This window comes from Pseudomonas sp. NY15435, from assembly GCF_048068295.1.
In the GTDB taxonomy this organism is placed as follows: Bacteria; Pseudomonadota; Gammaproteobacteria; order Pseudomonadales; family Pseudomonadaceae; genus Pseudomonas.
Window position 1 is genome coordinate 223909 of sequence record NZ_JBLUQA010000008.1, and the last position, 97754, is coordinate 321662.

General features: G+C 61.8%; 82 protein-coding genes and 2 tRNA genes (1 of these 84 running past the window's edge). 30 read left to right on the top strand and 54 right to left on the bottom strand.

Annotation, left to right across the window (positions count from 1 at the left end):
- Positions 1-241, top strand: partial view of a pilin gene (locus ACNFH5_RS20350; RefSeq protein WP_416749013.1) — the 3' portion only. It extends 224 nt beyond the left edge of the window; 241 of the gene's 465 nt are visible here — the last part of the coding sequence; its start codon lies off the left edge, out of view; it ends in the stop codon at positions 239-241.
- A 200-nt stretch (positions 242-441) separates the two neighbouring features.
- Here ACNFH5_RS20350 and ilvD read toward each other — a convergent pair whose 3' ends face one another.
- A complete protein-coding gene (gene ilvD, locus ACNFH5_RS20355; protein WP_416749015.1) occupies positions 442-2280 on the bottom strand; it encodes a dihydroxy-acid dehydratase in 1839 nt (612 codons plus the stop codon).
- A gap of 374 nt (positions 2281-2654) precedes the next feature.
- Here ilvD and ACNFH5_RS20360 point away from each other — a divergent pair, with 374 nt between their 5' ends.
- Positions 2655-2969 carry a hypothetical protein gene (locus tag ACNFH5_RS20360; protein WP_416749017.1) on the top strand — a complete coding sequence of 105 codons (315 nt, stop codon included), beginning with the start codon at positions 2655-2657 and terminating at the stop codon, positions 2967-2969.
- A gap of 136 nt (positions 2970-3105) precedes the next feature.
- On the opposite strand, the gene ACNFH5_RS20365 is transcribed toward ACNFH5_RS20360, so the two are convergent.
- Both ACNFH5_RS20365 and ACNFH5_RS20370 read right to left on the bottom strand, forming a co-directional pair.
- The gene (locus ACNFH5_RS20365) at positions 3106-4302 is read right to left on the bottom strand and encodes a class I SAM-dependent rRNA methyltransferase (protein ID WP_315808307.1); all 1197 of its coding nucleotides are present in this window, start codon (positions 4300-4302) and stop codon (positions 3106-3108) included.
- An 81-nt stretch (positions 4303-4383) separates the two neighbouring features.
- Positions 4384-4923 (bottom strand): type 1 glutamine amidotransferase domain-containing protein, encoded by a 540-nt coding sequence (locus tag ACNFH5_RS20370; protein WP_416749019.1) that lies wholly within the window; start codon positions 4921-4923, stop codon positions 4384-4386.
- 191 nt (positions 4924-5114) lie between these two features.
- Here ACNFH5_RS20370 and ACNFH5_RS20375 point away from each other — a divergent pair, with 191 nt between their 5' ends.
- Complete coding sequence (locus ACNFH5_RS20375; protein ID WP_416749144.1) at positions 5115-5939, top strand: HDOD domain-containing protein; 825 nt, start codon at positions 5115-5117, stop codon at positions 5937-5939.
- A 231-nt stretch (positions 5940-6170) separates the two neighbouring features.
- Here ACNFH5_RS20375 and ACNFH5_RS20380 read toward each other — a convergent pair whose 3' ends face one another.
- From ACNFH5_RS20380 to ACNFH5_RS20410, 7 genes are all read right to left on the bottom strand, one after another.
- On the bottom strand, positions 6171-8069 hold the full coding sequence (locus tag ACNFH5_RS20380; protein WP_416749021.1) for a beta-ketoacyl synthase: 1899 nt from the start codon (positions 8067-8069) through the stop codon (positions 6171-6173).
- Between the two features lie 266 nt (positions 8070-8335).
- A complete protein-coding gene (arcC, locus tag ACNFH5_RS20385; RefSeq protein WP_416749023.1) occupies positions 8336-9268 on the bottom strand; it encodes a carbamate kinase in 933 nt (310 codons plus the stop codon).
- A 71-nt stretch (positions 9269-9339) separates the two neighbouring features.
- Positions 9340-10350 (bottom strand): ornithine carbamoyltransferase, encoded by a 1011-nt coding sequence (locus ACNFH5_RS20390; protein ID WP_416749025.1) that lies wholly within the window; start codon positions 10348-10350, stop codon positions 9340-9342.
- 125 nt (positions 10351-10475) lie between these two features.
- Positions 10476-11732: an arginine deiminase gene (arcA, locus tag ACNFH5_RS20395; RefSeq protein ID WP_205338016.1), complete on the bottom strand. Its 1257-nt coding sequence runs from the start codon at positions 11730-11732 to the stop codon at positions 10476-10478.
- 16 nt (positions 11733-11748) lie between these two features.
- On the bottom strand, positions 11749-13200 hold the full coding sequence (arcD, locus tag ACNFH5_RS20400; protein WP_416749028.1) for an arginine-ornithine antiporter: 1452 nt from the start codon (positions 13198-13200) through the stop codon (positions 11749-11751).
- A gap of 586 nt (positions 13201-13786) precedes the next feature.
- Positions 13787-15181, bottom strand: a complete 1395-nt coding sequence (gene dctD / locus ACNFH5_RS20405; RefSeq protein WP_416749030.1) for a two-component system response regulator DctD — start codon at positions 15179-15181, stop codon at positions 13787-13789.
- A complete protein-coding gene (locus tag ACNFH5_RS20410) occupies positions 15178-16983 on the bottom strand; it encodes a sensor histidine kinase (protein WP_416749032.1) in 1806 nt (601 codons plus the stop codon). The genes dctD and ACNFH5_RS20410 overlap by 4 nt, the downstream gene beginning before the upstream one ends.
- Before the next feature lie 240 nt (positions 16984-17223).
- On the opposite strand from ACNFH5_RS20410, the gene ACNFH5_RS20415 reads away from it, so the two are divergent.
- Together ACNFH5_RS20415 and ACNFH5_RS20420 are read left to right on the top strand one after the other, a co-directional pair.
- Complete coding sequence (locus tag ACNFH5_RS20415; RefSeq protein WP_416749034.1) at positions 17224-18951, top strand: LTA synthase family protein; 1728 nt, start codon at positions 17224-17226, stop codon at positions 18949-18951.
- Complete coding sequence (locus ACNFH5_RS20420; protein WP_416749036.1) at positions 18948-19295, top strand: hypothetical protein; 348 nt, start codon at positions 18948-18950, stop codon at positions 19293-19295. Before ACNFH5_RS20415 ends, ACNFH5_RS20420 begins: the two co-directional genes overlap by 4 nt.
- A gap of 61 nt (positions 19296-19356) precedes the next feature.
- On the opposite strand, the gene ACNFH5_RS20425 is transcribed toward ACNFH5_RS20420, so the two are convergent.
- The 32 genes from ACNFH5_RS20425 to panM form a co-directional block, all read right to left on the bottom strand.
- Positions 19357-22698 carry a GT99 family glycosyltransferase N-terminal domain-containing protein gene (locus ACNFH5_RS20425; RefSeq protein ID WP_416749038.1) on the bottom strand — a complete coding sequence of 1114 codons (3342 nt, stop codon included), beginning with the start codon at positions 22696-22698 and terminating at the stop codon, positions 19357-19359.
- Positions 22698-24017, bottom strand: coding sequence for an ABC transporter ATP-binding protein (locus tag ACNFH5_RS20430; RefSeq protein WP_416749040.1), 1320 nt, complete (start codon positions 24015-24017; stop codon positions 22698-22700). Before ACNFH5_RS20430 ends, ACNFH5_RS20425 begins: the two co-directional genes overlap by 1 nt.
- Positions 24007-24825, bottom strand: a complete 819-nt coding sequence (locus tag ACNFH5_RS20435; protein WP_416749042.1) for an ABC transporter permease — start codon at positions 24823-24825, stop codon at positions 24007-24009. The genes ACNFH5_RS20430 and ACNFH5_RS20435 overlap by 11 nt, the downstream gene beginning before the upstream one ends.
- A complete protein-coding gene (gene rfbC / locus ACNFH5_RS20440) occupies positions 24825-25376 on the bottom strand; it encodes a dTDP-4-dehydrorhamnose 3,5-epimerase (RefSeq protein ID WP_416749044.1) in 552 nt (183 codons plus the stop codon). Before rfbC ends, ACNFH5_RS20435 begins: the two co-directional genes overlap by 1 nt.
- Complete coding sequence (rfbA, locus tag ACNFH5_RS20445) at positions 25376-26257, bottom strand: glucose-1-phosphate thymidylyltransferase RfbA (RefSeq protein WP_416749046.1); 882 nt, start codon at positions 26255-26257, stop codon at positions 25376-25378. Before rfbA ends, rfbC begins: the two co-directional genes overlap by 1 nt.
- A complete protein-coding gene (gene rfbD, locus ACNFH5_RS20450; RefSeq protein WP_416749048.1) occupies positions 26254-27162 on the bottom strand; it encodes a dTDP-4-dehydrorhamnose reductase in 909 nt (302 codons plus the stop codon). Before rfbD ends, rfbA begins: the two co-directional genes overlap by 4 nt.
- Positions 27159-28217, bottom strand: coding sequence for a dTDP-glucose 4,6-dehydratase (rfbB, locus tag ACNFH5_RS20455; RefSeq protein WP_416749050.1), 1059 nt, complete (start codon positions 28215-28217; stop codon positions 27159-27161). Before rfbB ends, rfbD begins: the two co-directional genes overlap by 4 nt.
- 4 nt (positions 28218-28221) lie before the next feature.
- A complete protein-coding gene (locus ACNFH5_RS20460; protein WP_416749052.1) occupies positions 28222-29241 on the bottom strand; it encodes a glycosyltransferase family 2 protein in 1020 nt (339 codons plus the stop codon).
- A 688-nt stretch (positions 29242-29929) separates the two neighbouring features.
- The gene (galE, locus tag ACNFH5_RS20465; RefSeq protein ID WP_416749054.1) at positions 29930-30940 is read right to left on the bottom strand and encodes a UDP-glucose 4-epimerase GalE; all 1011 of its coding nucleotides are present in this window, start codon (positions 30938-30940) and stop codon (positions 29930-29932) included.
- Between the two features lie 222 nt (positions 30941-31162).
- Positions 31163-31238 (bottom strand) — tRNA-Thr (locus ACNFH5_RS20470).
- 75 nt (positions 31239-31313) lie between these two features.
- On the bottom strand, positions 31314-32852 hold the full coding sequence (locus ACNFH5_RS20475) for a DHA2 family efflux MFS transporter permease subunit (RefSeq protein WP_416749056.1): 1539 nt from the start codon (positions 32850-32852) through the stop codon (positions 31314-31316).
- A gap of 13 nt (positions 32853-32865) precedes the next feature.
- Positions 32866-34050, bottom strand: coding sequence for an efflux RND transporter periplasmic adaptor subunit (locus tag ACNFH5_RS20480; RefSeq protein WP_416749058.1), 1185 nt, complete (start codon positions 34048-34050; stop codon positions 32866-32868).
- 14 nt (positions 34051-34064) lie between these two features.
- Positions 34065-35552, bottom strand: coding sequence for an efflux transporter outer membrane subunit (locus ACNFH5_RS20485; RefSeq protein WP_416749060.1), 1488 nt, complete (start codon positions 35550-35552; stop codon positions 34065-34067).
- A complete protein-coding gene (locus tag ACNFH5_RS20490) occupies positions 35549-36022 on the bottom strand; it encodes a MarR family winged helix-turn-helix transcriptional regulator (RefSeq protein ID WP_416749062.1) in 474 nt (157 codons plus the stop codon). Before ACNFH5_RS20490 ends, ACNFH5_RS20485 begins: the two co-directional genes overlap by 4 nt.
- A gap of 389 nt (positions 36023-36411) precedes the next feature.
- A complete protein-coding gene (locus tag ACNFH5_RS20495) occupies positions 36412-37632 on the bottom strand; it encodes a methyltransferase (protein ID WP_416749064.1) in 1221 nt (406 codons plus the stop codon).
- Between the two features lie 66 nt (positions 37633-37698).
- Positions 37699-38391 (bottom strand): ABC transporter permease, encoded by a 693-nt coding sequence (locus ACNFH5_RS20500; protein ID WP_416749066.1) that lies wholly within the window; start codon positions 38389-38391, stop codon positions 37699-37701.
- On the bottom strand, positions 38388-39083 hold the full coding sequence (locus tag ACNFH5_RS20505; protein ID WP_416749068.1) for an ABC transporter permease: 696 nt from the start codon (positions 39081-39083) through the stop codon (positions 38388-38390). The genes ACNFH5_RS20500 and ACNFH5_RS20505 overlap by 4 nt, the downstream gene beginning before the upstream one ends.
- A 56-nt stretch (positions 39084-39139) precedes the next feature.
- Entirely contained in the window at positions 39140-39892 is a 753-nt protein-coding gene (locus ACNFH5_RS20510) for an ABC transporter substrate-binding protein (protein ID WP_138523706.1), read from the bottom strand.
- A 14-nt stretch (positions 39893-39906) separates the two neighbouring features.
- Entirely contained in the window at positions 39907-40680 is a 774-nt protein-coding gene (locus ACNFH5_RS20515; RefSeq protein ID WP_192433090.1) for an ABC transporter ATP-binding protein, read from the bottom strand.
- 283 nt (positions 40681-40963) lie between these two features.
- A complete protein-coding gene (locus ACNFH5_RS20520) occupies positions 40964-43294 on the bottom strand; it encodes an LTA synthase family protein (RefSeq protein WP_416749071.1) in 2331 nt (776 codons plus the stop codon).
- Between the two features lie 413 nt (positions 43295-43707).
- On the bottom strand, positions 43708-44958 hold the full coding sequence (locus ACNFH5_RS20525) for a hypothetical protein (RefSeq protein ID WP_416749073.1): 1251 nt from the start codon (positions 44956-44958) through the stop codon (positions 43708-43710).
- A gap of 410 nt (positions 44959-45368) precedes the next feature.
- Entirely contained in the window at positions 45369-46196 is an 828-nt protein-coding gene (locus tag ACNFH5_RS20530; protein ID WP_416749075.1) for a glycosyltransferase family 2 protein, read from the bottom strand.
- Between the two features lie 10 nt (positions 46197-46206).
- On the bottom strand, positions 46207-46563 hold the full coding sequence (locus ACNFH5_RS20535; RefSeq protein WP_416749077.1) for an EamA family transporter: 357 nt from the start codon (positions 46561-46563) through the stop codon (positions 46207-46209).
- Positions 46564-46565: 2 nt separating this feature from the next.
- Positions 46566-47393 carry a sugar phosphate isomerase/epimerase family protein gene (locus tag ACNFH5_RS20540; RefSeq protein ID WP_416749078.1) on the bottom strand — a complete coding sequence of 276 codons (828 nt, stop codon included), beginning with the start codon at positions 47391-47393 and terminating at the stop codon, positions 46566-46568.
- Positions 47390-48184, bottom strand: coding sequence for an NAD-dependent epimerase/dehydratase family protein (locus tag ACNFH5_RS20545; protein ID WP_416749080.1), 795 nt, complete (start codon positions 48182-48184; stop codon positions 47390-47392). Before ACNFH5_RS20545 ends, ACNFH5_RS20540 begins: the two co-directional genes overlap by 4 nt.
- 13 nt (positions 48185-48197) lie before the next feature.
- Positions 48198-49349, bottom strand: a complete 1152-nt coding sequence (locus tag ACNFH5_RS20550) for an FAD-dependent oxidoreductase (protein ID WP_416749082.1) — start codon at positions 49347-49349, stop codon at positions 48198-48200.
- Positions 49346-50368 carry a glycosyltransferase gene (locus ACNFH5_RS20555; RefSeq protein WP_416749084.1) on the bottom strand — a complete coding sequence of 341 codons (1023 nt, stop codon included), beginning with the start codon at positions 50366-50368 and terminating at the stop codon, positions 49346-49348. Before ACNFH5_RS20555 ends, ACNFH5_RS20550 begins: the two co-directional genes overlap by 4 nt.
- A gap of 774 nt (positions 50369-51142) precedes the next feature.
- Positions 51143-51218 (bottom strand) — tRNA-Phe (locus ACNFH5_RS20560).
- Between the two features lie 78 nt (positions 51219-51296).
- Complete coding sequence (locus tag ACNFH5_RS20565; protein WP_015479334.1) at positions 51297-51569, bottom strand: oxidative damage protection protein; 273 nt, start codon at positions 51567-51569, stop codon at positions 51297-51299.
- A complete protein-coding gene (mutY, locus tag ACNFH5_RS20570; RefSeq protein WP_416749086.1) occupies positions 51566-52633 on the bottom strand; it encodes an A/G-specific adenine glycosylase in 1068 nt (355 codons plus the stop codon). The genes ACNFH5_RS20565 and mutY overlap by 4 nt, the downstream gene beginning before the upstream one ends.
- A complete protein-coding gene (locus ACNFH5_RS20575) occupies positions 52630-54858 on the bottom strand; it encodes an AsmA family protein (RefSeq protein ID WP_416749088.1) in 2229 nt (742 codons plus the stop codon). The genes mutY and ACNFH5_RS20575 overlap by 4 nt, the downstream gene beginning before the upstream one ends.
- Before the next feature lie 141 nt (positions 54859-54999).
- Entirely contained in the window at positions 55000-55398 is a 399-nt protein-coding gene (gene panM / locus ACNFH5_RS20580) for an aspartate 1-decarboxylase autocleavage activator PanM (RefSeq protein ID WP_416749090.1), read from the bottom strand.
- Between the two features lie 140 nt (positions 55399-55538).
- Here panM and hisB point away from each other — a divergent pair, with 140 nt between their 5' ends.
- The 7 genes from hisB (at position 55539) to ACNFH5_RS20615 (ending at position 60503) form a co-directional block, all read left to right on the top strand.
- Complete coding sequence (gene hisB / locus ACNFH5_RS20585) at positions 55539-56132, top strand: imidazoleglycerol-phosphate dehydratase HisB (RefSeq protein WP_015479330.1); 594 nt, start codon at positions 55539-55541, stop codon at positions 56130-56132.
- Positions 56132-56770 (top strand): imidazole glycerol phosphate synthase subunit HisH, encoded by a 639-nt coding sequence (gene hisH / locus ACNFH5_RS20590; RefSeq protein WP_416749093.1) that lies wholly within the window; start codon positions 56132-56134, stop codon positions 56768-56770. The genes hisB and hisH overlap by 1 nt, the downstream gene beginning before the upstream one ends.
- Before the next feature lie 3 nt (positions 56771-56773).
- A complete protein-coding gene (locus ACNFH5_RS20595; RefSeq protein WP_015479328.1) occupies positions 56774-57034 on the top strand; it encodes a DUF2164 domain-containing protein in 261 nt (86 codons plus the stop codon).
- A gap of 40 nt (positions 57035-57074) precedes the next feature.
- Positions 57075-57812 carry a 1-(5-phosphoribosyl)-5-[(5-phosphoribosylamino)methylideneamino]imidazole-4-carboxamide isomerase gene (gene hisA, locus ACNFH5_RS20600; protein WP_045215780.1) on the top strand — a complete coding sequence of 246 codons (738 nt, stop codon included), beginning with the start codon at positions 57075-57077 and terminating at the stop codon, positions 57810-57812.
- 23 nt (positions 57813-57835) lie between these two features.
- A complete protein-coding gene (gene hisF, locus ACNFH5_RS20605) occupies positions 57836-58606 on the top strand; it encodes an imidazole glycerol phosphate synthase subunit HisF (protein WP_045215782.1) in 771 nt (256 codons plus the stop codon).
- A 233-nt stretch (positions 58607-58839) separates the two neighbouring features.
- Complete coding sequence (locus tag ACNFH5_RS20610) at positions 58840-59595, top strand: substrate-binding periplasmic protein (RefSeq protein WP_416749146.1); 756 nt, start codon at positions 58840-58842, stop codon at positions 59593-59595.
- Between the two features lie 152 nt (positions 59596-59747).
- A complete protein-coding gene (locus ACNFH5_RS20615; protein ID WP_416749148.1) occupies positions 59748-60503 on the top strand; it encodes a substrate-binding periplasmic protein in 756 nt (251 codons plus the stop codon).
- Positions 60504-60619: 116 nt separating this feature from the next.
- Here the strand turns inward: ACNFH5_RS20615 and ACNFH5_RS20620 are convergent, their stop codons facing one another.
- From ACNFH5_RS20620 to gpmI, 4 genes are all read right to left on the bottom strand, one after another.
- Positions 60620-61402, bottom strand: a complete 783-nt coding sequence (locus ACNFH5_RS20620) for a divergent polysaccharide deacetylase family protein (RefSeq protein ID WP_416749096.1) — start codon at positions 61400-61402, stop codon at positions 60620-60622.
- 3 nt (positions 61403-61405) lie between these two features.
- Positions 61406-62716, bottom strand: a complete 1311-nt coding sequence (locus ACNFH5_RS20625; RefSeq protein ID WP_416749098.1) for a S41 family peptidase — start codon at positions 62714-62716, stop codon at positions 61406-61408.
- A gap of 27 nt (positions 62717-62743) precedes the next feature.
- Positions 62744-64033: a murein hydrolase activator EnvC family protein gene (locus ACNFH5_RS20630; protein ID WP_416749100.1), complete on the bottom strand. Its 1290-nt coding sequence runs from the start codon at positions 64031-64033 to the stop codon at positions 62744-62746.
- A gap of 138 nt (positions 64034-64171) precedes the next feature.
- Positions 64172-65707, bottom strand: a complete 1536-nt coding sequence (gpmI, locus tag ACNFH5_RS20635) for a 2,3-bisphosphoglycerate-independent phosphoglycerate mutase (protein ID WP_416749102.1) — start codon at positions 65705-65707, stop codon at positions 64172-64174.
- 145 nt (positions 65708-65852) lie between these two features.
- On the opposite strand from gpmI, the gene ACNFH5_RS20640 reads away from it, so the two are divergent.
- The 3 genes from ACNFH5_RS20640 to secB are packed head-to-tail and all read left to right on the top strand — an operon-like array spanning position 65853 to position 67051.
- Complete coding sequence (locus ACNFH5_RS20640) at positions 65853-66275, top strand: rhodanese-like domain-containing protein (RefSeq protein WP_024762248.1); 423 nt, start codon at positions 65853-65855, stop codon at positions 66273-66275.
- 1 nt (position 66276) lies between these two features.
- On the top strand, positions 66277-66531 hold the full coding sequence (grxC, locus tag ACNFH5_RS20645; RefSeq protein WP_045215790.1) for a glutaredoxin 3: 255 nt from the start codon (positions 66277-66279) through the stop codon (positions 66529-66531).
- Between the two features lie 37 nt (positions 66532-66568).
- On the top strand, positions 66569-67051 hold the full coding sequence (gene secB / locus ACNFH5_RS20650; RefSeq protein ID WP_416749105.1) for a protein-export chaperone SecB: 483 nt from the start codon (positions 66569-66571) through the stop codon (positions 67049-67051).
- A gap of 843 nt (positions 67052-67894) precedes the next feature.
- Here secB and ACNFH5_RS20655 read toward each other — a convergent pair.
- Complete coding sequence (locus tag ACNFH5_RS20655) at positions 67895-68293, bottom strand: hypothetical protein (RefSeq protein ID WP_416749107.1); 399 nt, start codon at positions 68291-68293, stop codon at positions 67895-67897.
- 52 nt (positions 68294-68345) lie between these two features.
- Here ACNFH5_RS20655 and trmL point away from each other — a divergent pair, with 52 nt between their 5' ends.
- Positions 68346-68807, top strand: coding sequence for a tRNA (uridine(34)/cytosine(34)/5-carboxymethylaminomethyluridine(34)-2'-O)-methyltransferase TrmL (gene trmL, locus ACNFH5_RS20660; RefSeq protein ID WP_081515348.1), 462 nt, complete (start codon positions 68346-68348; stop codon positions 68805-68807).
- Between the two features lie 419 nt (positions 68808-69226).
- Here trmL and ntrC read toward each other — a convergent pair whose 3' ends face one another.
- From ntrC to ACNFH5_RS20680, 4 genes are all read right to left on the bottom strand, one after another.
- Positions 69227-70657: a two-component system response regulator NtrC gene (gene ntrC / locus ACNFH5_RS20665; protein ID WP_416749109.1), complete on the bottom strand. Its 1431-nt coding sequence runs from the start codon at positions 70655-70657 to the stop codon at positions 69227-69229.
- Between the two features lie 2 nt (positions 70658-70659).
- Positions 70660-71736 (bottom strand): nitrogen regulation protein NR(II), encoded by a 1077-nt coding sequence (gene glnL / locus ACNFH5_RS20670; RefSeq protein WP_024766655.1) that lies wholly within the window; start codon positions 71734-71736, stop codon positions 70660-70662.
- A 206-nt stretch (positions 71737-71942) separates the two neighbouring features.
- Positions 71943-72512, bottom strand: coding sequence for a DUF4124 domain-containing protein (locus tag ACNFH5_RS20675; RefSeq protein WP_416749150.1), 570 nt, complete (start codon positions 72510-72512; stop codon positions 71943-71945).
- 11 nt (positions 72513-72523) lie between these two features.
- Complete coding sequence (locus ACNFH5_RS20680; protein ID WP_416749111.1) at positions 72524-73066, bottom strand: DUF4124 domain-containing protein; 543 nt, start codon at positions 73064-73066, stop codon at positions 72524-72526.
- Between the two features lie 194 nt (positions 73067-73260).
- Between ACNFH5_RS20680 and ACNFH5_RS20685 the strand changes: the two genes are divergently transcribed.
- Complete coding sequence (locus ACNFH5_RS20685; protein WP_416749113.1) at positions 73261-75468, top strand: mechanosensitive ion channel family protein; 2208 nt, start codon at positions 73261-73263, stop codon at positions 75466-75468.
- A gap of 230 nt (positions 75469-75698) precedes the next feature.
- Here ACNFH5_RS20685 and glnA read toward each other — a convergent pair whose 3' ends face one another.
- The gene (gene glnA / locus ACNFH5_RS20690; protein WP_045215805.1) at positions 75699-77108 is read right to left on the bottom strand and encodes a glutamate--ammonia ligase; all 1410 of its coding nucleotides are present in this window, start codon (positions 77106-77108) and stop codon (positions 75699-75701) included.
- 332 nt (positions 77109-77440) lie between these two features.
- Here glnA and thiI point away from each other — a divergent pair, with 332 nt between their 5' ends.
- The 9 genes from thiI to ACNFH5_RS20735 all read left to right on the top strand — a co-directional run bounded on the left by thiI (position 77441) and on the right by ACNFH5_RS20735 (position 91107).
- Positions 77441-78895, top strand: coding sequence for a tRNA uracil 4-sulfurtransferase ThiI (gene thiI / locus ACNFH5_RS20695; RefSeq protein ID WP_401090004.1), 1455 nt, complete (start codon positions 77441-77443; stop codon positions 78893-78895).
- A gap of 170 nt (positions 78896-79065) precedes the next feature.
- Positions 79066-80886 carry a translational GTPase TypA gene (gene typA / locus ACNFH5_RS20700; protein ID WP_024766660.1) on the top strand — a complete coding sequence of 607 codons (1821 nt, stop codon included), beginning with the start codon at positions 79066-79068 and terminating at the stop codon, positions 80884-80886.
- A 350-nt stretch (positions 80887-81236) separates the two neighbouring features.
- On the top strand, positions 81237-84953 hold the full coding sequence (locus ACNFH5_RS20705; RefSeq protein WP_416749116.1) for a DUF2339 domain-containing protein: 3717 nt from the start codon (positions 81237-81239) through the stop codon (positions 84951-84953).
- A complete protein-coding gene (locus ACNFH5_RS20710) occupies positions 84950-86314 on the top strand; it encodes a DUF3999 domain-containing protein (RefSeq protein ID WP_416749117.1) in 1365 nt (454 codons plus the stop codon). The genes ACNFH5_RS20705 and ACNFH5_RS20710 overlap by 4 nt, the downstream gene beginning before the upstream one ends.
- 101 nt (positions 86315-86415) lie before the next feature.
- Positions 86416-88323: an esterase EstP gene (gene estP, locus ACNFH5_RS20715; RefSeq protein WP_416749119.1), complete on the top strand. Its 1908-nt coding sequence runs from the start codon at positions 86416-86418 to the stop codon at positions 88321-88323.
- A gap of 233 nt (positions 88324-88556) precedes the next feature.
- The gene (locus tag ACNFH5_RS20720; RefSeq protein ID WP_138523651.1) at positions 88557-89570 is read left to right on the top strand and encodes a class 1 fructose-bisphosphatase; all 1014 of its coding nucleotides are present in this window, start codon (positions 88557-88559) and stop codon (positions 89568-89570) included.
- Positions 89570-90175: a DUF924 family protein gene (locus tag ACNFH5_RS20725; protein WP_416749121.1), complete on the top strand. Its 606-nt coding sequence runs from the start codon at positions 89570-89572 to the stop codon at positions 90173-90175. The genes ACNFH5_RS20720 and ACNFH5_RS20725 overlap by 1 nt, the downstream gene beginning before the upstream one ends.
- A 75-nt stretch (positions 90176-90250) precedes the next feature.
- A complete protein-coding gene (gene bamE, locus ACNFH5_RS20730; protein ID WP_138523647.1) occupies positions 90251-90505 on the top strand; it encodes an outer membrane protein assembly factor BamE domain-containing protein in 255 nt (84 codons plus the stop codon).
- 35 nt (positions 90506-90540) lie between these two features.
- Entirely contained in the window at positions 90541-91107 is a 567-nt protein-coding gene (locus tag ACNFH5_RS20735; RefSeq protein WP_416749123.1) for a lipocalin family protein, read from the top strand.
- 142 nt (positions 91108-91249) lie between these two features.
- On the opposite strand, the gene ACNFH5_RS20740 is transcribed toward ACNFH5_RS20735, so the two are convergent.
- Positions 91250-92614 (bottom strand): formimidoylglutamate deiminase, encoded by a 1365-nt coding sequence (locus ACNFH5_RS20740; protein WP_416749125.1) that lies wholly within the window; start codon positions 92612-92614, stop codon positions 91250-91252.
- A 260-nt stretch (positions 92615-92874) separates the two neighbouring features.
- On the opposite strand from ACNFH5_RS20740, the gene hutC reads away from it, so the two are divergent.
- Both hutC and ACNFH5_RS20750 read left to right on the top strand, forming a co-directional pair.
- Complete coding sequence (gene hutC / locus ACNFH5_RS20745) at positions 92875-93585, top strand: histidine utilization repressor (RefSeq protein ID WP_416749152.1); 711 nt, start codon at positions 92875-92877, stop codon at positions 93583-93585.
- Entirely contained in the window at positions 93582-94181 is a 600-nt protein-coding gene (locus ACNFH5_RS20750; protein ID WP_416749127.1) for a HutD family protein, read from the top strand. Before hutC ends, ACNFH5_RS20750 begins: the two co-directional genes overlap by 4 nt.
- Positions 94182-94381: 200 nt before the next feature.
- On the opposite strand, the gene hutH is transcribed toward ACNFH5_RS20750, so the two are convergent.
- Entirely contained in the window at positions 94382-95911 is a 1530-nt protein-coding gene (gene hutH, locus ACNFH5_RS20755) for a histidine ammonia-lyase (RefSeq protein ID WP_416749129.1), read from the bottom strand.
- A gap of 234 nt (positions 95912-96145) precedes the next feature.
- Between hutH and ACNFH5_RS20760 the strand changes: the two genes are divergently transcribed.
- Positions 96146-97162: an ABC transporter substrate-binding protein gene (locus tag ACNFH5_RS20760; RefSeq protein WP_416749131.1), complete on the top strand. Its 1017-nt coding sequence runs from the start codon at positions 96146-96148 to the stop codon at positions 97160-97162.
- A gap of 461 nt (positions 97163-97623) precedes the next feature.
- Positions 97624-97754: hypothetical protein (locus ACNFH5_RS20765; RefSeq protein ID WP_139092903.1), on the top strand; the 131-nt coding region annotated here is incomplete at its 3' end.

A 97754-nucleotide genomic window follows, 5' to 3' on the forward strand; every position in this document is an offset into this window, starting at 1 on the left:
TGAGAGCTTCACCTATACATCGAACGTGACCGAAGGCTATTCGGTGACCGATGGCGTCATTGAGGCGAAAACCGGCGCTACCGATGTTGACGGCAATGCATTGACCATCAAGCTGGCGCCGACGAAGGACAAGTCAACTGGCAACATTGCCTGGGAGGAGCAAGGTTCGATCTGCAACGCGGACCGTGGCATGAAGCCGGGAAATGGCGACTGCCCGAAGACGCCGAAAACCGGCTCGTAAGGTTTAACGAAATCCGCGACCAGCCATCAGGTAGAGGAGTCGCATGAACCTGTAGGAGCGAGCTTGCTCGCGAAGGGATTTCCCGGCTGCACGGGAGCTGGGCCGGTTCGCGAGCAAGCTCGCTCCTACGAACAGCGAAAAACAGCAACCGAAACAAAAAAGCCCGGCATTCGCCGGGCTTTTTCTTACCGCTGCAAGGCTCAGCCTTCCAGCAGCGCCTTGTCGCGCACCGCGCCCTTGTCGGCGCTGGTGGCCAGCAGGGCGTAGGCCTTCAGTGCGGTGCTCACCTTGCGCGCGCGCGGTTGAGCCGGCTTCCAGCCCTTCTTGTCCTGTTCGGCACGGCGGGCGGCCAGTTCTTCATCGCTCACCAGCAGGTTGATGCTGCGGTTGGGGATGTCGATCAGCACCTTGTCGCCGTCCTGCACCAGGCCGATGGCGCCGCCTGCGGCAGCTTCCGGCGAGGCGTGGCCGATGGACAGGCCCGAAGTGCCGCCGGAGAAGCGGCCGTCGGTGAGCAGGGCGCAGTCCTTGCCCAGGCCCTTGGACTTCAGGTAGCTGGTCGGGTACAGCATTTCCTGCATGCCAGGGCCACCTTTCGGGCCTTCGTAGCGGATGATCACGATGTCGCCCGGCTTCACTTCGTCGGCGAGGATGCCCTTCACGGCGCCGTCCTGGCTTTCGAAGATCTTCGCGCGGCCTTCGAAGACGTGGATGGATTCGTCCACGCCAGCGGTCTTCACCACGCAGCCATCGAGGGCGATGTTGCCGTACAGCACGGCGAGGCCGCCTTCCTGGGAGTAGGCGTGCTCGACGCTGCGGATGCAGCCTTCGGCGCGGTCATCGTCCAGGGTGTCCCAACGGGTGCTCTGGCTGAAGGCCACTTGCGTGGGGATGCCGGCAGGGCCGGCCTTGAAGAAGGTGTGGACCTTCTCGTCCTGGGTCTGGGTGATGTCCCACTCGGCGATGGCGTCGGCCATGCTCGGGCTGTGCACGGTCGGTACGTCGGTGTGCAGCAGGCCGCCACGGGCCAGTTCGCCGAGGATGGAGAAGATGCCACCGGCACGGTGCACGTCTTCCATGTGGTACTTCTGGATGTTCGGCGCGACCTTGCACAGCTGCGGTACCTTGCGCGACAGGCGATCGATGTCGCGCAGGTCGAAGGCGATCTCCGCTTCCTGGGCGGCGGCGAGCAGGTGCAGGATGGTGTTGGTCGAGCCGCCCATGGCGATGTCCAGGGTCATGGCGTTCTCGAACGCCTTGAAGCTGGCGACATTGCGCGGCAGCACGGACTCGTCGCCTTCGCCGTAGTAGCGCTGGCACAGCTCGACGGCCAGGCGGCCGGCGCGCAGGAACAGCTGCTCGCGGTCGGCGTGGGTGGCCAGGGTCGAACCGTTGCCCGGCAGCGACAGGCCCAGGGCTTCAGTCAGACAGTTCATCGAGTTGGCGGTGAACATGCCGGAGCACGAACCGCAGGTCGGGCAGGCGCTGCGCTCGTACTCGGCGACTTTTTCGTCGGAGCAGGAGTCATCGGCGGCGACCACCATGGCGTCCACCAGGTCCAGGCCGTGGTTGGCCAGCTTGGTCTTGCCGGCTTCCATCGGGCCGCCGGAGACGAACACTACCGGGATATTCAGGCGCAGGGCGGCCATCAGCATGCCGGGGGTGATCTTGTCGCAGTTGGAGATGCAGACGATGGCGTCGGCGCAGTGGGCGTTGACCATGTATTCCACGGAGTCGGCGATGATCTCGCGCGACGGCAGGGAATAGAGCATGCCGTCATGACCCATGGCGATGCCGTCGTCCACGGCGATGGTGTTGAATTCCTTGGCCACGCCGCCGTGCTTTTCGATCTCGCGGGCGACCAGTTGGCCCAGGTCCTTCAGGTGCACGTGGCCGGGCACGAACTGGGTGAAGGAGTTGGCGATAGCGATGATCGGCTTCTTGAAGTCTTCGTCCTTCATCCCGGTGGCGCGCCACAGAGCACGGGCGCCGGCCATGTTGCGGCCATGGGTGGAGGTTTTCGAGCGGTAATCGGGCATGACAGGTTCCTGCGCATCAGGTCACGGTGGGAGTCGATCCGGGTCTTCTGTGCGGCGGCGTACAGCGGGTAGGGCTGGCCGGCGAGACCTTGAGCAGACTCTAAGTCGTATCGTGAGCGCGGTACGCACCGGATGCAAACAGCAGATGGCCTTGCATGGGCGAGGTCGGCACGGGGCGTGGCGGGGTCACCGCCTGCTCGGCCGGGGCTCACAGGCCCGCCGGGGGATAAATGGCAGGAATGGGCCCGATTCTACGCCGGCCCTTGCTGCCAGGGAAAGGCTGGCGGTCGGCACGGGCCATAGACTTTCGCCGCGCTGGCGTGGTCAGAATGGCCATTGATGCATCTTGGTCCCGTTCGTTGAAGGAGCAATCCATGAAAATCATCCCCATCGCGCTGCTGGCCGCGGTCTTCGCCGGTAGCGTGCAGGCCTCGTCCGACGCGGCCTGGCAAGCGCAGGACAAGCAGCAGCGCGCGGCCTGCCTGGCGCTGAGTCATCTGCAGAACAAGCAGGTGCTGGGCGCGCCGGTGCTGTTCGACGACAGCGTGGGCTACACGGCGCTGATGATTGGTGGGACTTATGCGCAGAAGCACCTGAAGGGAAAACCGGGCCGCGAGCTGTGCCTGTTCGAGCGCAAGACCGGCAAGGCGGTGATCAGCGAGGCGGATTCGCTGATGCCGATCAAGTGACGGCGTTATCCGCCAAACCCGCCGGCCGCTGGTAGCAGCCGGCTGATAAGGCGTTCCGCTTTATTCGCCCTGCGCCGAGAAAAGAAAAACGGGGTGCTTCCGTCAGGAGGCGCCCCGTTTTCCGTGCCGCTCAGCCTCAGCCGTTGGGCAGCAGGCGGACGGTCAGGCTCTTGATGTAGCGGGTTTCCGGGATCGCCAGGTGGACCGGGTGGTCCGGGCCCTGGCCGCCGCGCTCGAGCAGCTGGATGTTGCGGTCCAGGTGGCGGGCGCTGCCGAGCAGGATGTTCTGCAGGTCGTCCTCGGGCAGATGCATCGAGCAGGACGCGCTGACCAGCACGCCGTCCTTGGACAGCAGGCGCATGGCTTGTTCGTTGAGGCGGCGGTAGGCGGCCTCGCCGTTCTTCAGGTCCTTCTTGCGTTTGATGAAGGCGGGCGGGTCGGCAACGATCACATCGAAGCGCTCGTCGGCGGCCTTCAGCTCGCGCAGGGCATCGAACACGTCGCCTTCCACGCAGGCGACCTTCTCGGCCAGGCCGTTGAGGGTGGCGTTGCGCTCCACGCCATCAAGGGCAAAGCCGGAGGCATCGACACACATCACTTCGCTGGCGCCGAAGGCCGCGGCCTGGATGCCCCAGCCGCCGATGTAGCTGAACAGGTCGAGTACACGCTTGCCCTGCACATAGGGCTGCAGGCGGGCGCGGTTCATGCGGTGGTCGTAGAACCAGCCGGTCTTCTGACCGGCCAGTACAGGGGCCTCGAACTTGACGCCGTTCTCTTCCAGGGCGACCCATTCCGGGACTTCGCCGTAGGCGTTCTCGACGTAGCGCTCCAGGCCTTCGGCGTCACGGGCGCTGGAGTCGTTTTTCCACAGCACGGCGCTGGGCTTGAGCACTTGCAGGAGGGCGGCGAGCACGTCGTCGCGGTGCTTCTCCATGGTCGCCGAGGCGAGCTGGACCACCAGCACGTCGCCGAAACGGTCCACTACCAGACCCGGGAGCAGGTCGGAGTCACCGTAGACCAGGCGATAGAAGGGCTTGTCGAACAGGCGGTCGCGCAGGCTAAGGGCGACGTTCAGGCGATGAACCAGCAGGGATTTGTCGAGAACGTGCTTGGTATCGCGGGAAATCAGACGGGCGCAGATGAGGTTGTTCGGGCTCATCGCGACGATGCCCAGCGGCTTGCCGTTGGCCATTTCGAGGATGGCCTGCTCGCCGGCGCCGAAACCGTTCAGCGGGGTGGCGGCGACGTCCACCTCGTTGCTGTAGACCCACAGGTGGCCGGCGCGCAGGCGGCGCTCGGCGTTGGCTTTCAGACGCAGGCTGGGCAGGGTCATGGGGAAGGCTCCGGCAAAAGAGCGGGATTATAGCGCAGCGGCGTGCGCCGCCGGAGCACGGCGCACGCGCTTTTGATCGGGTCAGGCGGCCAGGGTTTCGATCAGCTGCTTGTTGAAGGCGGGGATATCGTCGGGCTTGCGGCTGCTGATCAGATGCCCGTCCTTGACCACCTGGCGGTCGACCCAGTGGCCGCCGGCATTGTTGATGTCGTCCTTGAGCGAGTTCCAGCTGGTCAGGGTCTTGCCCTTCACCAGCCCCGCGGAGACCAGCAGCCAGGCGCCATGGCAGATCACCGCGATGGGTTTGTCGGCCTGGGCGGCCTTCTGCACGATTTCCTGGGCCTTGGGCAGGTTGCGGATCTGGTCGGCGTTGATCACCCCGCCCGGCAACAGGACGGCGTCGTACTCGTCGATACGGGCGGTTTCGAAGGTGCCGTCGACCTTGAAGCTGTCCGCGGGCTGGTCGTGGTTCCAGCCGCGCACCTTGTCCTTGCTGTCGGAGAGGATCTTCACCTTGGCGCCGGCCTTTTTCAGGGCGTCGCGGGGGCCGGTCAGCTCCACCTGCTCGAAACCGTCGGTGACCAGGATGGCAATGGTCTTGCCTTTGAGTGTCTGGCTCATGGCTTGTCTCCCATTTCTTCCGTTTGGGTGTAAAGGTTCCGACACAGTCGCCGATGAAAGTTCAATCAAAAGCAGTCCTTCCAGACGCCTCGGCTCTGGGTAAACTGTGCACCCTGTCAACTTTCATCAGCGCACCCATGTCCCAAGAACTCTCCGCCGAACAGATCCGTCAGGCCCTGCAGGGCATCAGCGTGCCGCCGCAGCCGCAGATCATGGTTGACCTGCAGATGGAGCAGTTCATGCCCAACCCGGACCTGAAGGCGATCGCCAAGCTGATCAGCCAGGACCCGGGGCTGTCCGGTGCACTGCTGAAGCTGGTGAACTCGCCGTTCTTCGGCCTGGCCAACCGCATCACCTCGATCCAGCGCGCGGTGAACCTGCTGGGTAGCCGCTCGGTGATCAACCTGATCAACGCCCAGTCGATCAAGGGCGAGATGACCGACGACACCATCGTCACCCTCAACCGCTTCTGGGACACCGCCCAGGACGTGGCCATGAGCTGCCTGACCCTGGCCAAGCGCATTGGCTACGAGTCGGTGGACGAGGCCTACGCGCTGGGGCTGTTCCACAACTGCGGCATCCCGCTGATGCTCAAGCGCTTTCCGCACTACATGTCGGTGCTGGAGGAGGCCTACGCCAGCGCGAGCGATGAGCGTCGCGTGGTGGACACCGAGAACCGCGTGCTGAACACCAATCATGCAGTGGTCGGCTACTTCACCGCGCGCTCCTGGCGCCTGCCTGAGCACGTCTGCGAGGCCATCGCCAACCATCACAACGCGCTGTCGATCTTCAGCGAGGACAACTGTCGCGATACCCAGCTGAAGAACCTGCTGGCGATCCTGAAGATGGCCGAACACATCTGCGGCTCCTACCGCGTGCTGGGCAACCAGGACGAGGACCACGAGTGGGAGAGCGTGTGCGCGCTGGTGCTGGATTACGTCGGGCTCAGCGAGTACGACTTCGAGAACCTCAAGGCGAGCATTCTCGAGTTGGGTGTGGGGCAAGGGACGTACTGACCTGCGACCCTGGAGCGGTGACTGGTCATCGCGGATAAATCCGCCTTACGCGGCGTGAGGCTCCCTTCTTTCGTGTAGGAGCGAGCTTGCTCGCGAACCGCTCAGCGCCGTAGCCACCGGGAAATCTGTTCGCGAGCAAGCTCGCTCCTACAAGGTGGGCAGAGCGCCGAATTAGCCTTCAGATATGAAAAAGCCGGGCATCTGCCCGGCTTTTTCGTTCAACGTCGGCGATCAGTCGAGCATGTCGCTGAAGCGCGCGTCCTTCTTGTAGGCAATGGTCTGGCTGAAGCCGGGGACCTGGATGCCCTGGTCGCTGATCTCGATGGATTGCTCGTCGATCATGTCGTTGCCGAAGTTGTAGATGATCTCGAAGCGGCCCTGGGTGGCGGCTTCGTCGTACTGCCGGGCGGCAGCACGAGTCGCTTCGCGGCGGCTCTGGTAGTCGGCGAAGGCAGTGTCGCCATGGCGCTTGCGCAGCATCTTCTCGGTGATGGCCGGCGACAGCAGTACGCCGGTGGCGTTGTTGCCGCCGAAGCCCTTGGAGTTGATGAAGCACACTTCCAGATCGTCGCGGCGCACGTCGCTGTTGGACAGGGCGATGTGGTCCTTGAAGACGTCGTCGGCGAAGGTGTCCACGGTCTTGATGCCGGGAATCACGCCGTAGCGGAAGGTGCCCAGGGCGGAGATCAGCTGGTCGGCGCTGGCGGTGGCCAGAGAGTGGCCGACGAAGGCTTTCACTGCGGTGACTGGCCAGCCTTCGATGCCGAAGGCGGTAGCGACGCGGTCGAGGATTTCCGATTCGGTGACGCGGTTGGCCGGGGTGCTGGAGCCGTGTGCATGGACGAAGCTGTGCTGGCGCACGCTGTTCTCGCCAACGATCTGCGCGGCGGCGGCCACGGCTTTGGCCATGGTCAGGTAGTTGCCCGGGCCGGGAGCGGAGATGGATTTCTTGAAGCCATCGGCGTTGATGAATACGTCCGGCACCGAACCGTGGATGTCGGCGCCCAGCTCCAGGGCCAGGGCGTCGTCCATCAGCACCACGTACTGCGCGGACTCGGCGAGGGAGAAGCCGCAGTTGTCGCCGAACGGGCGGCTGGCGCGGCGGAAGTCGACGTCGTCGCGGCCTTCGATCAGGCGGAGGCCTTCTTCGGTGGCCAGCGCGCCCATGGCGGCGTAGCCCTCGATGATCTCGGAGGTAATCGGCGCTTCGGCGTTGCCGACGATGGCCACGCGGGCCTGGCCGGTGGTGATGACGTCGATGCCTTTCTGCAGGTTGTACAGGAAGGTGGCGCAGGCGCCGGTGACGCTGCCGGTCATGCCGACACTGCCCAGTACGTAGGCGTTGATGAAGTCGGTGGGCATGCTGTTGAAGCCCAGCGGCAGCTGCTTGGCCGACACGCGGTGGCCACGCAGGCGCGATTGCAGCAGGCCGCCGAAGCCGTTCTCGTCCAGCTGGCTCATGATGCTGCTGGAGAACACGGCAATTTCGTCAGGCTGCACGGCGTTGCAGATGGTCTTCCAGTCGATGCCGGTCGAGCGCACCGCGTCAGTCGCGGCAACCACCGACATCTGCAGGCCGCGCGGATGGAAGCGTGAGTTGTACAGCTCGCCCGGCTCGAAGCCGGTGGGCAGCTGGCCGGCGGACTTCACTGGCAGTGCGCGGTAGCTGTCGACCTTGAACTCGCAGCTGTCGTGCAGGGTAACGCGGACTTCGCCGCCTTCGAGCTCTTCCACCGACCAGTTGGCCGGCAGTGGCTCGGGCAGTTGCTTGCGCAGGGTGGTGAAGGTGACCGGGCCGCCGGCCGCGCTGACGGTCAGGCTCTTGTGGCAGTGCGCGGCGTCGACGTCGAGGTATTGCAGCTCGATGCGACGGATCAGGGTGGACTGGCGAATCTGCTGCCCGAAGCGCTGCTCGATGGCGGCGAGGTCGAGGCTGTTGCTGTCGGCGTCCTGGTACTGGCCATCGACGACCTTGACCAGTTTCATCATCACCGCGAGACCGGCGAGGGTTTCCTGGCGGGCGGCGCTCTCCATGGATTCGAGAACGGTGCGGCGGAACCCATGGTGGAAGGAACTGCGGCCTGCCGCGTTATATCCACCAAAACCAACGATGACCGGTAGTCGAGACATCTCTCGGAAACTCCTTCAGCAAGTGCATCTTGCGCACCGGACGACGGTGGCCCATGGAGGGGCAGCCCGGTGGCACAAAGCCAGGCGGTGGCTTCTAGTGATTCGGAATGCTTTAGCTGACGAGGATCATGACCGCCGAGTCACGCTCGCGCCAGGAATTGTCGGAAGAAGGCGACGAGTTTCCGGGCAGATCGTGCAGGAGTCTCCTAACGAAAACGGGAGCCTTGAGGGCTCCCGTTTCGATGTTGCCTTTGCTGAGCAGGGGCTTAGCGGTACTCGATGCCAGTCTTCTTGGTGCTGACACGTGTGCCGGATTTGCCCTGGGTAATGGCGACGATGTTTTCCAGCGAGCCGATCACCGCGTCCTTGCCGGTGGCGCGGGCAAATTCCATCGCGGCCATGACTTTCGGCCCCATGGAGCCGGCGGCGAAGCCGAGGCGCTCCAGTTCGTCCGGGTGAGCCTGGGCGATGGCTTTCTGGGTGGGTTTGCCCCAGTCGATGTAAGCCGCGTCCACGTCAGTGGCAATGATCAGGATGTCAGCCGACAGTTCCTGGGCCAGCAGCGAGGAGCACAGGTCCTTGTCGATCACCGCTTCGACGCCGGAGAGTTTCTTGCCGGATTCGTCGTACATGGTCGGGATGCCGCCGCCACCTGCGCAGATGACGATGGTGCCTTTCTCCAACAGCCACTTGACCGGGCGAATCTCGAAGATGCGCTTCGGGCGCGGGCTGGCGACTACACGACGGAACTTGTCGCCGTCCGGAGCGATGCTCCAGCCTTTCGCCTTGGCCAGGGCTTCGGCTTCTTCCTTCGAATAGACAGGGCCGATCGGCTTGGTCGGGTTCTGGAAGGCCGGGTCCTTGGCGTCCACTTCAACCTGGGTGAGGATGGTGGCGAACGGTACTTCGAACGGCAGCAGGTTGCCCATTTCCTGTTCGATCATGTAGCCGATCATGCCTTCGGTTTCGGCGCCGAGGACGTCCAGCGGATACGGGGCGACTTTCTCATAGGCTGCACCCTGCAGGGCGAGCAGGCCAACTTGCGGCCCGTTGCCGTGGGCGATCACCAGTTCGTTGCCGGGGGCGACCTTGGCGATCTGCTCGGCGGCGATCCGAACGTTCAGGCGTTGATTGTCAGCAGTCATGGGCTCGCCACGACGCAGCAGGGCATTACCGCCCAATGCGACGACGATACGCATATTCAGTACCTCCGAAAGAGTGGAAACGCCCCCGGACCGGCTCTCTGGCGCGGCCCGGGGGCGGCCCGGCATTACATGTCGGCGAGGGTCGAAACGAGGATTGCCTTGATGGTGTGCATGCGGTTTTCCGCTTGCTCGAAGGCAATGTTGTACGGGGATTCGAAGACGTCTTCGGTCACTTCGATGCCGTTCTTCAGGTTCGGGTACTTGGCGGCGATTTCCTTGCCGACCTTGGTCTCGCTGTTGTGGAAGGCGGGCAGGCAGTGCATGAACTTCACGCGCGGGTTGCCGGCGGCTTTCATCATGTCCATGTTGACCTGATAGGGCAGCAGTTCAGTGATGCGTTCGCCCCAGGCTTCCACCGGTTCACCCATGGAAACCCAGACATCGGTGTGGATGAAGTCCACGCCCTTGACGGCTTCTTTCGGGTCTTCGGTGATGGTCAGGCGGGCACCGCTTTCCTCGGCGAATTTCTTGCAGGCGGCGACGTGTTCGTCGGTCGGCCACAGCTCCTTCGGTGCGGCGATGCGTACGTCCATGCCCAGCTTGGCGCCGATCAGCAGCAGGGAGTTACCCATGTTGTTGCGGGCGTCGCCCAGGTAGGCGTAGCTGATGTCGTGCAGCGGTTTGTCGCTGTGCTCACGCATGGTCAGCACGTCGGCCAGCATCTGGGTCGGGTGGTACTCGTCGGTGAGGCCGTTGAACACTGGTACGCCAGCGTATTTGGCCAGTTCTTCGACGATTTCCTGCTTGAAGCCACGGTACTCGATGGCGTCATACATGCGGCCCAGTACGCGGGCGGTGTCCTTCATCGACTCCTTGTGGCCGATCTGCGAGGAGTTCGGGTCGATGTAGGTGACATTGGCGCCCTGGTCATAGGCGGCGACTTCGAAGGCGCAACGGGTGCGGGTCGAGGTCTTCTCGAAGATCAGCGCAATGTTGTTGCCTTTCAGGTGCTGTTGCTCGGTACCGGTGTACTTGGCGCGCTTCAGGTCGCGGGACAGGTCGAGCAGATAGCGCAACTCGCGAGTGCTGTGGTGCATCAGGCTGAGCAGGTTGCGGTTGTGCATATTGAAAGCCATGTTCGTTCTCCTTGTGGGATGGAATCTTGGCCTCGTCAGTACAGCTCGTGGCTGGCGGGGCGGGCGGCCCTGGCTATAGGGCCGCCTCTTCAGTACGTTGCGCTCTGTTGGGTGTAGCTGGTTTCTTAGTAATCGACCGGATCGCGGATGATCGGGCAGGTCATGCAGTGACCGCCGCCACGGCCCCGGCCCAGTTCGCCGGCGCTGATGGTGATGACTTCCACGCCAGCCTTGCGCAGCAGGGTATTGGTGTAGGTGTTGCGGTCATAACCGACTACCACGCCCGGCTCCAGGCAGACCACGTTGTTGCCGTCGTCCCACTGCTCGCGCTCGGCGGCGAAGCTGTTGCCGCCGGTTTCGACGACGCGCAGTTTCTTCAGGCCCAGGCTCTCGGCAACGACGGTCATGAAGTCCTTGTCTTCGCGCTGGACGTTGATGCCGTAGGGGCTCTTCTCGTCCGGGCGCAGGGTGAAGGCAACGATCTCTTTCACCACTTCCGGGAAGACGGTGACCAGGTCGCGGTCGCAGAAGGTGAAGACGGTGTCCAGGTGCATCGCGGCGCGGGACTTGGGCAGGCCGGCAACGATGACTTTCTCGGCAGCGCCTTTGGCGAACAGCGCCTGGGCAACCTGGCCGATGGCCTGGCGGGAGGAACGCTCACCCATACCGATCAGCACGACACCGTTGCCGATGGGCATGACGTCGCCGCCTTCGAGGGTGGACATGCCGTGATCCTTGTCCGGATCGCCGTACCAGACTTCGAATTCGGCGTTGGTGAATTCCGGGTGGAACTTGTAGATCGCGGTGGTCAGCAGGGTTTCCTGACGTCGCGCCGGCCAGTACATCGGGTTCAGGGTCACACCGCCGTAGATCCAGCAGGTGGTGTCACGGGTGAACTGGGTGTTGGGCAGCGGCGGCAGCAGGAAGCTGGAGTGGCCCAGGTAGTCGCGGTACATCTTCAGCGCCTTGGCGCCTTCGCTTTCCGGGATGTCATCGGAAGCCACGCCGCCAATGAGGAACTCCGCCAGCTTGCGAGGCTCCAGGCTTTCGAGCCAGCCGCGCAGTTCCTGGGTCAGGCCCACGCCAACGCTGTCATTGGTGATCTTGCGATCGAGGATCCATTTGAGGGCTTCGGGGTTCTGGACGGTCTCGGTCAGCAGGTTGTGCATTTCGAGGACGTCGATGCCACGCTCGCGCATCTTGGTGACGAAGTCGAAGTGGTCGCGCTTCGCCTGATTCACCCAGATAACGTCGTCGAACAGCAACTCGTCGCAGTTGCTCGGGGTCAGGCGTTGATGGGCGAGTCCAGGCGAGCAGACCATCACTTTGCGTAGTTTGCCAGCTTCAGAATGGACGCCAAGTTTGGTTTTTTCCGTGCTCATGAGATGTCTCCAGGAGTTACAGAGTGAGGAAGCCGTCGTAGAGGCCATAGGCCGCGATCAGTGCACCGATCACGACTACTGCGAAGATGAGCTTCTCGACATTGGTGAAGATGGGTTGACCCACTTCGTGTTTCGCTTTGGCGAAGAGGATGACGCCGGGCGCGTACAGCAGCGCCGACAGCAGCAGGTACTTCAGGCCACCTGCATAGATCAGCCACACCGCGTAGAGAACCGAGATCCCGGCGATGATCAGGTCTTTGGTGCGGTCAGCCGAGTCGGTCTCGTAGGTCTCGCCCTTGACTGCCAGCAGCAGGCCGTAGGCTGCGGACCAGAAGTACGGGATGAGGATCATCGAGGTCGCCAGCAGCAGCATCTTGGTGTACGGGTCCATTTCGCCGTCGGCACTGCCGGAGGTGAAGAACACGATGACCAGGAAGACCTGCACGCAGATGTTGGTCAGCCAGAGGGCGTTGGCCGGCACCTGGTTGGCGTTCTCCTTGCGGAGGAACTCCGGCATGGTGTGGTCCTTGGCGGCGGCGAACATGATCTCGGCGCACAGCAGGACCCAGGAGAGCAGGGCGCCCAGCAGGGAGATGAGCAGGCCGACGCTGATCAGGACCGCGCCCCAGTGGCCGACCACATGCTCCAGCACCAGTGCCATCGACGGGTTCTGCAGCTTGGCCAGTTCCGGCTGGGTCATCACGCCCATGGACAGCACGTTCACCAGTACCAGCAGCAGCAGGACGGTGATGAAGCCGATCACGGTGGCCTTACCGACGTCCGAACGTTTTTCCGCACGGGAGGAGAAGATGCTCGCGCCCTCGATGCCGATGAACACCCACACGGTGACCAGCATCATGTTGCGCACCTGGTTCATCACGCTGCCCAGGTCAGGATTGCTCTTGCCCCAGATGTCGGCGGTGAAGATGTCCAGCTTGAAGGCGAACAGGCAGATCAGGATGAACAGGAACAGCGGGACGATCTTCGCCACCGTGGTGATGGTGTTGATGAACGCCGCTTCCTTGATACCGCGCAGCACCAGGAAGTGCAGGGCCCACAAGAGGATCGACGCGCAGACGATTGCCGCGACGGTGTCACCTTTGCCGAAGATCGGGAAGAAGTAGCCCAGGGTGCTGAACAGCAGGAGGAAATAACCGACGTTGCCCAGCCAGGCGCTGATCCAGTAACCCCAGGCCGAGGAGAAGCCCATGTAGTCACCGAAACCGGCCTTGGCGTAGGCGTACACACCACCGTCAAGTTGGGGTTTGCGGTTGGCCAGGGTCTGGAAGACGAAGGCCAGGGTCAGCATGCCGACCGCGGTGATGGCCCAACCGATGAGAATGGCGCCAACGTCTGCGCTGGCGGCCATGTTTTGCGGAAGGGAGAAAATGCCCCCCCCGATCATGGAGCCTACGACCAGGGCTGTCAGCGCGCCGAGTCGTAGTTTTTGGCTGCTTTCTTGCGACATTTAGGAATCTCCCTATAGGAAGTTGGAGAGTGGGGCTATTAGGCGCCTGTCCCCGGGGCTCGCCCCTGATTCAGGTCAATAGCTTGCTATCCAATGTATTGGGCAGTACTTCCTGCTCTGCCCACCCCGGATAAACCATAGGAGAGGTTTTGCATTAGCGCCCGATTTAGAGGGGATTTCGTGAAGATTTGAGCGCGGTTTCATGACCGCAGAATGGCAGTCGATTTTGCAGGCCCGCGGCGGGCGCGCCGTTGCGCTTGATTCACAGGTGCACGCAGGCACAGGACCGCTATGTAGGAAAGTCCTGAACGAAGGTGCGGAAGGTGAGAATTGGCCGGGGCAGGATCACTGCACCCGGCGATGCGCCTGTCGAATCGAAGGCACGAGATGGCAAGAAGCCCGAAGGACACCGCCGGGTTCGTGGCCCGGCGGGCGCGACGTGACGGGCACGCCGCGAGATGCGACGCACAAGGCAATCGCACCCGTGTCGCAGAGCAAGGTGTATGCCAGGGCTGAAGACTACGTCAGAGCGCTTTGTAGCGCTGTTCGCCCTTGGTCGCAGTCAAATCCATCGGCGGATTTCTGCTCAGATGTCGCCGTCGTCGGCGGAATTTCCGCCACTTCCGGAGAACAGCAGCCCGTGCTTGCGCAGTTTGTCGTGCAGGGTCTTGCGTGGCAGGCCCAGAGCTTCGGCCAGGCTGCGCAGGGAGTTGTGCGACCGGCTCATCTCGGCAGCGATCAAACTGCGCTCAAAGGACTCCACCTGTTCATTCAGCCCGGTGCCGGGAGCGATGTTCATGGCCTGGCCGTGGCGCTCATCCAGACCCAGGTCCAGTCCGAGGGCGTAGCGTTCCGCCGCGTTCTGCAGTTCGCGGACATTGCCCGGCCAGCCATGGGCCAATAATTGTGCACGTTGCGCCGAGTCCAGTGGGCGGGCGGTCAGGCCATGGCGCTCTGCGCCGCGCTCAGCGAAGTGCCGGAACAACAGCAGAATGTCATCACCGCGCTCGCGCAGTGGTGGAATGCGTACACTCGCGACGTTCAGGCGGTAATAGAGGTCGGCACGGAAGCGGCCTTCATCGGAGGCCAGGCGCAGGTCCTCCTTGGTCGCCGCGATGATGCGAATGTCCAGTGGGATGAGCTGGTTGGAGCCGAGGCGTTCGACAGTGCGTTCCTGCAACAGGCGCAGCAGCTTCACCTGCACGTCCAGGCTCATGCTCTCGATCTCATCGAGGAACAGAGTGCCGCCGTTGGCGAACTCGAACTTGCCGATGCGGCGTTTCTGCGCGCCGGTGAAGGCGCCCTGCTCATGGCCGAACAGCTCGCTCTCCACCACTGACTCGGCCAGTGCGCCGGCGTTGATCGCGACGAAGGGGCCGTTACGGCGGCTCGACAGGTCATGCAGGGCGCGGGCGACCACTTCCTTGCCGGAGCCGGTTTCACCCAGCACCAGCACGTCCGCCTGGATCGCCGCGAGCGACGCGACCTGCTGTTGCAGACGCTGCATCGGCGCGGACTGTCCAACCAGACGGCCACGGACTTCTTTCTGCTCGGTCAGCGCCAGACGCAGGCTGCGGTTTTCCAGTACCAGTCGGCGAACGTCCAGCGCGCGGCGCACGCTGTCGAGCAGCGCATCGCTGGGGAACGGCTTTTCGAGGAAGTCGTAGGCGCCCGAGCGCATGGCCTTCACCGCGAGCGGAACATCGCCGTGGCCGGTGACCAGAATCACCGGTAGTTCGGAGTCCTGCGCGTGCAGTTGTTCCAGCAACTGCAGGCCATCGATGCCGGGCATGCGGATGTCACTGACGATCACTCCCGGCCAGTCGCGGGCCTGTTGTGGGTCGATCTGCCGTGCATCGCCGAGCGCGACCACCTTGAAGCCAGCAAGGTCGAGGGTCTGGCAGAGCGCCTGGCGCAGGTGCGGATCATCATCGATCAGCAGCACCTGGGTGGTGGTGTCGAACGGCTCGGCCGAACTCATGCGCGGGTTTCCTCTTGCGGCGTCAGTGTCACGCCGGGGATGCCCGGCAACAGGTGCAATTGTACGAGAGCGCCGCCCTCGGGGTGGTTGCCGAATTCAAGATGCCCGCCCAACGTGCGCAGTAAGGTGTCGCATATGGCCAGGCCCAGCCCCAGGCCTTTCGCGCTGGTCTTGGTGGTGAAGAAGGGCTCACGGGCGTGGGCCAGGGCCTCTTGGGAGAAACCGGGGCCGTTGTCACGCAGGGACAGGATGATGCGTTCGGGCGTCTGCTCGGCAGTGAGCCAGATGCGCCGCGGCAGGCCCTTTTCGGCCAGGGCATCGAGGGCGTTGGAGATCAGATTGGAAAGAATCTGCCGCAGGCGCGTCTCGCCGGCCTGTACCCAGATCGCGGCGTCGGGCAGATCGCGCAGCAGTTCCACGTTCATGGCCTGGCGGCGTTGGGCGACCAGAGCCAGAGCGTCATTGATCGCCGGCTGCAGTGCCACGTTTTCCGGTGCGCGCCGGGCGCCGCGGGCATAGGCCTTCAGGTGGCCGATGATCGAGGCCATGCGCCCGGTCAGTTCGCCGATCTGCACCAGATTGCCGCGGGCATCGTCGTAGCGCTCGTGGTCGAGCAGTACACGCGCGTTGTCAGCGTAGCTGCGGATCGCCGCCAGCGGCTGGTTGAGTTCGTGACTGATGCTGGCGGACATGGTGCCCAGGGCGGTCAGCTTGCCGGCTTGCACCACTTCATCCTGGGCGTGCATGAGCTCGCGCTGCGCCTGCTCGCGGTTGCTGACTTCCTCCTGCAGCCGCGTATTAGCGCCTTCCAACTCCTGGGTGCGTTCTTGCACACGCAGTTCCAGTTCGTGCTTGGCCTGCGCCTCGAGGGCAATTCGCTCCAGGTAGTGGCGGCGGCTGATCGTCAGTAGCGACAGCAAAAGAAGGAGCGCGACTAAGGTAGCCGCCCCGATCAGTACGACGCTGCGTACGGGCCCGTCGACCTGGCTGCGCGGGGTATAGATGCTCACCGTCCAGCCGGTCTCCGGCAGGTGGCGGCTTTGGCTGATCCAGCGCCGCTGGTCGATCTTCAGGGGAGCCGGGTGCAGCACGGGATAGGGAATGTTCTCGGCAATTTCGCGCTGCTTGGCAGGCGACAGCTCCTTGGCCGTGTGGAAACGCCATGCGTTGCTGGAAGAGAGGATGACGACGCCGTTGGAGTCCATCACCAGCAATTGCTCCGGGGTATTGCCCCAGAGCTGCTCCATGTGCTCGAGATCGACCTTCACCACCAGCACGCCGAGCAGTTTGCCGCCATCACGCACATCGCTGGCAAAGTAGTAACCGCGCCGCTTGGAGGTGGTGCCCAGGCCGAAGAACCGCCCCTGCCGGCCTTGCGTCGCCTCCTTATAGTAGGGGCGGAAGGCGAAGTTGCGGCCGACGAAGCTGTCCGGCTGATCCCAGTTGGAGGCGGCGTGGGTCATGCCGTCCGCCTGGATCAGGTAGATGACATCGGCGCCGGTGCGCCCGCGGATACGTTGCAGCTCGAGGTTGGCGGTGTTCTGCGCTGTTAGGCTCTCTGGCGCTTGCAGCGCGGCGCGCAGGGTGGGCAGCTCGCCGAGAATAGGTGGCAGGTCCTCGTAGCGGCGTAGCGTGCCTAGCAGGTTGGCGACGTAGAGGTCGAGGGTTTGCTGGTTCTGCTCGGCCAGTTGCTCGCTGTAGTAGCGCTCGGCGAGGTGGTGGAGGGGCCAGAGAAGAGCCAGGAGCAGCAGAATCAGTGGGAGTCGCAAATGCCAGCGGGCAGAGAGGGGAGGCAGATTCATTGATTCACGCCTGGCGGTGGTGAGCGATCACGGAGGGGCAAATGTTTCGGGTTAAGGCGAAAGCCTCAGGATGTAATATCATTGTAATGTTATGATTTAGGAGTTTTCTGTAGGACAAGGGCCCTAATGCGCCTGAAGCGGCAGTTCCTGTGAGGAATTGTACCTCCTACGGAGTGAAAATGTCTGAGTCAAAGAAATTGTAAGTGCGGGGGCGTAGTGTTTAGAAATAAGAGGGTTGTATTGTTTTTGTCCTTGGTAACTATTGCTGTGGTCTCATGGTGGCTTGATCGCTACTCCCTTGGTTTGCAGTTGAATAGTTATATTGGCAGTGCAGGTTTTTTTGCTAATAGTTTGCCGTTTGTTATCTTTTTTCTGCTGCTTCTGGCGCTGACGAATAGAGTAATATTTTCCAGTGGGTTGACACTGTTGATGACTGCTGTCATCTATTCGGTAAATAAAGAAAAGCTGGCCTTGCTGGAAAAGCCCTTATCCATCCAAGATGCAATGTTCCTAAAAGAGATTGACTGGTCTGTGGTCAGTTTGTTGGGGAATTACTTGGACCCGCGTATTTTGGCGTTGTCTGTGGTGCCGTTGATTGTATTGGGAGTGGTGTTCGTAGTTGAAAGGCGCTTCTTTGTGATTTGGCCGAAGCTTCGATTGTTTATCCTGCTGTCGTCTACGATGGCTACCTACGGTATGACATCGGGAAGTCAGGCCTTCGAGAGTATATATGATTACCAACGCCTGAAATTGGGCTGGGTGGATGAGGAAAGCTCTCTTCATGCAGGACTCATGAGTACATTGATCTATAATGGCATAAAACAGCAATCTAGCACTGAAGAGTCGGTAGATATAAGTGCCGCTGGCAGAATTATTGATAAGTACCCTGCCTGTGCAAAAGAAATACCGCTCCATTCTGCCGATGAGCGGCCGGATATTGTTGTCATTCAAAGCGAATCGTTCTTTGATCCGGCAGTGCTGGACGGAGTCGAGGTAGATGCCAATGTTCTGCCTAACTTCAGGCGAGCAAAAAGCCTGGGCTTCGGAGGTGAAATGCTGGTGCCGACTTTTGGTGGTGGGACATTGCGGACGGAGTTCGAGGTCTTGACGGGGATTCCTCTATTTGCGTACCCCCGTGTGCAGTTTCCTTATACGCAAGTCGATATGGGGCCATTGCATAGTATGGCCTCTGAACTAGCGAGGAAAGGATATGAGACAGTCGCGATTCATGGAAATAAAGGGGCTTTCTGGAATCGGAAGAAAACTTTTGAGCAAGCAGGATTCGATAGCTTCCTGACTATAGACGATTTCCCGGCTGAGGATGGTCAGGAGGGCTGGTTTGCCTCGGACAACGCAATGACAACCTTGATGATGGAGCGGCTCTCGTCGTCCGATCAGCCGAAATTTATTTTCGCTATCAGTATTGAGGCGCATGGCCCATACGGCAGGAGTCCGGTTCGCGACCAGAGCAAGTGGAACGCCTTGGCTGCGCCAGCTGCACTCAGCAAGGCTGCGGCGATTGAGTACAAGAACTATCTGTATCACATCAACAATGCAGACGCTGAGCTGGGCCGGATTCTGGACTTCCTGGAGAAGCGGAAGAGACCTTATGTTCTGGCGTTCTATGGTGACCACCTGCCTGGCTTCAAGTACATCTATGAGGAGAAAGGCTTCAAGAATGGAAAGAGTGCTCCGCAGCAGCAAGTTCCCTGGTTGATTGTCAGTAATATGGAAGGCCCGCCGAAAATTCACGTTCCTCAGTCCTGGGTCTTAGGTTCTAACATTCTGAGAGTTGCTGGTTATCGTGGGGGGCGTTATTTCAGCCTGACTCGTAAAGTTGGACAGTCTCTTGAGTCTGATGAACAGGATTCGCAAGATTCGCTTATTTCAGATTTTATGTCGGTCGCGCGCTTACAATTGACTGGAAAGCTTTCCGGTGTGGTTGGGGATATGGAGATGTCTAAGTGAAAACGGTGCTTTCTGTATTTCTTTCAGCTCTTTTTGCGGGGGCTGTATATGTTGCGTTTTCCTCCAGTGCCGTTCTTGACGTAGAGCCAAACAAGCTTCCCGGATGTAGCTTGGACAGAATAAGCAGTGTAGTGACATGGAAAGTGGATGGGGCTGGAACTAAGTTTGTCCGTATTTATGTGAAAGAAGTTGGAAAAAAGGAAAGGCTCTGGGCAGAGGGTGACCCAGTCGGAAGCCAGAAAACGGAACCCTGGGTGGGGGACGGTCTGACCTTTATCCTGAAAGATGACAAGGGAGTTGTCTTGGCTCGCCGCACGATTGAGGCTTCCAGTTGCGCTACATGATCTAGGTGCAGAGGTTAAAAGAAGCGGGCGCCGTATATAGCGCCCGTAGCTTTTTGTTAGTTTATTTTTTTTTGAATGCGTCTGCTTTCTGGCGAAGAAGTGCTGCACTTGCGGCGATCATGTCCCTGTATTGGGTGTTCTTGAAACCCCACAGAGTAGATGACATCTCCTCTTTGTGTCCGACCAGAAACGGGAAGGTAGTAATTATGTCCACTCCGGATTGCTTTTCGATGAATCGATCGATTGTGTTGGATGCAGGGTTCCGGTTGTTTTCATCCCAGCCAAGAATTTTGGGGAATGATCTTGCATTGTAGGTATTGAGGACCGTGCTGGTCATTTTGTCGATATGAATAAGTTCGAAATCTTCGAAATCGTCCAGGGCTTTTACATTGGTTTCTTCGTGAAGGTTGGCAATAAGGCCGGAGAAGATATCCCACGGCTTTTCGTCATTCTTCAGATGTGAGTGAATTTCATCGAATCGCGCTTTCCAGCCCGGAAGAAAATCGACGTCATCCTCACATACAGTAATTTTATCGAACTGCTGTTCATAGGCTTTTCGAATGATGAACTTATAGCTGAGGCCGCAGCCGATCCAGCCCACGTTGTGGCGCAGCCCCGGGAAGTACTGGAACCCTTCTGAGTTATCATTCTCAAAGTCGGCCTTTCGTTCTGTCGACTCGGGAAGTCCCAGGCAGACCAAGTCCTTCCTGAACTCTATATTATGACCTGCGAGATCATAGAATTCGTCAAAACTGATGTTGTCGGACGCCAGCAGGAAGCGGTTGAAGTAATAATTGAAGGAGTTTGGGGAGCTTCTCAAAATCTCTTCGTTCTGCTTGGTTTTCGCCACAAGATCAGCCGGATTTTCGAGCCAGTGATCGATGCGGCGTGTCATCGCCTCGATGTCGCCAACTGCGACGAAGTCAATCAATTCTTGCAGTTGGCCGTTCTCATCTACATCCGGACTACTTTCCGAAATAAGCATGGCACCGAGAGAAAGACATTCGTAAAGACGGGTGGTTTCCAGTAGTGCCCCTTCATAATAGTGGATGTTCACCACTAGACGAGCTTTGGCGATTTCTTGATAGAGTTCTTCGCCGAAGATGTTATTTATTATCTTGGTTTTATATTTCTTGCTGAGGACGTTGAGGTAGTCCTTCCGGCGCTCATTGTTGGCATCACCATAGAACAGGATGTCATATTCTTTGGCCGGCTTTTCGGCGCTGTAGTAATCTGGAATGTACGATATGGGCGTGTAGTAGATCTGACGTAGAGTTAGCCCATTTTCCTGGAGATATTTTACGTTGGTGAGAGAGTAGTCGAAAATTGCAAATGAATTCTCCAGCATCTGCAGGTAGTCATTGGTAAACCATCGAGAGCTGACGGACTGCTCCATCTGGAATGCTACATACAGCCCAGGCAGTGATTTGAATATTTGCGGGCAAATAACGAAGTGGAGGGAGCTGGAAAATCCGCCCTCAGGCTCCTGGAATATGATTTCGCTGGGGAATCCCGCAGCTTGCAGATTGCGCTTGATCTGTTCCGCTACAAATATACAGTGTTCGGTACTGAGAATGAAGGTGGTTTCCTGGCGGCTCAGGCGGATGGCTGCCATCGTAGGAGTTGTGGCGGGAGCGTATCGGTACTGAAGAGCTCGCCTTGATTGGCTAATGGTATCCTTCAGTCCATTTTTCAGCAGGTGGCGGAATGCACGTCGCAAGACCTGCGGGTCATCGGCTATGGTTTTGGCTGCATACTTGAGCTTCTGCCGATAGGCCGGGAGTCTGAGAATAATAGTGCTCAGGATTCTTCTGACTGCTCGCAGGGGCGATGTGACGCGCCAGGACGCACTGGTCAGGAGTTCTGCCGTGCGGGCTCTTTCCTGATTTATTTCGACTTGGAACTGGCTGAGTCGTTTTTCCAGTTCCTCCTGTTTCTCGATATACCGCCCAAGATCCACGGAGAGTGCGATAATTTTATTGTCTTTTTTGTCGAGCGCTCGGGATAGCTCTTCGTCCTTGCTTTCGAGCAATAGCAGAATCTCGTCTCTGGACTTAAGAGCCTTTTCTATTTCTTCTTTGGATTTCTCAAGAGCTGCGGCGATTTCTGCTTTTTCGTCGAGTGCCCGGGAGAATCCGTCTTCCTTTTGATGAAGTTCAATTCGCAGTTTTTCGTTTTCTGCGCTAAGTTCAATGTTGGCTTTTGCTGTCATATTGCTCATTTGCTGCTCTATCCCTTTGAGCATCATCTCGCTTAGAGTGAGGTTTTCACTCACGGAAATCCCGTAGGTTCTTAGGTGCCAATGTAGAATTTCTACTTCTTTAGGATTGCTTAGGCGGAATCTGATGTATTCTGAGTTATAGATCTCGGTGAGTGGTACTAGGTAGCAGAATAAGTAGAAGCTGAGGCGGTTTGCAGTTTCCTCCTGGCTCTCGGCGGATAGGATGAATGAGTACGAAGCATCTCCTAGGGCTTGTACTGGTTTTTCGAAGAGTAGTGCTTCTATTCCAAGGCTGGAGTTTATTGTGATCAGAGCTCTGCATTTTCGCATGAACTCGATGCTGTTCGGGGATTCATCGACAAGAATCCTGGAGCTCTTGGCTGTAAATAGACTGCTTGGGTGGGGGCGAATTAGTAAGTTTTCTGCGTGCTCTTTTAGCGTGGCGAAGGCCATTAGCCCCTGGTTATCAAAATCATTGCCATAGGCTATAAGATTGGAGTCATCCTCTACTTGCAGGGGAAGTCCAAGATACTTCGCTTCCGAAACATTCAACGTTCTGGGGATGTTCAGGAAAAAGTGGCGGACGCCGAACAGGTCGAAGGCATCGCTATTCAAGTTGGCAGCAATGTTTGAGTAACGGATTTCTGCTTCGGTATTTCCATTGACGCCCGAGAAGTCCAGGTAGCCGGTATCTCTATAAATGGGAGATCTCAGCGGCCCGATCTCAGAGTGTATAACTGGGATCCCATATTTCTCGGCAACTGCTTTCAGTGAGGGGCAGTTTACCCAGGAGATTATGGCTTCCGCCTGGGAGTCTGCTAGTGCTGAATCAAGCTCCCGTTCAAGCAACGGAATCCGTTCACATAGAAATGCTCGAAACGCTGCGAGAGGATTCCCGGAATGCAGTTTAAGCAATTCCTCGAAGATCCTATGGTCAAGGAACGTAAAGCTGTGCCTGGAAATGTCGTCTGCGGTCGGGGCAGCGTATTTCAATTTCTGACAAGTTTCCGGGTCTAACTCCCAGCGGTTCTGCAGAGTAAAATGTTCGCTCGGCTGTAAATAGCTTTTCCCTGTCAGGAAGTGAAGTGGCTCCTTTGCTTCACTGAGGAATTTGTAGAAAACCCATAGATAGGGGGCTTCTATTCCTCTGAATGGATATGGTGGCAGGAATATCGTCAGCATCAGGTTTTCGTCTGTATGTTGATTGATATAGGTGAATAGATGTATCCAACCTGTTCTCTAGGAGACCAGAAGCGGAGCCTGACCATTGGTCGGCGTTGGTCGAGCTCCTCTCTCCTGCCTGCGTTGGTGCAAGACAAGCCGCAGTGAACAAGATACTCACCGGCACTAAGAGGAAGGCGGACGCTGTACTCGATAGTGGTTTTTCCTGAGGACAGACTAATGGGCACGCCAGCGCTGAGATTGTTGTCCCCCCAGAGGTCTCCGCCTTGGGCCTTGCTGATGGATATGCCCAGGGCTACGTCTTTGATTGACTCACTTGCCAGGATGGACATGACGAAGCGAAGCTCTTCGCCAGCTTTGAGTACCGGCTTTTCGCTGAAGCTTTGGCCATCGGAGCTGAATATCTCGACGTCTTTTATGATGGCGCGTGCGGTGCCAAAGCGTCGCTCCCCGGTTTCTCGGTTGAACTCTTCGGCCTGCATTCTCTGCAGTTGTTCGAGCGTGTACTCCTCCGCGGCCTCGTTGAGAAGGCTTTTGGCGGTGGGAGCATTCTGCGCGAGTATCATGCCCTTTTCGTAGGCCAATACTGCAGATAGTACATCGTGGGTGTCTTGAATCAGCCTGCCGTTTTCTATGACCAGGCAGCGGCTGGCATATTGCAGAATGCTGCCAGTCGAATGGGTCACCATAAGGATGGTCGTCCCTTGCTCTCGCAGCTTTTCAATACGTTTGAAGCATTTGTACTGGAAGCCGATATCACCTACGGCCAGTGCTTCATCGATAATCAGAATGTCAGGGTTTACGCAGGCTTGTACCGCGAATGCAAGCCTGACGTACATCCCGCTTGAGTAAGTCTTGACCGGTTGTTCGATAAAGTCGCCGATGTCTGCGAATTCGGTAATTTCATTATAGCGCGAGTCTATCTCTTCCTTGGTTAACCCGAGGATGCTGCCATTGAGGTATATATTCTCGCGACCGCTGAATTCAGGGTTAAAGCCGGCTCCCAATTCAAGAAGTGCTGCGACTCGACCGTTTACCTCGGTGCTACCGCTTGTCGGCGACAAGGTTCCGCAGATAATCTGCAATAGGGTGGACTTGCCTGCGCCATTTCGTCCAATAATACCGATTGTTTCGCCCTTGCTGATTTCGAAGGACACTTCACGAAGCGCCCAAAACTCCTTGAAGTAGTTTTTCCTCTTCAGGCCCAGCAGGGTTTGGCTGGCAGGGAGTAGGAACTGTTTCATGCGATCTCTGGGCTGTTCATAAATGTGAAAGCACTTATGAACTTGATCGACCTTGATCGCAATTTCAGAGGACATCGGCAAATCCTTTACGAGTCTTTTGGAACCAAGCGTAACTTAATAGTGCAAAGGTTAGGGATATGAGGAGGTAGCGAGTAAACTGCCCCCAGTCCGGGCTGGCTCCCTGGATCATCGTCATGCGGACCAGTTCGATGGACAGAGTCATTGGGTTGTAGTAGAGCAGCTCTTGGTACTCGGGAGGCAGCGAAGAGGCTGGATAGAAGACCGGAGACAGGAAAAGCAGTGCTGTCGTAAAGACCCCTACGATCTGCGAGACATCCCTGAAGAAAACACCCAGAGATGCGAGCAGCCATCCTGCTCCCAGCGACATAAACAGCACGGGCAGAAGCATGAGAGGTGTCAGGAATATCGTGGTTGGTGGGTACTTTATGAGGAAAATATAAAATACCAGCCAGACAAGAAAGCCAACTAATGTGTGAAAGAGCGCTGCTCCGAAGGAAACGATAGGGAGTATTTCCAGGGGGAATATTACTTTCTTAACATAGTTTGCATTCGAGATGATGAGTGAAGGCGCTCTGTTAAGGCATTCAGCAAAGAGGTTGAAGACCAGAAGGCCCGAAAAGAGTACGAGGGCGAATTCTGCTTTGGAATCGCTTCCGCCACTCCAGCGGGCTTTGAATATGACGCTGAAGACGAACGTGTAGACACTTAGCATCAGGATGGGGTTGAAAAGCGACCACAGTAACCCTAGGGTTGAGCCTTGGTAACGGCCAATTACCTCTCTTCTGATTAGCGCCAACAGTAAACTTCTATTTCCCCAGAAAGACTTGAGCATTCCTAGGGGGGAATATGAATAAGCCTGCATCAGGAGTAAACCTCCGCATAGTGCAGGCTCTTGCCGGTCTGATCCTTCGAGGACAGAGTCGGTTTCAGGTCGCCCATGCACGGCCACTCAATTGCGATGCTCGGATCATTCCATACCAAGCAATGCTCGTCTTGGGGGGCGTAATAATCAGTGGTCTTGTAAAGGAATTCGGCACTCTCGCTGAGCACGAGGAAGCCGTGGGCAAATCCCGGCGGTACCCACAGTTGTTTCTTGTTGTCAGCGCTGAGAGTCTCGCCTACCCACTTGCCAAAGTGAGGTGAGCTTTTGCGCAAGTCCACCACGACGTCGAATACTTCGCCGCTGATTACGCGGACGAGCTTTCCCTGCGGTTGGTGGAGTTGATAGTGCAGACCACGGAGGACGCCACGTCCCGATAGAGAATGATTGTCCTGGACAAAGTCAGGACTGCTTCCAATTGCTTCATGGAATTGGCGCAGGTTGAAGCTTTCGAAGAAGAATCCCCTGTCGTCGCCGAAGACTCTGGGCTCCAGCAATACAACGTCAGGGATTGCGAGGCGGGTAGCTTTCATCAGTAGACAATCTCAGTCAGCAGGCGCTTCAGGTACTGGCCATAGCCATTTTTAGACAGGGGTTTGGCGAGCTCCTCGAGCTGCTCAGCAGTAATCCACTTCTGGCGGAACGCAATTTCTTCCGGGCAGGCAACTTTCAGACCCTGCCGATTTTCCAGGGTAGCAATGAAGCTGCTGGCTTCCAGCAAGGAATCATGGGTGCCGGTGTCCAGCCACGCATAGCCACGCCCCATGATTTCGACCGACAAGGCGCCCCGCGCCAAGTAGGTTTTGTTGACATCGGTAATCTCGAGTTCTCCTCGCGCTGACGGTTTGATGCTCTTCGCGATGTCTACAACCTGATTGTCATAGAAGTACAGGCCGGTGACGGCATAGCTGGACTTCGGGGTGGCAGGCTTCTCCTCCAGGCTGACGGCCTTGCCGTCGGCATCGAACTCGACGACGCCGTAGCGCTCGGGGTCGTGCACGTGGTAGGCGAAGACACTGGCGCCCGTTGGGCGCTGCATGGCGCTGACCAGCAGTTCCTGGAAGTCATGCCCATGATAGATATTGTCGCCCAGCACCAGTGCTACTGCATCCTTGCCGATGAACTCCTCGCCTATCAGGAAGGCCTGAGCCAGGCCATCCGGGGAGGGTTGGACGGCATACTGCAGATTCAGACCCCATTGGTTGCCGTTGCCAAGCAACTGCTCGAAGCGAGGGGTGTCCTGGGGAGTGGAGATGATCAGGATGTCTCGGATGCCGGCCAGCATTAGTGTGCTCAGCGGGTAATAGATCATCGGCTTGTCGTATACAGGCAGCAATTGCTTGGAGATGGCCAAGGTTGCTGGGTGCAGGCGGGTACCCGAGCCACCCGCCAGGATAATTCCTTTCCGTTTCATATCATTCCCTGATCCGCAAGCTCTCTGATCATGCGCTGGACGTGGTATTCCCAGGCGGGAAGCACCACATTGAAGGTTTGTTGCAGTTTGCTATTGGCCAGGCGTGAGTTGGTCGGTCGCCTAGCAGGCAGTGGATACTCGCTGGTGGTAATCGGTGTGATGTTTTCCGGTGTGGTGCGCAGGGAACTGCCCAGCCGAATGGCTTCGGTAATGACGAACTGGGCATAGTGGTGCCAACTGGTCTCGCCACTGGCGACGAGGTGGTAAGTGCCGCTGGCCTGCTCGCGAAGTTTAGCGTCGTATGCCAGTCGTTGCAGCGCCAGAGCCGTGACGTCGGCAATCAGTTCTGCGCTGGTCGGTGCGCCAAACTGATCGGCGATCACGCGCAACTCGTCGCGATCCTTGGCCAGGCGCAGCATGGTCTTGGCGAAGTTTGCCCCGCGGGATGCATATACCCAGCTGGTGCGGAATATCAGGTGACGGCAACCACTTTTGCGAATTGCCTCTTCGCCCTCAAGTTTGGACTGTCCATAGATGCTTAGTGGGCCGGTGATTGCGTCTTCGTCGAATGGCTGATTGCCGGATCCGTCGAACACGTAATCTGTCGAATAGTGTACGAGCCAGGTTTCCTGTTTACGCGCCGCCATTGCCAGGGTGGCAACCGCTTCGGCATTGACTCGTCGGGCGCCATCGATATCACTTTCGGCCTTGTCTACCGCCGTGTAGGCGCCAGCATTGACGATGATGCTCGGACGTTCCTCGTCGATCAGTCTCGTCAGGCCTTGCAGATCGCTGAGATCGCCATGTTGCCGGTCGCAGGCTACCAGTGGTGCGAGGGGAGCCAGCGAACGCTGAAGTTCCCAGCCGACCTGGCCATTGGCACCCAGCAGAAGAATCTTGTTCATGCGTATTGCTTACCTACCCATTCGCGGTACGCGCCGTTGGTTATGTTGTTCACCCACTCCTGGTTATCCAGATACCAGCGCACGGTCTTGCGGATGCCCGTCTCGAAAGTCTCTGCCGGTTTCCAGCCGAGCTCTCGTTCCAGCCGCGAGGCGTCGATTGCGTAACGACGGTCATGGCCGGGGCGATCCTTGACGAAGGTGACCTGCTCGCGATAGCTCCGTCCGTCGGTGCGGGCTTTTTCCTGATCAAGAATGTCGCAGAGGGTATGGACTACGTCGAGATTGGTCTTTTCATTCCAGCCGCCCACGTTGTAGGTCTCGCCGGTTTGGCCTGCTTCCAGGACTCGGCGAATGGCCGTGCAGTGGTCTTTCACATACAACCAGTCTCGGATCTGTTGGCCATCGCCGTAGATCGGCAGGGCTTTGCCGGCAAGAGCGTTGTGAATGACCAGGGGAATGAGCTTCTCTGGGAAATGGTAAGGGCCGTAGTTATTGGAGCAGTTGGTGGTCAGAACTGGCAGCCCATAGGTATGGTGATAGGCGCGAACCAGATGATCGGATGCGGCCTTGGACGCCGAGTACGGGCTGTTGGGTTCATACTTGTTGGTTTCGCTGAATGCCGGATCGCTCAGGCTCAGGGAGCCATAAACCTCGTCAGTGGAAACATGGAGAAGACGGAAGTCCGCCTGCTCCGCTTCACCAAGGCCATTCCAGTGAGTGCGTACTGCTTCTAGCAGACGGAAGGTGCCGACGATATTGGTCTGGATGAAGTCTTCGGGGCCGTGGATGGAGCGGTCCACATGGGATTCTGCGGCAAAGTTGAGCACAGCGCGCGGCTGGTGCTCGGCCAGCAACCGTGAGACCAAGTCGCTATCACCGATGTCGCCATGAACAAAGACATGGCGCTCATCGCCGTCCAGGCTGGCCAGGTTCTGACGGTTGCCAGCGTAGGTCAGCTTGTCGAGGCTGATGACCTTTTCGTCATTGCCAGCCAGCCAGTCGAGTACGAAGTTGGCGCCGATAAAGCCGGCGCTTCCAGTTACGAGGATGGTCATCAGGTCAAATCCTTTGAATTATGGCTGCCGCGGTCAACCCGAGCGTGCCAACCAGAGATTGGCGGTGGACGCCGGATTGCCGGATTAATTTAAGGCGCCCCAGCAAACCCGAGTGTCGAGCCCGCTCGAAGAGATTCAGAGACGTCTGGTTCTCAGGGGTGAGCTGGTCACGAAATGGCGCTAATGCGGCGAGATTCGCGTCTATCCAGTCACGAAATGTACCGTTAAGCATCTTTCTCACGCGTACTACACGCTCTTGCAGGCCCGAGTTGGACCCCATGAGATTCTGATGGTGCTGCCGGTAATCGACCGTTGGCAGCGGTTCGTATGCGACGCTGCCGCCACATCCCGTGACCAGCAGGTAGGTCCACCAATCATGCGATATGATTCGCTCGTCGGCGGCTGTTTGCCGCAATAGGTCGCGCGTTGCGCTGTTGAACAGCATGGTATTGCCGCCAGCGATGCATTGTACCAAAGCGTTCTCGAAAGACGGCGGGCGCCTGAAGAGCGGCGACAGTCCGATTGGCGATCCGAGACTGTCCACCAATCGAGTACGAGAGCAGAACAGGGCAGGCTGCTCACTGTTTGCCTTGCTGATCCAGGCAAGGCCGGTTTCCAGGCGTTGCGGTGTCCAGTGATCGTCCTGATCGCAAAAAGCGAAATAGCGGGCCTGTATATCGCTTCGGTGCAGCAGGCTCAGGAAATTTGCCGCGAATCCGCGCTGAGGGCCTTTGTGGACGATGATCCGGTCTGTACCTAGCTGAGCTTGGTAGCGATAGAGAATCTCGAGTGTCGCGTCGGTAGAGCCGTCGTCCGATGCGTAGATTCTCCAGTGCGGATGAGTCTGAGCGATGAGTGAGTCCAGCTGCTCTGCAAGGAATCCGGCACCATTGTATGTGGACAGGAGAATGGCTACCTGTGCCGGATGCGTTGTTGAGCTTGGCTCCTTTTCCAGGGAAGCGGGAGAGAGGGGCGTCAATTCAAAATCTCCGGCAGGCGCCTTCGATGGATGCTTGGCTTCCATCCATTGTCGGAAAGAAATCGTGGGCGCGGATCTGGGGGCGCCGGAAAAGAGGTGGACATTGTTATGTTTCTTGCTCAGTGAGTAAATCGTCTCTAATCAAGGGCTTTTCACTTAGCCGGGTTCAGGAAGGCGCGTCCGTCCCCGTGCGTTCGAAAAATGTGCCTTAGATTCGGTTCACGGTAAAAAGTTTCACCTCTTGGGTCGCAGGGTGGAGTTCTCGGTCTTGCCAAGAAATCTGAATGCCAGAAACGCTTCTGTTGGAGGCTGGCAAGGCATCCCGCTGCGAGGAGGATGCGAGAATCAGAAATCTCTCGATGATGGGCGCGTTGTGCCACGACCAGCGCCGCCAGTGGATAGCTGAGGGTACAGCCTGGCATTGGGGGCAAAGAGAATACCGTGGTGATTATAGGGAGCGGAGTGCTTTTTGTGCGCTGCTCAAGCGCTACAGGCCATTGGTAGGCAATTCCTGACGGCCTGCCGCTTCCCGGGGCTGATGGCCTGCACTTTATCCGGACTCTGTCCGGGTTTTGAGTGAGGGGGCTGTAACGCGTCATCCGGCACATCCTTGCGAAGGGCTGGGGAGGCCGGATGGTTGTTTGAGGTTTTCACTCGTTGGCTACGCGTATGCCTGTGAGAATTTCGGTGTGGCGGGCTTTGGCCTACGATTGCAGGCCAAAGGAGTGTTGGCTCACTCCGTTTGGTATCCGTTCGGATTCTGTGTCTGCCATCGCCACGCATCGACACACATCGTCAGCAAGTCCTTCTCTGCGGCCCAGTTGAGGTACTGTTTGGCCTTGGACGGGTCGGAGTAGCAGGAGGCGACGTCTCCGGGCCGGCGGGGGGCAAGTTGGTAGGGAATCGATCGGCCACTTGCCTGTTCGAAGGACTTGACCACATCCAGCACGCTGTAGCCGATGCCTGTGCCCAGGTTGGTTGTGAAGCACTGCGGCCGATCCAGGCACTCAAGCGCTTTCAGGTGTCCCCGTGCCAAATCGACGACATGAATGTAGTCGCGCATGCCGGTGCCGTCGGGGGTCGGGTAGTCGTTGCCCCAGATCATCAATTGTTCTCGGCGCCCGATAGCGACCTGAGCAACGAAGGGCATCAGATTGTTCGGGATGCCTTGAGGGTCCTCACCGATGCGCCCGCTGGAGTGTGCCCCGACAGGATTGAAATACCGAAGAATTGCGATCTGCCAAGTCGGGTCGGAGCGATAGAGGTCGTGCAGCATCTCTTCGATGATGAGTTTGCTGCGGCCATAAGGGTTGGTTGCGGACAGTGGATGATCTTCAGTGAGAGGCAGGTGCTGAGGTTCACCGTACACTGTTGCTGAGGAGCTGAAGACCAGGCGGCGCAGGCCGCAGGAGGCCATCGCGGCGAGCAACCGGTGCGTGCCAATGACGTTGTTGTCATAGTACGCAAGCGGTTGCTCGACCGACTCTCCGACTGCCTTGAGGCCTGCGAAATGGATGACTGCGCTGCATTTGTAGGTGCGGAGAGCATTCTCGATTGCAGGTTGGTCGCGTATGTCGCCCTCCACCAGAATAATTGGCTTTCCGGTCAACTCTTCGACACGGCGCAAGGACTCGCGATGGCTATTACAGAAGCTGTCAAAAACAACGACTTCCTGGCCTGCAGTCAGGAGTTCAAGGCAGGTATGTGAACCAATATAGCCAGCGCCGCCAGTGACAAAAATCATTGAGTATCTCGCTCGCAAAAATAACCATTCTAACCATCCCTGTGGATTGCCGGCCAGGGATGCGCGTGCTTGAGCGAGTGCTTACCGATTTATTTAGGCCGTCGGGCCCTGCGATGGTTTGCGGCTTGCGTGCAGCGAGGTAAGTTATGCAGCGAAACTGCGAGTGATGATCTGGTTGATCATTCAGGTCTACAGCACCCTGTCGATCAGGGGGCTGTGAAATGGTGCCGGCACCAGGAGTCGAACCCGGGACCTACTGATTACAAGTCAGTTGCTCTACCAGCTGAGCTATACCGGCAAGGAGGGCGGCCATTATAGCCACGCCGCCGTTGGTGTAAACCACTGATTTGTCAGACTGATCCGACAATTTTTGTCAGTGTCCTCCGGCTGTTGCCGCGCCGGGCTTGGCGCCGAAGGGAGGCTTGGCCAGGCAAATGACCACCAGCATGGCGAGGAACAGCCAGCCGAGCAGGGTGAAGTAGTCGATGGTGGAGATCATGTAGGCCTGGCTTTCCACCATGCGCTCGAGTAGAGCGGCGCTGTGCTGGCCGGGGCCGCCAAGCTGTTCGACGGTGGCGCGGGTGGCCGGGTCGTACTGGCTGAGGTTCTCGGTCAGGTAGGCGTGGTGCATGGTGGCGCGGCGGTTCCAGATCCAGGTGGTCAGGGATGCGGCGAAGCTGCCGGCCAGGGTCCGCAGGAAGGTCGCAAGACCAGAGCCGTCAGCGATCTGGTCGGGCGGGAGGTCCGAAAGCAGAATGCTCAGGATCGGCATGAAGAAGAATGCCACGCCCAACCCCATGAACATCTGCACCAGGGCGATGTGCATATAGTCGACTTCAGTGGTGAAGTCGGCGCGCATGAAGCAGGTCGCGGCCATTGCCAGGAAAGCCAGTCCTGCCAGCAGGCGCAGGTCGAAATTGTTCGCATAGCGGCCGACGAGCGGCGAGAGGAACACAGGCAGGATGCCGATGGGTGCCGCCGCCAGGCCCGCCCAGGTCGCGGTGTAGCCCATCTGGGTCTGCAGCCACTGCGGCAGGAGCAGGTTCATGCCGAAGAAGCCGGCGTAGCCGCCGACCAGCGCCAGTGTCCCCACGGTGAAGTTGCGGTGTACGAACAGTCGCAGATTGACGATTGGGTGCTTGTCGGTCAGTTCCCATATTACGAAGACTGCCAGGGCGATCACGGCGATCACCGTGCCGCCGATGATGAAGCCGGATTCGAACCAGTCCAGGTCGTTGCCCTTGTCGAGCACGATCTGCAGGGCGCCGACGCCGATCACCAGCATCGCCAGGCCCATGTAATCCATGGGCGCGTGCTTGATCACCACCGGACGCGCGCGCAGCTGTTGGTAGACCACCATGGCGGCGAACAGGCCGATGGGCACGTTGATGAAAAAGATCCATGGCCAGCTGTAGCTGTCGGTGATCCAGCCGCCGAGGATCGGCCCGGCAATGGGCGCGACCACCGTCACCATCGCCAGCAGTGCCAGTGCCATCCCCCTTTTCGCCGGGGGGTAGATGGAGATCAGCAGGGTCTGGGTGATTGGGTAGAGCGGGCCGGCGACGAAGCCCTGGATGGCGCGGAAGCCCACCAGCATGCCCATCTGCTGCGCGACGCCGCAAAGGAACGAGGCGATCACGAAGAGCAGGGTGGCGGCGATGAAAAGCTTCACCTCACCGACCTTGCGGCTCAGCCAGCCGGTCAGCGGCAGGGCGATGGCGTTGCTCACTGCGAAGGAGGTGATGACCCAGGTGCCCTGCTCGGAGCTCACCCCGAGGTTGCCGGAGATGGTCGGCAGGGCGACGTTGGCGATAGTGGTGTCCAGCACCTGCATGAAGGTCGCCAGCGACAGGCCGATGGTGGCCATGACCAGGCTGGGTGGGCTGAAACTGCTGCTGTTGGGCTGGCTCATGACGGCGGTCGGATCAGCGCTGCGCAGTGCGGTGGCTGGCGTCGGCCAGGTTGGCCTGGATCAGCTTCTCGATCAGTTGGTCGGCCGAGGCCAGTTGCTCCTGGTACACGTCAGTGGAGAACACCGCCTCGTGCGGGGGCTGCTGGGCGAGCGCAGGGCCGCTCTGGTCGTGCAGGCTGACGTTGACGTCCATCGACAGGCCGATGCGCAGCGGATTCTTTGCCAGCTCCTCGGCGTTGATGCGAATGCGCACGGGCACGCGCTGGACGATCTTGATCCAGTTGCCGGTGGCGTTCTGCGCCGGCAACAGGGAGAAAGCGCTGCCGGTGCCGACGCCGAGGCTGTCGACGGTGCCGGAGTACTTCACTTCACTGCCGTAGAGGTCGGAGCGGATTTCCACTGGCTGGCCGATGCGCATGTGTTTGAGCTGGGTTTCCTTGAAGTTGGCGTCGATCCACACCTGGTCCAGCGGGATCACCGCCATCAGCGCGGCACCCGGCTGCACGCGCTGGCCAACCTGTACGGTGCGCTTGGCGACGTAGCCGGTGACCGGCGCGATGATCACTGCGCGGGCATCGTCCAGGTAGGACTGGCGCAGCTTGGCGGCGGCGGCTTTGACGTCCGGGTGCGAGGCGATCACGGTGTCGTCGACCAGCGCGCGGTTGGTGTCCAGTTGCTGCTCGGAGGTGGTCAGCGAGCTGCGTGCGGTGTCCAGGGCGTCGCGGGCGTGGGCCAGTTCCTCCTGGGAGATGGCGCCGTCATTGGCGAGGTTCTGGCGGCGCTTGAAGTCGGCTTCGGCCTTGGTCAGAGCGACTTTCTTCGCGGCCACGTCGGCCTTGTAGCCATCGACGTTGCTGAACAGCCCGCGCACCTGGCGCACGGTGCGCGCGAGATTGGCTTCGGCTTGCTGCAAAGCGATGTCGGCGTCGCTGGGGTCGAACTTCACCAGCACCTGGCCCTTGTGCACCAGGTCGCCGTCATCGGCGCCGATGCTGACCACGGTGCCGGTGATCTGCGGGGTGATCTGCACGACGTTGCCGTTCACGTAGGCATCGTCGGTGTCCTCGTGCCAGCGGCCGTAGAGGATTTCCCAGGCGACGCTGGCGAGGCCGGCCAGGATGACGACGGCGAGCAGGATCAGCAGCCAGCGCTTGCGCTTGGGATTGCTGGTGGGGGTTTCTTGCGTAGCGGTGCTCATGTCGGGTGCCTCGTTCAGTGCGCGGCGGCCGCGTTCGCCTGGGCGAGCGGGGCGGGAGTGGATGTGGTGTCGGGCTGGTAGCCACCGCCCAGGGCCTGGATCAGTTGCACCGAGAGGTCTATGCGCTGGGCGTCCAGGCTGGCCAGTTGGCGCTCGGCGATGAGCAGTTGTTGCTGCACGCTGAGGGCGTCGAGGTAGTTGCCGACGCCTTCGCCGTAGCGGCGCATGGCCAGGTCGAAGTTGGATTTGGCGATGTCACGGGCATCGCGCTGGTCGTCGATCTGCTGCTCCAGCGAGCGGAGCTTGCCAAGGTCGTCGGTGACCTCGCCGAGGGCGTTGACCAGGGTCTTGTTGTACTGGGCGACGGCCAGGTCGTAGTCGGCATCCTTGCCCGCAAGGTTGGCACGCAGGCGGCCGCCGTCGAAGATCGGCAGGGAGATCGCCGGGGCGACCTGGAAGAATCGGCTCGGCGCCTTCAGCACGTCGCTGGTGTGCATCGCAGCCAAGCCGACCATCGCACCCAGGTTCACGTTGGGATAGAACTCGGTCTTCGCTGAATCGATGCTTTTCGACGCCGCCTCGACTCGCCAGCGCGCGGCGACGATGTCCGGGCGACGGCCCAGCAGTTCGGCCGGCAGGTTTGACGGCAGGCCCAGCGCGCCCGGCTTGAGCACCTGCGGGCGTTGCAGCTCCTGGCCCCGGTCCGGGCCCTGGCCGAGCAGAACGGCGAGGGCGATGCGGTCGCTGGCGATGTCCTGTTCCGCCGCCGCCAATTGCTGCTTGGCGCTGGCGACCTGGGTTTGCGTTTGTTGCAGCTGAACCTTGCTGTCCAGGCCGGCGTCCATTCGCTTCTGGCTGAGCTGGAAGAGATGCTGCGAGCGGTCCAGTTCGTCGCGTGCCAGGTCACGGGCGACAAAGGCGTGGGCCAGTTCGCTGTAGGCGCGGGCGACGTTGGTGGAGAGCGTGATCGATGCAGCCTGGCGGTCGACTTCAGCAGCGTTGGCCTGGCCGAGGGCGGCTTCCCAGGCGTCGCGCTGGCCGCCCCAGAGGTCGAGGTCGTAGCTGAAACTCATCGACAGGTATTTCACCGCCGAATAGCGGCCGCCCGTCGGTGCCGGCAGGACGCTTTCCGGTGCGCGGATGCCGGCGTAGCTGGCGGTGCCTTTCACGCTGGGCATGCGCTCGGCGTCCTGCGCTTGGGCGGCGGCGGTGGCCTGGCGTGCGCGGGCGCTGGCGATTTCCAGGTCAGGCGTGCCTTGCAGGGCTTCGCTGATCAGGCTGTCCAGTTGCGGGTCGCCCAGGCTGCTCCACCAGTGCTCGCTGGGCCAGGCGGCGGGCGACAGGGGCGCGCCGTCAAGGCTGACGCCGGCCTTCAGGGCGGCGGGATCGACGGCCTTGCCGCTGGTGGTGAGCCCGGAGTAGCTGACGCAACCGGACACGCCCAGCAGAGCGGCGAACACGGCGGCCGGCAGCAGGGCGAGGCGCAGGTGGTTCATCTTCATTTCTCCTGCGCCGCGCAATGGGCGGCGGCGCCGTGGGCGCGCAGGATCTTGTCGAGCAGGCCGGTGAGGGTCTGCAGTTCGTCGCGGGAGAGGCCGCCGACCAGCTCGTTCATGGCGGCAGCGGCGATGCGTGGTGCTTCGTCGTTTACCGCCTGCCCGGCGCTACTGAGGCTCAGACGCACACTGCGGCGGTCGTTCTGGCAGGGTTCGCGGACCAGCAGATCCTTGCGCGCGAGGCGGTCGAGCATGCGCGTCATGGAGCCGCTGTCGATGGACAGTTCACGGCACAGCTCGGCCGGGGTGTTGGCGCGGTCGTTACCGATGAAGAACAGCACCTTGAACTGCGCGGCAGTGATGTCCAGGTGCGCCAGGTGCTTGTCCAGTAGGCGATCCTTGAGGATGGCGGTGGCGCCCAGCAACTGGCCGATGGAGCCTTTGAATGGAAAATCCGCGACGTCGTAGTGATTCATGTCAAAACAGATAGCTGCTTAGGCAGTGAAATGTTTCGAAATGATACTGCCTAGGCAGCGATTGACAAGGTTCGATTGTCGCGATTGCGCAACAATCCGTTCGACGAAGCGCCATTGGATCGGGAATAACAACAGGTATGGCTGATTTCCTACGACCTTGGCGGTGCTTTATGCACAACGGCCGAAGCTTTAGGGCGCAAATCGCATATAAGATGTGATAGCAATCACTTATTTGCGTAAGTTTCTGTTTTTAAAGGATTAAATTTATATGTACAGAAAATGACCAGATCGCCGCGAGGCGGTCTGGGCGGTATGGAAGGGGGTGTTTTTCCAGGGTTACGAACAGAGTTATCCACAGGTCCTGTGGGTGAATCTCTGGAACGCCCGTCTCAGGTGCGTTCGGCCAGTAACAGCAGGTTTCTCGGGGTCATTCGGGGGGCGCAGAAGGCGCCCAGGGTGGTGCGATAGCCCTGCTCCTCAAGGAATAACGCGCGGTCCAGCAGCAACCAGAGCTCCATGGGGCGGCGGAACAGCCCGCGCACCAGTTCCAGGTTGCGGACTTGCGCCAGGCGCTGCCAACCCTGTACTTCCAGTGCCTGCCAGTCCATCTCGGCGGGCAGGTTTAGCCCTTTGAGTGCGGCGAGGGCGCGGCAATAGTCGGCAAAGGGCTTGTCCAGCCAGGTCGGCGATACGGAGGGGGTGGGCAGGTAGTCGGAACTGCCACGGATCTGCCGTTGCAGCAGATCGAACGCCAACCGCCGCGCCATCGAGCCGTCGCGCTGGCGCCGCACCCGCGCACCGGCGGTCACGGTTTCTGCCAATGGCAGGCGCAGGTCGTCCCGGGAGAGCACCAGGGCGGAACTTTGCGCGGCGTGCGAAAGCGGCTGGTAGTGCTTGCTATCGATACGGTTATAGCAGCAGGGCGCCACTGCCAGTTGGCGACAGCCATGGGCGCTGGCGAGCTGCAGCAGGCGCACATGCAGATCGCCGCAGGCGTGCAGGGCGAGGGCGGTGTAGCCGGCCTGCAAATGCTCGCGGACGTCCGGCGCAAGTACGTCCTGCTGGCGATGTTGGGCGCGAAGTTGAAGTCGGTCGCTCAGGCGTTGACCTTCCTCCACCAGGGTGTTGTCGAACTCCAGGCTCAGCAGTGGCTTGCCATCGCGGGCCAGCAGGCGGCCGAGATGACCCTTGCCGGCACACCAGTCGAGCCACTGTAGCGGCGCTTCTGCGAACTCCAGGCGGCTGGCAAAGGCTTCGATCTGCTGCCACTTGCGGCCGGGAACATCGACGGTCAGCAGGTTCGGCAGTTTGCCCAGAGGTCTTGCCGGGAGTTCGCCGACGGCTGCCAGTCGTGCGGCCGTGGAGGCGAGTGCGGGGAACGGCGCAGGGGCACCGAGTTGCTCGGGCGTGTTGTGCACCGCTTCGGCGTCTTCGAGGCTTCGGCTGCGTAGCCAAGTGGCCAGTTCAGGGTGGTCGCGCTCCCAGGGCAGCTCCAGCGCCGTGAAGGGCTTCGGCCGCCATAGCGCCTGATGTTCCAGTAGAAAGCCGTCCAGTGCCTGGAAGCGCTGGAGCAGATCGGAGCCGGTCAGGGGAGTGTCGTTCGGGAGCACGATGCGAAGCGGGAGAAAGCCACGGGGCGCGCATTATAGCGGCCCCGTGGGCAAGCGGCGCGCCGGTCAGCGGCCTTGCATGGAGTCCACCTTCAGCCAGTGTTCCAGCAGCCGGAAGATGCGGGTCAGCAACAGGGTGATGACCAGGTAGAACACCCCGGCGAGGCAGAAGAACAGCATGGCCTCGTAGGTGCGCGCGATGATGGTGCGGGTCATGCCCATGATGTCGAACAGGGTCACGGTGTAGACCACCGCGCTGGCCTTGAGCATGAGGATCACTTCGTTGCTGTAGGCCGGCATGGCGATGCGCGCAGCGCGCGGCAGGATGATGTGGAACAGTGCCTGGCGGCGGGACATGCCCAGCGCGCGGGCCGCCTCCACTTCACCCACCGGGATGGCGTGGATCGCGCCGCGCAGGATCTCGGCAATGTAGGCCGCGGTGTGCAGCGTCATGGTCAGCAGCGCGCACCAGTAGGGATCGCGCAGGTACGGCCAGAGCGGCCCCTTGCGCACACTCTCGAACTGGGCAAAACCGTAGTAGACGATGAACAGCTGCAGCAGCAGCGGCGTGCCACGGAAGAAGAATATGTAGGCGTAGGGCACTGCGCGCACATACCAGTGCCGCGAGGCGCGGGCGATACCCAATGGTACGGCCAGGCACAAGCCGGCGACGACGGCGATGGCCAGCAGCTCCAGGGTCAGGGTGGCGCCCTGGAGCATCTTCGGCATCCATTTGAGGATCAGCTCGAGATCGGTCATAGCTCGTTCCTCACGAAGCCGCGGCCGGCGCGACGCTCAAGGACGTGCAGGGCGGCCATGATGAAGACGGTCAGGCCCAGGTAGATGAAGGCCGCGGTCATGTAGAAGGTGAAGGGTTCCTTGGTCGCGTTCGAGGCGACCTGAGCCTTGCGCATGATTTCATCGAGGGTGATGAGTGAAACCAGCGCGGTGTCCTTCAGAAGAATCAGATAGAGGTTGCCCAGGCCCGGCAGCGCCACGCGCCACACCTGCGGCAGGACGATGCGCCAGAAGATGCGCGGGGCGGAGAGGCCCAGCGCCTGACCGGCCTCGCGGTGACCCTTGGGGATCGCCAGCAGCGCGCCACGGAAGACTTCAGTGGCATAGGCGCCAAAGCACAGGCCCAGCGCGCAGGTGCCGGCGGCGAAGGGCGAGAGGGCGAATTCGGGATAGCCGAACAGGTCACCGATGGCGTTCAGCCCGGCCACGGTGCCGAAGTAGATCATCAGTACCCAGAGCGTCTCGGGTACGCCGCGCACCACGGTGGTGTAGAACCCGCCGAGCATGCGCAGGAAGCTGTTCTTCGAGGTCTTGGCGACGGCGCCGAGCAGGCCGAGTATCAGTCCCACGCAGACTGCGGCGAGCGAAAGCTTGAGCGTCATCCAGGTGCCGGCGATCAACTGATCGCCAAAGCCGTGCAGGTCGAAAATCATGGGGAGTCACGCCTGAAGGCGCGCGCCGCCCGGCGAGGGGCGGCGCGGCACGTGCATCAGTAGATGCTGAAGGGGAAGTACTTGTCGTTGATCTTCTTGTAGGTACCGTCGTCGACGATTTCCTTCAGAGCGGCGTTCAGCTTGTCACGCAGCGGGTCGCCCTTGCGCACGGCGATGCCGATCTTGTCGTTGTCGAATACCGGCTCGCCCTTGAATTCGAAGTCCTTGCCGGCGTCGCTCTTCAGCCAGTCGTACTGCACGAACTTGTCGGCCAGTACGCCATCGAGGCGGCCCGAGGACAGGTCGAGGTAGGCGTTTTCCTGGGTGTCGTACAGCTTGATGGTGACGGTGTCGGACATGTTGTCCTCGAGCCAGGTACCGGCGATGGTCGCACGCTGGGCACCGATCACCTTGCCTTTCAGGTAGCCCTTGTCGGTCTTGAAGTCGGTCGACTTGGGCGCCACGAACTGCAGCTTGTTGGTGTAGTAGGGGTTGGTGAAGTCGACTGCCTGCTTGCGTTCGTCGGTGATCGACATGGACGCGACGATGAAGTCGAACTTCTTGGCGTTCAGGGCCGGGATGATGCCGTCCCAGTCGGAGGTAACGACGTCGCACTCGGTCTTCATCTTGGCGCACAGCGCCTTGCCGATCTCGATATCGAAACCGACGACCTGGCCGCTGGCGTCGATGCCGTTGAAGGGCGGGTAGGCGCCTTCGGTACCGATGCGCAGTTTGTCTGCGGCGATGGCCTGGCTCCCCAGTGCAAAGGTGGCCGCGATAGCCAGAACGATCTTCTTATAGTTGTTCATGCAGTGATGCTCCGTTAGCGGTGGCTGGACATGAATTGTTTACAGCGTGCCGATTGCGGGTTGTCAAATACCTGCTGCGGCGGTCCCTGTTCTTCTACCAGGCCCTGGTGGAGGAACACCACCTCGCTGGATACCTGGCGGGCAAAGTTCATTTCATGGGTCACCAGCAGCATGGTGCGACCCTCATCGGCGAGCGCGCGGATAACGTTAAGCACTTCCTGGACCATTTCCGGGTCCAGTGCCGAAGTCGGCTCGTCGAAGAGGATGACCTTGGGCTGCATCGCCAGGGTGCGGGCGATGGCGGCGCGTTGCTGCTGACCACCGGAAAGCTGCGCGGGGAAGCTGTGGCGCTTGTCGGAGATGCCGACCTTGGCCAGCAGGGCCTCGGCGATCTCGGTGGCTTCAGCGCGGGTCTTGCCCAGCACACGGCGCGGCGCCTCGATGATGTTGTCGAGGATGCTCATGTGCGGCCAGAGATTGAAGTTCTGGAAGACGAAGCCCAGTTCGCTGCGCAGACGGTTGATCTGCTTGTTATCCGAGGCGACCAGCGAGCCGTCCTTGGTTTTCTTCAGCTTGAGCTCTTCACCGGCGACCAGGATCTGGCCCTGGTGCGGGTTCTCCAGCAGGTTGATGCAGCGCAGGAACGTGGATTTACCGGAACCGGAGGAGCCGAGAATGGAAATCACATCGCCGTCGCGGGCGGTCAGGGAAATGCCTTTGAGCACTTCCAGGTCACCGTAACGCTTGTGCAGGTTACGGATTTCCAGTGCGGGTATGGCCGTGGCCATAGGGGGCTCCTCTATTGTTATTCGGACGCTTTCGCAGCAGGTCACTGCAGAATCGGGGCCATCCTGGCGAGGGCAACCTAACACGCACTCCGGAGTGCGCCAAGCGCCCATCGGCCGCGGTCGTCGGCTGTAGTGGCAAGTTGTCGCATTGCCGCTCGGCGTTGTCGCCTGGGCTGAACTAGCCGCGCCGCATCGGGGCGTCGGCTGATGGTGCGGGGGCGGGATAGTGCCAGTTTAGACCGGCCAGTAAAAGTCCGGCGGCCTCTGGGGCCGCCGGTTTGGGTTACTGCATCATCTGCCGTAGCTGCGGGCTGGGGTCTTCGATCGCTTCGGCGGGTGTGATGTCGTCCTGGGACTCGGGCGGCTGGCTGGCCATCAGGTTCGGATGCCCGGACAGGCGCGGGATCGGCAGCGGCTTGGCGTCCGCCAGGCCCGTGCCGCCAGCCTCGGTCGCATTGATTGAGGATTTGCGCGGCTGGGTCAGCACGTGGAAATCGGTGATCTCGATGATGCCCTTGCCTTCGGCGAGCAGGTGGAAAGAGAACGCCTTGCGCGCTTCCTCGTTGTCGAAGCCGAAGGTCACTTCCAGCGGCTGGTTGCGTTTGACCAGCGGGAATTCCGGCATCTCGATGGGCACCGGCTTTTCGAAGGAGCGCGTCTTGAGCGTCACTTTCGCCCCATTGGCGTCCATTTGGATCGCACGGATCTTCAGGCGCACCGTTGTATGGGTGTTGGCCGGAAACTCCAGGTACTGCGCGCCGATCAGGTTGTCGGTGTACTCGTTGTCGATCTGCGGCTTCAGGCGGATGCGTTCCTTGGTCGCGAACTGGTATTCGCGGGCCGACTGCGCCTTGGTCACCGACTGGTCGAGGATGTCCGCGCGGGCGGTCATCAGGCGAGCATCGCGGCCACTGTAGCGCCCGACGAACTTGGCGCTGTCGGCGATGAAGCCGTCACTCTGGTAGCGCCGGCAGACCTGCTGGAAGTCGCACTCGGTGAAGTTGCCCTTGCCGTCGTGATAACGCTGCATGCCGTTGGTGAACGAAACCATCTCGCGGCCTGCGCTGTATTCGCGGAACAGCGAGCGGCCGGCGATATCCTGCGGGGCCTTGATGGCGAAGTAGTCGAGCACCGAGGACTCCAGGTCGACATGGCCGTAGACGCCGGCCTTGACCGGCGGCAGCGCGGCCTGTTCCGGTGCAAGGATCAGGTTCAGGCCCCAGGCCGAGGCAAGACGCACGTTATCGATGCCGTGGGACTCATCGGAGGTGACGATCACCAGGGTGTCCTTGAGCACGCCTTTTTCTTCCAGGCCCTTGAGGAAGGCATCGACGGCGTCGTCCAGGTAGGCGACCGCCGCCTGGCGCGGTGTCGGGTACTTGGCCAGGTATTCCGGCGTTGCCGAATACGGCTGGTGGGTGCCAACGGTGAGCAGGGTGAGCATCCACGGCTGCTTCTTCTGGCGCAGTTGGCCGACGTAGTCCAGCGCGCCTTCGAAGAAGGCCTTGTCATCCATGCCCCAGGCGAACTCCAGGTAGGGCTTCTTCTTGAACCAGTCGCGGCCCAGGGTCTTGTCGAAGCCCATGGCCGGCATGACCTTGTCCTTGGCCATGAAGCGCAGCCCGGCGCCTTGCAGGAAGTGGGTGCTGAAGCCGGCCTGGTGCATCTGCGCCGGCAGGCATTCCGCAGCGCGGGTCGGGTTGCCCAACAGTTCGACGCCCTTGGGCGTGCCGTTGTCCAGCTTGCTGTAGTCGCCGCAGAGCATGGCGTAGAGGCCGCGAATGGTCTGGTGGCTGTGCACCACGTAGTCCGGCGTGGTCATGGCGCGCTCGGCCCAGGTGCTCAGGCGCGGCATCATCGATTCTTCGTAGCTGCTGCTCAGCGCAGCGCGGTTGGTGGCGACGTAGGCGCCGGGGATACCTTCCATGGCGATGATCAGGACGTTCTTCGCCTGGCCGCGGCCGGCCAGCAGCGGGGTGCCGTTGAGGTCGTGCTGGGTCAGGCCGGTGACGTCCGGGCGGACTTCCGGCAGGTCGCGGTCGCGCCAGTCCTGGTAGGCCATCTCGCCGCTGGTGACGGCGCGGGAGACGAGCTGGTGCGGCAGGTTGAACTGCTTCCACATCTCCGCGTCGCTGGGCTGGAAGTACTGCACGCCGGCGTGGGCGGCCAGCAGCGCGGCGGGCACGGCATAGGCATAGCGCGGCAGTGCCTTCTCGCGGCGGCGCCAGAGCAGGGCGCAAAGCAGGATGCCGGCACCGATCAGGATCGCCAGGTGCAGGTGGTTGAGACCGCCGCCCTCGGTAGAGTTGGCGACGAAGGTCGGGTCGGCGAGGAAGTGCAGGTCTTCCGGCGCGGGCATGCGGCCCACGGCGCTGACCAGCTCGGCGGTGCCGATCACCGACAGCGCCCAGACCAGCATCACCGGGATGGCGATGAACAGCCGTCGGTTGTGCAACGCAACGACCAGCAGCGTGCCGAGCGCGAGGTCCGACAGGTAGCCCAGCGGGGATCCCCAGCCAAGGCTATAGCGGCCGATTACCGGCACCAGCAGGAAGAGGGCAGACAGGGAAACCAGGTTGCCCCGGGAATTCCACCAGCTTATGAGTTTGCGCACAGTGACTCCGCTACGAAACATCGAATCCCGGAGGGTATCTCACTGAACTGAGAGAATCGTCCGGATGGTCATGATTCTGAAAGATCGATGTGCTATGTGCCAGTAGACACTGTAGTTCGGCAAACATTCGACACGAATCGTGCGAGCGGCCCGGGGCGGGGGAGTGACTTGTGCTGACTTGCGCGGGCGGAAACGAAAAAGCCCCTGAAATCTCGCGATTTCAGGGGCTGTCAGAGCGGCTCCAGATCATCAGCAAGGCGTGCTAGTGCTGACTGCATCGCTTCCGAGGATGACACTCATCGTTTTGGATGAAGCGTCGTGCGCTTCAGGCTAGGCTAGGGCGCGCGTGATGGATAGAGATGGCATCCTCGAGAAAGTGTTTCCCGGTGTCAGGATGACAACAGGTGCACTAGTCATTGCCGCTGTCTGATAGAGCGTAATCTTTGAAAGTGCTCTACGGTCAACGATCCATATAGAATCACCAGAAGACCGAATGATAATCCCATGGTTAACGCAAAAATATACCAGTCATACATGTTGTGCCACATAATATGCTGGTAGGCAAAGATATACCATGATGCATATCCGAAGAATCCGTAGAAATATATGATTTTCTCGTTATCTGTGGCTCTTCCGGTGCGCATTAAAAGCCCGAACAACATTGCGACTATGACATCTATCTGGCTCAATGAGAAGCTATTGGCGAACACTGAAAAAGCAGGGAGTCGCCATCTTCCAGCCATGGCCTCTATGAAGTTTGCGCTAAATGGGAACGGAACACCCTTAATGCTTTGAGTTCGACGCTGAACGTTTTCGTAAAACGTCTGGATTATGTCGCCTGGAGATGAGCCATTGTTCAAAGAGAGAAATAATATATGAAGTAGTAAGGCGCTCGCGAACGCCAGGAGTATCAGGGCAAAAGCAAGTGCAGCCATTTTCAATTTGTCGGAAAGATTTCCCTGTGCGAAAAGCGCGGCCGAGAAAGCTGTTAGCAAGGCAAAGATCGTGGAGAATTCGAAGCCTCGCAGGAAGTAAAGAATTCCAAAAATAAAAACTAACGTCTTGTTGAATTCCTGGTGGTGACGAAGTTGCATGGATATAAGAAATGCGGGAAGTACAATCAGGAATGAAGAAAAGTAGAGGTTCTGTGAGAAATATATTAAGCCGGAGCTGCAGCCTGCCAATAGTGGTATTAGGCATGCCAGATTGACCTTCTGGAGGCTGCAGAAGCATAAAAATATACCAACGATGAATATCGAGAGAAGAAGTGCATTCGCCAAGCGTAGGAGTATAAAGAAATGGTCAAGTTTTTCTTCGGTATCCAGTTTGGCCATCTTGGCTATAATGGTCGCTGGGATGGTTTGGATTGCCAGGTTTGAGACGTATGTCTTGTAATCATCCGGGCTGTATTCGTAGTTATCTTCTTGGTAGCCCTTGGTTATGATTGGGGCAAGGCTGGAGTCGTCTTTCTTTAATATATTTCTTTTGATGGTGTTTCTTACAATGTACTCGGAGAAGGAGTCGACTCTGTCTTCATATCGCCCGCTTCCGGAACCATAGTCAAAGCTGAGTCCTTGTGGGTTGAAGACAAAGAAAAAAAACACGGCAATCGTACATAAGAACAGATGTCGCCGAAAAACACTCTCCGTGAAGGGGCTAAGCATTCAATTTCTCCAGCACGTCATATATGGTTTCAATCCTTCCGACGAGGGAAGCACGGGAAGAGTCGCTCATCGCAGTCTTCTATCATCGTTTAGTCGATCAAGTTTACGTGGCCTAGTCGTCACTGTATCAGCTAGGCGCTCCGTCGCTTCCCAGCAGACGGTTGAATCATGGGGGCAGAGTCCTGTCTGGAAACTATTCGAACCGTCTCTGTCTCGAGCTTCCATTCGCTCGGAGGCTTGGGCTCGGCTTTGGTAAAGGCCATAGCCGTCGCCGGCGCTCAGGGTTGGTCGCGTATGCACTTCTTGGTAGCTTGCACTTATCCTGAACCGATTCGAGCATGTTCTAATCGCCCGTCAATAGCTATATAGAGGCGCGAATGCCTGTAGGATATTGATTCAGGAAGAGATTTTTAAGTGCTTCTTTCTTTGTTAGGGTTATACGCTCCGAAACAACTTTTGAATAGGATAATCAAGACCGAAAGATTACCTTTGAAGCTACTGATCTTGGTCGGTACTTCACCAACTGGATAGCGACGTACGGTAGGCAGTTCTATGCAGTTATAACCCAGTCGCGGTGCGCGATAGGATAGATAGGCCAGCAGTTCGTACGTCATGAATTCATCGCGAAACGGCGATATTCTCGGATCCAAGAGCATCTTCCGGCTATAAGCGCGAAAGCCCTGCGTAGTATCCGTCCATTTAAATCCGGAGAATATACTCAGCATCGGGGCGTGAATGAATCGAATAGCAAAATCTCGGGATTTAGGTGTGTTCACAGCCATGCCACCACTGATGAAGCGAGATGCCTGTACGAAATCGCTACCTTGCTCAAGTGAGTTTATAAACTGCGGGATAGCTTCGGGGTCATCCTTGTCGTTGCCATCGATGGTGACGATATTTTCATATCCTTGATCAAGAGCGAAGGCATAGGCGCAGCGCAATTGCGCGCTCAGCTTGCCTGGGCCGGTCTTGACGATCAGTCCGCGCACGCCAAGCCGTTTCAATTTTTCCGCGCCAAGAGAGCCATCTGTGCTTCCACCATCTACGATGATGATGTCGGCGATGCTGCTTACGCGAAGTCTTGACATTCGCTCCAGCAAACTACTGATGCGTCCACCTTCATTGATTACGGGAATAACAACACAGGAAGTGTGCTCGCGGCCTAGCCACACGGGCGTATCATAAGATGGAACTTTCCAGGACGAGCGAGAGGTAGCATTCATAGTATTAGAGGTCATTCCATTTCCATCAGGCGACACGCGCAGTGATCAGGCCAACGCCGATAATCACAAGTAGTATTCCAGCTATCGTAGTCCAATGAAATGTTTCGCGAAAAATCAAGATGGAAAACAACGCGACGGTAGCCACGGCGCCTGCCGTCAGTACCGGGTGTGCGATGTTCAGTGGCAGGCGGGCCAGTGCGGCGGCATAGAGCAGAAAGGCAGCACCATAAAGACCCAGTCCTAGCCAGAACGGCCAGTTCGCGAGCGCTGCCATTGGCTCAGTCAGAGATGGGAACTTCCTGGGGGGCATCATCGCCAGTTTTACCAGAACACTGGCGGAAGCATTGGACAGAATACCTAACAGCAGAATCAGCCACTTCATAACTAGGCCTCCGCTACTGGGCGATAGTACCGGTTGGCCACGATAAGGGCGCGCTCTATCGATGCGGCGTGGTCCTCATTGCTGGTGGCGACCATCTCGACCGACACCACGAGCCCCGGTAGCAGAGCCCGCAGTTCTTCGGCAATTTCAGCATGAGCGGCGGTGCTGTCACCCAGCGGCAGTAACCCGGGCTCGCTGGCATGGATGTGGCCTATCAGTGAGGTGCTGTCTTGAATCACCTGTCGCGGGTCTTCCCGATTGATCGTAATTGCGCCGGTGTCCAGCTGCATCCGAATGGAAGGATGGGCAACGTGCTCGACCACCGTCCGTGTCTCGGCGCTGTTCAGCATGAAGTTGGCGCCATAGCAGGCTGGATTCGGCTCCAGGCAGATGATCACGCCATGTTCCTGTGCTGTCTCGCCCAGGCGTCTGAAGAAGTCGACGGCGATCCGGAGTGCGGTGTGATCGTTCAGGCCGCTGCGGTCGCGATTCTTCGGAGAGCCGAATACCAGGCGCGTCGCTCCCAGCCCCGCCGCGATTCGGCAGACTTCACGCAAATGCTCCAATAGCGCGGTCTGACTCTCCTCTGAGCCAAAGACATTCAACCCGATGGTACCGAACAGTAGCGCTTGCATACCGGTGATTTCGATCCCGCGAGTTGCCCACCACTGCTTGACCTTGAGAATATCCGTCAAAGTTGTTTCTGCTGGAACGGGAAAGTACTTCCCTGGTGCGATATCGATAGCATCGATGGAGTATCGGTTGAGCAGTGCCGCAATCTGCTCATCCTCACTGACGTCCCAGGCAATGTTTGAAATAGCCAGTCTCACAGGACAGCTCCAGTGCTTTCTACCGGAGAAAGCGACTCGGACTGTGCGTAGCACCTGATCGCCAGGACCGTTTCCCGGACGTTGTACTGGTAACGGCCCTCGCCCTTGAATAGATGAGCATGCTTTGTATGCATGTCATAAACAGCCGCCGGTCGACTCTGAGCGTTCTCGAATGTCCGGCCAAAACCTTGGAAAGAAACGTCCGCGACACTGATGGGTTCGGATGTCAGGTGCACTTTTTTCAAACCGCCAGCCATCGCGATCTGGATATCGCTCCAGAGGTTGACCATCGGGTAGAATTGGAAAACACTCCGGCTATCGATCGACTCGACATTGTTACTGTTGAGAAAGTCGAAGATCACATTCTTGCGCAATCCAGGGCCAACCAGCCCTGGTAGGCGAACAATCAAGAAGTCTTCGAAGTGTTCTTCGATGAATTTTTCGAGCATACGGCGATGCAGGCCGTAGGCGTGCAGTCCTTCCTCAATGACTTCGGAGTCCTCGTCGACCTTTTGCGGGTTGGCGAACACGTCCACCGTACTGATTAGTACGAACTTCTTGCAACGGGTATGCCTCAGATTCTCGATCAACTCTTCGATCTTCTGGCGATCAGCTTCTGGTTCTCGGTTTGCTATCCACTTCTGGGCAGGTGCCCCGGCACAAACGATGATGTCGAAGACTTTGTCGCGGATATCCGAAATATTGCTCGACCGATACAGGGAGCTAAAATCCGCTTGTTTCAATAAGGTTCCGCCGACGAAGCCAGAGAAGCCGATAAGTGCGTTAGACATTTTAACCTCTACCTCAGATTTCGGCCTTGTCGCGACACGAGAAGGCTTCTCCATCGAGTTTTTCCAGAACATCATAAATATTGTCGATCTTCCCGCCCAGTACGGAATAGCAACCTGGCAGTTCTTCATACCGCTCAAAGAAAATCGGCCGCCCGTCGTCCCCTTCATTCTTCACGAGGACGGTTTTGACTTCGAATAGTGAGTCTTCGTAGGTGGCGCCTAGAGTTGCTGGAATGTAGCGCGCCACATCTCGAACCATGTGGTCGACGCGAGTAGCTCGATGATACTCTTGCAACTTCGCGTAGGGATCTAACTCCGGCTGGTCATTCCAGTGGACATGCGGCGTGTAGCGAACGTGGGAAAGGGTGTGTAGGCCGCGTGCTGGGAAGGGCATTATCGAGAAGTAGGGACCATCCATAACGGTGACTCCAATGTCTCGCAGCGGGTAAGGCATTGTCATCAGCGCCATTTCGGTAATTTCCTGTTTGAGTTCGGCTCGAACGCCAGGAAACTCACCTTTTAGATGGTTCAGCCCACTATAGGTGCAATTGAACAGGTAGCGGCAGCGGGTTGAGGCCTGATGCCCTCTGGCGTCTTCGGTACAAATCGTCAGACCGGACTTCTGCGATCGTGTGACGGCCAATGCAAGGGTGTTGGTGCATACCTGCACTCCGGCGTCAGTCAGTTCATTTCGAGCCCATTCAGCCAGTTTGGTAGAGTCAAAGGCGCACTCCTGAACCTGGAATACATCCTCGATGAGCCTGGGCTCAAAGAGCTGACGAAGCTGTGCGTCAATCGGCTGGATATCTGCGCCAATGTCCCGACAGAAGCGTTCGAACTGCCGTGCAGTGACTTTTGAGTTACGCCGAGCAATGGCGTAAAGCTTGGTGAAATCCTGATAAATGGCGCCAGGCCAGTCCCGGATAAAATTCGGGAAGTTCACACGGCTCCGGTACGCGGTGGTGAAACTTCTCGGGTAGTGATAGCCGTTATGAACTCTCGCCTGGTTATTATACGACGCTCGCCGCATAAGGTCCGATTCACGTTCTATCAGTAATACGTTTCTCAGTCCTCGCTGTTTTGCCAGATATATGGCAATGACAGCCCCATAGAAACCGCCGCCAATAACGACGGCGTCTTGAGGAGAGCCCAGTCTGCGAGTCACGATAGTCGCTCGCGGGGTGTTCCATCAGTCGGCAGCGATTTGATGGCTTCTTCGATGTTCAGCTTCTCTAGCCGGGTCATTCGCGCGCTGGTGAATTCTTGCGCGACATGGTATGAAGGCCCTTCGTTGGAGATGCTGGCCATGTGCAGGATATATTCGCCAAGTACAAGCAAGACTAAGGATATTAGGAAGAACATGCCGGATTGTTGAAGCGAGACGCTGATCCAGCCTGGCGCGACATCCGACTTGAAGATGCCGATGGCCACCACATAGATGCTGTAGAGCAAGTTCGCTACTGCACCGAACATTGACAGGTAGGTAACCAGGCGCATTGGTGTCCGTGTGGTGGAAACTAGCAGGCGCACACCCCTGTCAATACTCTCGCCAAGGCGTTTAGGGCGGGCCGCCTTAGGTTGCGTACTGTAGGTCAGATGAGCGCGAGAAAATCCCCCTGTCGCAGGCAGGTGCCGATAGCGTACCGCGGGCTGCGGATGCTGCAGGATGAAGTTGATCACGCGTTTGCTCAGCATACGGTACTGGGGTGCGTCCTTGGCCAAGTGCACTCCACTAAATGCGTTGTAGAGCCCGTGGAAAGCGATGCAGGCGCTCTTGTAGGCAAAGCTCTGAGCAGGTTTGCATTCGTTGTTGGCAAAAACGACATCGGCCCCGCCAACTGCGAGATTGAGCATTTTAGGAATAAAGCCAATGTCGTCGGCCAACGGGTCAATTACCGCGACGAAGTCACCTAGGGCATTCTCTAGGCCCACCCAGGAAGCAGTGTCGGAGTCGACTTCCTTGGTCAGCGCATAGACCTGGATATTGGCCAGACCATTTTCACCGGTCAATTGTTTGAGCTTGGAAATGCTGTCATCTTCAGATGCGTTATCCACGACTATTAGTTCGTAGCAACTAACAATCGAAGCAATCACCGCTTCCGCATCTTTGAGGATCTTATCCAGCTCGTTTGACTGATTCCTGACCACAAAAACGACGGAGAGGAAGCAGGGGAAAAATGACATATCAAACTCCCTTGACTTAGTCTGGACGGTTTAAATCAAGCACCTACGCCCAATCCTGAGAATTATAGGGTGTTAAAGCTGAACTCGGAAGACATTCGTGGCGGGTGTCATTTATTCGTCATTTCCCCTACTTGGCTGCATGGCTATCTTCGATATTCCCTTGGCTCATAGGTGGTCGGGGAGTGTATGGCAGGTGAGTCGCTTGTTTCGGCGTCCACATGGGGTGTCTGATGAGCGTCGCCGGAACAGCTCTCTCCCACGCGTTCCGTTTTTAGGGGTTCCTTCTCCGGTTGGCGCTCCCGATGAGGTATAGGCCTATGACGACGGGTTCGCTCTGTCCGGCGCTCGTCTGGTGCCAGAACTTATAACGTCATTCGGCGGCGAGAGGCGCTCGGGACGGGCGTTCTCGCTGGTGGGCGGCTGTCACGGACTGCAGGGGCGATTGACTTTGCAGGGCAGGTTGTTGCCCCGTAGGGCGAGGCTCGGTGGGTGCCTTTCGTGGTGGGGTGTAAGCAGGCGAATTTCCTGCGTGCTGCATAGTATGGGGACTATTGCCATGTGTGTGTCAGTAGTCGCCAGCAGGGGGGGGGGGCTTTGCGATGGAGTCTCTGGGTTGTGTTGGTGCTGGGGAATAGATTGAGTTTCGGCACCGGCACCGGCACCGGCACCGGCTGCGGTGTGGCGACAATCTTCCGTCCAGTTGTGCTAGGTGGGCTTTTGTCGAGCCAAAAAAGAAACCCCTGACTTCTTTTGAAATCAGGGGTTTCGGTATTTTGGTGCCCAGGGACGGAATCGAACCGCCGACACGGGGATTTTCAATCCCCTGCTCTACCAACTGAGCTACCTGGGCAACGTGGCGCGCATTAAAAGGGTTTTCGGAAGGGGTGTCAAGCGTGCCGCGAAAAAATTTTTCAAATAATACCGAAGCTTACGCGCTGGGCGGGACGTAGCCCTCGGCCTGCGCGTATTCCTCGCCGGACAGGAACTTGTCCATCTCGGCGGTGAGGAACTTGCGATCCTCGGCATTCATCATGTTCAGGCGACGCTCGTTGATCAGCATGGTCTGGTGCTTCTGCCATTCGTCCCAGGCTTTCTTCGAGACGTGCTCGTAGATGTCCTGGCCCTTGGCTCCGGGATAGGGTGCGCGATCGAGGCCGGGCAGCTCTTCTTTGTATTTGCGGCACATCACCAGTCGGGTCATGACATTTCTCCTGCATTCAACACGTCGGCGGCTCGTTTGAGCAGCTTCTTCACCGGGGCGGCAAGGCCGAGCCGCGGCGGGGTGGCGAGGTTATACCAGAGCCAGTCGGCCTCGGCCACGGCGGGGGCTGCGTCCTCGACGCGCACCAGCCAGGGCTCGATGGCCAGTTGGAAGTGGCTGAAGGTGTGGGTCAGGCCGGGCAACTCGCGACGCTCGCCCAGGCGCAGCGCGTGGCGCTGGGCCAGCGGGTCGAGGGCGGCCAGGTCGTCCAGTTCGGGGAAGCTCCACAGGCCGCCCCAGAGGCCGGTCGACGGACGGCGATAGAGCAGGATGTCGCCCTCGCGGTTCGCCAGGATCGGCATCAGCGTGCGTTTCTGCGGCAGCGCCTTGCGCGGCTTGGAGACCGGGAAATCGGTCTCGCGGCCGAGGAAGTGCGCGCGACAGCCCTCGCGCAGCGGGCAGAGCAGGCAGCTCGGCTTGCTGCGGGTGCAGAGCGTGGCGCCCAGGTCCATCATCGCCTGGGTGTAGTGGTTGACCCGTTCGTGCGGCGTAAAGCGCTCGGCGACCTCCCACAACTGCTTTGCCACCCTGGGCTCGCCCGGATAGCCGTCGCAGGCGATGTAGCGAGCGAGCACACGTTTGACGTTGCCGTCGAGGATTGGCGCGCGCAGGCCCATGGAGATGCTGGCGATGGCGCCGGCGGTAGAGCGGCCGATGCCGGGCAGCTCGGCGAGCTGTTCGACGTCGCGAGGGAATTCTCCGCCGTGCTGCTCCATCACTGTCTTCGCGGTCTTGTGCAGGTTGCGGGCGCGAGTGTAGTAGCCCAGGCCCGTCCATAGGTGCAGCACTTCGTCTTCCGGCGCGTTGGCGAGGTCAGCCACCGTCGGCAGCGCCGCCATGAAGCGGTCGTAGTAGCCCATCACGGTGCTGACCTGCGTCTGCTGCAGCATGATCTCCGAGACCCACACCCGGTAGGGCGTGATGTTCTGCTGCCAGGGCAGGTCATGGCGGCCGTGGCTGTCGAACCAGTCGAGCACGGCCGAATTGAAGCTTTGTGGGGTCACTTCTTGAACAGCCCTTTGAGTGCGTCTTTGAGTTCGGGACTGACCTTGTCGCCGAGCTTCTCTTCAAGTTTCTGGTTCAGCCGGTCCCCGGCCAACCGTGCGGCGATCTTGCCGATGCCGTCCTTGTCCAGGCGGCAGGCCTTGGCGCCCAGTTCCAGAGGGCCGCGGCAGCGCAGCGGCCATTCGATGCCGACATAGCGCTTGTTCACTTCACAGGCCGGGTCGGGCATGTCGCTCTTGTCGCCTTCGATGGTCACGCCGACGCGGTAGTCCATGCCCAGCACGCGCAGGTCGATGTCGCCGTCGGCCTTGACGGTCAGGCCGGGAATGCTGGCCTTGAGGTCCGGGTTGCTGGCCACGCCGTTGCGGAAGGTCAGGTTACCCTGCAGCTCGCGAAACGGCGTGTCCTTGCCGCCATGCTCGGCGGTCAGCGACTTGCGGTTGAGCGTGGCGATGCCCTGGCACAGCTGCTGTTCCAGGTTGGCATTGAGCAGCACGCCCTGGGTCAGGACGAAGCGCGCGGTGCCGTTGAGGTTGTCGATCCAGGCCTTTTGGCTGTTGCCCTGGGTGGTGATGTCGGCGTCCAGGTCCAGCAGGCCCTTCACCGGTGGTTTCTCGCCCTGGGATTCGAGCAGGCGCTCCACCGGTACGTCGGCGATGTGTTTCTTCGCCTGCAGGGTCGGTACGTCCTGACGCACGTCGAGCGTGGCAGTGGCGTTGAACTTGCCGTCGTAGAGCTCGCCGCGCAGATCATCGAGGTTGAGCAGGCCGCCCTGGCCGCGCAGCTTGAGCACGGCATTGTCGATGGGCAGCTTGTCCAGGGTCAGTTGACCGAGGTTCAGGCCGGCGTCCAGGTCCAGCGTGCGCAGTCGGGCGATGGGCAGCAGCGGGGTGTCGCTCCACGCCTGCTGGGTCGGCTGGCTGGGCAGCGGGGTATCGCCCTGAATGGCGTTCTGCTCGGTGCTGGCGACTTCTGCCTTGCGCGCGCTGTTGCTGGCTTCCTGGGCTTTCTTGACCTTGGCCGGCAGGTAGCGGTCCAGGTTCAGCTTGTCGCCGGCCAGTTGGGCGCGAATCGCCTGTTTGCTGAAGTCGGCGATCCCAAGGTTGCCGCTGAAGGTGCTGTCGTCCAGCTTCAGCTTGATGTCGTTCAAGGTCAGGCTGTTGCGGGTGCCGCTGACGCGGGTGGCCAGCTCCAGCCTGGTCAGGGTGGTGGCGTCGGCCATTTCCGGCAACGTCTGGCCGATGCCTTCGAGGAATTCACGCAGGTTGAACGGTGCCAGCGACAGGCCGCCATCGAACTTGGGTTCCTTGTCCAGCTCGCGGGCCTTGATTTCGCCGAGGGCGCGCAGTTGATTGACGGTGACCTTCAGGCCATTCCACTCGGCAACCTGGGCTGCCTGGTCGAGTACCAGCTGGCCCTGGGCGCTGTAGTTGGCGGTCTTGCCCTGGAACTGGTCGCCGGAAACTTCGCCGGAGAGCTTGGCGTCTTCGAGCTGGTAGCGCTTGAGCGCGCGGTCGAAGCGCAGGTTGCCGGTCAACTCGGTGCGGGCGCGGATCACCGGCTGGTTGCTGCCCAGGTAGGCGTTGAGCTTGATCGGGATGTTGCTGCCTTCGCGGATGGCGCCGGTAGTGAGCTCGATGCCTTCGACGCTGTAGTTCTTGCCGCTCTGGGCGTCGGCGTAGTCGATGCGGGCGTTCTTCACGCTCAGGCTATCGATGTCCAGCTTCATGGCCTGGTGGGACTGCTGCGCGTCGGCCTTGGCCTGAGCGCTCGGCGCAGGCGCCGGTTGCGCGGCGGGCGGCGTTCCATTGGCGGGCTGAAGGGGCTTGCCGATGCTCTCCCAGTTGCCGACGCCGTTCTTGTCCTTGTTCAGGGACAAGGTCAGGCCTTCGACGCGGATGTCGCTCATCTGCACTTCCTTGCGCAGCAGCGGCAGCACGCGCACGGACATGGCCAGCAGTTGCGCGTCGGCGAACGGCTTGTCCGGCGCCTGCAGGCTCGCCACGCTGGTGTCGTGCAGCTCCAGGCCCAGCCAGGGGAAAAGGCTCCAGCCGATATCGCCCTTGAGGTTCAGCTCGAGATTGGCCTTTTCCCGGGCGAGTTGGCGGATCTCGTCCTTGTAGTCGTTCGGGTCGAAGAAGTGGGTCAGCACGAAGCCGGCGGCGACGATGAGCAGCAGCAGGACCAGGGCAATGATGCCGATGATTTTGCCGAACGCTTTCATGGACGGATCCTTGTTCAGGCGGCGGGTGGAATAGCGGGGAAGTATACCAATGACGCAGCGGCGCCCCAGCCCGCGAAGGCGAGCGCACGTGCTGCGGGTTTTGAGCGGGGTGCTGGCCTGCGGTTCCCGACGATTGCGGAATCAGGCCGGCTGCAGCGTCAGACCGAGATGTTCCGCAAACTGCGCAGCCTGGGGTTGATCGCCCGGTGCGGTCAGGCGCAGCGCGGCGCCTTGCAGGACGGCCAGGCGTTGCGCCTCTTCTAGCAGCCGGCGGGCCACGCCGCGGTTGCGGGTGACTTGGCGCACGCAGAGGCGCGAGAGCAGCCAGGTGTCGCCGTCACGCTCGATCCAGGCCGCGCCCAGCAGGCGATCGTTGAAGCGCCCGGTGAATAGTCGGCCCTCGGCCAGTCCGAGCTCGACCAGGTGCCGGGCATCGTTGAAGGGCGCCAGCAGCCACTGCGGCGCATCGGCGTAGATCTTCAGCAGGTCCTGGCGGTCCTGGTCACTGGGCTGGGTCAGGTGCTGGACGACGACGGGCATGGGCAATCCTCGAAAGGCGAGCCGCGCAGTGTAGGACCATCGGCCAGCGCCGACCACCGCCCATAGCCGCGCGGCGCCCGGCGCGCCTATAATGCCGCCCCTTCTTATAATTATGTGCAGTGTTAGCTGTGGAGCTGGTGATGGCCGAACGCAAGGCATCCGTCGCGCGCGACACCCTGGAAACCCAGATCAAGGTTTCCATCGACCTGGATGGAACGGGCAAGGCCCGCTTCGATACCGGGGTTCCCTTCCTCGAGCACATGATGGACCAGATCGCCCGGCACGGCCTGATCGACCTGGACATCGAGTGCAAGGGCGACCTGCATATCGACGACCACCATACCGTCGAAGACATCGGCATCACCCTCGGCCAGGCCTTCGCCAAGGCCATCGGCGACAAAAAGGGCATCCGCCGCTACGGCCATGCCTACGTGCCGCTGGACGAGGCGCTGTCGCGCGTGGTCATCGACTTCTCGGGCCGCCCCGGCCTGCAGATGCACGTGCCGTTCACCCGCGCCAGCGTTGGCGGCTTCGACGTGGACCTGTTCATGGAGTTCTTCCAGGGCTTCGTCAACCACGCCAACGTCACCCTGCACATCGACAATCTGCGCGGGCACAACACCCACCACCAGATCGAGACCGTGTTCAAGGCCTTCGGCCGCGCGCTGCGCATGGCCATTGAGCTGGATGAGCGCATGGCCGGCCAGATGCCGTCCACCAAAGGGTGCCTGTAATGCAGACGGTAGCCGTCATCGACTACGGCATGGGCAACCTGCACTCGGTGTCCAAGGCGCTTGAGCGCGTGGGCGCCGGGCGCGTGCTGGTGACCAGTGACGCCAACGTGATCCGCGAGGCGGATCGCGTGGTGTTCCCCGGTGTCGGCGCGATCCGCGACTGCATGGCCGAAATCAAGCGCCTGGGCTTCGACAGCCTGGTGCGCGAGGTCAGCCAGGACCGCCCGTTCCTCGGCATCTGCGTCGGCATGCAGGCGCTGCTGGAGCACAGCGAAGAGAACGACGGCGTCGACTGTATCGGCCTGTTTCCCGGCAAGGTGCGCTTCTTCGGCAAGGACCTGCACGAGGACGGCGAACACCTGAAGGTGCCGCACATGGGCTGGAACGAAGTGGCGCAGAGCGTGGATCACCCGCTCTGGCACGACATCCCGGAGCGCGCGCGCTTCTACTTCGTGCACAGCTATTACATCGAGGCTGGCAACCCGCGCCAGGTGGTCGGTCGCGGCCATTACGGCGTTGACTTTGCCGCCGCGCTGGCCGATGGCTCGCGCTTCGCCGTGCAGTTCCACCCGGAGAAGAGCCATACCCACGGCCTGCAGCTGCTGCAGAACTTCGCCGCCTGGGACGGGCGCTGGTAAGCCATGGCCCGCCAGAAGGACAAGCCCGCGATCCTCGAACTCGATGGCGCCCAGCGCCAGAGTGCGGCGCGGGCCATCCAGCGTTTTCTCGAAGATCGCTTCGAGCTGGACGTGGGTTCCTTCGAGGCCGAAGAGGCGCTGGATTTCTTCATGCGCGAGTTCGGCCCACTGTTCTACAACAAGGCGATCTTCGACGTGCAATCTCACCTGAAAGACCGGTTCGAGAGCATCGAAAGCGACTTGTGGGCGCTCGAGAAGAGCTGACCCGACCCCATTCATCTTTGGATTCGAGCAGGTTCAACCCATGCTGATCATCCCCGCAATCGATCTGAAAGACGGCGCCTGTGTGCGCCTGCGCCAGGGCCTGATGGAAGACGCCACCGTCTTCTCCGACGACCCGGTGTCCATGGCCGCCAAATGGGTGGAGGGTGGTTGCCGCCGTCTGCACCTGGTGGACCTGAATGGCGCCTTCGAAGGCAAGCCGGTCAACGGTGAAGTGGTCACAGCCATTGCCAAGCGCTACCCGAACCTGCCGATCCAGATCGGTGGCGGCATCCGTTCGCTGGAAACCATCGAACACTACGTTCGCGCTGGCGTCAGCTACGTGATCATCGGCACCAAGGCGGTCAAGCAGCCGGAATTCGTCGCCGAAGCGTGCAAGGCATTCCCGGGCAAGGTCATCGTCGGCCTGGATGCGAAAGACGGCTTCGTCGCCACCGACGGCTGGGCCGAGGTGAGCGAAGTGCAGGTGATCGACCTGGCCAAGCGTTTCGAGGCCGACGGCGTCTCCGCCATCGTCTACACCGACATCGCGAAGGACGGCATGATGCAGGGCTGCAACGTCGAAGCTACTGCGGCCCTGGCCAACGCCACGCGCATCCCGGTGATCGCTTCGGGCGGCATCCACAACCTGGGTGATATCCAGAAGCTGCTGGACGCCCGCACCCCGGGCATCGTCGGCGCCATCACCGGCCGCGCGATCTACGAAGGCACCCTGGACGTCGCCGAGGCCCAGGCACTGTGCGACGCCTTCAAGGGCTGAGCCGAACCACGGGAAGCACTGACATGACCCTGGCTAAACGCATCATTCCCTGCCTCGACGTGGACAACGGCCGCGTGGTGAAGGGCGTCAAGTTCGAGAACATCCGTGACGCCGGCGACCCGGTGGAAATCGCCCGCCGCTACGACGAGCAGGGCGCGGACGAGATCACCTTCCTCGACATCACCGCCAGCGTCGATGGCCGCGACACGACCCTGCATACCGTGGAGCGCATGGCCAGCCAGGTGTTCATCCCACTGACCGTGGGCGGCGGCGTCAGGACGGTGCAGGACATTCGCAACCTGCTCAATGCCGGTGCGGACAAGGTCTCGATCAACACCGCCGCGGTATTCACCCCGGAATTCGTCGGCGAAGCCGCCGCGCGTTTCGGCTCGCAGTGCATCGTGGTCGCCATCGACGCCAAGAAAGTGTCGGGTCCCGGCGAGGCCCCGCGCTGGGAAATCTTCACCCACGGCGGCCGCAAGCCCACCGGGCTCGATGCTGTGGAGTGGGCGAAGAAGATGGAAGGCCTGGGCGCCGGTGAAATCCTCCTGACCAGCATGGACCAGGACGGCGTGAAGAGCGGCTACGACCTGGGCGTCACCCGCGCCATCAGCGAAGCCGTGGGCGTTCCGGTGATCGCTTCGGGCGGTGTCGGCAACCTGGAGCACCTGGCGGCCGGCATTATCGAGGGTAAGGCCGACGCGGTTCTCGCGGCGAGCATCTTCCACTTCGGCGAGTACAGCGTGCCGGAGGCCAAGGCCTATCTGGCCAGCCGCGGCATCGTCGTGCGCTGATCCCTTCCGGGCCGGGGTTCTCCCGGCCCGATGGCTCTAATCCGGGCGGTCCTTCTCCCTGCGTCCGGTGGCCGCACACCCTTTCTGCGCACGAAGCTTGCTAGCCGAAGGCTTCAGTCAAGGTAATGGCAGTTCCATGTCCCATTGCCACATTCATAGGGTTTATTGGCGTCAATTCTCCGAGTAAGCTCTGCGCCTTCTCAGAAATGTCATACGCAGGAAATATCTCGATGCTGAAGCGCATTCTGCTTGCATGGCTAGGCTGCGGCCTGCTTCTGGCCAGCGCGGCAAGGGCTGAAACGGATTCTTCGGACTACAGCGTGGTGCTGCTCACCGAGAACTTCCCTCCCTACAACATGGCCATCAACGGCAAGAACTTCGCCCAGGAAGACAGCATCGACGGCATCGCCGTGGATATCGTCAAGGAGATGTTCAAGCGCGCCGGCGTGCAGTACAGCCTGACCCTGCGCTTCCCCTGGGACCGTATCTACAAGCTGGCGCTGGAGAAGCCCGGCTACGGTGTGTTCGTCACCGCGCGCCTGCCCGAGCGCGAAAGCCAGTTCAAGTGGGTCGGCCCGATCGGTCCGGACGACTGGGTCCTGCTGGCCAAGGCCGATAGCCCCATCAGCCTGAACAACCTCGACGAAGCCAGGAAATATCGCGTTGGCGCCTATAAGGGCGACGCCATGGCTCAGTACCTGGGCGAGCACGGCTTCGAGCCGGTGCTGGCGCTGCGCGACCAGGAGAATGCCGCCAAGCTGCGCGACGGCCAGATCGACCTCTGGGCCAGCGGTGACCCGGCGGGCCGCTACCTGGCCAAGCAGGTCGGCGTCACCGGCCTGAAGACCGTGCTGCGTTTCAACAGCGACCAGCTGTTCCTCGCGCTGAACCGCGAGACCCCGGACGCCGTGGTGCAGAAGCTGCAAGGGGCGCTGGACAAGATGCGCGCCGAAGGTTTCGTCGACGACGTGCTCAACAGTTACCTGTAACACCCGAAGGCCGGCCACTCGCCGGCCTTTGTGTTTGGCGCCGACATCCCTCGGCGCCGGTTTTGCCACGGAAGGCAGACGAGCGAAGTATTCCGTCCCCTCTGCAGGGATGCCGCAAGCCCAATAACGATAACCAAGCGAGCGGTATGACCATGCTGAAAGTCCTGATCAAGACCCTGACCCTGGGTCTGCTGTTGGGGGCCGCCACGGCCCGCGCCGAGTTGCCCGCCGATTACAAGATGGTGCTGCTCACCGAGAACTTCCCGCCCTTCAACATGGCGGTGGACGACAAGAACTTCGCCCGCGACGAGGGGATCGACGGCATCAGCGCCGACATCGTCCGCGAGATGTTCAAGCGCGCCGGCATCCAATACAGCCTGAGCCTGCGTTTCCCCTGGGATCGCCTCTACAAGCTGGCCCTCGACAAGCCTGATTACGGGCTGTTCTCCACCACCTACACGCCCGAGCGCGTGCCGCTGTTCAAGTGGGTCGGGCCGATTGCCAAGACCAACTGGGTCCTGCTGGCGCCGCCAGGCAGCACCATCAAGGTCAAGGACCTCAAGGACGCCGCCAAGTACAAGCTCGGCGCCTACAAGAACGACGCCGTCAGCCAGAACCTGGAAAGCCAGGGTATCCCGGTGCTCAACGCGCTGCGCGACCAGGAAAACGTGAAGAAGCTGACCACCGGCGAGATCGACCTGTGGGCCACCACCGACCCGGTGGGCCGCTACCTGGCCAAGCAGGAAGGCGTGTCCGGCCTGCAGACCGTGCTGCGCTTCAACGAGGCCCAGCTGTACCTGGCGATCAACAAGGACACCCCGGACGAGGTGGTGGCGAAGCTGCAGAAGGCGCTGGATGAAATGCGCGCCGACGGCTTCATCGAGCAGGCGACCAATAACTACCTCTAAGGCCGGCTTTTCGTTGTAGGAGCGAGCTTGCTCGCGAACCATGCCTCCGGGGATTTCGGTGCCGGGCGTCGTTCGCGAGCAAGCTCGCTCCTACAAACGGCTCATCCTGATTGCATCTATCGGTAGATACCGTTCCGCCCATGCCCCGCCATGGCGCGGTTGCCGCGCTCGGCGATCATCAATGACGGTTGCACCAGCTCGAAGCCCTGGGCCTTCAGGGTCGGCAGCACGCGTTTGAGCACGGCCAGGGTCGCCGGCTTCGGGTGGCCGATCATCACCACTGTGCCCTGCTTGCGCGCCAGTGCCAGGCCGCGCTGCATTTGCTCCATCACCGCCGCTTCGCTCGGGTCGTCGTCGAGGAACACATCCCGCGACAGGCTGGCGAGCCCGATCTTCTGCGCCTCGGCGGCAGCCACGGTGGCCGCGCTGGTACGGCTGTCGAGCAGGAACAGGTGGCGCCGCTGCAGTTCGGCGGCCAGCCAGGCCATGGCCGGGCGGTCGGCCGTCATGCGGCTGCCTTCGTGGTTGTTCAGCCCCTGCACATAAGGCACTTTCGCCAGCGCGGCGTCGAGGCGGCGCGCGCGTTCGTCCTGGGTCAGCTCCGGGCGCCAGGCGAAATCGCCGCCGGCCGGGTCCATGGGCATGTGCAGCATCACGGTGCGCCCGCGCTGGTGCGCCTCGCGCGCCAGTTCGGCGGCGTGGGGTGTATCAGGAATGATCGCCAGGGCGATGGCGGGGGAGATGTCGAGCACCTGGCGGTCGCGCGCCAGGTTCTGCCCGAGGTCGTCGATGACGATGCTGACCAGCGGCTTGCTGCTGTCCGGCCGGGGCGCAGCGGCCACCGGCAGGCACAGCAGTGCGCCCAGGCACAGGCTCAGTAGCAGCCGGGCCGGGCGCATCGGTCAGTTGTTGCCGCGGCTGACGCTGAGTCCTTTCAGCAGGCTGAGGGCTTGGCTGAGCTGGTAGTCGCCATCCTGCGGGCGATCCACCGGCGGCTTGCCGGATGTGGTCGGACGATCCTGGCCGCCATTGCCGTTGGCCAGGTGGCCCTGCAGGTCGGCTTCCTTGAAGCCGTCGAACTCGCTCTTCTCGCGCGTCACCTTGGCACGTTCCACCTCGATATCCGGGGTGATGCCCTGGGCCTGGATGGAGCGACCGTTCGGGGTGTAGTACAGCGCGGTGGTGAGCTTGAGGGCGCGGTCGTTGTTCAGCGGCAGCACGGTTTGCACCGAACCCTTGCCGAAGCTGTCGGTGCCCATGAGGATCGCGCGCTTCTGGTCCTGCAGGGCGCCGGCGACGATTTCTGCCGCCGAGGCGCTGCCGCCGTTGATCAGCACCACCAGCGGCACGCCGTCGCTCGGGTCGGCCGGGTCGGCGGAGAAGCGCAGCTCGGAGTTCGGGATGCGGCCCTTGGTGTAGACGATCAGCCCCTTGGTGAGGAAGGCGTCTGCCACCTCAACCGCGGACTGCAGCACCCCACCGGGGTTGTTGCGCAGGTCCAGCACCAGGCCCTTGAGCTTGCCCTTGTTGTCGTTGCGCAGCTTGGACAGTGCCTTGACGGTTTCTTCGCCGGTGTTCACCTGGAACTGGGTGATGCGCAGGTAGCCGTAACCGGGCTCCAGCATCTGGCTCTTGACGCTCTTGACCTTGATGATGGCGCGCTTGAGCGTCACGTCGAACGGCTTGCCGCCGCCGCGCACGATGGTCAGGGTGATCGGCGAGCCGGCCTTGCCGCGCATGCTGTCCACCGCCTCGTTCATCGACTGGCCCTTGGTCGGCTTGCCGTCGATCTTGACGATCAGGTCGCCCGGCTGGATGCCGGCGTTGGCCGCCGGGGTGTCGTCGATCGGCGAGATCACCTTGACGAAGCCATCCTCGCTGCCGACTTCGATGCCCAGGCCGCCGAATTCGCCGCTGGTGCTTTCCTGCAGTTCGGCGAACTCTTCCGGGCCGAGGTAGGCAGAGTGCGGGTCGAGGTTGCTGAGCATGCCCTTGATGGCATTTTCCAACAGCGTCTTGTCGTCCACGGGTTCGACGTAGGCCGCCTTCACCCGGTCCAGGACCTCGGCAAAGGTGCGCAGCTCGTCGAGCGGCAGCGGAGCCTCCTTGCCGTTGGCCGCGGGGGATGCGGCCGGCGCGTCGGCGGCCTGGACCGCACCGACACCGAGCAGCAAGGCCAGGGCCAGGGTAGTGAGACGGAAAGCTTGCGACATGTTTGGCTCCTAATGCGTGTTCGCCGCTTATCCCTGCGTGCGACACCAGGTCGAAGGGTCCGCCGGGCGGCCCTGATGGCGAATGGCAAAATACACCGCCGGGGTACTCTGACCCCCGCTGGCTCCCACGGTTGCAATGGGATCGCCCGCTTTGACGGTATCGCCGGCGTCCTTCAGAAGACTTTGATTATGCCCATAAAGGCTGAGGTAGCCACCACCGTGGTCGAGAATCACCAACAGCCCTGAGCCGCGCAGCCAATCGGCAAAAACCACTCGGCCGCCATGCACGGCACGCACGGTGCTGCCGGCCGAAGCGCCGATCAGCACACCGTCCCAGGTGGCGCGGGGGTCGTCGCCGCGCGGGCTGCCGTAGCGCGCCAGGACGCGACCATCCACCGGCCAGGGCAGCTTGCCCTTGGTGGCGGCAAAGGCGCCACCGAAGCCAGCGCCGCTGGAGACCAGCGGGCCGCTGTAGTCGGCGCGCTTGGACGGCGTTTCGGGCTTCTCGCCGCGAGCGGCCAGCTCCTGCTCACGCTTGACCCGCTCGCGCTCGGCGGCCAGGGCGCGCTGGCGCGCTTCCTCGGCTTCGCGGGCCTGGCGGGCGAGGGTTTCCTCGATGGTCTTGAGGACCTTGTTCAGGTCTTCCTGGCTCTGCTCGCGATCCTTGAGCTTGCTGCTGCCGTCCTTCAGGTCGCTGTTGAGCTTGGCCAGGGTCTCCTGGCGCGCCTTGCGGGCATCGGTCAGTTCCTGGCGGCGGGCTTCGAGAGCGCTCTGCTGGGCGACCTGCTCGTCCTTCTGCGAAGTGATTTCCTGCTCGACGTTGCTCAGTTGGCGCAGCGTCTCGTTGAACGCCGAGAGCTGTTCCAGGCGCGCCTTGTTGATGTAGTCGTAGTAGGTGAGGGTGCGGCTGAACTTCTCAGGGTGTTCCTGGTTCAGCAGCAGCTTGAGGTATTCCTGCCGGCCGCTCTGGTAGGCGGCGCGGGCCTGGATGGCGATCAGGCGCTGCTGCTCAAGGCGCGCGCCCTGGAGTTTTTTTTTCTCCCCGTCGAGGCGCTGCAGCTCTTCCTCGTTCTTCTTCATCTCGTCCTGGATCTGCTTGATCTGCTTTTCCAGGTCGCCCATCTGGGTCTCGGTGGACTTGAGCTGCTTCTGCACCCCGGACTTTTCGTCCTGGATGCTCTTCAGGTTTTTCTTCAGCTCATTGATGTCTTTCTGCGTCTGCTCCAGCTGACGCTGGGCGTCGGCGCGTTCGTCGGCAACGACCGCGAGCGGGCTCAGGAGGCAGATCAGCAGCAGCGGGAGGAGGGCGCGAGGCATTGGGCGGCGGGGACCTGAAGTCTGGACGGCCTAGTATGCCCGTGGCGGACATTAAAAAAAACGCCCCAGGCCGCATGGCGTGGGGCGTTTGCTCTGACCGGCGGGAGACGGCTCACGTTCCCGCCAAATCGATACCCATTAAAGCAGGGTAACGATGGATTTGCCGGTCATCTCTTTTGGCTGCACCAGACCCATCAGGTTCAGCAGGGTCGGAGCCACGTCGGCGAGTACGCCGCCCTCGCGGATGCTCAGCTTGCGCTTGCCGACGTAGACGAAGGGCACCGGCTCGCAGGTGTGCGCGGTGTGCGCCTGGCCGGTCATGGCGTCTTCCATCTGCTCGACGTTGCCGTGGTCGGCGGTGATCAGGGCTTCGCCGCCAACCTTGTCCAGCGCCTCGACGATCCGACCGACGCAGGTATCCAGGCACTCGACGGCTTTTACCGCCGCTTCGAACACGCCGGTGTGGCCGACCATGTCACCGTTGGCGTAGTTGACGATGATCACGTCGAAACGCTGGTTCTCGATGGCGTCGACGATCCTGTCGGTGACTTCCGGCGCGCTCATTTCCGGCTGCAGGTCATAGGTAGCGACCTTGGGCGAAGGAATGAGGATGCGCTCTTCGCCTTCGAACGGCTCTTCGCGGCCGCCGGAGAAGAAGAAGGTCACGTGGGCGTATTTCTCGGTCTCGGCGATGCGCAGCTGGGTCTTGCCGTTCTTGGCAAGGTATTCGCCCAGCACATTGTCCAGGGACTCGGGCTTGAACGCGCTGGGCGCCGGGATGCTTGCTGCGTACTGGGTCAGCATCACGTACTCGGCCAGGTGCAGTTCGCGCTGGCGCGGGAACTCCTTGAAGCCCGGCTCGACGAAGGCGCGCGACAGTTCGCGGGCGCGGTCGGCACGGAAGTTCATGAAGACCACGGCGTCGCCGTCTTCCACGCGTACCTGTTCGCCAATGCGGGTAGCCTTGACGAATTCGTCGCTCTCGCCGCGCTCATAAGCGGCGTTCAGCGCGCCCACGGCAGTGTCGGCAGTGAATTCGGCGGCGCCATCGGTGATCAGGTTGTAGGCGGCTTCGACGCGGTCCCAGCGGTTGTCGCGGTCCATGGCGAAGTAGCGGCCAATGATGCTGGCGGTGCGTCCCTTGCCAATGCGGGCGAAGGCGTCGTCGAGCAGTTTCAGCGAAGGCTCGGCGCTCTTGGGCGGCGTGTCGCGGCCGTCGAGGAAGGCGTGCAGGTAGATTTTCTCGGCGCCACGCTGGGCGGCCAGCTCGGCCATGGCGATCAGATGGTCCTGGTGGCTATGCACGCCGCCGTCGGAGAGCAGGCCGAGGATGTGTACGGCCTTGCCGGCATTCGCGGCCTTGTCGACCGCGCCGGTCAGCACGGGGTTCTGGAAGAACTCGCCGTCGCGGATGGCCTTGGTGACGCGGGTGAAGTCCTGATAGACGACGCGGCCGGCGCCCAGGTTCATGTGACCGACCTCGGAGTTGCCCATCTGGCCGTCGGGCAGGCCGACGTCCATGCCGGAGCCGGAGATCAGGCCGTTGGGCTGGCTGGCCAGCAGGCGGTCCCAGTTGGGCTTCTTCGCGGCATAGATGGCGTTGTATTCGGGGCTCTCGCTATGGCCGAAGCCGTCCAGAATGATCAGGACCAGCGGTTTGGGCGTTGCAGTCATAGTTACGGCTCTTTCCGAGAATAGGGGTCAGAAAAGGACACACATTTTACCTTTTGGTGCCGACAGACGCCATGATCCCTAGGGTTCAGCCGTCAGATACGCGCGTGTATACTGGCCGGCATTTTTACGTCTGGATGTCCTGCGCATGTCTTCGTTTCTTCCTCGTCTGATCGAATTCGCCACCCACCACTACCTGCTGGTTGGTGCCCTGGTCATCCTGCTGGTGCTGCTGGCGCTGCACGAAATGCGCAAGGGCGGCCGCGCGCTGTCCACCCGCGAACTGACCGCCATGGTCAACGCCGAACAGGCCGTGGTGCTGGATATCCGCCCGACCAAGGAATTCACCACCGGCCACATCGTCGGCGCGCTGAACATCCCGGCGGACAAACTGAACGCCCGCATGAGCGAGCTGGACAAACACAAGGCCAAGACCATCATCGTGGTCGACGGCATGGGCCAGCACTCGGGCACCTGGTGCAGCGTGCTGCAGAAGGCCGGCTACACCGCCGCGAAACTCTCCGGCGGCATCGGCAGCTGGCGTGGCGATAACCTGCCCTTGGTGAAGTGAGATGTCGTCGACCTTGATCTACACCAGCGCGTGGTGCCCTTATTGCATCCGCGCCAAGGCCCTGCTGGACAAGAAGGGAGTCGCCTACGAGGAAATCTCCGTGGACGGCAAGCCTGGCGTACGCGCCGAAATGGCCAGCAAGGCGGGTCGCACTTCGGTGCCGCAGATCTGGATCGACGGAACCCACATCGGCGGCTGTGACGATCTTTACGCGCTGGAACGCGCGGGCAAGCTGGATACGCTGCTCTCGGCGTGATCCCACATTCTGAAACGATGCACAAGAAGGTCCCGAAATGACTGAACAAGCCAGCAACGGCGCAGCCGAGCAAGACAACAACCCGCAGTTCTCGCTGCAGCGCATCTACGTGCGCGACCTCTCCTTCGAGGCCCCCAAGGCTCCGGAAATCTTCCGTCAGGAGTGGCAGCCGAGCATCGCCATGGACCTCAACACCCGTCAGAAGCAGCTCGATGGCGACTTCTACGAAGTGGTCCTTACCGTTTCGGTAACCGTGAAGAACAACGAAGAAACCGCTTTCATCGTTGAAGTGCAGCAGGCCGGCATCTTCCTGATCAAGGGCCTGGACGCGTCCAGCATGAGCCACACCCTGGGTGCCTTCTGCCCGAACATCCTCTTCCCGTACGCCCGTGAAACCCTGGACAGCCTGGTTGTCCGTGGTTCCTTCCCGGCGCTGATGCTGTCCCCGGTGAATTTCGATGCGCTGTACGCGCAGGAAATCGCCCGCATGCAGGCTTCCGGCGAAATCCCGACCCCGTAATCGCTGCGGTCGTGGAATAAAGGCGCCCTCGGGCGCCTTTTTCTTTGCCCGCAGATTGGCGCGGCGCCGAACGTAGGGCGGATAACGTTCGACGTTATCCGTCGATTGACCTCGGTTTCCGACACCTCGGGATTGGCTTGGACACTCGTTCCAGCGTGCTCCGGGGGGCGGGCATGGAGCGGAGATATCGGCGTACAACCGCGAACGGTTGTACGCCCTACGGCTGCTCAGGCGTGAACGCCTTTTTGTAGGAGCGAGCTTGCTCGCGAACCGTTTGTGGTGATGCGCTCGATGCCACGACTGTTCGCGAGCAAGCTCGCTCCTACAGGGGCGGTGAAGCCACCGTCCCACGTTCAAGTTTGGTGCGTGCGCACTAGAGGGGCGCAGGCGGGTGGCACTCCGCCGCCTCGGCATTTGCCCTTCGGATGCCGCCATGCGGATGCTTGATAAATCGCCGAAAGCCCCGCCATTACAGGTCTGTAACCGTTCGATCGGTGTGCCGTTCGAGGTCGGCAGCGACTTTGGCACGCCCTCTGCAATACCCCTGGTAACAGCAATTTCAGGGGCCTCGGTACAGGCAGGCTGGGGAACCCCTCTTTTACATCTTGCGAGCGCGCCGCCCGAAGCGGTGGCCGTCGCAGCCGGTTCGGGGGTCCTGGTACAGGCAGGCCGGGAAAGCCCCCTTTTTATGCCCGCAGGCGCGCCACGGCGCTCCGCGCACCCGTTAGGGGTCCTGGTACAGGCAGGCCGGGTAAACCCCTCTTTTATGCCGCGATTCTCCGTCTGGAGGACTCGCTTCCCGCTTCGGGGCCCCGGACCAGGCAGGCCGGGAAAACCCCGCTTTTATTCGGGCCGCGCGCTGATGTTCAGGCGCCACCGGCCCTGGACCTCTGCGCTGTCCCAGGTGCCCTGCAGGCGCCGGGTCGACAGCAGCGTCAGCAGAACCCCCTTGTCCCGTGGCTCCAGTTTCCAGCGCACTGGCGCGTCGCCGATCCGCAACTGGCCCTGCTGTGCCGCGCCGCTGGCGTCGATCTGCAGCGCCAGGGCGCCGTCCAGCTGGCCGGCGCGCACGGCGGGCTGGGCATCCAGGGTGAGCATCAGACCATTCGCCGAAGGCTCTACAGCAAGGATCTGCGGCGGCCCCTCGTGCGGTGGATTGAGCAGGCGGCCGAGCATCAGGCCGAGCATCAGGCCGAGCACGCACAGCGAAACCATCACCTTGAGCCAGGGCCTGGGCCGCATTTGCTCCTGCGCGGGGGTAGAATGCCCGCCGTTCTCAGGCTCGGAGCGCTGCATGTTCCACGTAATCCTTTTTCAACCGGAAATCCCCCCAAACACCGGCAACATTATCAGGCTGTGCGCCAATGCGGGCTGCAGCCTGCATCTGATCGAGCCGCTGGGCTTCGAGCTGGACGACAAGCGCCTGCGCCGCGCCGGGCTGGATTACCACGAGTACGCCAGCGTGCGCCGCTACGCCAGTCTCGAGGAGTGCCTGGAGCAGCTCGGCCAGCCGCGCCTGTTCGCCTTCACCACCAAGGGCTCGCAACCGTTCCACGAAGTGGCCTACGAGCGCGGCGACGCCTTCCTGTTCGGCCCGGAAAGCCGTGGCCTGCCCGAAGAGGTGCGTGACGCCCTGCCGCCCGAGCAGCGTGTACGCCTGCCGATGCGCCCCGGCTGTCGCAGCTTGAACCTGTCCAACACCGTGGCGGTGACTGTCTACGAAGCCTGGCGCCAGCACGGCTTCGCCATGGATTGAACGTTTTCTGATCGATCCGCGCAAACCCGCGCCCGGCGCGGAGCGCAGCGGCTTGCCCCAAGCTTATCCACAGACGGGCGCACAGTGGATGTGGGCAAGCCGGAAATTCCTGCACAGAAACCAGGCAAACCCGCAGACCGCGCGTGCTCTGGGCTGTAGCACGTTCCTTCCCCGTTCCGTGCACAGTGTTATCCACAGGTTTTGGGGATAGATGTTGCCAAGGCATGACAGGGCTGGCCTGCACAGGGTAGCGCCCTTGTAGGAGTGAGCTTGCTCGCGAACAGCATCACCGGATGGCACGGAAGTTGGGGCGTTCGCGAGCAAGCTCGCTCCTACAGGGGGTGTCGGCAGAGAACGCGTTTCGGGTAATGGTTGGGTATGAAAAAGGGGCCTTTCGGCCCCTTTTTCATGGAAGGACTTCAGTCCTCGCCATCCTCGTCGGGGCCGTCGATCTTCATGCCCAGCTCCTTGATCTTGCGGGTCAGGGTGTTGCGCCCCCAACCCAGCAGCACCGCTGCATCGCGACGGCGGCCGGCGGTATGCTTGAGCGCGGTCTCGATCATGATCCGTTCGAAGGCCGGCACGGCGGTATCCAGCAGGCTCGACTGCCCGCGCCCCAGCGCCTGGTCGGCCCAGTGGCGCAGGGCCTGTTCCCAGTTCGCGGCCGGCACACTGTCCTGTGGCTGGGTCATCAGCTCCGGCGGCAGGTCATCGATGTGCACCTCGCGGCCGGAGGCCATGACGGTGATCCAGCGGCAAGTGTTCTCCAGCTGGCGCACGTTGCCCGGCCAGCCGAGGTTCTTCAGGTATTCCTCGGTTTCCGGCTTGAGCAGCTTGGGCTCCACCGCCAGTTCCTGTGCAGCGCGGGAGAGGAAGTGCCGGGCCAGCGCCGGGATGTCCTCGCGGCGGTCGGCCAGGCGCGGAATATGTACGCGGATGACGTTCAGGCGGTGGAACAGGTCTTCGCGGAACTTGCCCTCGCGCACCAGGTTCTCCAGGTTCTGGTGGGTCGCGGCGATGATCCGCACATCCACCTTCACCGGGGTGTGCCCCCCTACGCGGTAGAACTCGCCGTCGGCCAGCACACGCAGCAGGCGAGTCTGGGTATCGGCCGGCATGTCGCCGATTTCGTCGAGGAACAGCGAGCCGCCGTCGGCCTGCTCGAAGCGGCCGCGGCGCTGGTTGGCCGCACCGGTGAAGGCGCCTTTCTCGTGGCCGAACAGTTCGGATTCCATCAGGTCCTTGGGGATCGCCGCCATGTTCAGCGCGATGAACGGCGAGGCTGCGCGCGGGCTGTGGCGGTGCAGGGCGTGGGCCACCAGCTCCTTGCCGGTGCCCGATTCGCCGTTGATCAGCACGGTGATGTTGGAGTGCGAGAGACGGCCGATGGCGCGGAACACCTCCTGCATCGCCGGCGCTTCACCGATGATTTCCGGGGTACGCGTCTGGTTGGTCGGCGCTTCCAGGCCCTGCTGCTCCTGGGCATGCTGGTTGGCGCGCTTGACCAGGGAGACGGCCTCGTCGACGTCGAAGGGCTTGGGCAGGTATTCGAAGGCACCGCCCTGGTAAGAGGCCACGGCGCTGTCCAGGTCCGAGTGCGCGGTCATGATGATCACCGGCAGGCGCGGGTGCACCTCGCGGATCTGCGCCAGCAGGTCCAGGCCGCTGGAGCCGGGCATGCGGATGTCACTGATGATCACGTCCGGCTGCTGCCGGCCCAGGCGACTCATCACACTGTCGGCACTGTCGAAGCTGACGGTGGTCATGCCTTCCTGCTGCAGGGCTTTTTCCAGTACCCAGCGGATGGAGCGGTCGTCGTCGACGATCCAGACAGTCTCTGATCGGCTCATGGTCAATGCACTCCTTGTTCCAGGGGCAGGAACAGACTGAACACGGTGTGGCCGGGATGGCTCTCGCATTCGATCAAGCCCTGGTGCTGGCTGATGATGTTCTGGGTGATGGCGAGGCCCAGGCCGGTGCCGTCGGCACGGCCGCTGACCATGGGATAGAAGATGGTGTCCTGCAGTTCAGCCGGAATGCCCGGGCCGTTGTCGATGATCTCGACCTTGCACACCAGACGATGGCGCGTGTGGCCGATGGTGAACTGGCGCAGGGTTCGGGTGCGCAAGGTGATGCGCCCCAGCTTGAGTTCGTTCTGCGCGGCGATCGCCTGCATGGCGTTGCGCACGATGTTGAGCACCGCCTGGATCATCTGCTCGCGGTCGATCAGCAGGTCAGGGATGCTCGGGTCGTAGTCGCGCACCAGCGGGATGGTGCCCTGGGTCTCGGCCTCCACCAGGCTGCAGACGCGCTCCAGCACTTCGTGGACGTTGGTCACCGAGAGCTGCGGCAGCTTGTTCGAGCCGAGCATGCGATCCACCAGGTTCCTCAGGCGGTCGGCTTCTTCGATGATGACGTTGGTGTAGTCCTTGAGAGATTCATCCGGCAGCTCGCGGGAAAGCAGCTGTGCCGCGCCACGAATACCACCCAGCGGGTTCTTGATTTCATGGGCCAGGCCGCGCACCAGCAGCTTGGTGGTTTCCTGCTTGGACAGCTGCGCCTCTTCCTTGGTGATCCGCAGCAGCCGGTCGCGTGGGTGGACTTCGAGCAGCAGCAGGGTATCGCGGCGGTCGAGGATCGGCGTCACCGCGTAATCGACAGTGATGGTCTGTCCGGTCAGCGAAGTCAGGGTCGCCTCGCGCTTGGTGAACGGATGCGCCTCTTCCACCGCTTGGCGCAGCGACTGCAGCGCCTCGGGCGATTCGGTGAACAGCTCGCTGATGAACTGCCCGTGGCTGCGTTGCCCGCTGACCGCCAGGAGCATTTCCGCCGCCGGGTTCATGTACTCCAGGCGCAGCTCGGCATTGAGCAGGATCACCGCCGTGGTGAGGTTGTCGAGCAACAGGCGGAGCTGGGTTTCTGTAGGCATGGCGTAAGGAATGTCCCAAGACTGTGCGGGAAAATGCAAAAAGCAAACCAGGCCCTGAAAAGACGCGTATTTCGCGGCATTGCGCTGATTTGCTGCGCGCAGGCGGCCAGATTGGCCAGCGGGAGTGACCTGAAATGGGGAGAGTATAGAAAGTGGTGCAGGCATATGCACCGATATGGTGCATTTGTACCGGCCGCCGCACGGACTCAGCGGCTGGCGGCGTTGAACTCTGGCGTGGCGTCCAGGGTGGCCGCTTCGGCGACCGAGACGCGGAACATGTGGAAGGGCTGGTTGGGCGTCTGCTCGATGGTGCGGCCGAGGGTGTCGACGATCTCGATCGACAGCTGGTGAGTCCCGCGATCGATGTTGTAGAGCGGGAATACCGGGCTGCGGCCAGGGTCGCCCACCGGTTTGCCGTCCAGCAGCAGGCGGTAGAGATGGCCGGGGAGCAGGGCCGGGTCGCTGGTGGCGGAAACGATCAGCGCGCCGTCGTTGGCGCGCACGGTGGCATCGGGCTCCGGCACGATGATGCGCAGCAGTTGGTACGCCGGCGGGCCGGCCGGCAGCGCGGGTGTTGTCGGTGCGTAGAGCGGCGGCGGCATACGCACGCCGTTGGGCGAGCCGGGCTGGGAGTTGATCGGCGCCAGTTGCAGCTTCTGTGCGTTGCCGCGCGGTGGCTGATCGGTGAAGACGCGATTACCTTCCTTGTCGATGTAGGTGTAGACCTCGGCGCTGGCCGACAGGCAGAACAGCGCCGACAACAGGAGCATCACCAGATAGCGCATCGTCAGCCGCCCGTCCTGGGTTGGATCTTGGGCCGTTGCGGGCTGTTGGTGCTGATACGTTGCAGAGTGAAACTCACCGGCGAGCTGGCCTGGATCACGCGACTGCCCTGCAGCACCTGGACCGCCAGGGTGTGGTCGCCGCGGTCAATTTCCTGCAGGCCGATGCTGGTGCTGCTGGTCGGTGCACCGTAGGGCTGGCCGTCAAGCACCAGTTGCAGTTGGTGACCCGGAGCGAGCGCGGGTTGCACCACGACATTCACGGTGAAGGTGCCGTTGTTCTGGCGCAGCGATTCGTCGTCCGGCAGGTTGCTCAGGGCGAGAATCTGGTAGGTCGTGGTCGCTTGGCTAGTGCTGTCGGCGGGCGCGGCGACGGGCGCCTGCGGGCCGACGGTGTTGGTCGGCGGCAACTCCACGGGCTTGGCGTCGACATTGGTCGGCGGCTGGTTGGTGAACACCGTCTTGCCGTTGGCGTCGGTGTACTTGTAGATCTGCGCGCTGGCTGGCAATGCGGCGGCGAGCAGCAGGGCGGTGAGGATCAGGCGCATGAAGAATCTCCGGATGGTCATGCCAAGCCTTGCACCGCCGACGGCGGCTGGCAAGTTGCCTATTGTCTTTCAGCAGGGCGCTGCGCGTTGTGCGCTGCTGCTCGCGCAAGGACCTTTCCTGCGCAGGACGGGTCCGAGCCTGGCGCCGGCGTCTGTATGATGCGGGCGAGCGTCATTTTCCATCGTTGTGGGGTGTGCCTGTGATTCCAATTCGTTACCTGCTTCGTCAGTGGCTGCTGCTGTGCTGCCTGGGCCTCGGCTTGTCCGTCGCCGGGCCCGCGCTGGCGGCGCTTCCCGGGCCGCTGGCCGGGGTGACGGGTGGGGGCGAGGCCAAGGTCAGCGACGCCCAGCTGGAGCAGTCGCTGAACCAGGTGATCAAGACCCTGGAGAGCGACCAGCAGCGTGCCGATCTGCTGAAGAAGCTCAAGCAACTGCGCGATGCGACGAAGAAGAGTTCGGACGAGCAGGGCGGCGTGCTCGGCCTGATCGGCGACACCCTGGGCAGCCTGGAGAAGCAGTTCGAAGGCGCCAACAGCCCGGTGGTGCGCTGGGCCGAGCTGTTCCAGGGGGCGGGTTTCGAACTGGAGGCGCGCACGCCGTCGCTGGCGGAATGGCCGGGAATGATCCTCGACTTCGCCCTGGTCATCCTCATCTGGGCCTGCGTTGCCCTCGGCCTGCGCTGGTTCGCCGGGCGCATGCGCAAGCGCTTCGGCCTGGAAGACGAACTGCCGCAGCATCCCAAGACCCGCGACCTGTTGCTGTTCGCCCTGCGCAAGCTCGGCCCCTGGCTGGTTGCCTTCCTGATCACCGTCTACCTGTCCGTGGTGTTGCCCAGCTCGCTCGGCAAGCTGGTGGCCATGGTGATCGCCTACACCCTGGTGTGCGGCACCCTGTTCTCCGCGCTGTGCGTGATCTCCCTGTCGCTGCTCAGCGGCCCGCACCGCATGCGTGCGCTGGATATCCTGCGCCGCCGCGCCTTCCGCCCCCTCTGGCTGATCGGCAGCCTTGCCGCGCTGGGTGAGGTGATGCACGACCCGCGCGTCATTGAGAGCCTGGGGATGAACATCTCGCTGTTCGTCGGCTCGGTGGCGAACATCTGCGCGGCACTGCTCACTGCACTGTTCGTCCTGCAGTTCCGCCGGCCCATCGCCCACCTGATTCGCAATCAGCCGCTGGAACGCCGCCTCAAACGCCGCGGGCTGAGCGACCTGGTCGAACTGATCGGCTCGATCTGGTTCCTGCCGGTGCTGGTGCTGGTGGGCATTTCGCTGTTCGCCACAATCGTCACGGCCGGCGACAGCAGCTATGCCCTGCGCCGGGCCCTGGTCTGCGCCGTCGTGGCAGTGGTGGCGATGACCGCCAACGGCCTGATCCGCCGCGCCCACCAGCGCTCTACCCGGCGCGGCGCCCGCCGTCACGCACCGTACATCGAGCAACTGCAGAGCTTCGGCTACACCCTGCTGCACATCGCCAGCCTGCTGTTCTTCCTGGAGATTGGCCTGCGCGTCTGGGGCATGTCGCTGGTGCGCTTCGCCGAGGGCGACGGCTCGCAGATCAGTCTCAAGCTGTTCAGCTTCGGCACCACCCTGCTGGTCGCCTGGCTGGTCTGGATTCTCACCGACACCGCGGTGCAGCACAGCCTCGGCCTGGGCGGCAAGAAGAGCGCCAACACCCGTGCACTGACCATGCTGCCGCTGATCCGCAACGTGCTGTTCGTGACCATTGCGGTGATCGCCCTGATCGTCGCCCTGGCCAACATGGGCATGAACGTCACGCCGCTGCTAGCCGGTGCCGGCGTCATCGGCCTGGCGATCGGTTTCGGCGCGCAGTCGCTGGTGGCGGACCTGATCACCGGTCTGTTCATCATCATCGAGGATTCGCTGTCGATCGACGACTACGTCGACGTTGGCGGCCATCTCGGTACGGTGGAAGGCCTGACCATCCGCACTGTGCGCCTGCGCGACCTGGATGGCGTGGTGCACACCATCCCGTTCAGCGAGATCAAGAGCATCAAGAACTACTCGCGGCAGTTCGGCTACGCCATGTTCCGCTGGCCGGTGCCGGCGAGCATGCCGATCGACGATGCGCTGGCGCTGGTCAAGGAAGTCTCCGGTGAGCTGCGCACCGACCGCACCATCAACCGCGCCATCTGGTCGCCGCTGGAAATCCAGGGCATCGAGAGCTTCGACGCCGGCCAGGCGATCCTGCGCTTCCGCTTCAAGACCGCGCCGATCCGTCAGTGGGAAGTGCAGCGCGCCTTCAACCTGCGCCTGCGACAGAAGCTCGACAAGGCCGGGCTGGAACTCTCCATGCCGCGCCTGAATGTGCAGCTCTCGCGCATGCGCAAATCGCGCCGCGAGGACGACGAGGAGCAAGGCGCACCGGCCGACGGCGGGATCTGAAACCGGCCTTCCGTTGTAGGAGCGAGCTTGCTCGCGAACGAGTTATCCGGTGACTCCAGTGCTGTGCGATTCGCGAGCAAGCTCGCTCCTACAGGCACAGGCACAGGCACAGGCACAGGCACAGGCACAGGCACAGGCACAGGCACAGGCGCCAGCGGTTTTCTCCAGCCCATAAAAAAGGCCTCCCGAAGGAGGCCTTAATGCTGTCGCTATTTATAGGTATTCGTGGATCAGACGCTGTAGTACAGGTCGTATTCCAGCGGGTGCACGAAGGTGCGCACCTTGATTTCTTCTTCCGACTTCAGCTCGATGTAGGCATCGATGAACTCGTCGGTGAACACGCCGCCCTTGGTCAGGAACGCACGGCCCTTGTCGAGTTCTTCCAGCGCCTCTTTCAGGCTGCCGCAAACCTGCGGGATTTCCTTCGCCTCTTCCGGCGGCAGGTCGTACAGGTTCTTGTCGGCGGCGTCGCCGGGGTGAATCTTGTTCTGGATGCCGTCCAGGCCCGCCATCAGCAGCGCGGCGAAGCACAGGTAGGGGTTGGCAGCCGGGTCCGGGAAGCGCGCTTCGATGCGGCGGGCTTTCGGGCTGGATACGTACGGAATACGGATCGAGGCGGAACGGTTGCGGGCCGAGTAGGCCAGCATGACCGGGGCTTCGAAGCCCGGAACCAGACGCTTGTAGGAGTTGGTGGCCGGGTTGGTGAAGCCGTTCAGCGCCTTGCCGTGCTTGATGATGCCGCCGATGAAGTACAGGGCGGTATCGGACAGGCCGGCATAGCCTTCGCCAGCGAAGGTGTTCTTGCCATCCTTGGAGATGGACATGTGAACGTGCATACCCGAGCCGTTGTCGCCGTACAGCGGTTTCGGCATGAAGGTCACGGTCTTGCCGTAGGCGTCGGCGACGTTGTGGATGCAGTACTTCAGGGTCTGAACTTCGTCAGCCTTGGCAACCAGGGTGTTGAACTTCACGCCGATTTCGTTCTGGCCGGCAGTCGCCACTTCGTGGTGGTGAACTTCGATGACCAGGCCCATTTCTTCCATGGCGTTGCACATGGCGGTACGGATTTCGTGGTCGTGGTCGACCGGCGGTACCGGGAAGTAGCCGCCCTTGACGCCCGGACGGTGGCCTTTGTTGCCGGTCTCGATGTCAGCGTCGGTGTTCCAGGAAGCCTGCTCGGAGAAGATCTTGAACATCGAGCCGGAGATGTCGGACTTGAACTTCACTTCGTCGAAGATGAAGAACTCCGGCTCCGGGCCAACGAATACGGTGTCACCGATACCGGTGGACTTCAGGTATTCCTCGGCGCGCTTGGCGATGTTGCGCGGGTCGCGCTCGTAGCCTTGCATGGTGCTCGGCTCGATGATGTCGCAAACGATGATCAGGGTCGGCTCTTCGGTGAACGGGTCGAGCACGGCGGTGCTGTCGTCCGGGAGCAGGATCATGTCGGAGGCTTCGATGCCCTTCCAGCCTTCGATGGAGGAGCCATCGAACATCTTGCCGGCTTCGAAGAACTCGTCGTCCAGCGCGTCGCGGGCGGGCATGGTGACGTGCTGCTGCTTGCCTTTGGTATCGGTGAAGCGCAGGTCAACCCACTTCACGTCATGATCTTTGATCAGTTGTTGCGACTTGTACGACATGCTGTCCTCCAGGAGGGATTAGAGCTGGGAGCTTTTTCGTGCCCCAGTATCGGGTGATGCCGGCCGGAATACTCCGCCAGGGCAACCTGCCTCACAAGAGAGCAAGTTGCGTGCCAGTGCCCGTAAACGGGCAGGGGCCCTGAAATCACGGGCTCTGGCGTGTGTTACGGATAATTGCACGGAAATAGTGCACCGCTTTGGTGCTCCGTCGTGGTGCATAAGTCCATTTTGGTGCACCAAAAAGAAAGTCTCCGATTTCTGCTCAAGTCTTGAGCAATTTCGGATATAATTCCGCCCCTTTTTTTCAGTCCCATGGCAATCGCCCGGTTCGCATGAAACTCATCGTCAAGGTCTTCCAGGAAATCACCATCAAGAGCCGGCCGGTGCGCAAGCGCTTCATCCGCCAGCTGGCGAAGAACATTCGCACGGTGCTCCGCGATCTCGACCCTGAGTTGCTGGTCGAGGGCGAGTGGGACAACCTCGAGGTCGAGACCAAGGTCACCGACCCGAAAGTCCTGCGCGAGATGATCGAGCGCCTGACCTGCACGCCAGGCATCGGCCACTTCCTGGAAGTGCACGAATACCCGCTGGGCGATTTCGACGACATCCTCGAGAAGTGCAAGGCCCACTTCGGCGACAAGCTGCCGGGTAAGGTCTTCTCCATGCGCTGCAAGCGCGCCGGCAAGCACCCCTTCACCTCTATAGATGTGGAGCGTTACGTCGGTGGCGGCCTGCGCCAGCACTGCGGTGCGGCGGGCGTCTCGCTGAAGAACCCGGAAGTGGAAGTGCGCGTGGAAATCCGCCACGACCGCCTCTACGTGATCCACGCCCAGCACGATGGCCTGGGCGGCTACCCGCTGGGCGCGCTGGAGCAGGTGCTGGTGCTGATGTCCGGTGGCTTCGACTCCACCGTGGCGGCCTACCAGATGATGCGCCGCGGCATGATCAGCCACTTCGTGTTCTTCAACCTCGGCGGCCGTGCCCACGAACTGGGCGTGATGGAAGTCGCGCACTACCTGTGGAAGAAGTACGGCAGTTCCCAGCGCGTGCTGTTCGTCAGCGTGCCCTTCGAGGAAGTGGTCGGCGAGATTCTCACCAAGGTCGACGACAGCTACATGGGCGTGACCTTGAAGCGCATGATGCTGCGCGCCGCCAGCCGCGTGGCCGAGCGCCTGGAGATCGACGCGCTGGTGACCGGCGAGGCGATTTCCCAGGTGTCCAGCCAGACCCTGCCGAACCTCTCGGTGATCGACCGGGTGACCGACACCCTGGTGCTGCGTCCGCTGATCGTCAGCCACAAGCAGGACATCATCGACACCGCCACGCAGATCGGCACCGCCGAGTTCGCCAAGCACATGCCAGAATATTGCGGCGTGATTTCGGTGAACCCGACCACCCAGGCCAAGCCGTACCGCGTCGACCACGAAGAAACCAAGTTCGACATGGCCGTGCTCGACCGCGCCCTGGAGCGTTCCACCCAGATGACCGTCGACCGCGTGATCGACGAGTTGGGCAAGGACCTGGCGGTGGAAATGGTCGACGAAGTGCTGGCCGGCCAGATCGTGGTGGACATCCGTCACCCGGATGCCCAGGAAGATGAACCGCTGGCCATCGAGGGCATCGAAGTCCTGGCCATGCCGTTCTATGCGATCAACAGCAAGTTCAAGGAACTGGACCCCAACCGCCAGTACCTCCTGTATTGCGACAAGGGCGTGATGAGTCGCCTGCACGCCCACCACCTGGTCAACGAAGGGCACACCAATGTGCGTGTTTACCGTCCGCAATAAAGGCGCGGACCAACGCCGCCAGCCCGGACTGTTCGGCGGCAGTATCCGCCACCGACCTCCCGACACATTCGGTGCGTAGGCTCACGCCCTGACCTTTTGCACCGCCGCGCCACGGCCCGGCCCCCGCTGCCGACAACGGCAGCCGAAGATTCACTATCGAGACTGACACTGTGATCGAAAAACTGCGCAACATCGCCATCATCGCCCACGTCGACCATGGCAAGACCACCCTCGTAGACAAGCTCCTGCGCCTGTCCGGCACCCTCGACCGCAAAGAAGCGGAAAACGAGCGCGTGATGGACTCCAACGACCAGGAAAAAGAGCGTGGCATTACCATTCTGGCGAAGAACACCGCCCTGAAATGGAACGACTACAGCATCAACATCGTCGACACCCCCGGCCACGCCGACTTCGGTGGCGAGGTTGAGCGCGTAATGTCCATGGTCGACTCCGTACTGCTGGTGGTCGACGCCCAGGACGGCCCCATGCCGCAGACCCGCTTCGTGACCCAGAAGGCGTTCAAGGCCGGCCTGCGTCCGATCGTCGTGGTGAACAAGATCGACCGTCCGGGCGCGCGCCCTGACTGGGTCATCGATCAGATCTTCGACCTGTTCGACAACCTCGGCGCCACCGACGAGCAGTTGGACTTCCCGATCGTCTACGCCAGTGCCCTGAACGGCATCGCCGGCATGGACCACGAGAAGATGGACGACAACATGGACGCGCTGTTCCAGGCGATCATCGACCACGTTCCGGCGCCGAAAGTCGACGTCGACGGTCCGTTCCAGATGCAGATCTCCCAGCTGGACTACAACAGCTTCCTCGGCGTGATCGGCATCGGCCGTATCGCCCGCGGCAAGGTCAAGACCAACACCCCGGTCGTGGCCATCAGCGACGACGGCACCAAGCGCAACGGTCGTATCCTGAAGATCATGGGTCACTCGGGCCTGCAGCGCATCGAAGTCGCTGAAGCCGAAGCCGGCGACATCGTCTGCGTCTCGGGCATGGACGAGCTGTACATCTCCGACACCCTGTGCGACCCGCAGAACGTCGAAGCGCGCCCGCCGCTGACCGTCGACCAGCCGACCGTGAGCATGACCTTCCAGGTCAACGACTCGCCGTTCGCCGGTAAAGAAGGCAAGTTCGTCACCAGCCGCAACATCAAGGACCGTCTGGACAAGGAACTGCTGCACAACGTGGCCCTGCGCGTCGAGCAAGGCGACTCCCCGGAGAAATTCAAGGTTTCCGGCCGTGGCGAACTGCACCTTTCGGTACTGATCGAAACCATGCGCCGTGAAGGCTTCGAGCTGGCCGTAGGCCGTCCGGAAGTGGTCATCATCGAGACCGCCGAAGGCGAGAAGCAGGAGCCGTACGAGAACGTCACCATCGACATCGAAGAGCAGCACCAGGGCTCGGTGATGGAGCAGATGGGCCTGCGCAAGGGCGATCTGACCAACATGATCCCCGACGGCAAGGGCCGCGTCCGCCTGGAATACACCATCCCGGCGCGTGGTCTGATCGGCTTCCGTAACAACTTCCTGACCCTGACCTCGGGCACCGGCATCCTGACCTCGACCTTCAGCCACTACGGCCCGATCAAGGCAGGCGAAGTCACCAACCGTCAGAACGGCGTACTGGTCTCCATGGCCACCGGCACCGCGTTGACCTACTCGCTGGAAACCCTGCAGAGCCGCGGCAAGCTGTTCCTCGGCCCAGGCGACGAGATCTACGAAGGCCAGCTGGCCGGCATCAACAGCCGCGACAACGACCTGGTGATCAACCCCACCAAAGGCAAGAAGCTCGACAACATGCGCGCTTCGGGCAAGGACGAAGTCATCGCCCTGGTTCCGCCGATCCGCTTCACCCTGGAGCAGGCGCTGGAATTCATCGCCGATGACGAGCTGGTGGAAGTGACGCCGAAGTCGATCCGTCTGCGCAAGAAAATGCTCAACGAGAACGACCGCAAGCGCTACGAGCGCGCCAAGGTCTAACTCGACCAGCAGTACGAAAAAAGCCGGGCACCTGCCCGGCTTTTTTTTGCCCGTCTTCCGCGCTGGAGAGTTGTTCTTCGTAGGAGCTAGCTTGCTCGCGAACGAGTGACCCTAAAACGCCGAAGCCGGGCGGTTCGCGAGCAAGCTCGCTCCTACAGCTAAATGTCACCCTTTAGGAAATTTCTGACTTTTTCATGGAGCGTGGCCGAATGACCACCTTCTGACGTCTTATCCTTCGAAGCTGTGAGATCGTGGACGCAGGCCAGGGAGCCGGGCCGATATACTCAGCTTTCCGGGCGCTCGCGTCCGGTTCGGGATGGATTCGCAAAGAACCTCAAGGATTCGAAAGCATGCAATGGATTTTCATGCTGGTCGGCCTGGTCATCGGCGCCGCTGCGGGCGAGTCGATCACCGGGGCGGTGTTGGGCGCGGTAGTGGGCCTTGCTCTGGGGCAGACACTCGCGCTGCAGAGCCTGCAGCGGGAGAACGCCAGCCTTCGAGCTGAGCTGAAGGCCTTTGGCGAGCGCTTCGACCAGGGCACCAAGGCCCTCTACGAACGGTTGCTGCAGGTGGAGCGTGGCGCCGCCGCGCAGCCACTGCCGCCCAGCGTCGAGTCCGTTGCGCCGGAAACCCCGGTCGCGCCGGTTGAAGCCGAGCCCGAGGTCGAAGCTCCCGCCAGCGAAACCGCAGCTACCGAACTGGACTGGAACATCGAACTGCCCGCTGACGAGCTGGCGCCGGCCCCTGCGGCGGCTGCGCGTGTCGAGGCGCCCATCGAGTGGTCCGACCTGGTGCTCGAGCCGATGCAGAGCCCCGCTGCCCAGGCCCGCGTCGAAAAGCCCGAAGTCCAACCGCCGCAGGTCCCTGCTGCGCCTCCGGTTCCGCCGTCTCCACCCGTTCCGTCACTGTTCGACCGTGCCTTCGGCGCCGCCCGCGACTGGCTGCTGGGCGGCAATACCGTGCTGCGCGTCGGCGTGGTGCTGCTGTTCCTCGGCCTGGCTTTCCTGCTGCGCTACGCCACCGAAGGCATGACCATGCCGCCGCAGGGGCCCTATATCGGCACCGCCGCTGCTGCGCTGGCATTGCTGGGCCTTGGTTGGTGGCTGCGTCACCGGCGCCCGGCTTATGCATTGATTCTCCAGGGTACCGGCATCGCCGTGCTCTACCTGACCGTGTTCGCCAGCATCAAGCTGTACCCGGCGATGAACCACGGCGAAGTGCTGATCGACCCGAAGGCCGGCTTCGTGCTGCTGGTGGCGGTCACCCTGTTTTCCGCGATCCTCGCCATCCTGCAGGACGCCCTGGGTCTCGCCGCTGCGGCGGCGCTGGGCGGTTTTGCCGCGCCGATCCTGGCGTCCACCGGTGGCGGAAGCCATGTCGCGCTGTTCAGCTACTTCGCCCTGCTCAACGCCGGCATTTTCGCCATCGCCTGGTTCAAGGCCTGGCGACTGCTCAATCTGATTGGCTTCTTTGGCACCTTTGGCATCGGCCTGGCGTGGGGGTTGCGCTCGTACAAGCCTGAGCTGTTCGCCAGTACCGAACCGTTCCAGCTCCTGTTCTTCCTCACCTACGTCGCCATCGGCCTGCTGTTCGCCCGCCGTCGTCTGCGCGAGGCAGCCGGGGCGCCGGAGGATGATTCCCGCGAAGCCATGCTGCGCTGGTCGGCACGGCAGACCGACTACGTCGACGGCACGGTGCTGTTCGGCACGCCGCTGGTGGGCTTCGGCCTGCAGTTCGGAATCATCCAGCACCTGGAATTCGGCGCGGCATTCAGCGCCCTGGCGCTGGGCCTGTTCTACATGGTGCTCGCCCGCCTGCTGGCCGGGCGCACCGCCGGCCGTGCGCTGCTGCTGGTGGAAACCTGCCTGGCGCTGGGGGTGGTGTTCGGCACGCTGGCGATCCCGCTGGGCCTGGACGCACGCTGGACCTCCGCCGCCTGGGCCGTGGAAGGCGCCGGTATCTTCTGGCTCGGCTTGCGCCAACAGCGGCCCCTGGCGCGAATTTTTGCGCTGCTGCTGCAAGGCGGAGCGGCTTGGGCCTTTGTCACCAGCCTGGGCTGGACGCCGTGGATCACGTCCCCCTTGCTGGATGGCGCGCCGCTCGGCGCCCTGATGCTCGGTGCCGCACTGCTGTTCAGCTTCTGGAATCTGCGCAATGTTGATCCGCTGGTGCTGCGCAGCTGGGAACCGACGGTTCGCCCACTGCTGGCGGCGCTGGGCTTGGCCTTCCTCTACCTGATTGCGCCGTTGTGTCTGGGCACGGAGGGTACCGCCATCGCCTGGGCCCTGGCGGGGCTCGCCACGCTCTTCGTCGGTCTGCGCCTGCGTTCACGGACCTTCCTTGCTTGCGCCTTTGCCGTGCAATTGCTGGGAGGCGCAATCTTCCTGCTGCGTCTGCACGGCGCGGACTCCGGTAGCGGTGTGCTCGGTTCAGGCTGGCGCGGGCTGGTCACAGCCTCCCTGATTGGCCTCGCGCTGATCGCTGGCATGCTGATCGCCGCTCGCGATTCGATGGTCCGTGATGACCGCCGACTGATGCTCGGCCTGAGCGTGGTCCTGCTGCTGGGCCTGGCCTTCGTCAACCTCGCCGTGCTCTTCGTGCTGCCGTGGCAAACGGCGGCGGCGGTGTGGGCGGGCAGCGGCCTGCTGATCCTCTGGCTGAGCCTGCAATTGCAGCAGCGCGCGGCGTTCGTCTTCGGCCTGGTGCTGCAGGTGGTCGGTGCGGGCGCTTTCCTCTTCGGTGGCGCGGCGCTGTTCGGTGATCTGCCCAGCGAGGGCCTGAAGCCACTGGCGCACATGGGCTTCTGGACACCCGCCGTGCTGGCACTGGCGGCGCTGGTCGGCGCCTGGCGCCTGCACCGGGCCAGCGAGCGTGAACGCAATCTGGCATTGGCTGGCCTGGGCCTGGAGCAGCTGTCGCAACTGCTGCTGGTCTGGGGCGCCGGCTGGTGGGCGTTGACCGCGGTCTGGGAGATTGCCCGCTTCGTTCCCGGCGAGATGCGCGAACATGTGGCGCTGCTGGTGGCGGCGATCAGCGTCGGCCTCTGGTCGCTGCTGGCACGCCGCGAGCAATGGCGCGCGCTGGCGCTGCTTTGCCTGGCGCTGGTGCCGATGTCGCTGGTGGCCCTGGCCAGTGCCTGGAACCTGCAATACCACCCACTGGCGGAGTTGGGCTGGCTCGGCTGGCTGGCCGTGTTCGCCGTGCACTTCCTCGTGCTGCGCCGCCTCGATGCGCTGCTGCCGCGCCTTGCTGCGCGGGCGGCCCATGTGCTGGGCTGTTGGCTGATACTCGGCGTGCTGGCGCTGGAGCTGCGCTACCTGTTCTTCGCCCTGGCCGAGCATTACAACGCCTGGCGCTGGTTGGGCTGGGCGCTGGTGCCGAGTCTGTTCCTGATCCTCATGGGCGGCGTCGCGCGGCTACCGTGGCCGGTGGCGGCTTTTGAACGCGAGTACCGTGCTATCGCCGCCGCTCCCGTGGCTGTGGCGCTGCTGGGTTGGTTCTGGCTGGTCAACCTGTTCAGCAACGGTGCGGCCGACCCGTTGCCGTATCTGCCGCTGGTGAACCCGCTGGAACTGGGCATGCTCATCGTGCTGGCGGCGATCTTCCAGTGGACGCGCCTTGGCCTGCCGCAACTGGGCGTGGCCGAATCCACCCTGCGCCTGCCGGTGCAGGCGCTGTTGGGCGCCTCGCTGTTCGCCCTGCTGACCATGGCGGTATGCCGCACCGCGCACCACTGGGGCGGTGTGCCGTTCGAGTTCGACGCACTGAGCCAGTCCATGCTGGTGCAGGCCGGGCTGTCCATCGTCTGGGCGCTGATTGCCCTGGGCCTGATGATCGCCGGGCACCTGCGCGGTCGTCGCGATTTCTGGCTGGTCGGCGCGGTGTTGCTGGTCGTGGTGGTGATCAAGCTGTTCCTGGTCGACCGCGCCAGTGGCGGCAGCCTGGAACGCATCATTTCCTTCATCGGCGTCGGCGTGCTGATGCTGATCGTCGGCTACTTCGCGCCGCTGCCGCCGCGCCGGTCGGCGCCCGAAGAGCCATCGCAACAGGAGCAACCCTCCGCATGAAGCTCAATACCCTCGTCCTGCTCGCCGGTGCGTGCCTGCTGGGCAACCAGGCCAGTGCCGCACCCACTCCGGCGGACTTTGCCCATCGCGTGCCACTGGAGGTTTCCGGCAACGGCCCCTGGTACCGTGTGCAACTGCCCATCGAAGTGTTGTTCGCCGCACGCCATGGCGACCTGCGCGATGTGCGCGTCTTCAATGCCGAGGGTCAGGTACTGCCCTACAGCCTGCGCAGCAGCGCGGCGAGCGAGAAGGAGGTGCGCAGCGACGTGCAGGCGCGCGTCTTCCCGTTGCGCGGTGCCTCTGGCAGTGCCGCCGGGGACAACCTGAAGATCGTCCGCAGCACCACCGGCACCATCCTGGAAATCACTCCGAATAATCCGGCGCAGGACAAGACTCAGGTTCTGCGCGGCTGGCTGCTGGAGACCGGTTCCGGCGACCTGCCGCTGGATCGCCTGCGGCTTGACTGGACCGCCGACAGCGACGGCTTCCAACGGCTGCGCATCGAGGCCAGTGATGACCTGGAGCATTGGCGTTCCTTGGGCGAAGGGCAACTGGCGCGGCTGGACTTCAACGGCCAGCGCATCGAGCAGAACGATATCGCGCTGCCTGGCACGACAGCGCGCTATCTGCGCCTGTGGTGGGAGTCGCCTGAGCAGGCGGCGCAACTGGTGGGCGCCACGCTCAGCGGCAGCCGCAGCAGTACCGGTCCGGTGCCGATGCTCTGGTCCGAGCCGCTGGCGGCCAAGGCCGACAGCAATGGTGATTTCAGCTGGAGCCTGCCGTTGTCGCTGCCGGTGGAGCGCGTGCGGATTCCGCTGCAACAGGACAACACACTGGCGCCGGTAGTGATCTCCGGTCGTCACGACGGCAACGTGCAGTGGACGCCGCTGGCGCGTGGCGTGCTGTATCGCCTGCCGGGGCAGGGCGGTGAGATTACCCAGGAAGAGCTGGAGCTGCCTGGCACCACGCTGGGTCAATTGCGCCTGCAGGTAGATTCGCGCGGCGGTGGCCTGGGCGGCTCGACCGCGCACCTGAGCGTGGGTGTGCGTGCCAGCGAGCTGGTGTTCCTCGCGCGCGGCGGCGCACCTTACGAATTGGCAGTGGGCAGTGGTTCGATCAGCGATGGCAGCCTGCCGCTGAGCACCCTGGTGCCGGGCTACGAGCCCAAGCGGCTGGCGAGCATGGGCGAGGCGCGGCTCAAGGGCACCTTGCAGGCGCCGCTGACACAACCGCCGGCGAATGCGGCCACGGCCGATACAGACTGGAAACGCTACGGTCTGTGGGCACTGCTGGTGGCGGGCGTCGGTCTGCTCGCGCTGATGGCGCTGAGCTTGTTGCGGAGTAATCGTCAGGCGAGCTGATCGGCGCGGATCGCCGCAAGATAGGGGTGTCGCCTGTAGAAATTCTGATACTGTCTTGGTTGTTCTGATTACCGAATAACAACAAAGCATGGAGTAGCAGAATGATCAGAAAGGCGCTCACCCCGCTGGCGGCTGCGTGCGCGATGGCCATTGCCACACAGGCCTCCGCAGCCCCTTCGCCGTATTCCACCATGGTCGTCTTCGGCGACAGCCTGAGCGATTCCGGACAGTTCGCCGATGCCGGCGGCCCCGCCGGTGCCAGCACCCGCTTCACCAACCGCGTCGGCCCGACCTACCTGGACGGCAGCGGCGAGATGTTCGGCCCCACCGCGCCGATGATCCTGGGCGGCAAGCTGGGCATCAGTGGCACCGACCTGAACCCCTCGACCTCGTTGGTCCCCGGCACCGTGGACGGTAACAACTGGGCTGTCGGCGGCTACCGCACCGACCAGATCTACGACTCCATCACGGCTGCAGGCGGCTCGGTGGTCACCTCCGGCTCCAGCAGCCGTACCCGCGACGGCTACCTGGTGAACAACCGCGCCGACCCGAACGCGCTCTATTACCTTACCGGCGGCGGCAACGACTTCCTCCAGCTGCGCATCACCAACGACCCCACCGCCCGCGCGGCGGCCGGCCGTCTGGTGGACAGCGTGGATGCGCTGCACAACGCCGGCGCGCGCTACATCATGGTCTGGCTGCTGCCCGACCTCGGCCAGACCCCGGCCACCAACGGCACCGCGCTGGAGTCCTTCGGCACCCAGCTGTCGGGCATCTTCAACGAGGAACTGGTCACCCAGCTGGCCGCCTCCGATGCCAACGTCATCCCGCTGAACATCCCGGCGATGTTCAAGGAAGTGCTGGCCAACCCGGGCGCCTATGGCCTGGCCACCGGCCAGAACCTGATCGGCACCTGCTTCAGCGGCAACAGTTGCCCCGAAAACGCCGTGTACGGTCGTCACGGCACCAATCCCGATCCGACCAAGCTGATCTTCAACGATGGCGTGCACCCGACCATTGCCGGCCAGAGCCTGATCGCCGACTACGCCTACTCGGTGCTCTCCGCCCCGTGGGAAGCGACCATGCTGCCGGAGATGGCCCTGGGCACGTACAACGCCTACCAGGACCAGCTGCGCAGCCAGTGGCTGGCGGACTGGGAAAACTGGCAGGGGGTGAACCAGTGGCGCGGCTTTGTCACCGGTGGCGCACAGCACCTGGACTACGACGACCAGGACAGCGCGGCCGACGGCTCCGGCTATGGCGCCAACCTGACCCTGGGCACCAGCTACCGCCTCGATGACGCCTGGCGCGTCGGCGGCTCGCTGGGCTTCTACCGGCAGAAGCTGGAGCTGGGCTCGGACGACTCCGACTACAAGCTCAACAGCTACCTGGGCAGCCTGTTCGTGCAGTTCCAGCAGAACCGCTGGTGGGCCGATGCTTCGGTGACCGGCGGCAAGCTCGACTACGACGAGGCCAACCGCAAGTTCAGCATCGTCAACCACGAGGTCGAGGAGAAGGCCGACACCGACGGCAGCCTGCTGGCCTTCAGCGGTCGACTGGGCTACGACATTGCCCAGGGCGGCGAGAACTGGCACCTGTCGCCCTTCGTCAGCGCGGACTGGGCGCGGGTGAAGGTCGATAGCTACGAAGAGGACAGCGGCCGCTCCACCGCGTTGGCCTTTGAAGAGCAGAATCGCTACTCCCGCCGCCTCGGCGTCGGCCTGCAGGGCAAGCTGGACCTGTCCCAGGAAACCCAGCTGTTCGGTGAGGTCGCCGTGGAGCGTGAATACGCCGACGACACCCAGAACGTCGGCATGAACTTCACCAGCCTGCCGGACGTCGGCTTCAGCCTGCAGGGCTACACCCCGCAGAGCCACCTGCAGCGCGCCACCATCGGCTTCGCCCAGAAGCTGACTCCGGAGCTTTCGCTGCGCGGCGGCTACAGCGCGCACCGCAGCAGCGATGATCTGGCGCAGGGCGTGAACCTGGCCCTGAGCCTGGACTTCTGATCGTCTGAGGCGAGCGTCGCGGGGTGACGGGCGGTGGCGGCCGTCACCCCGCTTTCTTTCCAGTGGACTGCTCGCCGCGCGGCCGAAGGTCGCGGGGCCGGTCGTCTCTGGGGAACTGCCCGTGCGCGGCGGGCTCCAAGCATTCGGTGAGGCCTGCGCACAAGGAGGCATCGCCCTCGTTTCCACGCTAGAATGCGCCCTGATTTTTTCTATCTTCTCCCCCGGAGCCTTCCATGTCCCGCGTTACCCTGAGCCGCTACCTGATCGAGCAGACCCGCAGTCACAACACCCCGGCCGACCTGCGTCACCTCGTGGAAGTGGTGGCCCGCGCGTGCAAGGAAATCAGCCACGCCGTGTCCAAGGGTGCGCTGGGTGGCGTGCTCGGCAGCATGGAAACCGAGAACGTGCAGGGCGAGGTGCAGAAGAAGCTGGACGTGCTGTCCAACGAAATCCTCCTGGAAGCCAACGAGTGGGCTGGCAACCTGGCCGGCATGGCCTCCGAGGAAATGGACCACCCCTACCAGATTCCGGGCAAGTACCCGAAAGGTGCTTACCTGCTGGTCTTCGACCCGCTGGACGGCTCCTCCAACATCGACGTCAACGTCTCGGTCGGCACCATCTTCTCCGTGCTGCGTTGCCCGCAGGAATACCTGAGCCAGAACGACAGCCTGCGTGAAGAGGCCTTCCTGCAGAAGGGCACCACCCAGGTCGCCGCCGGCTACGCCATCTATGGCCCGCAGACCATGCTGATCCTGACCCTGGGCAATGGCGTGAAAGGCTTCACCCTGGACCGCGAGCTGGGCAGCTTCGTGATGACCCACGACAACATCACCGTGCCGACCAGCACTGCCGAATTCGCCATCAACATGTCCAACCAGCGCCACTGGGAAGCTCCGGTGAAGCGCTATGTCGACGAGCTGCTGGCCGGCAAGGAAGGCCCGCTGGGCAAGAACTACAACATGCGCTGGATCGCCTCCATGGTGGCCGACGTGCACCGCATCCTGACCCGCGGTGGCGTGTTCATGTACCCGCGTGATTCCCGCGAGCCCGAGAAGCCCGGCAAGCTGCGCCTGATGTACGAAGCCAACCCGATGTCCTTCATTATCGAACAGGCCGGCGGCGCTGCCACCAACGGCCGCCAGCGCATCCTCGACATCCAGCCCGACAGCCTGCACCAGCGTGTTGCGGTATTCCTGGGCTCGAAGGAAGAAGTCGAGCGCGCCACCGCCTACCACCAGGAAGGCTGATGACCACCACGCCCTGGCAGAGCCTGCTCGACTGGTGGTTCGGCAACGCGCTGGATGCCAACGACGTCGCTGATCAGCGCAATGCGCTTTGGTTCGGCAAGAGCGCCTGCCAGGACATGGACTCGGAAAACCGTTTCGGCGGCCTGGTGCGCCAGGCCCTGGACGGTGGTCTGCAGGAGTGGGAGCGCGAGCCGCAGAGTTGGCTGGCGCTGATCCTGCTGCTGGACCAGCTGCCGCGCATGATCTTCCGTGATTCGCCGCGCGCCTACGCCGGCGATGCCCGCGCCCAGCAACTGGTGCGCCAGGGGCTGGAGGCCGGTTTCGATCGCCAGTTGCCGCGCATCGAACGAGTGTTCGTCTACATCGTGCTGGAGCACGCCGAGAACCTGGCCAGCCAGAATGAAGCGGTGCGCCTGTATGAGGAATTGCAGGGCGAATCCAGCGAGAGCGAGAAGGTGCTGTTCGCTGGTTACCTCGCCTATGCGCGCAAGCACCAGGTGGTGATCGAGCGCTTTGGCCGCTTCCCCCACCGCAACGCCATTCTCGGCCGCGAATCCACGGTCGAAGAAGTACAGTTCCTCACGGAACCTGGCTCACGTTTCTGACTCCAACCCGGCGGCCGAACCGGTCGCCCTGTGCCAAGCTTGTTGGCCTGCCCCCCCAATACAATGGAGTTGTCGATGTCCTTCCGCCGCCTCGCGCTCGTCGCGTTCTGTGTCGTCCTGGCCGCTTGCAGCAAAGTGAACCAGGAGAACTATTCCAAGATCAAAACCGGCATGACCAAGGCCGAAGTCGAGGACCTGCTCGGCAAGCCTGCCGAATGCTCCGGCGCACTGGGCGTTTCCAGCTGCACCTGGGGTGACGACAAGGCCTTCATCAGCATCCAGTATGCCGGCGACAAAGTGCTGCTGTTCTCCGCCCAGGGCCTGAAGTAACTGCCCTGGCAGGGCCGGCGGCCAAGGAGGAGCGAATGCGTCGATACATCAATCGATCCATGACCTGGCTGGCCTGCCTCGCCGTTCTGAGTGGCTGCGCGGGCTCTGCCCAGCAGCCGCCGGAGACCGTTCAGGTCGACCTCAAGCGCTATGAAGGCACCTGGTACGAGCTGGCGCGCAAGCCGATGTTCTTCCAGCGTCACTGCGCGCAATCCGAAGCTCATTACCAACTGCAGACTGACTCCAGCATCGCGGTGACCAATCGCTGTCTGACCACCGACGGCGAATGGGACCAGGCCACCGGTCGCGCCGAAGCACAGGTGGCGGGCCGTACCGACAAGCTCTGGGTGCGTTTCGATAACACCTTCTCGAAGATTTTCCCCGGTATCGCCAAGGGCGATTACTGGGTGCTCTACGTCGACGACGATTACCAGACGGCGCTGGTGGGCAACCCCAACCGCGAGTATCTCTGGCTGCTCTCGCGCAAGCCGGTGGTGCCGGATGCGACGCGGGACAAGATGCTGGAGCTGGCGCACGCGCGGGGTTATCAGACTGATGACCTGATCTGGCGGGCAGCCGATTCCACTTCAGCGGCCCAATGAAAAAACGCCCCAAGGGGCGTTTTTTCGTGGCGGCTATTTCGCTGGTACTGCCTGTGCGGGCTGTTTGTAGGAGCGAGCTTGCTCGCGAACCAGCCCCGCTGCGGAGATTGTTCGCGAGCAAGCTCGCTCCTACAGGGGCCTGTCAGTCCAGTAGCTCGCGCAGCACGCCAGCGAACGCCTGGGTGCTTTGCTCCTCAAGAGCATGCCGGCCTTCGCGCACCCGCCATTGTCCGGCGACCATCACATCGCGCACCTGGCGATCCCCGCCGGCGAACAGCCAGCGGTTGAGAATGGCGTCACCACGGGCGGTCTGCAGGTAAGGGTCGCCGCCGTCGAGCACCAGCAGGTCGGCGCGCTTGCCCACCGCCAGCTCTCCGGTGGGCTGGCCGAGGGCCTGGGCGCCGCCGGCGAGGGCGGCGTCGAACAGGGTGCGCCCGACCATGGGTTGATCCTGCCCGTACAGGCGATTGCGACGCTGGTCGCGCAGGCGCTGGCCGTATTCCAGCCAGCGCAGTTCCTCCACCACGCTCAGTGACACGTGGCTGTCCGAACCGATACCGAAGCGACCGTGCTGGGCGAGGTAATCCACCGCCGGGAAGATGCCGTCGCCCAGGTTCGCCTCGGTGGTCAGGCAAAGGCCGGCCACCGCTCCGCTGCGGGCCATGGCGGTGACTTCGTCGGCTTCGGCATGGGTGGCGTGGACCAGGCACCAACGCTCATCCACCGCCACGTTCTCGTACAACCACTGCAAGGGCCGGCGGCCGCTCCAGGCCAGGCAGTCGTCGACTTCCTTCTGCTGCTCGGCGATGTGGATGTGCACCGGGCAACCGCTGGAATCGGCGCCCAGCACCTCGGCGATCTGCTGCGGCGTTACCGCGCGCAGGGAGTGGAAGCACAGGCCGAGACTCTGCTGCGGTTGTGTGGCCAGGTGTGCGCGTAGCCTGTCGATCAGCTTCAGGTAATTCTCGGTGCTGTTGATGAATCGGCGCTGGCCTTCGTTGGGGGCCTGGCCGCCGAAACCGGCATGGGAATAGAGCACCGGCAGCAGAGTCAGGCCGATACCGGCTTCAGTCGCGGCCTGGCTGACGCGCAGGGCCAGTTCCGCCGGGTTGGCGTAGGGCTTGCCATCGACGTCGTGGTGCACGTAGTGGAATTCGGCAACGCCGGTGTAACCGGCCTTGAGCATCTCGATGTACAGCTGGCGGGCGATCACCCCGACCTGCTCGGGCGACAGGCGGCCGACCAGGCGATACATCAGGTCGCGCCAGGTCCAGAAGCTGTCGTTGGGGTTGCCGGCGACTTCCGCCAGGCCCGCCATGGCGCGCTGGAAGGCGTGGGAGTGGAGGTTCGGCATGCCCGCCAGGACCGGCCCGGCGAGGCGCTCGGCGCCCTCTGCGACGGCATCCGGGATGATCGCGGTGAACAGGCCGTCGGCATCGATCTCGAAGCGGACATTGCGCGCCCAGCCGGAGGGCAGCAGGGCGGATTCGGCGAACAGGACGGACATGCGCGGGGCCTCGCGGGTTTCTTGTGATAATAAGCGGGGAATTTGTATATACATATACAGACGTTTGCCGGGACCGTAAACTGCAAGACAACCCGGCGGTCGTCAGAGGGCTTGTATGCACCGGTCGAATCCGGTACATGCCGGAGTCAGACCGCAGTCGCCCTCCAAAGAAAGAATACCGTCGCCACGACAAGGAGTTTCCCGTGCCCGCATCGCCCACGCCTACCCCGCCCGCCGAGGGTTCGTCGCTCGCCGCGCAGATGGGGGAAATTCCCGCGCCGCTGTATGCCCGGGTCAAACAGCTGATCATCCAGCAGATCCAGTCCGGCACCTGGCCGCCGCACCATCGTGTGCCGTCCGAAGCGGAATTGGTCGATGAGCTGAGCGTCAGCCGCATGACCATCAACCGGGCGCTGCGCGAGCTGACCGCCGACGGCCTGCTGGTGCGCATGCAGGGCGTGGGTACTTTCGTTGCCGAGCCCAAGGGCCAGTCCGCGCTGTTCCAGGTGCAGAACATCGCCGAGGAAATCACAGCACGCGGCCACAAGCACCACCTGGTGGTGGTCAGCCTGGTCGAAGAGCTGGCCAGCGCCGAGCGTGCGTTGGCGCTGGACGTGCGCGAAGGGCAGCGCATCTTCCACTCGGTGATCGTGCACTACGAGAACGATATCCCGGTGCAGATCGAGGATCGCTACGTCAACGCGGCCGTGGCGCCGGACTACCTCAAGCAGGATTTCACCGGGCAGACGCCGTTCGCCTACCTCACCCAGGTCGCGCCGCTGAGCGAGGGTGAGCACGTGGTCGAGGCGGTGCTGCCCAGCCCCGAGGAATGCAAACTGTTGTCCGTCGACCGCCACGAGCCGTGCCTGCTGATCCGTCGGCGCACCTGGTCGGGACGCAATACCGTGACCAGCGCGCGCCTGCTGTATCCGGGCTCGCGCTACCGCCTGGAAGGACGTTTCAGTTCATGAGTGAAGTGCGAATTCTGCGCGCCGCCGACTATCCGGCGATGCCCTGGAAGAACGGCGCGGGCACCACCCGCGAGATCGTCCGTGACGCCGGCGACGGCCTGGAAGGTTTCGGCTGGCGCGTCTCCATTGCCGACGTTGGTGCCCCGGGCCCATTCTCCGCGTTCACCGGCTACCAGCGCGTCATCAGCGTGCTGGAAGGCGAAGGCATGCGGCTGAAGGTAGATGGCTTCGACTCCCGCGACCTGCGCGCACTCGATGCCTTCGCCTTCGATGGCGCCAGTACGGTGGACTGCACGTTGTTGGGCGGTGCGATCCGCGACTTCAACCTGATCTATTCGCCCACTCGCTATCGGGCACGCTTGCAGTGGCTGCGGTTGGACTGCGAGACGCATTTCTTCAGCAGCGCGTCGACAGTGCTGCTGTTCAGTGCGGGTGAGGGGATTCACGCCCGTCTGAACGGCGCGGCCGCTGGTGTGTTGGGCCTGCATGACACCTTGATCGCTGAGGGCGAAAGCTCGCTGCGGGAGTGGCGATTGAAGGTGGCGGGCAAGGCGGATATCTGTGTGATCGAACTCGATCCGCGTCAAACGAAATAGGGCGCCTCAGGGGCGCCCTTGTCGTATTCGCGTTGTGTCAAAGGCAACGCCTGTGCCGATGCATGCCCTCACCCCAGCCCTCTCCCAGAGGGAGAGGGAGCCGTATGTGCCGGCTGACACTGAGGTTTCATCCTGCACCGATCAGTCCCCTCGCCCTCTGGGAGAGGGTTAGGGTGAGGGCAATCCTTGGGGCCTAGGGGTCACTCATACAACCGCGAATAGCCGATCCACCGACTCATCACCCCCTCTTCGACCCATGCCCGCGCCGCGGCAATGTCCGGGGCGAAGTAGCGGTCCTGCTCATAGTGCGGCACTTCGCTGCGTATCAGCGTGCGCACTTCCTGCAGCTGCGGCGAGCTTTGCAGTGGTGCGTGGAAGTCCACGCCCTGCGCGGCGGCCAGCAGTTCGATGGCGACCACCCCGGCGCTGTTGCCGGCCATGTCCTGCAGGCGGCGGGCGGCGAAGGTAGCCATGGAGACGTGGTCTTCCTGGTTCGCCGAAGTCGGCAGGCTGTCCACCGAGGCCGGGTGCGCCCAGGTCTTGTTCTCCGAGGCCAGCGCCGCCGAGGTGACCTGGGCGATCATGAAGCCGGAGTTCAGCCCGCCTTCCTTGACCAGGAACGCCGGCAGGCCGGACATGGCCGGGTCCACCAACTGGGCGATGCGCCGCTCGGACAGCGCGCCGATCTCCGAGATCGCCAGCGCAAGTACATCCGACGCCATGGCCACCGGCTCGGCATGGAAGTTACCGCCTGACAGAACATCGCCGTCAGCGCTGAATACCAGCGGGTTGTCGGAAACCGCATTGGCCTCGCGCAGGAAAACGCCTGCGGCGAAACGCAAATGATCCAGGCAAGCACCCATCACCTGCGGCTGGCAGCGTAGCGAATAGGGATCCTGCACGCGCTTGCAGTCGATGTGCGACTGGTTGATAGGACTGTCGTGGAGCAGCTCGCGGTACAGCGCGGCCACCGCGATCTGCCCCGGCTGGCCACGCACTTCCTGGATGCGTGCATCGAAGGGCACGAACGAGCCTTTCAGCGCTTCCACGGTCAGGCTGCCGGCGACCACCGCCGAGATGAACAGCCGCTCCGCCGCGAACAGCCCGCGCAGGGCCAGCGCGGTGGAGACCTGGGTGCCGTTGATCAACGCGAGGCCTTCCTTGGGGCCCAGCACCAGGGGTTCGGCTCCAGCGATGGCGAGACCTTCGCGGGCCTCGAGGATACGTCCTTCGTGGCGCACCTGGCCGACGCCCAGCAGGGTCGAGGACAGGTGCGCCAGCGGCGCGAGGTCGCCCGAGGCCCCCACCGAGCCTTGCGACGGGATACATGGGTAGACCCGCGCCTGGTACAGCTTGAGCAGCGTTTCGATGACCGGCAGGCCGACGCCGGAGAAGCCGCGCGCCAGGGAGCCGATCTTCAGCGCCATGATCAGTGCCACGCTGGCGTCGTCCAGCAGCGGGCCGGTGCCGGTGCAGTGGGAGAGGATCAGGTTGCGCTGCAGGGTGGCGAGCTGGTCCTCGGCGATGGAGGTGCGCGCCAGCAGGCCGAAGCCGGTGTTGATGCCGTAGACGGTGCGTTGGTCGGCGATGATCTGGCTGACCGTCTGCGCGCTGCGCAGGATGGCGTCGCGGCACTCTTCGGCGAGCTGCAGGTCGGGTTGGTGCTGGTAGATGGCGCGCAGTTGGTCGAGGTCGAACTGGCCGGGCGTCAAGAGCAGGGTTTCGGACATTTCAGCATCCTGGATTCGGTGAAGTGTTACCGTGGATTGTTCCTGTATATACAGGTATAGCAATCGCTGTGCCATGGCGCGCCAGGGCCGGTTCCACGGTGATTCACTTGGCTGTGCAGCGGTTCAGGGTTGAGTGAATGTCACCGCCGGTGGCATTTCCAGTCCGATGGTCGTGGGCAAACCGTGGATCGGCGGCTAAACCCATAGGGACATCGCCGCGCCTGGAGCTACCCAATGCCTGCCATCCGTTGCCTGTTCGCCCTGCTGCTGACCTTCGGGCTGTGTGCCCAGACCTTCGCCGCCGGCTGTCCCTATCCGAAACCCGTGGTATTCGCCGGGTTGAACTGGGAAAGCGGCATGTTCACCACCGAGGTGCTGCGCTTCATCCTGGAGAAAGGTTACGGCTGTGAGACTGATGCCGTGCCGGGTAACACCGTGACCATGGAGAACGCGCTCAAGCAGAACGACATCCAGGTCACCGGCGAGCAGTGGGCCGGGCGCAGCACCGTGTGGCAGGAGGCGGAGAAGGCCGGCCAGGTGTTCTCCGTCGGCGAAACGGTGAAGGGCGCCAGCGAAGGCTGGTGGGTGCCCGACTACGTGGTGCACGGCGATGCCAAGCGCGGTATCAAGGCCTTGGCGCCGGGGCTGAAGTCCGTCAGCGATCTGCCCAGGTACAAGGCGCTATTCAAGGATGACGAGGAGCCGGCCAAGGGCCGCTTCTATAACTGCCCCACCGGTTGGACCTGCGAAATCGTCAACACGCAGAAGCTCAAGGCCTACGGGCTGGACGACAGTTACGTGAACTTCCGTACCGGCGCCGGGCCCGCGCTGGACGCAGCGATCAGTTCGGCCATCGCCCAGGGCCGGCCAGTGCTCTTCTATTACTGGGCGCCGACGCCGCTGCTGGGGCGCTTCAAGCTGGTGCAGTTGGAGGAACCACCGTTCGACGAGGCGGCATGGAAGACCCTGACCGATGCCAACGACCCTAACCCCAAGGGTTCGCGCTCGCTGCCGGCGAAGATCAGCATTGGCGTGTCCCGCGACTTCCACGACAAGGCGCCGGCGCTGGTGCAGGTATTCGAAAAGGTCGAGCTGCCCTTGCCGATGTTCAACGCGCTGCTGGCAGACATGGCCGAGCACCACCGTGATGTGGCGGACGTGCGGGCGACGTTCTTCCGCGAGCACCGGGAGTTGTGGTCGAAGTGGGTGACGGCGGAGGCGGCGGGGAGGATCGATGCAGCGTTGAAGTAGGCACCGGGTTTGCAGAGGTTCGCGAGCAAGCTCGCTCCTACATAAAAGCGCTACCCCCGAACCTGTAGGAGCGAGCTTGCTCGCGATCATCGCCGCCGCGAACTTCCCATTCCTGCGCAAGAAGAGCTTGTCTATACAACCTGTGTCCCTTCGTAGCGAGCGGTGTTACCGAACGCAACGAAACGGTGCACGCAAGCCTTCTTCTGGTGCGCTTGTCTGTCAGACGGCAGTTTCTGTCAGTCGCCCGAGCTTTCCGCTATTTCGTTTTTTATCCTTACAAATCAAGTAGTTGATTATTGGCCTGGGTGAGCGAAAGGCTCCGTCAGGCAAGGTTGGCCTTTCCTTTGCTTATACTTGTACATACAAGCATAGACATGATGGTGGCGAGTCCCTCGGCACCGTCCAACGAACCGCCAAAGCCCTCACCGGCTTAACGATCCGAGCAAGCGAAGGAGCCTTCCGTGACCAAATTCCGCGACGTCGAAATCCGTGCCCCGCGCGGCACCCAACTGAACGCCAAGAGCTGGCTGACCGAAGCGCCGCTGCGCATGCTGATGAACAACCTCGACCCGGAAGTCGCCGAGAACCCGAA

Excerpts from the sequence above, each read along its gene's own strand:
- ilvD (WP_416749015.1), bottom strand. The coding sequence starts at position 2,280 with ATGCCCGATTACCGCTCGAAAACCTCCACCCATGGCCGCAACATGGCC.
- ACNFH5_RS20360 (WP_416749017.1), top strand. The coding sequence starts at position 2,655 with ATGAAAATCATCCCCATCGCGCTGCTGGCCGCGGTCTTCGCCGGTAGC.
- ACNFH5_RS20365 (WP_315808307.1), bottom strand. The coding sequence starts at position 4,302 with ATGACCCTGCCCAGCCTGCGTCTGAAAGCCAACGCCGAGCGCCGCCTG.
- ACNFH5_RS20370 (WP_416749019.1), bottom strand. The coding sequence starts at position 4,923 with ATGAGCCAGACACTCAAAGGCAAGACCATTGCCATCCTGGTCACCGAC.
- ACNFH5_RS20380 (WP_416749021.1), bottom strand. The coding sequence starts at position 8,069 with ATGTCTCGACTACCGGTCATCGTTGGTTTTGGTGGATATAACGCGGCA.
- arcC (WP_416749023.1), bottom strand. The coding sequence starts at position 9,268 with ATGCGTATCGTCGTCGCATTGGGCGGTAATGCCCTGCTGCGTCGTGGC.
- ACNFH5_RS20390 (WP_416749025.1), bottom strand. The coding sequence starts at position 10,350 with ATGGCTTTCAATATGCACAACCGCAACCTGCTCAGCCTGATGCACCAC.
- arcA (WP_205338016.1), bottom strand. The coding sequence starts at position 11,732 with ATGAGCACGGAAAAAACCAAACTTGGCGTCCATTCTGAAGCTGGCAAA.
- arcD (WP_416749028.1), bottom strand. The coding sequence starts at position 13,200 with ATGTCGCAAGAAAGCAGCCAAAAACTACGACTCGGCGCGCTGACAGCC.
- dctD (WP_416749030.1), bottom strand. The coding sequence starts at position 15,181 with ATGAGTTCGGCCGAGCCGTTCGACACCACCACCCAGGTGCTGCTGATC.
- ACNFH5_RS20410 (WP_416749032.1), bottom strand. The coding sequence starts at position 16,983 with ATGAATCTGCCTCCCCTCTCTGCCCGCTGGCATTTGCGACTCCCACTG.
- ACNFH5_RS20425 (WP_416749038.1), bottom strand. The coding sequence starts at position 22,698 with ATGCTGACGATATTCCTGCCACCATATCCATTCAGAGGAATAGAAGCC.
- ACNFH5_RS20430 (WP_416749040.1), bottom strand. The coding sequence starts at position 24,017 with ATGTCCTCTGAAATTGCGATCAAGGTCGATCAAGTTCATAAGTGCTTT.
- ACNFH5_RS20435 (WP_416749042.1), bottom strand. The coding sequence starts at position 24,825 with ATGCAGGCTTATTCATATTCCCCCCTAGGAATGCTCAAGTCTTTCTGG.
- rfbC (WP_416749044.1), bottom strand. The coding sequence starts at position 25,376 with ATGAAAGCTACCCGCCTCGCAATCCCTGACGTTGTATTGCTGGAGCCC.
- rfbA (WP_416749046.1), bottom strand. The coding sequence starts at position 26,257 with ATGAAACGGAAAGGAATTATCCTGGCGGGTGGCTCGGGTACCCGCCTG.
- rfbD (WP_416749048.1), bottom strand. The coding sequence starts at position 27,162 with ATGAACAAGATTCTTCTGCTGGGTGCCAATGGCCAGGTCGGCTGGGAA.
- rfbB (WP_416749050.1), bottom strand. The coding sequence starts at position 28,217 with ATGACCATCCTCGTAACTGGAAGCGCCGGCTTTATCGGCGCCAACTTC.
- ACNFH5_RS20460 (WP_416749052.1), bottom strand. The coding sequence starts at position 29,241 with ATGGAAGCCAAGCATCCATCGAAGGCGCCTGCCGGAGATTTTGAATTG.
- galE (WP_416749054.1), bottom strand. The coding sequence starts at position 30,940 with ATGATTTTTGTCACTGGCGGCGCTGGCTATATTGGTTCACATACCTGC.
- ACNFH5_RS20475 (WP_416749056.1), bottom strand. The coding sequence starts at position 32,852 with ATGAGCCAGCCCAACAGCAGCAGTTTCAGCCCACCCAGCCTGGTCATG.
- ACNFH5_RS20480 (WP_416749058.1), bottom strand. The coding sequence starts at position 34,050 with ATGAGCACCGCTACGCAAGAAACCCCCACCAGCAATCCCAAGCGCAAG.
- ACNFH5_RS20485 (WP_416749060.1), bottom strand. The coding sequence starts at position 35,552 with ATGAAGATGAACCACCTGCGCCTCGCCCTGCTGCCGGCCGCCGTGTTC.
- ACNFH5_RS20490 (WP_416749062.1), bottom strand. The coding sequence starts at position 36,022 with ATGAATCACTACGACGTCGCGGATTTTCCATTCAAAGGCTCCATCGGC.
- ACNFH5_RS20500 (WP_416749066.1), bottom strand. The coding sequence starts at position 38,391 with ATGACCGATCTCGAGCTGATCCTCAAATGGATGCCGAAGATGCTCCAG.
- ACNFH5_RS20505 (WP_416749068.1), bottom strand. The coding sequence starts at position 39,083 with ATGATTTTCGACCTGCACGGCTTTGGCGATCAGTTGATCGCCGGCACC.
- ACNFH5_RS20510 (WP_138523706.1), bottom strand. The coding sequence starts at position 39,892 with ATGAACAACTATAAGAAGATCGTTCTGGCTATCGCGGCCACCTTTGCA.
- ACNFH5_RS20515 (WP_192433090.1), bottom strand. The coding sequence starts at position 40,680 with ATGGCCACGGCCATACCCGCACTGGAAATCCGTAACCTGCACAAGCGT.
- ACNFH5_RS20525 (WP_416749073.1), bottom strand. The coding sequence starts at position 44,958 with ATGCTTAGCCCCTTCACGGAGAGTGTTTTTCGGCGACATCTGTTCTTA.
- ACNFH5_RS20530 (WP_416749075.1), bottom strand. The coding sequence starts at position 46,196 with ATGACCTCTAATACTATGAATGCTACCTCTCGCTCGTCCTGGAAAGTT.
- ACNFH5_RS20535 (WP_416749077.1), bottom strand. The coding sequence starts at position 46,563 with ATGAAGTGGCTGATTCTGCTGTTAGGTATTCTGTCCAATGCTTCCGCC.
- ACNFH5_RS20545 (WP_416749080.1), bottom strand. The coding sequence starts at position 48,184 with ATGTCTAACGCACTTATCGGCTTCTCTGGCTTCGTCGGCGGAACCTTA.
- ACNFH5_RS20555 (WP_416749084.1), bottom strand. The coding sequence starts at position 50,368 with ATGTCATTTTTCCCCTGCTTCCTCTCCGTCGTTTTTGTGGTCAGGAAT.
- ACNFH5_RS20565 (WP_015479334.1), bottom strand. The coding sequence starts at position 51,569 with ATGACCCGACTGGTGATGTGCCGCAAATACAAAGAAGAGCTGCCCGGC.
- ACNFH5_RS20575 (WP_416749088.1), bottom strand. The coding sequence starts at position 54,858 with ATGAAAGCGTTCGGCAAAATCATCGGCATCATTGCCCTGGTCCTGCTG.
- panM (WP_416749090.1), bottom strand. The coding sequence starts at position 55,398 with ATGCCCGTCGTCGTCCAGCACCTGACCCAGCCCAGTGACCAGGACCGC.
- hisB (WP_015479330.1), top strand. The coding sequence starts at position 55,539 with ATGGCCGAACGCAAGGCATCCGTCGCGCGCGACACCCTGGAAACCCAG.
- hisH (WP_416749093.1), top strand. The coding sequence starts at position 56,132 with ATGCAGACGGTAGCCGTCATCGACTACGGCATGGGCAACCTGCACTCG.
- ACNFH5_RS20595 (WP_015479328.1), top strand. The coding sequence starts at position 56,774 with ATGGCCCGCCAGAAGGACAAGCCCGCGATCCTCGAACTCGATGGCGCC.
- hisA (WP_045215780.1), top strand. The coding sequence starts at position 57,075 with ATGCTGATCATCCCCGCAATCGATCTGAAAGACGGCGCCTGTGTGCGC.
- hisF (WP_045215782.1), top strand. The coding sequence starts at position 57,836 with ATGACCCTGGCTAAACGCATCATTCCCTGCCTCGACGTGGACAACGGC.
- ACNFH5_RS20615 (WP_416749148.1), top strand. The coding sequence starts at position 59,748 with ATGCTGAAAGTCCTGATCAAGACCCTGACCCTGGGTCTGCTGTTGGGG.
- ACNFH5_RS20620 (WP_416749096.1), bottom strand. The coding sequence starts at position 61,402 with ATGCGCCCGGCCCGGCTGCTACTGAGCCTGTGCCTGGGCGCACTGCTG.
- ACNFH5_RS20625 (WP_416749098.1), bottom strand. The coding sequence starts at position 62,716 with ATGTCGCAAGCTTTCCGTCTCACTACCCTGGCCCTGGCCTTGCTGCTC.
- ACNFH5_RS20630 (WP_416749100.1), bottom strand. The coding sequence starts at position 64,033 with ATGCCTCGCGCCCTCCTCCCGCTGCTGCTGATCTGCCTCCTGAGCCCG.
- gpmI (WP_416749102.1), bottom strand. The coding sequence starts at position 65,707 with ATGACTGCAACGCCCAAACCGCTGGTCCTGATCATTCTGGACGGCTTC.
- ACNFH5_RS20640 (WP_024762248.1), top strand. The coding sequence starts at position 65,853 with ATGTCTTCGTTTCTTCCTCGTCTGATCGAATTCGCCACCCACCACTAC.
- grxC (WP_045215790.1), top strand. The coding sequence starts at position 66,277 with ATGTCGTCGACCTTGATCTACACCAGCGCGTGGTGCCCTTATTGCATC.
- secB (WP_416749105.1), top strand. The coding sequence starts at position 66,569 with ATGACTGAACAAGCCAGCAACGGCGCAGCCGAGCAAGACAACAACCCG.
- ACNFH5_RS20655 (WP_416749107.1), bottom strand. The coding sequence starts at position 68,293 with ATGCGGCCCAGGCCCTGGCTCAAGGTGATGGTTTCGCTGTGCGTGCTC.
- trmL (WP_081515348.1), top strand. The coding sequence starts at position 68,346 with ATGTTCCACGTAATCCTTTTTCAACCGGAAATCCCCCCAAACACCGGC.
- ntrC (WP_416749109.1), bottom strand. The coding sequence starts at position 70,657 with ATGAGCCGATCAGAGACTGTCTGGATCGTCGACGACGACCGCTCCATC.
- glnL (WP_024766655.1), bottom strand. The coding sequence starts at position 71,736 with ATGCCTACAGAAACCCAGCTCCGCCTGTTGCTCGACAACCTCACCACG.
- ACNFH5_RS20680 (WP_416749111.1), bottom strand. The coding sequence starts at position 73,066 with ATGCGCCTGATCCTCACCGCCCTGCTGCTCGCCGCCGCATTGCCAGCC.
- glnA (WP_045215805.1), bottom strand. The coding sequence starts at position 77,108 with ATGTCGTACAAGTCGCAACAACTGATCAAAGATCATGACGTGAAGTGG.
- thiI (WP_401090004.1), top strand. The coding sequence starts at position 77,441 with ATGAAACTCATCGTCAAGGTCTTCCAGGAAATCACCATCAAGAGCCGG.
- ACNFH5_RS20705 (WP_416749116.1), top strand. The coding sequence starts at position 81,237 with ATGCAATGGATTTTCATGCTGGTCGGCCTGGTCATCGGCGCCGCTGCG.
- ACNFH5_RS20710 (WP_416749117.1), top strand. The coding sequence starts at position 84,950 with ATGAAGCTCAATACCCTCGTCCTGCTCGCCGGTGCGTGCCTGCTGGGC.
- estP (WP_416749119.1), top strand. The coding sequence starts at position 86,416 with ATGATCAGAAAGGCGCTCACCCCGCTGGCGGCTGCGTGCGCGATGGCC.
- ACNFH5_RS20720 (WP_138523651.1), top strand. The coding sequence starts at position 88,557 with ATGTCCCGCGTTACCCTGAGCCGCTACCTGATCGAGCAGACCCGCAGT.
- ACNFH5_RS20725 (WP_416749121.1), top strand. The coding sequence starts at position 89,570 with ATGACCACCACGCCCTGGCAGAGCCTGCTCGACTGGTGGTTCGGCAAC.
- bamE (WP_138523647.1), top strand. The coding sequence starts at position 90,251 with ATGTCCTTCCGCCGCCTCGCGCTCGTCGCGTTCTGTGTCGTCCTGGCC.
- ACNFH5_RS20735 (WP_416749123.1), top strand. The coding sequence starts at position 90,541 with ATGCGTCGATACATCAATCGATCCATGACCTGGCTGGCCTGCCTCGCC.
- ACNFH5_RS20740 (WP_416749125.1), bottom strand. The coding sequence starts at position 92,614 with ATGTCCGTCCTGTTCGCCGAATCCGCCCTGCTGCCCTCCGGCTGGGCG.
- hutC (WP_416749152.1), top strand. The coding sequence starts at position 92,875 with ATGGGGGAAATTCCCGCGCCGCTGTATGCCCGGGTCAAACAGCTGATC.
- ACNFH5_RS20750 (WP_416749127.1), top strand. The coding sequence starts at position 93,582 with ATGAGTGAAGTGCGAATTCTGCGCGCCGCCGACTATCCGGCGATGCCC.
- hutH (WP_416749129.1), bottom strand. The coding sequence starts at position 95,911 with ATGTCCGAAACCCTGCTCTTGACGCCCGGCCAGTTCGACCTCGACCAA.
- ACNFH5_RS20760 (WP_416749131.1), top strand. The coding sequence starts at position 96,146 with ATGCCTGCCATCCGTTGCCTGTTCGCCCTGCTGCTGACCTTCGGGCTG.